Annotated in this window: 103 protein-coding genes (1 of these 103 running past the window's edge); 53 read left to right on the top strand and 50 right to left on the bottom strand. The window is 42.8% G+C overall.

The genetic code is table 11. From position 1 onward, the window contains the following. On the bottom strand, positions 1–656 hold the 5' portion of the coding sequence (locus BLS28_RS00510) for a DUF2071 domain-containing protein (protein WP_091162231.1). Its footprint begins 70 nt before the window's first position; the window shows 656 of its 726 coding nt (coding positions 1–656); it begins with the start codon at positions 654–656; its stop codon lies off the left edge, out of view. Positions 657–846: 190 nt separating this feature from the next. Here BLS28_RS00510 and BLS28_RS00505 point away from each other — a divergent pair, with 190 nt between their 5' ends. Continuing rightward, a complete protein-coding gene (locus BLS28_RS00505; RefSeq protein ID WP_091162229.1) occupies positions 847–1,677 on the top strand; it encodes a sterol desaturase family protein in 831 nt (276 codons plus the stop codon). Between the two features lie 38 nt (positions 1,678–1,715). Here the strand turns inward: BLS28_RS00505 and BLS28_RS00500 are convergent, their stop codons facing one another. The 11 genes from BLS28_RS00500 to fdhD all read right to left on the bottom strand — a co-directional run bounded on the left by BLS28_RS00500 (position 1,716) and on the right by fdhD (position 12,890). Then, complete coding sequence (locus BLS28_RS00500) at positions 1,716–2,156, bottom strand: DUF695 domain-containing protein (RefSeq protein WP_091162227.1); 441 nt, start codon at positions 2,154–2,156, stop codon at positions 1,716–1,718. A 143-nt stretch (positions 2,157–2,299) separates the two neighbouring features. Next, positions 2,300–4,717 carry a glycoside hydrolase family 3 N-terminal domain-containing protein gene (locus BLS28_RS00495; RefSeq protein WP_091162225.1) on the bottom strand — a complete coding sequence of 806 codons (2,418 nt, stop codon included), beginning with the start codon at positions 4,715–4,717 and terminating at the stop codon, positions 2,300–2,302. A gap of 383 nt (positions 4,718–5,100) precedes the next feature. Further along, positions 5,101–6,123 carry an alpha/beta hydrolase family protein gene (locus tag BLS28_RS00490; protein WP_091162223.1) on the bottom strand — a complete coding sequence of 341 codons (1,023 nt, stop codon included), beginning with the start codon at positions 6,121–6,123 and terminating at the stop codon, positions 5,101–5,103. Between the two features lie 68 nt (positions 6,124–6,191). Further along, positions 6,192–6,761 carry a Crp/Fnr family transcriptional regulator gene (locus tag BLS28_RS00485; protein WP_091162221.1) on the bottom strand — a complete coding sequence of 190 codons (570 nt, stop codon included), beginning with the start codon at positions 6,759–6,761 and terminating at the stop codon, positions 6,192–6,194. Between the two features lie 129 nt (positions 6,762–6,890). After that, positions 6,891–7,406 (bottom strand): O-acetyl-ADP-ribose deacetylase, encoded by a 516-nt coding sequence (locus tag BLS28_RS00480; protein WP_091162219.1) that lies wholly within the window; start codon positions 7,404–7,406, stop codon positions 6,891–6,893. Positions 7,407–7,453: 47 nt separating this feature from the next. After that, entirely contained in the window at positions 7,454–8,182 is a 729-nt protein-coding gene (locus BLS28_RS00475) for an esterase family protein (protein ID WP_091162216.1), read from the bottom strand. Positions 8,183–8,225: 43 nt separating this feature from the next. Then, positions 8,226–8,831, bottom strand: coding sequence for a GDSL-type esterase/lipase family protein (locus BLS28_RS00470; RefSeq protein WP_091162214.1), 606 nt, complete (start codon positions 8,829–8,831; stop codon positions 8,226–8,228). Positions 8,832–8,939: 108 nt separating this feature from the next. Further along, positions 8,940–9,254 carry a ferritin family protein gene (locus BLS28_RS00465; protein ID WP_091162212.1) on the bottom strand — a complete coding sequence of 105 codons (315 nt, stop codon included), beginning with the start codon at positions 9,252–9,254 and terminating at the stop codon, positions 8,940–8,942. 71 nt (positions 9,255–9,325) lie between these two features. Continuing rightward, a complete protein-coding gene (locus tag BLS28_RS00460) occupies positions 9,326–11,641 on the bottom strand; it encodes an FdhF/YdeP family oxidoreductase (protein ID WP_091162210.1) in 2,316 nt (771 codons plus the stop codon). Further along, positions 11,638–11,994 (bottom strand): DUF7009 family protein, encoded by a 357-nt coding sequence (locus BLS28_RS00455; protein WP_091162208.1) that lies wholly within the window; start codon positions 11,992–11,994, stop codon positions 11,638–11,640. The genes BLS28_RS00460 and BLS28_RS00455 overlap by 4 nt, the downstream gene beginning before the upstream one ends. A gap of 14 nt (positions 11,995–12,008) precedes the next feature. Continuing rightward, positions 12,009–12,890 carry a formate dehydrogenase accessory sulfurtransferase FdhD gene (gene fdhD, locus BLS28_RS00450; RefSeq protein WP_091162205.1) on the bottom strand — a complete coding sequence of 294 codons (882 nt, stop codon included), beginning with the start codon at positions 12,888–12,890 and terminating at the stop codon, positions 12,009–12,011. 368 nt (positions 12,891–13,258) lie between these two features. On the opposite strand from fdhD, the gene BLS28_RS00445 reads away from it, so the two are divergent. The 3 genes from BLS28_RS00445 to BLS28_RS00435 all read left to right on the top strand — a co-directional run bounded on the left by BLS28_RS00445 (position 13,259) and on the right by BLS28_RS00435 (position 14,485). Further along, the gene (locus BLS28_RS00445; protein WP_090526447.1) at positions 13,259–13,501 is read left to right on the top strand and encodes a MoaD/ThiS family protein; all 243 of its coding nucleotides are present in this window, start codon (positions 13,259–13,261) and stop codon (positions 13,499–13,501) included. Positions 13,502–13,618: 117 nt separating this feature from the next. Beyond that, on the top strand, positions 13,619–14,053 hold the full coding sequence (locus BLS28_RS00440) for a GNAT family N-acetyltransferase (protein WP_091162203.1): 435 nt from the start codon (positions 13,619–13,621) through the stop codon (positions 14,051–14,053). A gap of 12 nt (positions 14,054–14,065) precedes the next feature. Beyond that, a complete protein-coding gene (locus BLS28_RS00435; protein WP_091162201.1) occupies positions 14,066–14,485 on the top strand; it encodes a molybdenum cofactor biosynthesis protein MoaE in 420 nt (139 codons plus the stop codon). A gap of 217 nt (positions 14,486–14,702) precedes the next feature. Here BLS28_RS00435 and BLS28_RS00430 read toward each other — a convergent pair whose 3' ends face one another. The 5 genes from BLS28_RS00430 to moaA form a co-directional block, all read right to left on the bottom strand. Then, the gene (locus BLS28_RS00430; protein WP_091162199.1) at positions 14,703–15,761 is read right to left on the bottom strand and encodes a HesA/MoeB/ThiF family protein; all 1,059 of its coding nucleotides are present in this window, start codon (positions 15,759–15,761) and stop codon (positions 14,703–14,705) included. Further along, positions 15,736–16,947: an NTP transferase domain-containing protein gene (locus BLS28_RS00425; RefSeq protein ID WP_218134325.1), complete on the bottom strand. Its 1,212-nt coding sequence runs from the start codon at positions 16,945–16,947 to the stop codon at positions 15,736–15,738. The genes BLS28_RS00430 and BLS28_RS00425 overlap by 26 nt, the downstream gene beginning before the upstream one ends. Then, positions 16,928–17,398, bottom strand: coding sequence for a cyclic pyranopterin monophosphate synthase MoaC (gene moaC, locus BLS28_RS00420; RefSeq protein WP_091162197.1), 471 nt, complete (start codon positions 17,396–17,398; stop codon positions 16,928–16,930). Before moaC ends, BLS28_RS00425 begins: the two co-directional genes overlap by 20 nt. 99 nt (positions 17,399–17,497) lie before the next feature. After that, positions 17,498–18,703 carry a molybdopterin molybdotransferase MoeA gene (locus tag BLS28_RS00415; RefSeq protein ID WP_218134324.1) on the bottom strand — a complete coding sequence of 402 codons (1,206 nt, stop codon included), beginning with the start codon at positions 18,701–18,703 and terminating at the stop codon, positions 17,498–17,500. A gap of 17 nt (positions 18,704–18,720) precedes the next feature. Continuing rightward, positions 18,721–19,710, bottom strand: coding sequence for a GTP 3',8-cyclase MoaA (gene moaA / locus BLS28_RS00410; RefSeq protein WP_091162193.1), 990 nt, complete (start codon positions 19,708–19,710; stop codon positions 18,721–18,723). Positions 19,711–20,144: 434 nt separating this feature from the next. Here moaA and BLS28_RS00405 point away from each other — a divergent pair, with 434 nt between their 5' ends. After that, positions 20,145–20,735, top strand: coding sequence for a nucleotidyltransferase family protein (locus BLS28_RS00405; protein WP_091162191.1), 591 nt, complete (start codon positions 20,145–20,147; stop codon positions 20,733–20,735). A gap of 5 nt (positions 20,736–20,740) precedes the next feature. Here the strand turns inward: BLS28_RS00405 and BLS28_RS00400 are convergent, their stop codons facing one another. Continuing rightward, positions 20,741–21,184, bottom strand: a complete 444-nt coding sequence (locus BLS28_RS00400) for a KTSC domain-containing protein (protein ID WP_090526427.1) — start codon at positions 21,182–21,184, stop codon at positions 20,741–20,743. A gap of 276 nt (positions 21,185–21,460) precedes the next feature. Between BLS28_RS00400 and BLS28_RS00395 the strand changes: the two genes are divergently transcribed. The 3 genes from BLS28_RS00395 to BLS28_RS00385 all read left to right on the top strand — a co-directional run bounded on the left by BLS28_RS00395 (position 21,461) and on the right by BLS28_RS00385 (position 25,069). Then, complete coding sequence (locus tag BLS28_RS00395) at positions 21,461–22,186, top strand: RluA family pseudouridine synthase (RefSeq protein WP_091162188.1); 726 nt, start codon at positions 21,461–21,463, stop codon at positions 22,184–22,186. A 110-nt stretch (positions 22,187–22,296) separates the two neighbouring features. After that, positions 22,297–23,721 carry a hypothetical protein gene (locus BLS28_RS00390; protein WP_129569701.1) on the top strand — a complete coding sequence of 475 codons (1,425 nt, stop codon included), beginning with the start codon at positions 22,297–22,299 and terminating at the stop codon, positions 23,719–23,721. 337 nt (positions 23,722–24,058) lie between these two features. Further along, on the top strand, positions 24,059–25,069 hold the full coding sequence (locus BLS28_RS00385) for a glutamine synthetase beta-grasp domain-containing protein (protein ID WP_091162185.1): 1,011 nt from the start codon (positions 24,059–24,061) through the stop codon (positions 25,067–25,069). 128 nt (positions 25,070–25,197) lie between these two features. Here the strand turns inward: BLS28_RS00385 and BLS28_RS00380 are convergent, their stop codons facing one another. After that, positions 25,198–25,641 (bottom strand): gamma-glutamylcyclotransferase family protein, encoded by a 444-nt coding sequence (locus tag BLS28_RS00380; RefSeq protein WP_091162183.1) that lies wholly within the window; start codon positions 25,639–25,641, stop codon positions 25,198–25,200. A gap of 116 nt (positions 25,642–25,757) precedes the next feature. On the opposite strand from BLS28_RS00380, the gene BLS28_RS00375 reads away from it, so the two are divergent. The 12 genes from BLS28_RS00375 to arsB all read left to right on the top strand — a co-directional run bounded on the left by BLS28_RS00375 (position 25,758) and on the right by arsB (position 36,227). Next, complete coding sequence (locus tag BLS28_RS00375; protein ID WP_091162181.1) at positions 25,758–27,116, top strand: glutamine synthetase family protein; 1,359 nt, start codon at positions 25,758–25,760, stop codon at positions 27,114–27,116. 95 nt (positions 27,117–27,211) lie between these two features. Further along, positions 27,212–27,598 carry a GxxExxY protein gene (locus BLS28_RS00370; RefSeq protein WP_091162179.1) on the top strand — a complete coding sequence of 129 codons (387 nt, stop codon included), beginning with the start codon at positions 27,212–27,214 and terminating at the stop codon, positions 27,596–27,598. A gap of 182 nt (positions 27,599–27,780) precedes the next feature. After that, on the top strand, positions 27,781–28,818 hold the full coding sequence (locus BLS28_RS00365; protein ID WP_091162177.1) for a hypothetical protein: 1,038 nt from the start codon (positions 27,781–27,783) through the stop codon (positions 28,816–28,818). A 50-nt stretch (positions 28,819–28,868) separates the two neighbouring features. Beyond that, the gene (locus BLS28_RS00360) at positions 28,869–29,738 is read left to right on the top strand and encodes an HAD-IIA family hydrolase (protein ID WP_091162176.1); all 870 of its coding nucleotides are present in this window, start codon (positions 28,869–28,871) and stop codon (positions 29,736–29,738) included. 262 nt (positions 29,739–30,000) lie between these two features. After that, positions 30,001–31,053 (top strand): UDP-glucose--hexose-1-phosphate uridylyltransferase, encoded by a 1,053-nt coding sequence (locus BLS28_RS00355; RefSeq protein WP_091162174.1) that lies wholly within the window; start codon positions 30,001–30,003, stop codon positions 31,051–31,053. 43 nt (positions 31,054–31,096) lie between these two features. Next, the gene (locus BLS28_RS00350) at positions 31,097–32,263 is read left to right on the top strand and encodes an aldose epimerase family protein (protein WP_091162172.1); all 1,167 of its coding nucleotides are present in this window, start codon (positions 31,097–31,099) and stop codon (positions 32,261–32,263) included. Between the two features lie 87 nt (positions 32,264–32,350). Beyond that, the gene (locus tag BLS28_RS00345) at positions 32,351–32,743 is read left to right on the top strand and encodes a DUF7674 family protein (RefSeq protein ID WP_091162170.1); all 393 of its coding nucleotides are present in this window, start codon (positions 32,351–32,353) and stop codon (positions 32,741–32,743) included. Between the two features lie 112 nt (positions 32,744–32,855). Continuing rightward, positions 32,856–33,341, top strand: a complete 486-nt coding sequence (locus BLS28_RS00340) for a hypothetical protein (protein ID WP_091162168.1) — start codon at positions 32,856–32,858, stop codon at positions 33,339–33,341. A 153-nt stretch (positions 33,342–33,494) separates the two neighbouring features. After that, complete coding sequence (locus BLS28_RS00335) at positions 33,495–33,824, top strand: ArsR/SmtB family transcription factor (RefSeq protein ID WP_091162165.1); 330 nt, start codon at positions 33,495–33,497, stop codon at positions 33,822–33,824. A 40-nt stretch (positions 33,825–33,864) separates the two neighbouring features. Further along, positions 33,865–34,707 (top strand): arsenite methyltransferase, encoded by an 843-nt coding sequence (locus BLS28_RS00330; RefSeq protein WP_091162164.1) that lies wholly within the window; start codon positions 33,865–33,867, stop codon positions 34,705–34,707. A 7-nt stretch (positions 34,708–34,714) separates the two neighbouring features. Further along, a complete protein-coding gene (locus BLS28_RS00325; RefSeq protein ID WP_091162902.1) occupies positions 34,715–35,140 on the top strand; it encodes an arsenate reductase ArsC in 426 nt (141 codons plus the stop codon). A gap of 1 nt (position 35,141) precedes the next feature. After that, the gene (gene arsB, locus BLS28_RS00320) at positions 35,142–36,227 is read left to right on the top strand and encodes an ACR3 family arsenite efflux transporter (RefSeq protein ID WP_091162162.1); all 1,086 of its coding nucleotides are present in this window, start codon (positions 35,142–35,144) and stop codon (positions 36,225–36,227) included. Between the two features lie 80 nt (positions 36,228–36,307). Here arsB and BLS28_RS00315 read toward each other — a convergent pair whose 3' ends face one another. The 3 genes from BLS28_RS00315 to gatB all read right to left on the bottom strand — a co-directional run bounded on the left by BLS28_RS00315 (position 36,308) and on the right by gatB (position 39,719). Then, a complete protein-coding gene (locus BLS28_RS00315; protein WP_022831601.1) occupies positions 36,308–36,997 on the bottom strand; it encodes a response regulator transcription factor in 690 nt (229 codons plus the stop codon). Positions 36,998–37,103: 106 nt separating this feature from the next. Further along, a complete protein-coding gene (locus tag BLS28_RS00310) occupies positions 37,104–38,249 on the bottom strand; it encodes a TlpA disulfide reductase family protein (RefSeq protein WP_091162161.1) in 1,146 nt (381 codons plus the stop codon). After that, complete coding sequence (gene gatB / locus BLS28_RS00305) at positions 38,250–39,719, bottom strand: Asp-tRNA(Asn)/Glu-tRNA(Gln) amidotransferase subunit GatB (RefSeq protein WP_091162160.1); 1,470 nt, start codon at positions 39,717–39,719, stop codon at positions 38,250–38,252. A gap of 285 nt (positions 39,720–40,004) precedes the next feature. Here gatB and BLS28_RS00300 point away from each other — a divergent pair, with 285 nt between their 5' ends. Beyond that, complete coding sequence (locus BLS28_RS00300) at positions 40,005–40,517, top strand: hypothetical protein (RefSeq protein ID WP_091162158.1); 513 nt, start codon at positions 40,005–40,007, stop codon at positions 40,515–40,517. 232 nt (positions 40,518–40,749) lie between these two features. On the opposite strand, the gene alaS is transcribed toward BLS28_RS00300, so the two are convergent. Further along, entirely contained in the window at positions 40,750–43,473 is a 2,724-nt protein-coding gene (alaS, locus tag BLS28_RS00295) for an alanine--tRNA ligase (protein ID WP_091162156.1), read from the bottom strand. Between the two features lie 374 nt (positions 43,474–43,847). On the opposite strand from alaS, the gene BLS28_RS00290 reads away from it, so the two are divergent. Further along, positions 43,848–44,048: a hypothetical protein gene (locus BLS28_RS00290; RefSeq protein ID WP_091162154.1), complete on the top strand. Its 201-nt coding sequence runs from the start codon at positions 43,848–43,850 to the stop codon at positions 44,046–44,048. A 106-nt stretch (positions 44,049–44,154) separates the two neighbouring features. On the opposite strand, the gene BLS28_RS00285 is transcribed toward BLS28_RS00290, so the two are convergent. Together BLS28_RS00285 and BLS28_RS00280 are read right to left on the bottom strand one after the other, a co-directional pair. Then, positions 44,155–46,395 (bottom strand): DUF3858 domain-containing protein, encoded by a 2,241-nt coding sequence (locus BLS28_RS00285; RefSeq protein ID WP_091162152.1) that lies wholly within the window; start codon positions 46,393–46,395, stop codon positions 44,155–44,157. Continuing rightward, positions 46,392–48,272 (bottom strand): transglutaminase-like domain-containing protein, encoded by a 1,881-nt coding sequence (locus tag BLS28_RS00280; RefSeq protein WP_091162150.1) that lies wholly within the window; start codon positions 48,270–48,272, stop codon positions 46,392–46,394. Before BLS28_RS00280 ends, BLS28_RS00285 begins: the two co-directional genes overlap by 4 nt. A gap of 102 nt (positions 48,273–48,374) precedes the next feature. Between BLS28_RS00280 and BLS28_RS00275 the strand changes: the two genes are divergently transcribed. The 4 genes from BLS28_RS00275 to BLS28_RS00260 all read left to right on the top strand — a co-directional run bounded on the left by BLS28_RS00275 (position 48,375) and on the right by BLS28_RS00260 (position 53,569). Next, positions 48,375–48,710: a MerR family transcriptional regulator gene (locus BLS28_RS00275; RefSeq protein WP_091162148.1), complete on the top strand. Its 336-nt coding sequence runs from the start codon at positions 48,375–48,377 to the stop codon at positions 48,708–48,710. A gap of 90 nt (positions 48,711–48,800) precedes the next feature. Then, the gene (locus tag BLS28_RS00270) at positions 48,801–50,903 is read left to right on the top strand and encodes a ComEC/Rec2 family competence protein (RefSeq protein ID WP_091162146.1); all 2,103 of its coding nucleotides are present in this window, start codon (positions 48,801–48,803) and stop codon (positions 50,901–50,903) included. A gap of 79 nt (positions 50,904–50,982) precedes the next feature. Beyond that, on the top strand, positions 50,983–51,627 hold the full coding sequence (locus BLS28_RS00265) for a DUF4412 domain-containing protein (protein ID WP_091162144.1): 645 nt from the start codon (positions 50,983–50,985) through the stop codon (positions 51,625–51,627). Between the two features lie 70 nt (positions 51,628–51,697). After that, positions 51,698–53,569 (top strand): LTA synthase family protein, encoded by a 1,872-nt coding sequence (locus BLS28_RS00260; RefSeq protein ID WP_091162142.1) that lies wholly within the window; start codon positions 51,698–51,700, stop codon positions 53,567–53,569. A gap of 114 nt (positions 53,570–53,683) precedes the next feature. Here BLS28_RS00260 and BLS28_RS00255 read toward each other — a convergent pair whose 3' ends face one another. The 4 genes from BLS28_RS00255 to BLS28_RS00240 are packed head-to-tail and all read right to left on the bottom strand — an operon-like array spanning position 53,684 to position 56,969. Next, on the bottom strand, positions 53,684–54,289 hold the full coding sequence (locus BLS28_RS00255; protein ID WP_218134323.1) for a hypothetical protein: 606 nt from the start codon (positions 54,287–54,289) through the stop codon (positions 53,684–53,686). 3 nt (positions 54,290–54,292) lie between these two features. After that, entirely contained in the window at positions 54,293–55,558 is a 1,266-nt protein-coding gene (gene bioA / locus BLS28_RS00250) for an adenosylmethionine--8-amino-7-oxononanoate transaminase (protein ID WP_091162140.1), read from the bottom strand. After that, positions 55,555–55,995: an NUDIX domain-containing protein gene (locus BLS28_RS00245; RefSeq protein ID WP_091162137.1), complete on the bottom strand. Its 441-nt coding sequence runs from the start codon at positions 55,993–55,995 to the stop codon at positions 55,555–55,557. Before BLS28_RS00245 ends, bioA begins: the two co-directional genes overlap by 4 nt. After that, on the bottom strand, positions 55,995–56,969 hold the full coding sequence (locus BLS28_RS00240; RefSeq protein WP_091162900.1) for a cation diffusion facilitator family transporter: 975 nt from the start codon (positions 56,967–56,969) through the stop codon (positions 55,995–55,997). Before BLS28_RS00240 ends, BLS28_RS00245 begins: the two co-directional genes overlap by 1 nt. Positions 56,970–57,062: 93 nt before the next feature. Between BLS28_RS00240 and BLS28_RS00235 the strand changes: the two genes are divergently transcribed. Beyond that, positions 57,063–58,256, top strand: a complete 1,194-nt coding sequence (locus tag BLS28_RS00235; protein ID WP_176844328.1) for a pyridoxal phosphate-dependent aminotransferase — start codon at positions 57,063–57,065, stop codon at positions 58,254–58,256. A 165-nt stretch (positions 58,257–58,421) separates the two neighbouring features. On the opposite strand, the gene BLS28_RS00230 is transcribed toward BLS28_RS00235, so the two are convergent. The 4 genes from BLS28_RS00230 to BLS28_RS00215 form a co-directional block, all read right to left on the bottom strand. Then, positions 58,422–58,994: a hypothetical protein gene (locus BLS28_RS00230; protein WP_090526363.1), complete on the bottom strand. Its 573-nt coding sequence runs from the start codon at positions 58,992–58,994 to the stop codon at positions 58,422–58,424. A 401-nt stretch (positions 58,995–59,395) separates the two neighbouring features. Further along, positions 59,396–62,572 carry an efflux RND transporter permease subunit gene (locus BLS28_RS00225; protein ID WP_091162135.1) on the bottom strand — a complete coding sequence of 1,059 codons (3,177 nt, stop codon included), beginning with the start codon at positions 62,570–62,572 and terminating at the stop codon, positions 59,396–59,398. Positions 62,573–62,646: 74 nt separating this feature from the next. Continuing rightward, positions 62,647–63,822, bottom strand: coding sequence for an efflux RND transporter periplasmic adaptor subunit (locus BLS28_RS00220; RefSeq protein WP_091162134.1), 1,176 nt, complete (start codon positions 63,820–63,822; stop codon positions 62,647–62,649). A 54-nt stretch (positions 63,823–63,876) separates the two neighbouring features. After that, positions 63,877–65,229, bottom strand: coding sequence for a TolC family protein (locus tag BLS28_RS00215; RefSeq protein ID WP_090526356.1), 1,353 nt, complete (start codon positions 65,227–65,229; stop codon positions 63,877–63,879). A 372-nt stretch (positions 65,230–65,601) separates the two neighbouring features. On the opposite strand from BLS28_RS00215, the gene spt reads away from it, so the two are divergent. The 10 genes from spt (at position 65,602) to BLS28_RS00165 (ending at position 77,850) form a co-directional block, all read left to right on the top strand. Beyond that, positions 65,602–66,810, top strand: a complete 1,209-nt coding sequence (gene spt / locus BLS28_RS00210; protein ID WP_090526354.1) for a serine palmitoyltransferase — start codon at positions 65,602–65,604, stop codon at positions 66,808–66,810. A 104-nt stretch (positions 66,811–66,914) separates the two neighbouring features. After that, positions 66,915–68,033 carry a GNAT family N-acetyltransferase gene (locus tag BLS28_RS00205; protein ID WP_091162131.1) on the top strand — a complete coding sequence of 373 codons (1,119 nt, stop codon included), beginning with the start codon at positions 66,915–66,917 and terminating at the stop codon, positions 68,031–68,033. Continuing rightward, positions 68,030–69,016 (top strand): NAD-dependent epimerase/dehydratase family protein, encoded by a 987-nt coding sequence (locus BLS28_RS00200; RefSeq protein ID WP_091162129.1) that lies wholly within the window; start codon positions 68,030–68,032, stop codon positions 69,014–69,016. Before BLS28_RS00205 ends, BLS28_RS00200 begins: the two co-directional genes overlap by 4 nt. A 33-nt stretch (positions 69,017–69,049) precedes the next feature. Further along, positions 69,050–70,372, top strand: a complete 1,323-nt coding sequence (locus tag BLS28_RS00195) for an inositol-3-phosphate synthase (RefSeq protein WP_090526349.1) — start codon at positions 69,050–69,052, stop codon at positions 70,370–70,372. Positions 70,373–70,980: 608 nt separating this feature from the next. After that, positions 70,981–73,545 carry a DUF5686 family protein gene (locus BLS28_RS00190; protein ID WP_091162126.1) on the top strand — a complete coding sequence of 855 codons (2,565 nt, stop codon included), beginning with the start codon at positions 70,981–70,983 and terminating at the stop codon, positions 73,543–73,545. 31 nt (positions 73,546–73,576) lie between these two features. Next, entirely contained in the window at positions 73,577–74,317 is a 741-nt protein-coding gene (locus BLS28_RS00185; RefSeq protein ID WP_091162125.1) for a CDP-alcohol phosphatidyltransferase family protein, read from the top strand. Between the two features lie 260 nt (positions 74,318–74,577). Continuing rightward, positions 74,578–75,201 carry a sterol desaturase family protein gene (locus BLS28_RS00180; RefSeq protein WP_091162123.1) on the top strand — a complete coding sequence of 208 codons (624 nt, stop codon included), beginning with the start codon at positions 74,578–74,580 and terminating at the stop codon, positions 75,199–75,201. Between the two features lie 2 nt (positions 75,202–75,203). Beyond that, entirely contained in the window at positions 75,204–76,139 is a 936-nt protein-coding gene (locus BLS28_RS00175) for a phosphatase PAP2 family protein (protein WP_091162121.1), read from the top strand. Positions 76,140–76,421: 282 nt separating this feature from the next. After that, positions 76,422–77,183, top strand: coding sequence for a hypothetical protein (locus BLS28_RS00170; RefSeq protein ID WP_176844327.1), 762 nt, complete (start codon positions 76,422–76,424; stop codon positions 77,181–77,183). A 109-nt stretch (positions 77,184–77,292) separates the two neighbouring features. Then, on the top strand, positions 77,293–77,850 hold the full coding sequence (locus BLS28_RS00165; protein WP_090526334.1) for a CAP domain-containing protein: 558 nt from the start codon (positions 77,293–77,295) through the stop codon (positions 77,848–77,850). A gap of 134 nt (positions 77,851–77,984) precedes the next feature. Here BLS28_RS00165 and BLS28_RS00160 read toward each other — a convergent pair whose 3' ends face one another. The 4 genes from BLS28_RS00160 to BLS28_RS00145 all read right to left on the bottom strand — a co-directional run bounded on the left by BLS28_RS00160 (position 77,985) and on the right by BLS28_RS00145 (position 80,699). Next, the gene (locus tag BLS28_RS00160) at positions 77,985–78,224 is read right to left on the bottom strand and encodes a DUF1456 family protein (RefSeq protein WP_091162115.1); all 240 of its coding nucleotides are present in this window, start codon (positions 78,222–78,224) and stop codon (positions 77,985–77,987) included. A gap of 24 nt (positions 78,225–78,248) precedes the next feature. Then, positions 78,249–79,550, bottom strand: a complete 1,302-nt coding sequence (locus BLS28_RS00155) for a DEAD/DEAH box helicase (RefSeq protein WP_091162113.1) — start codon at positions 79,548–79,550, stop codon at positions 78,249–78,251. Positions 79,551–79,697: 147 nt separating this feature from the next. Beyond that, positions 79,698–79,967, bottom strand: coding sequence for a hypothetical protein (locus BLS28_RS00150; protein ID WP_091162112.1), 270 nt, complete (start codon positions 79,965–79,967; stop codon positions 79,698–79,700). A gap of 54 nt (positions 79,968–80,021) precedes the next feature. After that, positions 80,022–80,699, bottom strand: a complete 678-nt coding sequence (locus BLS28_RS00145; protein ID WP_091162110.1) for a pseudouridine synthase — start codon at positions 80,697–80,699, stop codon at positions 80,022–80,024. Between the two features lie 198 nt (positions 80,700–80,897). Between BLS28_RS00145 and BLS28_RS00140 the strand changes: the two genes are divergently transcribed. Continuing rightward, a complete protein-coding gene (locus BLS28_RS00140; RefSeq protein ID WP_091162108.1) occupies positions 80,898–82,046 on the top strand; it encodes an acyltransferase family protein in 1,149 nt (382 codons plus the stop codon). 107 nt (positions 82,047–82,153) lie between these two features. Here BLS28_RS00140 and rlmF read toward each other — a convergent pair whose 3' ends face one another. After that, positions 82,154–83,116, bottom strand: a complete 963-nt coding sequence (rlmF, locus tag BLS28_RS00135; protein WP_091162106.1) for a 23S rRNA (adenine(1618)-N(6))-methyltransferase RlmF — start codon at positions 83,114–83,116, stop codon at positions 82,154–82,156. 24 nt (positions 83,117–83,140) lie between these two features. Beyond that, positions 83,141–83,611 (bottom strand): pyrophosphohydrolase domain-containing protein, encoded by a 471-nt coding sequence (locus BLS28_RS00130; RefSeq protein ID WP_218134322.1) that lies wholly within the window; start codon positions 83,609–83,611, stop codon positions 83,141–83,143. 265 nt (positions 83,612–83,876) lie between these two features. Between BLS28_RS00130 and BLS28_RS00125 the strand changes: the two genes are divergently transcribed. From BLS28_RS00125 to BLS28_RS00110, 4 genes are all read left to right on the top strand, one after another. Next, the gene (locus BLS28_RS00125) at positions 83,877–84,200 is read left to right on the top strand and encodes a hypothetical protein (RefSeq protein ID WP_091162104.1); all 324 of its coding nucleotides are present in this window, start codon (positions 83,877–83,879) and stop codon (positions 84,198–84,200) included. Positions 84,201–84,482: 282 nt separating this feature from the next. Then, positions 84,483–84,725 carry a carboxypeptidase-like regulatory domain-containing protein gene (locus tag BLS28_RS00120; protein WP_091162102.1) on the top strand — a complete coding sequence of 81 codons (243 nt, stop codon included), beginning with the start codon at positions 84,483–84,485 and terminating at the stop codon, positions 84,723–84,725. Beyond that, positions 84,722–87,256 (top strand): TonB-dependent receptor plug domain-containing protein, encoded by a 2,535-nt coding sequence (locus tag BLS28_RS00115; protein ID WP_369596616.1) that lies wholly within the window; start codon positions 84,722–84,724, stop codon positions 87,254–87,256. Before BLS28_RS00120 ends, BLS28_RS00115 begins: the two co-directional genes overlap by 4 nt. 208 nt (positions 87,257–87,464) lie before the next feature. After that, the gene (locus tag BLS28_RS00110) at positions 87,465–88,052 is read left to right on the top strand and encodes an RNA polymerase sigma factor (protein ID WP_091162099.1); all 588 of its coding nucleotides are present in this window, start codon (positions 87,465–87,467) and stop codon (positions 88,050–88,052) included. Between the two features lie 8 nt (positions 88,053–88,060). On the opposite strand, the gene BLS28_RS00105 is transcribed toward BLS28_RS00110, so the two are convergent. Then, positions 88,061–88,615, bottom strand: coding sequence for a dihydrofolate reductase family protein (locus BLS28_RS00105; protein ID WP_091162897.1), 555 nt, complete (start codon positions 88,613–88,615; stop codon positions 88,061–88,063). A 178-nt stretch (positions 88,616–88,793) separates the two neighbouring features. On the opposite strand from BLS28_RS00105, the gene BLS28_RS00100 reads away from it, so the two are divergent. The 6 genes from BLS28_RS00100 (at position 88,794) to BLS28_RS00075 (ending at position 96,369) form a co-directional block, all read left to right on the top strand. Beyond that, on the top strand, positions 88,794–89,786 hold the full coding sequence (locus BLS28_RS00100) for a FecR family protein (RefSeq protein ID WP_091162097.1): 993 nt from the start codon (positions 88,794–88,796) through the stop codon (positions 89,784–89,786). 64 nt (positions 89,787–89,850) lie between these two features. Further along, positions 89,851–92,514 (top strand): TonB-dependent receptor, encoded by a 2,664-nt coding sequence (locus tag BLS28_RS00095; protein WP_256337307.1) that lies wholly within the window; start codon positions 89,851–89,853, stop codon positions 92,512–92,514. A 4-nt stretch (positions 92,515–92,518) separates the two neighbouring features. Continuing rightward, on the top strand, positions 92,519–93,340 hold the full coding sequence (locus tag BLS28_RS00090) for a DUF4249 domain-containing protein (RefSeq protein WP_091162093.1): 822 nt from the start codon (positions 92,519–92,521) through the stop codon (positions 93,338–93,340). 145 nt (positions 93,341–93,485) lie between these two features. Then, the gene (locus BLS28_RS00085; protein WP_091162090.1) at positions 93,486–94,190 is read left to right on the top strand and encodes a 3'-5' exonuclease; all 705 of its coding nucleotides are present in this window, start codon (positions 93,486–93,488) and stop codon (positions 94,188–94,190) included. Beyond that, positions 94,174–96,081, top strand: a complete 1,908-nt coding sequence (locus tag BLS28_RS00080; RefSeq protein ID WP_091162088.1) for a DUF294 nucleotidyltransferase-like domain-containing protein — start codon at positions 94,174–94,176, stop codon at positions 96,079–96,081. The genes BLS28_RS00085 and BLS28_RS00080 overlap by 17 nt, the downstream gene beginning before the upstream one ends. A 3-nt stretch (positions 96,082–96,084) precedes the next feature. After that, positions 96,085–96,369 (top strand): GIY-YIG nuclease family protein, encoded by a 285-nt coding sequence (locus BLS28_RS00075; RefSeq protein WP_256337306.1) that lies wholly within the window; start codon positions 96,085–96,087, stop codon positions 96,367–96,369. 219 nt (positions 96,370–96,588) lie between these two features. On the opposite strand, the gene BLS28_RS00070 is transcribed toward BLS28_RS00075, so the two are convergent. From BLS28_RS00070 to BLS28_RS00040, 7 genes are all read right to left on the bottom strand, one after another. Further along, positions 96,589–97,656 (bottom strand): glycoside hydrolase family 76 protein, encoded by a 1,068-nt coding sequence (locus BLS28_RS00070; protein ID WP_091162086.1) that lies wholly within the window; start codon positions 97,654–97,656, stop codon positions 96,589–96,591. A 97-nt stretch (positions 97,657–97,753) separates the two neighbouring features. Beyond that, on the bottom strand, positions 97,754–98,908 hold the full coding sequence (locus BLS28_RS00065; RefSeq protein ID WP_091162085.1) for a glycoside hydrolase family 76 protein: 1,155 nt from the start codon (positions 98,906–98,908) through the stop codon (positions 97,754–97,756). Positions 98,909–98,974: 66 nt separating this feature from the next. Continuing rightward, positions 98,975–100,111: a SusE domain-containing protein gene (locus BLS28_RS00060; protein WP_091162083.1), complete on the bottom strand. Its 1,137-nt coding sequence runs from the start codon at positions 100,109–100,111 to the stop codon at positions 98,975–98,977. Positions 100,112–100,154: 43 nt separating this feature from the next. Beyond that, positions 100,155–101,780, bottom strand: a complete 1,626-nt coding sequence (locus BLS28_RS00055) for a RagB/SusD family nutrient uptake outer membrane protein (protein ID WP_091162082.1) — start codon at positions 101,778–101,780, stop codon at positions 100,155–100,157. An 11-nt stretch (positions 101,781–101,791) separates the two neighbouring features. After that, entirely contained in the window at positions 101,792–105,133 is a 3,342-nt protein-coding gene (locus BLS28_RS00050; protein WP_176844326.1) for a TonB-dependent receptor, read from the bottom strand. Positions 105,134–105,390: 257 nt separating this feature from the next. After that, complete coding sequence (locus tag BLS28_RS00045; RefSeq protein ID WP_091162078.1) at positions 105,391–106,359, bottom strand: FecR family protein; 969 nt, start codon at positions 106,357–106,359, stop codon at positions 105,391–105,393. A 67-nt stretch (positions 106,360–106,426) separates the two neighbouring features. Continuing rightward, entirely contained in the window at positions 106,427–107,056 is a 630-nt protein-coding gene (locus BLS28_RS00040) for an RNA polymerase sigma-70 factor (RefSeq protein ID WP_143020659.1), read from the bottom strand. A 170-nt stretch (positions 107,057–107,226) separates the two neighbouring features. Here BLS28_RS00040 and BLS28_RS00035 point away from each other — a divergent pair, with 170 nt between their 5' ends. From BLS28_RS00035 to BLS28_RS00020, 4 genes are all read left to right on the top strand, one after another. Next, the gene (locus BLS28_RS00035) at positions 107,227–107,913 is read left to right on the top strand and encodes an NUDIX hydrolase (protein WP_091162075.1); all 687 of its coding nucleotides are present in this window, start codon (positions 107,227–107,229) and stop codon (positions 107,911–107,913) included. A 545-nt stretch (positions 107,914–108,458) separates the two neighbouring features. Then, entirely contained in the window at positions 108,459–109,355 is an 897-nt protein-coding gene (locus tag BLS28_RS00030) for an NUDIX domain-containing protein (RefSeq protein ID WP_091162074.1), read from the top strand. A gap of 4 nt (positions 109,356–109,359) precedes the next feature. Then, positions 109,360–110,778 (top strand): nicotinate phosphoribosyltransferase, encoded by a 1,419-nt coding sequence (locus tag BLS28_RS00025; RefSeq protein WP_091162896.1) that lies wholly within the window; start codon positions 109,360–109,362, stop codon positions 110,776–110,778. Beyond that, a complete protein-coding gene (locus BLS28_RS00020; RefSeq protein WP_091162072.1) occupies positions 110,778–111,680 on the top strand; it encodes a ribose-phosphate diphosphokinase in 903 nt (300 codons plus the stop codon). The genes BLS28_RS00025 and BLS28_RS00020 overlap by 1 nt, the downstream gene beginning before the upstream one ends. Before the next feature lie 386 nt (positions 111,681–112,066). Here BLS28_RS00020 and BLS28_RS00015 read toward each other — a convergent pair whose 3' ends face one another. After that, entirely contained in the window at positions 112,067–112,603 is a 537-nt protein-coding gene (locus BLS28_RS00015; protein ID WP_091162070.1) for a hypothetical protein, read from the bottom strand. A 428-nt stretch (positions 112,604–113,031) separates the two neighbouring features. On the opposite strand from BLS28_RS00015, the gene BLS28_RS00010 reads away from it, so the two are divergent. Further along, positions 113,032–113,409, top strand: a complete 378-nt coding sequence (locus BLS28_RS00010; RefSeq protein ID WP_091162069.1) for a hypothetical protein — start codon at positions 113,032–113,034, stop codon at positions 113,407–113,409. 230 nt (positions 113,410–113,639) lie between these two features. Here the strand turns inward: BLS28_RS00010 and BLS28_RS30445 are convergent, their stop codons facing one another. Together BLS28_RS30445 and BLS28_RS00005 are read right to left on the bottom strand one after the other, a co-directional pair. After that, positions 113,640–113,831 carry a hypothetical protein gene (locus BLS28_RS30445; RefSeq protein WP_256337303.1) on the bottom strand — a complete coding sequence of 64 codons (192 nt, stop codon included), beginning with the start codon at positions 113,829–113,831 and terminating at the stop codon, positions 113,640–113,642. A 43-nt stretch (positions 113,832–113,874) separates the two neighbouring features. After that, positions 113,875–115,269: a transposase gene (locus tag BLS28_RS00005; RefSeq protein WP_091162066.1), complete on the bottom strand. Its 1,395-nt coding sequence runs from the start codon at positions 115,267–115,269 to the stop codon at positions 113,875–113,877. Between the last annotated feature and the right edge of the window lie 74 nt (positions 115,270–115,343).

The following is a 115,343-nucleotide window of genomic DNA, read 5'->3' as shown; positions in this document are numbered from 1 at the left end:
GCATTGTCAAACGTTACTGAACCCTTCGGAAAAATGCTTTCATCTTCAAAAAAGCTTGATTTAACAGCACTCACTTCGAGCGCCTGTACTTTCCAGTTATCGGTATATAACACTAACCCTTCATACTTATTGCCATTGGGTGAATATCCCGTTGCCCCGGCCTTAAAGAAATCAGAAGCTACATCAAGCGTCCCGAATATCGAACCCGGATTGAGTTCATCAGCAACTTTTGCATCCACACTAATCACCGTTCCGTCCGAACTGGTGAAAGCCACGTGATATTGGTCGTCGTGCTCATTAACGTCAAATTTGGCCTGGTGATGTCTGCCGGGGAATACCCTGCCACCTGCAATCGTATTAAATAAGGACGAGGTATCCCGTCGAGGTATATAAACTCCTTCTTTCAATTCCCCGTTTTCCTCCCATTGTACGGCTATTCGATGTGCGCCATTTTCCGAACCTACGCCTAAAAAAGCAGGCATACCTTTAGGGCGAACCTGCTTAAGCCTGATCAAACAGATCCCTGCTATAGCTTTGCCGTTAACAAGCTTGGGAGTAAAGGGCGGCGGCACTATTTTTTTTGCTATGTCCGCATCCGCGGTAAAGTTCACTAATATGCGCCTGTCAATTATGCCGGTAATTTTCGGAATCTTCATATGATAAATTTATAATGATTTTTCAGCGTTCGGATAACCCAGGACAAATTATACTGTCAAATTTGCTCCTCTTCTATTCACAGTACATTAACAACCGCTTAACATACTTCATCAAACATTCATTCAAAAAAAAGATATTGCATTCTAATTGCCTTCTAATATCAAAGGCGATTACCCTACTAATTTAAGAATGACTATTACCCAATTTCTCGACCGGCATCAGGATGCTGTGCAAGTTGCTTTATATGCTTTAATCATATGCTCATTATGGCTGATGGAAGTTGTTTTTTCATCAGGTATTTCGGTAAAAAAACGCTGGCAACATAACAAAACCAACCTCCTGTTCATTTTTACCGCTCTCCCTATCCAGCTATTACTTACTACCATTGTTTTAATCATAGTAGGCTGGACCAATACACATCATTGGGGATTGATCAATTACATACCCGGTCATCACAATAAGTGGGTTTATTACATCAGCCTTTTCATGCTGCTTGACCTTTGCGAATACGTTTATCACGTGGTAATGCACAAAATAGATCCCCTTTGGAAATTTCACCTCGTACATCACAGTGATCTTCACGTCGACGTTTCAACCACAGTACGTGAACATCCCGGCGAAACCTGTGTGCGCACCTGTTGCTTAATGCTTTGGGTATTTATTTGCGGCCCGGCAATTGGCGTTTTGGTATTGAGGCAAACTTTTCAATCATTATTTAATATCCTGGCCCATACCGAGTTCAGGTTACCACAACGTGTTAACAAAATTGTTGGCCTGATTTTTATAACCCCTAACCTGCACCATGTACACCATCATTATCAACTACCACATACCGACCGTAATTATGGTGATGTATTAAGCATCTGGGACAGGCTTTTCGGTACTTTTGGCGAACTTGAACAGGAAGATATCCGCTTTGGCATTGATACCCATATGGATAAAGAAAGAACCGGCAAGTTTGTGAACATTCTTAAAATACCATTTCAAAAGCTGGAACGGCCAAACGGGCATCAGAATTAACGTTTAACCGGGGCAATCGTTTAACCGGGGGCAATCGTTTACTCCCCATCCTCTCCAAAATCTTCCATTACACCAAAATATTCTTCCCATTCCGGGTCGTCAATAACCGTGATATTAATCGGGAGTTCATCAAATTCGGATAAAGCATCGTTTAACCTGTCGCCTGCTTCATCAATATCTGTGGTATACCAGGCCCACCAGCGTTCGTTTTCGCCGGTAAATACGAAGGCCAGTATGCTTTGATGATCATCTTCAAGCAGATCGACTAAAGCATCCTCTACCTGTTCCATCAGCAACATTTCATCAGCCGAAGGCAATAATGACGGATCAAATGATTCATAGTTCCAGGTTACATCCATCCGCTGCAGGTAAACACCGGTTTCAAAAAAGTTTGATAAATTGGGTCTGTAGCGGACCAGCAACGGAATATCATCGTCGGATACGGCTTCAACCGATACCCAGGTATCGTCTAAGATCATAGGTTGTATTTTAGGCTGAAGTTATAAAAAAAACCGGGGAAGAGATACTTGAAATCACTGCAGACTAACGATATTCTTTAAAAACCGTTACGAAGCTTCAAACGCTTCGTAACGATTGATATATTGACATGTTTATAGTTGATTTATTGCACCTCAAACTCCTTCTTAAGTTTAATGTCAACTGATGAACTACCTATCATAACTTCAAATTTACCGGGTTCTACAGTCCAATTCATATTTTTATCCAACAGGGCCAAATCATCAGGGTGCAAGGTAAACTGTACTGTTTTCTTCTCGCCGGGATTTAGTGTAATGCGATCAAAGCCACGCAGATCGTACTCGTAAGTAGTAACGCTGCTCACCTCATCCTTAAGGTAAAGCTGCACCACATCATCGCCTTTGCGCTGCCCGGTATTGGTTACATCAACGCTAACCTGTATAAGTCCCTGAGAATTGCCTTTTTCGGGCGATACCTGCAGGTTGCTGTACTCAAATGTGGTGTAGCTTAACCCGTAACCATAAGGGTACAAAGCTCCTTTCACACTTGTTTTACCCCAGCTGTTCTGTCCGCCCTGCTCTGCCTGTGACGATGGTTTAAAAGGGAAGTTATATTCCAGTTGACCTGTTGTTTTTGGGAAAGTGATCGGCAATCTTCCACCGGGATTATTATCGCCAAATAAGGTTTCGGCAATCACCTGCCCGCTTTGTACGCTCGGAAACCAGGCTTCCAGTATGGCCGGCACGTATTTATTTTCCCAGTTGATGGTAAGCGGCTGCCCGTTGATCATCACCATTACCACAGGTTTTCCGGTAGCCTGCAAAGCCTGGATCAACTTCAATTGCCTGCCCGGCAGGTTTAAACCCGTACGCGATAAACTTTCGCCAACACGGTCAACATCCTCGCCTACCACAGCAATCACAATATCCGATTGTTTAGCCTGTGCAACCGCCGAATCAATGCCCGCCTGCTCCTGGGCGGTTAGCGGGGTTTCAATAATTTCGCTCTCCGGCCAGGTAGCATCAATCATGTCACAGCCTTTAGCATAGCTTACTTTGGCATCGCTGCCTACGTAATTTTTAACGCCGTCAAACACTGTAATAACCGGGTTATGCGATGGACCATACCTGCTCACAGCATAGTTAGTTTCCTTAGCCAGCGGACCAGTTACCAGGATATTAGGATATTTCTTTTTATCCAACGGCAGCAGATTGCCTGCATTTTTCAGCAATACCATCGACTCGCGGTTCATTTTCAGGCTCATGGCTTTATCTGCATCGATGTGCACTATTTTATCGGCAGCTTTAGGATCTTTAACATAAGGGCTATCAAACAAACCTAACCTGAATTTCACTTTCAATACCTCGCCAACACGGGTATCAATGATCTTCATGGAGATGCGATTTTCTTTGATCAGCTCGCGCAAAGGCATAATAAAGGTTTGCGGCATAGTGAAATTTGTACGCACGTTAAGGCCAGCCTCAACAGCCTGCCTTACAGCTTCCTTGTAATCGGCAGCAACATGATGTTTTGAATAGAGAAACTCAACAGCCTCACTATCGCTTACCACATAGCCATTAAAGCCAAATTGCTGACGTAAAAGCTGCGTAAGGAAGTAATAGCTGCCAGTTATTGGTACGCCGTCCCAATCATTATAACTGCTCATTACCCCCATTGGATGCGCCTCCTGGATCACCCTGCGGAAGGGATACAAATATAGTTGGTGCATTTCGCGCGGAGCGACATGCGGATCGGTACGGGCACTGCCATCACGGCCTCCTTTAGGCACGCTGTACACAGCAAAGTGCTTAAGGGTTGACGCTACGCCGCCTTCCTGGATGCCCAGCACCATCTGCTTGCCCATTTCGGCAATGTGAAAAGGGTCTTCGCCATAACATTCAACCACACGGCCCCAGCGCTGGTCGCGGGCGGGGTCAAGTATGGGGGCGTAAACATTGGTATACCCCAGCGCTTTGGCTTCGCGGCCAACGGTTTTACCCGCCTGGTATACCAGTTCCTTATCAAAAGTACTACCTATGGATATTGGCGCGGGTAATGGCGTGGCCCTATCGTGGTTAAGGCCATGGATACCCTCGTTGGTAAAATCAACCGGGATCCCTAAACGTGTTTCTTCAACAAACCATTTTTGAATGGTGTTAATAGCAGCAGCGTGCTTGCTAAACGGATATGAATATTGTGTAGGCGCATCATCAGTATGCGAAGTAAGATTATTCAGTTCTTCATCAATATTGGCTATGCCATCTTTCCACACTTCATTTTTCCAGTTAGGGACGGGCATTTCGTCCTTTAACACACGCTTATAACCATAAAGGGTAGCCATTTGGCAGGTTTTCTCTTCAACGGTCATCTGACTTACCAGGTCGGCTACACGCTTATCAATCGGTTGTGACGGGTCTTCGAATACATCCATTTTACCGTTCTTGTTAAAATCTATCCAGCCTTTATGATAGATGTTATTTTGCTGTGCCGAGGCTGCCAGGCTAAAGCTAATGGATAAAGCAGATGCCACAAATACCCGCGGCAGATAATAGTTAATTCTCATGTGGTTATATTGGGTTGGAATTTCAAATATATAAACCTGTGTGGGCGCAGCCATGCCCGGAGCCGTATATTTTAACTATATCGTTTGAGTGAAGAGGTTTACACCTGTCACTTGCATAGTCACAACCTTTATATATTACATTTAACTCTTAAATGAGCTTAAAGTAACCTGTAGCCCTAATTTCACAGGCACTCATCCAGCCTGGCATTTGCGAACCTTCTAATTTTAACGCTAATCATTTATAGCATCTGCCGGAAAGGCCGCGAAAAGCTTTCATAGTATCGGCAGGAAAAAATTCTACGATTCAGATTTAACTATCAACTCCTGCACGATAAAAATGTTTTTAGCTTAATGATAAGGTTTTGTTAAATTTTACCGGCCGGCTAATACTTTAACGACGTCTTAAAAAAGCCGACAGCCAAACTGTCCATCTGTGAATGAATGGTATGCCTGTTAACTGAAGGATCATCGGTAAAGTATATCGGGGCTTCCTTTTTTATAGCGTCAATGGCCTCGCCAAGCATTACGTAATGGCCTACCTTACCGGGCAGCTCTTTGTATTTTGATTTACCGATTAGCTGATGATAATGCCTTGCATTGGTTTTAACCGGGGCTATGCTATCACTTTGTGAGCCTACAATACACAAGGCGCCTTTAATATCAGCTACCTGCTCTTTACGGGTAAAGCCAAAGCCTAAGGCAGGCGATATGGAAAAGAATGCTTTGATCCGGTTATCTTTTAGCGGGGGCACATGTTTGGAATCGGCGATCATGGAGCTATCGTCCAGTAATTTTACTAAGCCCGGAAATTCAGGGATCTCCAGCTCTTTGCGGCCTGTGGTTTTATAATAATTGCGGGCCTGTTCAAAATCGAGCTTTGCACCGGCAAGAGCGATCATGGTGTAGCCTCCAAATGAAAAACCGGTTGCCCCTATTTTTTGCTGATCGATAAGCGGGCCAACTTCGGGGTTATTCAGTAAGGATGTAAGGGCGAAGCTGATATCCAGCGGGCGTTCCCATGGCTTAACAAATTCAAGAGGAATTTTATGATCATACGTATTGCCGTAATGATCGACAGCAGCAACTATACAACCGCTGTTTGCTATGGCCTGGGCCAGCCACTCCAAAGTTAACCGGCCGCCGCCTGTACCATGAGAGAGCAGGATAAGCGGCAGTTTATTTGCCGAAAGCTTACCATTACGAACTGTTGGCTGTCGTAAAAAGGGCGAAAAGTGCTTATCAGCAGCCTTCAATGTATCACCAGTTGGATACCAGATTTCCGTTACCACCGGGCGGTTATTACGGCTTTCATCTTTAAAATTGAGGGTGCGTTCGCCTAAGTTTTGGGCAATCGCAAGATGGCCTGACAGCAAAATTATAATCATGGTGAAGGTTTGTTTCCACATAATGTTTAGCGTTTATATCACAAAACAAGACATTTAATGAGTCAAAAAGATTGACAATAGTCAATAAATCACTTTTTTGATTTAAGGCGACTCAGGGTCTCCTGCGAGATGCCAAGGTAATCAGCAACTATTTTATTGGGCAGTCTTTTAATGATTTCGGGCTGGGTTTGCATCAGGATATTATAACGGGCTTTTGAATCCATAGTGATAAGGCTTTCTATCCGCTGGATGGATGCGATATAATCAAGCTCGAGACCCGTACGGTACATAGTTTCAAAACCGGGAATCTCCTGAAGGAGCAGGTCGCGATCCGCATAGCTCAGCACCAATAGTTCGGACGACTCCGGACTTTGAATAGATGCAACAGAGGGTTCTTTCAGTATAAAACTCGGGAATGCGGTCCCCATGCGCCCTTCAAATATCAGGAACCGGGTTGATTCATTGCCGTCATTATCAGTTAAGAATACCCTAAGGCATCCTTTTACCACAAAATACAAATGTTTTGCGATGCTCCCCTTTTCAACCAGCACCTCGTTTCGTTTGGTAAAACGGGTTTTAAAACAATTAGCAATCAGCCGCTCATGTTCAGGCGAGAGGATTAATTTACCTTCAAGATGTTGTTTTAAAGCAGGATGCATAGCTGCAATTTATGCAGTTAGCATCGGGTTGACAAATTCCGGATTATTTTAAACTGTGAAGACTTATGAAGTTTTAGAAACTTCGTAAGTCTGGGTCTGCAACATATAAGGGATAAGCACAGTGTGCTGCTAAGTAAGCAGCTTATTATACAAGCTGTAATTTTCGTTATCGAAGCAGACAAATATCACTTTCTCAACTACCTCGTTATCTGCCAAAAAATCTCTAACCGTTTTAACAGCGATTGCCGCAGCCCTATCCTTGGGAAAATGATAAATACCAGTACTGATATTAGGAAAAGCTATGATATGCACGTCGTTTTCTGCCGCAAGCTTCAAACTATTTAAATAAGCGGATTGCAACAGTTCGTCCTCACCTCTTTTACCACTATTGTAAACGGGGCCAACCGTGTGGACCACGTATTTAGCCGGCAACTTACCGCCGGTTGTAATCACAGCCTGCCCGGTCTTGCAGCCGCCCTGCCGGGCTACTATCTTACGGCAATCTTCCAGGATCTCCGGCCCGCCGGCACGATGGATAGCACCGTCAACACCGCCGCCGCCCATGAGCGAGGTGTTTGCCGCGTTTACAATGGCATCAGCTTTAATTTTTGTGATATCGCCCTGTACCAGTTCAATAGTACCCATAACATTTTAGATTTACAGCTGATAACAAACAGGAAAGTGTTTTGCTTTTAGAAATACAGTTGTACCATTTTGCGCCAGTAACGGGCGCGGTGTGCTTCCTCATGCCAGATATACAGGCTGTTTTGGATACCTTTGCTGGCCAGTACGGTGCTTAGGTATTTATTATCTTCCAAAAATGCATCCTCCTCGCCCACCGCCAGGATAATTTGAAGGCGTTTGATCTGGTCAATAATTTCGGGGCTATGCAGGTTATTTAAAAACTGGTTGGGCATGTTGAAATACACATTCTCATCGCGGTAGCCATCTAACAGGTCGCGGAAATTGCCCATAGCCTGTGTAATGTCATAACGGCCGCTCATACCCACTACCTTCACAAATACCGACGGATGTTTAAATGCAATATTAACCGCATGATAAGCCCCCATGCTGCAACCCGCCGAAATAATTGAACCGGCGGCATTAAGTGTTTTCATCAACGGCACCACCTCCTGCAAAATATACTGTTCATAATGCAGGTGCCTTTCCATGCGATGGTAAGGATGACTGAACTCATTATAAAAGCTTTCCCGGTCGATGCTATCCACACAGTAGACCTGCAGGTGACCCGCCTCAATTTTACTGCGTAAGGCTTCAATTACTTTCCAGTCTTCATAGTCATAAAACCGGGCTGTACGGGTGGGAAAAAATAAGACAGAGGCGCCCGCATGGCCAAAAACCAGCAATTCCATATTACGCTGAAGCGACGGACTGAACCACTTGTGGTACTCTCTTTTCATCTTTTAAACCGCTGAAAGATGACAAATGCGTGTAAACCCTATATTAAGCTAATTTGATACTTTGCGGCATTCGCTGTAAAACTGCGTTTTTCCACAAAGCGTAACCGGCGCTGCTCAAGTGCAAACCATCTTTATCATAATATTCACGTATTGGTTTACCAGAAGCATCTATCATCTGATTAAATATATTGATGAACTGCCAGTTTTTATGGCGGTGTATTATCTCGTTTTCAATTAAGCTATTGGTGTACCTGTACTTTTCAACAATAGGCCAGCGGGCAAGGCTTGGCTTAAGCGATATATAATAGCAGGGAATATTACCAAAAAGCCGCTCAACCTCAACAGTGAGCTGCTTAAAAAATATAAAAACTTCCTCGGGATTGCGGCCATCGCCGAGATCATTATCGCCCGCATAAACTACAATGGATTCTGGATTATAGGAATGCATTATACGTTCAAAAAACCATACGCAAGCAGCCAGTGTAGAACCGCCAAAGCCAAGGTTAACAGGTTGCATGTCATCAAAATCAGCATCAAGCGTATTCCACAAACGAATGGATGAGCTTCCATAAAAAATTACCCGCGGCACATAATCAAGCTTGGTTCGCTTAATTTCCAGCTGCTTCACATCCTCTTCGTACCAGATCATATTCTTTTATAGTAGGGCCGTATTAATTTAAGCGCTAAAGATAATACAATAGCCCCAACTTAATATAACGATGATAAAACAATGGTATTAAAAATGTAAAAATGACTATTATTCTGCCGCTTCTTCACCTTTGGTGCCCAGCTCAACAATATCACCCTCTTTAAAAAGAATAGCCTGCAGCGTAGTACGCCATACCGGTTTTTTGCGCAGCAAAAACTCCAGGTCCATACCAAAGTGCTTAAATTCCTCTTGCTGTGCGTTTTGCATAATGGCCTTGGCCTGGTTATCTTTTTCGACAGAAATCCGCTGTTCGTACCAGTTTATAGCCTCAGCCTCTTCGGTTAATGAAACTATCATTCGGGCAAAGGTGCGGGTTTCGTCGGATAGTTCATTTGCCGGCTCGTGATATTGATCAAATGACATAATACTTTTTTTAAGGAGATAAGTATTATGTAAACGCTTTTGTTTTAAGGTGTAAGTATTTAGAATGGTTATTAACCCACGTGTTTCCTGATTTTGATATTAACCAGTTTGGATGTGGGCGTATTACTTTGTTCGGCAACGCTGTTGATAGGGACCAGCACATTGGCTTCGGGGTAATAGGTAGCTGTATTCCCTTCGGGAATGTTGTAGGGTACAACTACAAACAACCTCGCTACCCGCTCAACACCATCATCATAATTAAACAGATCAACTTTTTCCTCCGCTCTAAAACCGGCATTTTTCATGTCGTTTTCGTTCATCAAAATTACCCGGCGCTCATTGTGAATGCCCCGGTAGCGGTCGTCAAGGCCATATATGGTGGTGTTAAACTGATCATGGCTGCGGATAGTGGCCATATGGTATTCGTCGGCAGCCAGTTCATGCTTCGGCAACGGGGCGATATTGAAAGGCACAACAGCTCCATTTTTTTCGGTGATAAACTTACCCTCCCGCGCAGCATTGGGCAGGTAAAAACCACCTGGCAAACGTACCTTTTGGTTATAATCCTCACAGCCCGGAATAACCTTGGCTATCGCGTCGCGCACTGCATCATAGCTTTGTGAGTACTTATCCCAGTCGACAAAGGCGCGATTACCTAATGTGGCTTTAGCGAGATTACAAATGATCTGGTTCTCGTTCATCAGATGTTCAGATACCGGCTTCAGCATCCCTTTTGACATCTGGACAACCCCCATAGAGTTTTCGCAGCTTATAAACTGCTCCTCGCCATTTACAACGTCTTTATCACTTCGTGATAGTGTTGGCAGGATCAAAGCTTCCTCACCATGAACCAGATGACTGCGGTTTAATTTGGTTGATACATGTACCGACAGCTTAAGTTTACGCATGGCCTGTGCCGTAAACAGGGTATCCGGTGTAGCCGAAAGGAAATTGCCGCCCATGGCAAAAAACACTTTAAGTTTGTCCTCGTCCATAGCTTTAATAGATTCAACAACATCATAGCCATGCCCCCGCGGCGGTTCAAAACCAAAAACTTCCCTGAGTTTATCCAACTGCTTCGGTTTTGGCTTATCCCAAATCATCATGGTACGGTTACCCTGCACATTGCTATGGCCACGCACGGGACACAAACCTGCACCAGGTTTGCCAATAGCGCCTTTAAGCATGGCCAGGTTCACAATTTCTTTTACGGTATCCACTCCGTTTTTATGCTGGGTGATGCCCATAGCCCAGCAAATGATGATGCGGCTTTTATTTTTAATCAGATCAACCGCCTGCTCAATTTCATTCACTGTTAAACCGGCGGCTTTAGCCAGGTCATCAATCTTGTATTGGTTCAGGCTGTCTAAAAAGGCAACGTAACCAGTAGTGTTCTTTTTAATAAATTCATGATCGAAGACACTGCCGGAATTTTCCCGCTCGGCTTCATATAGCAGTTTTTCCATGGCTTTTAGCAAAGCCATATCACCGTTTATTTTTACCTGCAGGTACAGATCGGCTAATTGCGTTTTGATACCTAAAATGCCTTTTACCGTTTGTGGGTTTTTAAAACCCATTAAACCAGCCTCGTGCAAGGGGTTTACCGCAATGATCTTTGAGCCTTTCTGCTTGGCCTTTTCAAGCGCGCTAAGCATCCGGGGATGATTGGTACCAGGGTTTTGCCCCATGATAATGATTACATCGGTATCGTAAAAATCATTAAGGGTGACTGTCCCCTTGCCAATGCCAATGGTATCTGCAAGGCCAACGCCAGTACTTTCATGGCACATATTGGAGCAATCGGGCATGTTATTGGTACCAAACTCGCGCACAAATAGCTGGTACGTAAATGAAGCCTCGTTACTGGTACGGCCGGATGTATAAAATGCAGCTTCATCAGGCGATGCCAAAGCGTTGAGCTCATCTGCTATCTTTTTAAAAGCAAAATCCCAGCTTACCGGTGTGTAATGTGTAGCTCCTTTGGCCAGATATACTGGTTGGGCTATGCGTCCCTTCTTCCCTATCTCATAATCGTTAAGTTTGGCAAGATCCGCTACCGAATTTTCAGCAAAAAAATCACCAGTGAGCTTTTTGGTAGTAGCTTCTTCGGCAAGCGCTTTGGCTCCATTTTCACAATATTCGGCGATGGGAGAACGGTCGTCATCCGGGTCGGGCCAGGCACAGCCAGAGCAATCAAAGCCGCTCTTTTTGTTCATATGAAACAAACCCTCCATACCTCTTGCCAAACCAGTTTCCTTTAATATATCAACCATAGCCACTGTTACAGCAGGGATACCCGCCGCCCAGTCTTTTGGATGTGTTATTTTCAGGTCGAGCAATTCCTCAGGATTCTCTGCTGCCGGTCCTTTTTCTGCTTGCTTGCTCATGGCTTTTTAGCTGCTAAAGGATTAGGATAATTATCGCTCTGATCTTCGGCGACTTCATCCAAACACGTAAAATCTTTTTCAACCAGTAAATTCAAACTGCCGTGTTTACCTTCATAACCTACCTTATCGTCGTCGGCAAAGCCGGTGGCCACAGCTTTTGGCACATATAGTGTTATGGCATTCTCCTTATAGGTTGCCGAAAGATGCTCATCATCAACCAGTCTCAAAGCATAAATAAGCTGCTGACTGCCAAAATCGACGGTTTCCTGAACATAACCTTCTTCGGCCAGTTTGGCTACATCGGTTTTAGTGAGCCTGTATCTTAGTGAATTACCTTTTATCCTTATTTTCATTGGTATCAATCAGTTTACGCCGATGGCGCCGTTAGTACGGCCTCATCGGGGACCATTAACCGGTGCGCGCCCGCGTAAATATTAAAGCGCTCATCGCGTAAAAAGCCAATTAGTGTAATATTAAATTCGTTAGCCAGTTCTATAGCCAGGCTTGACGGTGCACCTACTGCCGCAATAATACTGATGCCGGCCATCGCGGCCTTTTGAATAAGCTCAAAACTTGCCCTGCCGCTAAGTAACAATACTGTTTGCTGCAACGGCAACCAGTTATACATCATAGCAGCACCTATCAGCTTATCTAAAGCATTATGCCTGCCTACGTCTTCCCTCAATAATAACAACTCACCTAAAGGAGTAAACAAAGCCGATGCATGCAAACCACCCGTATCATCAAATACACGCTGGTGCCCGCGCAAAATCTTCGGCAACTGATTAAGTACCAAACTGTGGATCACATTGCCATCATCTGACCCGGCGGCAAAATTGCTTACCGTGCGAATAGCGTCGATAGAACCCTTGCCACACACACCGCAACTGCTGGTGGTATAAAAATTACGTTCAGTATTTTGAAGATGTGGTATCACACCTTGTTCAAGTGTTACCAGCATGGTATTCTCCTTGTTTTCGGCACAGGCGATAAAGCTGTGTTTTGCCGACTTTATCTCATCTGCATTTTTAATAATGCCTTCGGTAAAAAGGAAACCGGTTGCCAGTTCGGCATCATGCCCGGGGGTACGCATAGTTACAGAGATATTACGTAGCTCCCTGCCATCTGCAGGGCCATATTCCAGTTTAATTTCAAGTGGTTCTTCAATGGCTACGCTATCCTCCTCCCGTGCGCTTCGGTTAGCGTTAACTTTTACAACCGGGATATGAATAACTGATGGAGAAGACATATTCAAAGATACAATTTATGGAATAGTTTGTTTATGCAAGTTTATATGCAGAAGGCCAGCTTAAGTCCCTTCGTTTGAATTGTTTTTGAGGCAAGCGTCTGCAAAACAGCCGTTAACTTAGGCTGGCAAGGAGTTAACAGGGTTAACAGAAATTCGAACTATTTTACATTACTTAGTTGACAACCAATTAATTACATAAAAAACAGTATTAACACATGTAAACCCCGGCAAGGTTAATCCTCCACACTTATTTTTTTGTTTAGGTTAAAGCGCCGACGCCTGAACCCGCATAGTGAACTTACATATGTTGATTTGTTAAATTTAAACCTGTTGCTCGTTTTGTAAGCTAATTTGAATATTTTTGAGATATGAAGATCAACATACTGGCTTTTGGAGTGGCTAAGGAGATATTTGGAAGCAGCGAAGTTAGCCTGGAAATGACCAACGATGCTACTATCTCCAATTTAAAATATCTGCTTGAGCAACAATATCCGCGTTTAAAACAGCTATCATCATACATGCTGGCTGTTAACAACGAATATGCCCTGCCCGGTGATACCATTCACGAACGTGACGAAATTGCGATTATTCCGCCGGTAAGCGGGGGATAGATCAGTTTGCAGTTTTTAAGTAGCAGTGGCAGTAAACTTTTTTAGCGGCAGTTTGCAGTAGTATTTAATAACTGATCCTTAATTTCATTAATATTAAACAATCAATTTAATATAGCAATGGCCATCAGAAGCGCTACGCTTGCCGATCATACTGCAATATCAAACCTGCTAACGCAATTGGGCTATCCTGGCACTGAAGATTTTTTGCCGGAAAACCTTGAAAAGATGTTGCGACAATCTTCTTCGCAGGTTTTGGTCTATGAAAGTGAAGGTGCGGTTGCAGGTTTTATCGCCATTGATTTTTTAACACAGCTGGTAGTTAAAGGTGATTTTATTCGCATCAGTTGTTTTTCTGTTGATGAAAACACCCGGGGCAAAGGTATTGGCAAGTCGCTTGAGGATTATATTACCGAACTTGGCAAAGAATGTAATGCCGACAGAATAGAGGTACACTGCCATACACGCAGGACTGATGCCCACCGGTTTTATTACAGGCAGGGTTATACCGAATCGCCCAAATACCTCATGAAATCATTGGTAGATAAAATATAGATTTGCATTGCTATGAATACACAGATCCTCTTATCGGCCCAAACACTGGATATTCAATCGTGTATTGATTGGATCATGTCACCCGAATCCGGGGGGATAGACGTGTTTATTGGTACCGTTCGTAATGCAACCAAAGGGAAAAAAGTTTTAAGGCTCGATTTTGAAGCTTATGAGCCCATGGCTATCAGCGAGATGAACAAAATTGCCGCCCAGGCCTTTGAACGCTGGCCCATTCAAAAAATACTGATCCACCACCGTACCGGATTGCTGCAGGTTGGCGAGGTGCCGGTTGTTATTGCAGTTTCAGCAGCGCACCGTGATGCTGCCTTTGACGCATGCAGGTATATTATCGATACACTTAAACAAACCGTCCCTATTTGGAAAAAAGAAAGCTTTGAGGACGGCGATGTTTGGGTGGCAGCACATCCTTAGGATTTCGGATTTGGGATGTTCGATTTTGGATTTTTCATTTAAAAAAAACTGTGTGCCGTTGTTGGTGTTGTCACCAACAACTTTACGCCATGCAATTGCCAATATTTATGATCTTAGCCGATGATTGTTGGTGACAACACCAACAACAGCACGGTGACAACACCGCCAACATCACAATAAAAAAATCCGAAATCGAAATTCCGAAATCCGAAATCATCTATCCAACCTTGTACTCTTCCAATCCACCTTCCAACGAAAATACATCTGCATCGGGAATCATTTTGAGAATTAGTTTTACCGCCTCGTCGCTTCGTTTGCCCGATGAGCAGTAAAGGACTTTGGTATTAGGGCTGGTAAAATAGGCCAGGTACTCTTCTATTTCATCGAGCGGGATATGCGTACCGCCAATATCATAGGCTTCACGCTCCTGAATGGTACGCACGTCAATAAGTTCTATGGTATCATCCAAAAGGGTTCGTTTTTTTAGTTCATCAGCGTTGATGGTTGGAATGGTGATAGTTGTTTTTAACCTGCGGATATGCGTTTTTGTCACCGGGCCAATTTTAAAGATACGGCTTTGCATGCTTTGTGCGTCAAAGATCAGCACTTTTCCAGCCAATAATTCACCAGTTTTAGTGATGTACTTGATTACTTCGTTGGCTTGCATGCAGCCAATAATTCCGGCCAGGGTTGGTACCACCCCGCCTTCGGTACAATTAGGGATCTGGGTAGCATCTACCTCGGGAAACAGATCACGATAATTGGGCGAATTAAGCCCTTTAGCGTTGCTTACGTTCCAAACGGCAACCTGCCCTTCAAACTGGTAAATAGCACCGTAAACAAGGGGTTTACCTGCCAAAACACAGGCATCGTTGAGCAAATAACGGGTTTCAAAATTATCGGTACCATCCAGCGCAATGTCGTAATTGCTGATGACATCCATCACATTATCGGATGTTATTTTGATGGCATGAGGTACCAGCTTAATACCCGGATTTTGGGCCTGTAGGCGTGAACAGGCCACTTCAGCCTTATTTTCGCCTTCATCGGCCGGCGTGTATAATACCTGGCGATGCAGGTTGCTTACCGATACCTGGTCAAAATCGGCAATACCTAATGTGCCTATTCCAGTTGATGCCAGGTATTGTGCAGCCGGGCAGCCCAACCCTCCTGCCCCAACAACCAGTACGCGGGCTTGCTGCAATAATTGCTGGGCTCCCTCGCCAAAACCGGGCAGTGCTATCTGGCAGTTATATCGTTGTAAATCCTGATTCATTAGTAGCAACTATTGTATGGTGGATCATTGATTTTACTTTCTCCAATTCTTCAGGCGTGTTCACATTGGTAAGCGCCTCCTGTTGTGGGGCGTTTAACAATGTAATATCACTATTGATCAAAACCTTACGCGGGCATGAATACCCTTGCGCCAAAAACGATAGCAGTACAGGGTAGCTTTTAGGCTCCCATATGGCTATCAAAGGTTCCGGGAAATCGGTTACCGGACTGTGATAAGCCGTAGCCACCGACGAACTGTTCCGCCAGGCTACTAAATTGCGAAGGGTAGCTTCATCCATCAAAGGCAAATCGCAGGCTATGACCAGCCAGGCGGCATCCGGCTGTTCGCGAAAAGCGGAAAGAATAGCCCCGTAAGGCCCTAAACCAGCAAATGTATCCTCTATAACGGGATAAGCCGGGTCAATTTCCTGCTGCTGGCCGGGGCGACCGGAAATGTAAACCTCCCGGCAAAAGTTTTTGAGCAAATCGGCCATATAATACCGTTGCTGCTTGCCATGCCACGTGGCCGTACCTTTATCAAAACCCATTCGGGTACTTTTGCCCCCAGCCAATACCAGGCCGTTTAAAACAGGTTTGGCCTGTTTTAAAGCAGTCTCAAAAAAAGCAACGATCCTTTCACGGTCATCTACTTTTAAAACGGGGATCTGCTGCCAGTGAGGGATAACCTCCTGTATAAAGCCCGGAATTTCGCTTGCATTATCGGCCAGCAGAAAAAGCTGAACGTTGTTGAGATGAGCTGTCCTTTTTTGCAGCGACGCTTCTTTATTACTATCGATGATAACTATCTGGCCATTGGCCTGCTGATGGTTACCATTAACCAATATCAGGTCGGCAAATGAAAATTGCTGTTTGAGCTGATAAGGATATACCGGGTTTTGATAATTGAATTGCTGATAGTTTACCTGGTCGGTATATTCGAGCGAGGCGCCGCTCACCAATCTGCCGGGCAGCAAAGTAATATCATCATTATGTGACATATCCACATAAGCACATTTATAAACCGGTGAAAGTGAACGGATCACATCATCGGCCAATAATTTGATCACGGTACAGGGGCCGCCCAGAATAGCCCACTCGTTACGGCCAAAGTTACCGGTTGAAGGCCTTGACAGCCTCGCGTGTTTTTTATGGGTGCCCGACGGCTGGTTATGATCTTTTAAAGTCACGTTTACCTCCTGTTTTTGAGATCAGTTTGGTTTCTTTTATCACTATATCATGGCTCATGGCCTTGCACATATCATAAATAGTAAGCGCCGCTATTGAAGCTCCTACCAACGCTTCCATTTCTACGCCTGTTTTGGCGGTAATGCTTGCAGTACAATCAACAACAACCTCCTGTTGTTCGTTGATATGTACGGCTACATTGCAATTATCTAAACCCAGCGGGTGGCAAAGCGGTATCAAATCGCCGGTTTTTTTTGCCGCCATGATACCGGCAATAATAGCGGTTTGAAAAACAGGGCCTTTTTTACTCTGCAATTCATTCCCTGCTAAAAGTTCAAATACCTCTGCCGGCAAACTAACAATGCTACGCGCAGTAGCAGTACGGTATGTAACCTGTTTTTCAGTTACATCAACCATATTTGGATCGCCTTGTTTGTTTATGTGGGTTAACATCTTGAACCTTGATTTACTTGATTATAGGATTTAAGGATATTTGCATTTACAATTTACTTTTATTCAGTTTTCGATCTCTATCAGGGTAATCCCAAAATCCTACAAATCATGGTTAAACCTCCAAACTTTAAACACCTCTCCTGCTTTAAAATTATTCTTTTCAGGCGGAAGTTCTAAAAAAGCTTCGGTATCTGCTAAGTTAGCAAAATCGCCAGAACCATTTCCTTCAACAGGCGTAGCTATCAATTGGCCCAGCCCGTTACTTTGCAGTTTTACCTGCAGATAGTATTGTAAAGCCGGCTGAAATGTAAAATCTTTCCCTAATACCGCATATGTGGCGGCTTTTGCGGGCAAGCCCAGCGCTGTATTAAGCCATGTTAAAAAGTAACGGTGCAGGCACATAAATGTGGCTACCGGGTTACCCGGAAAAGCAAACACCAATGCACCGTTATTATGCCTGCCAAACCAAAAGGGTTTACCGGGCCGCTGGGCTACTTTATGAAACAACTTTTCAACCTTTAATTCTTCAAGCGCCCGGGGGATATAATCAAACTTCCCCATCGAAACACCGCCGCTTAGCAGCAGTACATCATAGTTTTGTAAACAGTATTGGATCTTTTCTTTAGTAACCGCGGGCTCATCGGGGATATGCAAAATATCAGCATCGGTACCATGTTGTTTTAAAACGGCCTTTACCATATAGCTGTTTGATTTGCGGATCTGGTACGGCAGCGGCGTTTCATGCACATCAACTAATTCATCTCCTGACGAAACTATTGCCACCCGCGGCATTTTTTTAACAAGCAGGTGGGTTTTACCTACTGATGCCGCCACACTAACGATCGCGGGGCTTACCACCTGTCCTGCCGATGATATAACATCATTTTGTTTTTTATCAAGGCCCTGCAAATGCAGGTTCTGCCCCTTTTTTATGTCGCGGGTGTGTACGCTCGCCGACCCGGCGATGATCTCCACATCCTCGTAACGGATCACTGTATCAACCGAAGCGGGCAACACAGCACCGGTCATGATCTCGATGCATTCCTCGGCGCTGTCGATTTGAACCGGCTCGTCACCGGCTGCCTGGGTAGCTTTGATCCGGAAAATATTGATCCCACTTTCAATAGCTTCATATTTTACAGCTATACCATCCATGGTTACGCGGTTAAAAGGGGGCAGGTCGCGGTCGGCCTTCAGGTCTTCGGCCAGGGCACAGCCCAAAGCCTGTTCAAACGGGAAGCTTTGAGTACCATAATCCCTGATTTGTGCAAGCACCAGTTTTTCAGCTTCTTCAACCGTTGTCATATATATGTAGTTTAAAACTATCCGCCAATAGTGGCCATTGACTCGTGGATGCCTGTTTTGGCTACCCGTGCCCGCTCGGCTTCCCAGCCATCTGCCGGACGGTGGCCAAAAGCGGTTAACAAGGCATCCTCCAATACTTCATCAGAAGCTCCCGCGCGCATCAGATCTTTTAAATTGAGCACGCCATCATCATACAAACAGGTTTTTAACCCACCCTGAGGCGTTATGCGGATACGGTTACAGCTGCCGCAAAATGTACGCGAATAAGCGGCTATAATACCAATTGTACCTTTATGCCCCGGGACCTGATAATTGTATGAAGTGGAATAAGCCGGGTCATCCAGTTTCTTTATTTGCGGATATTTGCTTTTTATTTCATCTAAAATGCGAAGGTAATCCCAGTGCAACCCGTCGTATACATGGCCATCGCCGTTAAAAGGCATTTCTTCTATAAACCTGACACTTACAGGCAGCTCTTTGGCCAATTCAACCAGCGGGATAATGTCCTGAATGTTCTTGCCATCCATCACCACAGCATTGATCTTTACTTCCATATCATGGCTCAGCATGGCATCTAAGGCTGTCATCACACTGGCAAATTCGTCGCGGCGGGTAATAGTAAAAAAGCGGTTGGCATCCAGCGTATCCAGGCTCAGGTTTATTGACCGTACACCTATCTTTTTTAATTCGGGCACATAAGGAGCTGTAAGTACGCCGTTAGTTGTAAGGCCCAGCTCTTTCAAACCATCCAGCCTGGATATAGCTGTGAGCAAATGCATAATATCTTTGCGTACAAAGGGCTCGCCCCCGGTAATACGGATTTTTTCGATACCCATTTTTACAAGCAAACTGCAACTGCGCAGCATTTCCTCATAGGTCATGAGCTCGGCACGTGAAAGCCAGTTCAACCCATCCTCAGGCATACAGTAAAAACAGCGCAGGTTGCACCTGTCTGTCACCGCGAGGCGCATATAGCTGATCTTCCGTCCATGATTATCTTTTAACAAAATGTAGCCTTTTTATCCTGTAAATTTAATTAATTAACAGCCATTACACCTTTAAGTTTATGCATGGCAATTGTAAAAATAAGCATTACCCCGCTTGGAGATGTTTACGAAATGTATTTTTATTTCCTTCCTCAGTGATATATCCGGTCTTAAATAAAATTACCAAAGCGTAACCGGGTTATACTCCTTTCGCAATACACACATAAAGCACAAAAAATCAATTTGTTATAAATGAACAGATCTAATTAAAACTTTCATTAAATTATTACCGTATTAAGGCAAGCATCCGCCCCAAAGAATTTATAAAAAGGAAGCCCCCTGAGCCTAAACAAACATAAAACGCAGGACCGGAAGCTACAAAATGGTAATGCATGATCATTAACCAGGCATTACAACAATAGTCATATCAACATCTAACGTAACAGTTATAAAAAATGACAGGGATTATTATTCTGGCAGCAGGCGCATCAAATCGTTTTGGCTCCCCCAAGCAAAACCAAATCTACCAGGGTAAAACCCTTTTACAGCGGGCGATTCAAACCGCGCTTACCTGCCTGAATTGCGAAAAAGTTATTGTGGTGTTAGGAGCCAATGAACAATTAATCCGTCCCAATATAGATGAACAAGCTGTAGGCGTTATTCACAATCCGCGTTGGGAAGAGGGAATGGGTTCGTCAATAAAAGTTGGTGTAGCCGAAATTTTGAGGCTTGAACCCGGCATAACTTCAATTATCCTGATGCTTTGCGATCAGCCATTTGTTGATTCATTCCTGATATCACAATTAATGGAAAAAAAGGAGGTTAATGACTGCGGTATTATTGCCTGCGGCTATCGTGATGTTTTGGGCGCGCCCGCTTTGTTCGATATAAAATATTTCCCTGAACTACTTGGCCTGCAGGGGGTAGAAGGTGCAAAAAAAATCATCGAAGCACATACCGATGACGTTTTTATACTCCCTTTTCCGCTGGGCGCTATTGACATTGACACCGCCGATGATTTAGAAAGGCTTAACCAGGTAGGATAAGATCATTAAGCCGAAGCAACCAGTTTATTTACGCTGCGATATACAAACTCGTTAAAAATATGCCTGCGGGCAAACCGGCCGGGCGAATCAGCATTGATCAGTTTGATATAGACCGCTTTGGGCACTCCAAAATATTCATATACATTACCATCAAGAAAAGTAACTTTCAGTACCTGTTGCTTATACTCAAAATCGGCAATGTTTGATAACGTTGTGGTAGCTGTATAATCGGGCAAAGTTTGAGCACGGGTTTCAGGGGCAATACTTACCAAAAAATGATAAGCTTCAATAATTGTTTTACTCTTCTCTTCTGCCTCTGCCCTGTTGTCGTCCTGAAACCTGTCGGGATGCCAGGTTTTCATCATGCTTTTATAAACCGAACGTAACTCACTTAACTCCGCATTTTCGGTCACGTTCAGGAGTTTCCTGTAGTCGCCAATTTTTTTCATTGTTTATTTAATTCTTTTTTATTGTCGATGAAGGGATTACAGGCAAAAAAGCGCTCAGCACCACCATGAAAATAACGGCGCGAAGGTACACTTTTTTAATGAGGAAAAACAGGAAGTTTTATTTATTAAACAATGATGATATGGAGTAAATATTAGCTAAAACTTTTATTAACATTCAACTTAATTCGCTACCCTGTTTGCAGCTTCAATTTAGCAGCACAAATGAATAAAATACGGTGGCAGCTGTTTAAATTATAAACCGTATTTTTGCGGGCTATGAAGTTTCCCAAATTTGCCGATCTGATACTGTTTGAGAACGACGACGTTATTGTTGTAAACAAACCGCCTTTTATAAGTTCACTTGATGAACGGGGCGAAGGCAGCAGTGAGATCAGCATGTTAAGACTGGCTAAGACTTATTGGGACGATGCGCAGATCTGTCATCGCCTTGATAAAGAAACATCCGGCGCGCTTATTTTTGCAAAAAATCCCGAGGCTTACCGATCGATTTCCATTCAGTTTGAAAAGCGTAAAGTTAAAAAAGTATATCATGCGGTTATTGACGGTACGCATACTTTCGATAACCTGCTTGTTGATTTGCCTATATTAAATGTTGGCAAGGGCAGTGTAACCATTAGCAGGCAGGAAGGCAAGCGTGCCGAAACCTGGTTTCAGTCGTTAAAATATTATAAACATTATACTTTGGTTGAATGTCGCCCGGTTACAGGCCGTATGCACCAGATCAGGATCCACCTGGCTACACAAAGGGCCTCCATAGCCGGCGATGAGATGTATAAGGGCGAGCCTGTTTTTCTCTCCAAAATAAAGCGCAAATATCATTTAGGTAAAGATCAGGAAGAGCTGCCTATCATGAAGCGCTTTGCCCTGCATGCTTATGAAATAACATTTCGTATCAATCCCGAAACCGAAGTTACTATCCATGCTCCATATCCTAAAGACTTTGAAACGCTTTTGAAGCTGCTTGATAAGTTTGACAGTTAAAATTAAATGGTATAAAGTATTTGAAATTATCATACGCCAACGTATTTTTATGCTCCATGGCGCGTAGCTTAAAAAAATCCCTCTTCTGTATTTTGCTGATAATATCTGGCGTGAGCTATTCAAAAGCTGATCCATATGTATATCTTCCAGAAGACAGTCTTGTTCATTTTTTAAAGATCCAGAACAGGGATCTTCAGGATAAAAAACTGGTTAATTATATTAAGCTTCGCTTTCAGCAGGGGCCCGTAAATACGATCCCGCAGGGTAAAAATGAAGTTTATAAAGAGCTTGATAAATACGATGTGGGCGACAAGGAAGCTTTAAAATACTTTATTGAAAGCATTATTCAGAAACGCTTTTTAAAACTCCCCGAAGCTGAAACGGCTATGGTTAAAGCCATTAACCAGGCATCAAAAAACAAAGCCGATTTTTTGCTTTATTCGTTTATTAGCCATCTTGCTTTTATTCAAACAGATAAAGGCAACCCCATAGGCGCCATATACAGTTACGGTCTGGCTCAAAAACAAGCTTTAAAACTTAACGATCCGCTATTGCAGGTATTCTTGAATATCAATATATCCGATCTGTATTACAAACTCAACCTGTATAGTCAGTCATTATATTACCTTAACCAGGCATTTCATATTAAGGAAGAAAATAAGATAAAGGACGACAGATTTTACACGATAATAAGCTATAACAAGGCCGAAAACTTTTTCAGGACGAAAAACCTTGATTCGCTGCAGCGATGTCATGATGATTTAATGGGGCCAAACAACAAAAGTTATAAACTATTCAGCTATCAATATCGTACTGCCTATTATATATCGCTGTTAAAACATGATTATAACAAAGCCATAACACAAATCAAAAACCTTCAAAGGGACAAAAAATATGTACCTAACGATGTTGAGAAACAAAACCTGGCCGATGCTTTTTACCTGAACGGACAACCGGATTCGGCAAGCTCTATAGCTAACCAGCTGCTCGCGCTTCCATATTCTGATAATCACCCTGAAATAAAGCATCATCTTTATCAATTGCTTGGAAAAATAGCCCGGGACAGGGGCGATTACAAACTGGCTGTCGAGAATTTTGACCTTGCATTGAAACAATCAGAAGAAAGCCTGAATAATACCACACAGGTGGGCAATGTATCGGCGCAAATAAAAATTGATAAGATTGAAACCTCGTTTACCGATACTGCCGAAAAATACAGGCGCGAACGCCTTATTTTGATCCTCATCAGCATTACCACAGTTTTCATGTTTGCTGTTATTGCCCTGTTATACCGCAGCGCCAGGCAAAAACGGCACTATGAAAAATTATTATATGATACCAAAAAAAACGAGCTGGCTTTTATCAACTCGCATGAGGTACGTAAACATCTTACCAATATATTAGGCCTCGTTGAGCTGATGAGCGAAAGCAAGGACAAAAAAGAGGAGTTTTTACAGGTTGAAAAGCATCTTTACGATTCGGCCACCAGGCTCGACGACGCTATTAAGAACATCTCAGAAAAATTAAGCGACTAAGTTCCTGTATCAATAATTTTTATCTCAGCCTTACCGGAAGAGGCAAGTATATCTGCTTGTATTAATACCTGCAAGGCTACCCCGTACACGCACATTTGCATTATTGATAAAAAACACCCCTTATTCATTCCCGAAAATATGAAATTGTTAAAAACACAGTTTTACAGACCCTTTTTTACAGGTTTACAGCTATAATTAACGTGTTATTGAAAAAAAATACAAAATTTCTTAACATTTGTAATGAATTTTGTAAAAATAATTTAAATTCGCCTTAATAATTATTGAGATTAATACAAAAACTATAATTAGAACCCCAACTTTACAAATTAATTAAAAAATGGCAACGAAACTCGAGTACATTTGGCTTGACGGCTATAAACCAACACAAAGCCTGCGTAGCAAAACAAAAATCGTTAAAGAATTTAGCGGAAAAGTAGAAGATTTAGATAACTGGAGCTTTGACGGTTCTTCAACTGAGCAGGCACCAGGTGGTTCATCTGATTGTATCTTAAAGCCAGTTTTTGTTGTTCCAGATCCGCAAAGAAAAAGCGCTTACTTAGTAATGTGCGAAGTATTAAGTGCTGATGGCAAACCACATGAATCAAACGGCCGTGCTACCATCGCTGATGATGATAATGATTTCTGGTTCGGTTTTGAGCAGGAATACTTCCTGTGGGATCCCGCAACAAACAAACCACTTGGTTTCCCTGCAGGTGGCTACCCTGGTCCGCAAGGCCCTTACTACTGTTCAGTAGGTGCAAACAATGCTTTCGGCCGCGAAATTGTTGAAGAACACTTAGACGTATGTTTAGAAGCAGGCTTAAACGTTGAAGGTATCAACGCTGAGGTTGCTGCCGGCCAATGGGAATTCCAGATCTTTGCTAAAGGTGCTAAAGAAGCTGGTGACCAGATCTGGGTTGCACGTTACTTATTGGAAAGAATTGGCGAAAAATACGGAGTTGCTGTTAACTGGCATTGCAAACCGCTTGGTCAATTAGACTGGAACGGTTCTGGTATGCACGCTAACTTCTCAAATACTACTTTACGTACTGCAAACAGCAAAGAAATTTTCACAGCTATCTGCGAGTCTTTCCGCCCTGCAGTTGCTGAGTGTATCGCTGTTTACGGTGCTGATAACGATCAGCGTTTAACCGGTAAACACGAAACAGCTTCTATCCATGACTTTAGCTATGGTGTATCTGACCGTGGTGCTTCTATCCGTATCCCTCTGTATGCTGTTGATCACAACTGGAGCGGTTACCTGGAAGATCGTCGTCCTAACTCAGCTGCCGATCCATACAAAGTTGCTGCTGTGATCATCAAAACTGTAAAATCAGCTAAGATTTAATCCCCCTAATAAATAGTTATTATTTTATCCCCCGGTTTATAAACCGGGGGATTTTTTTTTACAATCTGTTTGCCAACTACATATAGTTTTCAATCCAAGCATTAGCTTTATATATTTATGTTCAACTTTTATTTAAATGGCTGTTTAGCAGCATTATTTTGGGCAGAAGTATCTTTTAAATATTGGATATAGTCACCCGTGGTAACCTCATTATAAGCGGCTACAGGTAAATTATAAAGATACATCCAGCAATTTATGTCTCCATTATCAGTAAAAATATCAACCTTCTCCCTGATATATTCGTGATGATTGTACAATTCTCCTATTCCCTCATAATCATCAACTACTTTCAATATTGTTTCAGGGTCATCCATCATAAAAATACTACCGTAAATGTAGCGTTCTTCAGTATTACCGATCACAGCGCCGGGATACTGGCCAATATCATAAAGTCGCCCTCTTATTCTTCCGTCACCTATAAATTTACAGTGTTTATTTAGATACGCTGCAAACTCATTACCAGGCTGCAGCAATGTGCCATACACAAATAAAAATTGACTTGTTGTTTCCATAAATAACTCAAACAAAGGTAAACGCTATCGCGTATTATACACGCACAGGCTATTTTTTTATAGTTTAAGCCATAATAGCTATCTTGCTGCACCTTAACCGGCCATACTTTTATACCATGAACACAGAAGAGATCAAAGCATATATAGAACAGAATAATATCCAGAAAATAAAATTCGCCTTTGCCGATATTGATGGCATTTTACGCGGTAAGGTGATCCACCCTAAAAAATTTATTGATGGATTGCAAAGTGGCTATGGCTTTTGCGATGTGGTATTTGGCTGGGATAGCAGCGATGTTTGTTATGATAACGTACAGTTAACCGGCTGGCAAAGCGGTTACCCGGATAAACTTTGCCGTATTGACCTGTCGACCCTGCGTAATGTACCCTGGCAGGATGATATCCCCTTTTTTTTAGCCGATTTCAGCAAATCCGACGGCAACGATCTGCCGGCTTGCCCTCGTAGCCTTCTCAAACATATCAAGGCCGAGTGTGAAGCAATGGGTTATCATGCCGAGTTTGCTCAGGAGTTTGAATGGTTCAATTTTAAAGAGACGCCGCAAACCCTTGTCGATAAAAAATTCACCAATATTGAACCACTTACACCGGGCATGTTCGGCTATTCTATACTACGCACATCTGAAAACAGCGATTTTTATTACGACCTATTTAACCTGCTTACTAAATTTAATATTCCAATAGAAGGGCTGCATACCGAAACTGGCCCGGGAGTATATGAAGCTGCTATACTTCATGATGAAGTTTTAGCTGCCGCAGATAAAGCAACGCTGTTTAAAACCGCAGTTAAAGAGATAGCCTATAAACACGGTATCATGGCATCATTCATGGCCAAATGGACCGAAACGCTGCCTGGCTGCAGTGGCCACATCCATCAAAGCCTGTGGACTAAAGACCAATCAAAGAACCTGTTTTACGATGCTAACGATGTGAACAAAATGAGCGACCTGCATAAGCATTACCTTGCAGGCCAGCTATATTGCATGCCTTACCTGTTGCCGATGTACGCGCCGACCATAAACAGTTATAAACGCCTTGTTGAAGGCGCCTGGGCGCCCACCACCATAACATGGGGTGTTGAAAACCGCACTACCGCGCTACGTGTTATCAATACCACCGAAAACTATACCCGCCTGGAAACCCGCATCCCGGGCTCGGATACTAACCCATACCTGGCCATGGCTGCAGCACTGGCTTCGGGTCTGTACGGTATTAAAAACAAGCTTGAACTAAATATTAAGCCAACAACAGGCAATGGTTACCAGGACAAAACTAATGGTGTACTATGGCCAAACCTGCATGCAGCCGCAACAGCCATGCAAAACTCCGATATTGCCAAAGAGCTCTTCGGCGAAGGTTTTGTTGATCACTTTACCCAAACCCGGCTGTGGGAATACCGCCAGTTTGCCAAAAGCGTAACCGACTGGGAGTTGAAAAGGTATTTTGAGATTATCTGAACCGGGATTTGGGGGGATTTTTCGGATTTACAGGATTTTGATATGCATGAGGGCAAAGATTGTTATGCTGATGGCTCTTTTATTTTGTTTTCAAAATGGATCAACTTAAACACACCGACATAACAGGTAAAATAATTGGATGTGCTATGCAGGTACATAGCACTTTGGGCAACGGATTTCAGGAGGTTATTTACCAGAAAGCTTTAGAAATTGAGATGGCCTTAAATGGCCTTGTGTTTGAACGGGAGAAGGAGATGCCAATCCATTATAGGGATCTTCATATCGGAACCCGCAGAGTTGATTTCTTTGTATCCGGAATGATCATGGTGGAGCTTAAGGCAATTACCCAACTTGAAGATGTTCATTTGGCACAGGCCACAAACTATCTGGAAGCCTATAATGTAGAGGTTGGTTTGCTATTAAATTTTGGCAGCAAATCATTAACTGTAAAAAGACTCCTAAACAAAAAATATAAACCCTGAAGATAAAATCCAATAAATCTTAAAAATCCATTTAATCCTGGTTCAGAGAAAAGCACCAGGTAAAATCCTGCCCATCCCAAAAAACCTTCCAAATCCCGGTTCAGAAATTAATAATATATTTACACCGTTAATTATAAACCGAATGCTGCCAATGGCGTAACTTTGCCGGCAGATACATACAAATGGACTATTCTTTTATTATCCGCAAGGCCTGGGAAGGGTATGACGCGTCAAAAACCATCCGCGATATTGAAGATATCAGCGCTATGGTTTCAACCAATCACGTGTACCGTATTACGTTTGATGACGATGATATTATCATAGCCAAACTCTCATACTTTGGCAAGTTCGAACATTTTAAGGAGGACCACCGCATTATTCAAACGCTGGCAATTAACCTGCTTTACCCGTTTGAGAATTTCCTGGCCCGTTCTTTACAAAAAAACAACCGCGTTTACATCTATCATCATAAACACGGCAAAACCGATGCCTGGGTGGTTTTCTATAACCCTACACGTATTTTACAGCGCCTGCCACGCCGGTTAGAAGAAAACCATATTAAAAAACTTGGTCAGCAGGTTGGCAAATTCCATAAAGCATGCTCCAGGGTTAAAAATGTGTTGCCTAAATCGTCAAAGACTTTACGCACCGATATCTGGGCGTTGCAGCAACAAATCGAGACCAACCCAAAACAATTTGGCTCCGGTATGCAGGCCGACTTTTTAAAATACCACTGCGAAACCTTTTTGAAAAACCGCTCCAAATACAATATGAGCTCGTTCGAGATCATTCCTGTATTTATCGACTGGAATATCGGCAACTTTTCGGTAACACCTGATCTTGAGCTTTACTCGCGCTGGGATTATGATTGGTTCAGGATGAGTTACCGTTTGCTCGATTTTTATTTTTTTAGTCGCGTAGTTTCTGATATCGGCGACCGTACCGTTTTCAGCTACGTGATCAACACCATGATGGAAGACCGATTCATCATTTTTTTAAAAGAATACCATAAAGTTAACCCGCTTACTGCCGATGAGATCCGCTTTTTAAAAGAAGCTTATCGTTTTTTTATCCTGAATTACGTAATTAAAGATGGCAAGCACTTTTTTAGCGAACAATATGCCAAAAAACTACAGGCTGAAGCTTTTGACATCTATTTACCATCGGTAGACAGGGATTTTGATGCCGAAAAGATCATTGAGGCCTTAAAATTAAAATAGGTTAGCTATCTTTCGGGCTGATTTTATAAAAAGCCCTAAAACAGATAAGCATGACCAGGATAGACAACTTTAAATCCATAATTGATAAATACGAAGTTGTTTTTTTTGATGCTTTTGGGGTTCTGAAAAACTATGGCGGTTTGCTTCCGAGTATTGAGCGCACCTTTTCTTACCTGGCAGAACAAGGTAAGGAGTATTACATTGTAACCAACGATGCTTCACGAAGCCCGGTGCAATTAGCGGAATCCTATACCACTAAAGGATTGACCGCCATAACACCCGACAGGATCATATCATCGGGCATGCTTACCAAAGAATATCTTGACCTGAAGGTGAACGACGGTATCGTAGCTTATTTAGGTACGCCCGATTCTGCCCATTACATTGATAGCTCGGGGCTGCATACATTGCCTATCAGCGAAGTAAACGAAAGCAATATTGACAGGGTTAACGCGCTGGTGTTTTTAGATGACGAAGGTTTTGACTGGGGACGTGACCTGAACAAATCAGTTAACCTCATGCGTAAGCGCACCATTCCAGCCATTGTAGCCAATACCGATCATGCCTATCCCCTAACCAAACATGACGTATCGATAGCCATAGGCGGCTTAGCCAGTATGATAGAAAAAATTGTAGGTAAAGAGTTTATTCGTTTTGGTAAGCCGGATTCGCAGATGTTCATGTTTGCCTACGATCTGCTGCGCGAGCGCAGGCCGATCAGTAAAAGAGATATTGTGATGGTAGGCGATACCCTGCAAACAGATATTCTGGGCGGTAATAAATTTGGTTTGGATACAGTACTGGTGCTATCCGGTAATACCCAGGCCAAAGACGCCGAAAACCGCATCACCGCCACCGGCATTGTGCCAACTTATATTTGCGATTCGGCAGTGGTGGAGGCCGGTGGATTGGGATTCTAAACTTCCAAAGCACGTCATTGCGCGGCAACCGCCAGGAAGCATAGCCACCTGTATAGAATGTTGTTGCTTCGTCGTTCCTACTCGTATGACATTCAATCCCCCCCTTTTCTACAAATCCTATCAATCTTTCTACTGTAACTATTTATTTAGAAAAATTTATTTTAAATGTATGATTTACATTTATTTTTACCAACTTTGAAATCGCTAAGGTATAACTGTCTACCTTACATGTATAAGCCAATTAATACCTGATTTTAAACTAATGGATACAAATTTTGATCTTAAAGAGCACCCTCACAGCAGGTTAAACATTTTAACAGGCGACTGGATCCTGGTATCGCCGCATCGTACAAAACGCCCGTGGCAAGGCAAAGTTGAGGCTACACAAGCCGACGACCGCCCGCAGTATGATCCGGCCTGTTACCTGTGCCCTACAAACAAAAGGGCCGATGGCAGCGAAAACCCTGATTATAAAGGGAGCTTTGTTTTCACCAATGACTATTCATCGTTGTTACTGAATACGCCCGATGGCGGTTTAAATGAAGATGAACTACTGGTAGCTAACAGCCAGAAAGGCATTTGCCGGGTAATCAGTTTCTCGCCGAGGCATGACCTCACCCTGCCCCAGATGACCACCAAAGAGATTAGCAAAGTGGTTGACGTATGGCAGTCGGAATTTGAAGACCTGGCTTCTTATCCATGGATCAAGCACATCCAGATCTTTGAAAACAAGGGCGATATCATGGGTTGCAGCAATCCGCATCCGCATGGGCAAATCTGGGCGCAAAACAGCCTGCCGGTTGAAGTAGCTAAAGAAACCCAGCAGCAAAAGTTGCATTTTGAGCAAAAAGGAACAAGCCTTTTAGCCGATTACCTTGCATTAGAACTTAAAAAGCAGGACCGCATAGTTTTTGAAAATGAACATTTTGTTGTGCTTGTACCATTTTGGGCAGTTTGGCCGTACGAAACTATGATTGTAAGCAAAAGGCATGTAACAAGCATTTTATACTTTACCGAGCAGGAAAAACATGCCCTTGCCGACGCTATCAGGAGGCTCACCATCAGGTATGATAACATGTTTGAAACATCGTTTCCTTATTCGGCTGGTATGCACCAGTCTCCGGTTAACTCGGGCGATCATCCCTACTGGCACTGGCATATGCATTTTTATCCGCCGCTGTTACGTTCGGCCACGGTTAAAAAGTTCATGGTAGGTTATGAGATGCTTGCCAATCCGCAACGCGATATCACAGCAGAGTTTGCTGCTGAAAAATTGCGTGGTTTAAGTGAGGTCCATTATAAAACGAGGGAATAATGAAAAAACGCTATTTTTAAACCAAACTATAACCAACCTATTTATGAGAAAATTAATTAAAGGTATTTATTTAACAATTTTACCTGCTTGTAGCCTATATTTGGCTGCCTGTAATCAAAATTCAACCTCACCGAAAAACACTACTATGGCGGATAGCACCCAAACCACTGCATCAGCATTTGAAAAAACAATCGATGGTAAACAAACCCATTTATTTACCCTTAAAAACAAAAACGGCATTATTGCCACCATCACCAATTATGGCGGCCGTGTGGTAAGCTTGTTAGTACCCGATAAAAATGGCAAGTTAACCGATGTTGTTTTAGGTTTTGATGATGTGGAAGGTTTTGAAAAATCAACCGAACGTTATTATGGCGCTACCATTGGCCGTTACGGCAACCGTATTGCCAAAGGCCATTTTAAAATAGATGGTAAAGATTATCAATCGTCAATTAACAATACGCCCAATATGTTGCACGGTGGCAAACACGGTTTCCAGGAAGTGGTGTGGGATGGTAAAATGATCGATTCATCTACCGTAGAGCTTACCTATCTTTCAAAAGATATGGAAGAAGGCTTCCCCGGTAACCTCAATGTTAAAGTAATTTACAGCCTTACCGACGATAATTCATTTAAATGCCAGTACGAAGCTACTACCGATAAAAAAACGGTTGTTAACCTTACCAACCACGCGTTCTTTAACCTCAATGGCGAAGGCAGCGGTACAATCCTCAATCATTTGGTGCAGATAGATGCTGATAATTATTTACCGGTTGATGCAGGCTTGATCCCTACCGGGAAACTTGAAAAAGTTGCCGGCACTCCGTTCGATTTCACTAAGCCCGAAACCATTGGCAAACGTATTAACGAAGACAATGTGCAGTTAAAAGATGGCAAAGGTTACGACCACAACTTTGTACTGAACAAACATGACCTGAGCACTCCAATTGCGACTGTTGTAGGTGATAAAAGCGGTATCAAAATGGAAGTATTTACCGAAGAACCTGGCTTACAGTTTTACAGCGGTAACTTTATGCAGGCTAAAAACGCAATGAAACGCGGTATTAAAGATGAGTACCGGACTTCGTTCGCGATGGAAACCCAGCATTTTCCTGATTCACCAAATCAGCCGCAATTCCCTTCTACGGAATTGAAACCCGGCGATACCTATAAAACGCAATCGCTTTATAAGTTTTCGGTAGTAAAATAACTGAACACTTTTTTTATACAAAAGTCCTGCCCAACGGCAGGACTTTTTGCTTTATATTAGTTCCTGATATAACCATAGATATACAAAATGAGCGCCTGGCGAAAACGGGCAATTGAAAGCCTCCCTTCCTTAAAGAAGGACTTTGAGGATCCACAAACTTCAATTTATGGCGTTTTCATGGAGTTATTACCGGTTACTGTAGCGTCTCATAAAAGTAATAACGTCGCACAACTCAAAAAGAACTATGATTTTGCCGAATGGTGTTTCAGGCAAAAATCTGAAAACCTGTGGAATGCCGCCTGCGTATCGCTTTATGAACATCTGGGTAATAAGACCGAAACACTTCAGGCCATACATTTATGGGTTAAACAAGATATCTATATCGAGATACGATCACTCTTGAAGCAAAGAGTTGGCGAGGCTACTTTAAAAATAATAGACGGCTTATATGGGTTGAGTAATGCCAGGTTTACGGGCTGATCTTAATGGCTTCGATGTTTAATGTTTGTTAAGCAGATTTAAAACAAACCTAAACTTTTTGAGGTTAACAGGTTAATTAATAACAATCTGTTTACCTATCTATAAAAACATCATGAGTGATCAATCAACCCAACCTGAAGAAAAGGGATTTTTCGAGAAGGTTAAAGAAACAATTGAAAGCCTTTGGGAAGGCACAAAAGATACAGCCGAAGACGTAAAAGAAGCAGCCGAAGAAAAAATAGAGGATATCAAGGAAAAAGTAGCCGCTAAAAAAGCCACGGCTACCAAAAAAGCTGCGCCAACTAAAACCGCAGCAGCTAAAAAAGCAAATGTGGTAACCACCAAAGCAAAAAACGCAGTTTCTGAAGTAAAAGCGAAAGCCGAAACCAAGGCTAAAGCCATTACCGCCAAAGCAAAAGATGAAGCGGCAACCGCTAAAAAAGCTGTGGCTGATGTAAAAGCAAAGGCAGCAACTAAAGCAAAAGCTATTACCACAAAAGCCAAAACTGAAGCCACGGAAGCTAAAAAGGCCATAGCATCGAAAACTGCCAAAACAGCTACCAGCGTTAAAAAGAAAGCGGCAGCTACAGCTAAGTAAGGTTGCCAATTTTCAGACCTGCGAAGTTTTAGAAACTTCGCAGGTCTTCCTCTCCTCCTTCCGAATTTACTTCATCAGCCAACATTCAGCCTAAAATTAAATTGCAAAAGCTATTGACAGCAATTTAATTAATCGTAATATTGCAATATAATTATGGGCATCACTAAAACAGAAATATTTACCGACGAGCAGAACAAACTGGCTGTGCAGCTTAAAGCTATCGCTCATCCGGCCCGGATTGCCATCCTGCAGCTTATTATTGAAGCTAAGGCTTGCATCTGCGGCGATCTGTCATCTGAATTAGGGTTGGCACAACCTACAGTGTCCCAGCATCTTAAAGAATTAAAGAATGCAGGCCTCATACAGGGTACTATTGAAGGTGTAAGTGTTTGCTATTGCATTGAGCCCGAAGCCTGGAAAAACCTGAATGATGAGTTAAATAAACTATTCTCATCGTACAAAGACTTCAATAATTGCTGTTAAAATTTTTTGGTCACATTAATCGTAATATTGCAATACACAAGTGAAAACAAACGAGGAATTAAAAGAATTGGTAAAGCTGAAATACAGCGAAATTGCCTTACAGGATAAGGATACCAATCAATCATCATGCTGCGGGGCTGGCGGATGTTCAACCGAGGTTTACAATATCATGAGCGAAGATTATACCAAACTGCAGGGTTACAATGCCGATGCCGATCTCGGTTTAGGCTGCGGTTTGCCCACGCAATTCGCCCAAATTAAAAAGGGAGATACGGTAATTGACCTCGGCAGTGGTGCAGGCAATGATTGCTTTATCGCCCGTTCCGAAACCGGCGAGACCGGCAAAGTAATAGGGATTGATTTTACAGACGCTATGATTAGCAAGGCCCGCGAAAACGCCGACAAACTTGGCTTTAATAATGTGGAGTTTCGTTTGGGCGATATCGAGCATATGCCGGTAACTGCCAACGCGGCCGATGTGATTGTAAGCAACTGTGTATTAAACCTGGTGCCTGATAAAAACGCTGTCATTAAAGATATTTACCGCGTATTGAAACCCGGGGGCCATTTTAGCATTTCGGATATTGTATTGACAGGCAGCCTGCCCGAAAAGATCAGGACAGCCGCCGAAATGTATGCAGGCTGCGTATCAGGGGCCATTCAAAAAGAGGAATACCTTGATCTCATCAGCAAAAATGGTTTTGTCAATATCATTGTGCAAAAAGAAAAACCCATTATTATTCCTGACGATATTTTAAGCAATTACCTATCGGCAGATGAAATTAACGAATTTAAAAACGGCAACGGCGCTATTGTAAGCGTTACCGTGTATGCCGAAAAACCCGAAACAAAAGTATGCTGCGAACCAGGCTGCTGCCAATAAAACAATTATGAAAAATATATTAGTACTATGCACAGGCAATAGTTGCCGTAGTCAGATAGCCGAGGGATATTTAAAGCATTTTGCGGGCAGTAAAGCAAACATATACAGTGCGGGCATTGAAACACATGGCGTAAACCCCAAAGCCATTAAAACCATGGCCGAGGATGATATTGATATTTCCAACCATACCTCAAACCATGTGGATGAATACGCCAACATTGCTTTTGATTATTTAATAACTGTTTGCGATAATGCTAACGAAGCCTGCCCTTACTTTCCGGGGAATGTGAAACGTTTTCATTACAACTTCCCGGATCCGGCCAAAGCCCGCGGCACCGAAGATGAAGTGATGGGCGAATTCAGAAAAGTACGTGAACAGATCAAAGCGTACACCCAACAATTTGTAGAACAGCATTTAACCGAAGCGCAATAATATGTCTGCCAATAATTGCACTCCGGCTGTTGAACGAAAACGGCTCGGTTTTATTGATCGTTATCTCACCATCTGGATTTTCCTGGCTATGGCTATAGGCGTTGTAACAGGATACTTTATACCCTCATCGTCCGATTTTATCAATTCGTTTTCGAGCGGGACTACTAATATTCCGTTGGCGATCGGCCTCATATTAATGATGTACCCGCCGCTTGCCAAAGTAAAATATGAACAAATGGGCAGGGTATTTAAAGATATCAAAATATTAAGTGCCTCACTTGTTTTAAACTGGATAATAGGCCCTATCCTAATGTTCATTTTAGCTGTCGTTTTCCTGCGCGGTTACCCCGAATATATGACAGGGCTGATACTAATTGGGCTTGCCCGTTGTATTGCCATGGTTGTAGTATGGAATGAACTTGCCGATGGCAGCCGCGAATATGCCGCCGGTTTGATAGCCCTGAACAGTATTTTCCAGGTACTTTTATATAGCGTATATGCTTACATTTTTATAACCGTACTGCCGCCGGTGCTTGGCTTTAAAAGTCTCCAGGTACATATTACCATGCTCCAGATTGCCAAAAGCGTGGGTATCTATCTCGGTATTCCTTTTGCCGCTGGTATTATTAGTCGTTATACATTGATCAAACTAAAGGGCGAGGGTTGGTTTCAGCAAAAATTTGTTCCTTTTATTTCGCCCATAACGCTTATTGCGCTGTTGTTTACCATTATACTTATGTTTAGCCTCAAGGGTAGGCTTATAGTGCAAATCCCTATGGATGTGGTTCACATTGCTATACCGCTGGTATTTTACTTTGCAATTATGTTCCTGCTTAGTTTCTACATCGGCAAATACTTTGGTGCCGATTACTCAAAAAGTACCTCCATTGCGTTTACAGCTACCGGCAATAATTTTGAGCTGGCTATCGCCGTATCTATTGGTGTATTTGGTATTAATTCGGGGCAAGCATTTGCAGGGGTAATCGGCCCGCTGGTTGAGGTTCCGGCACTGATAGCGCTGGTTAACGTGGCATTTTGGCTTCGCAGAAAATACTATCGTAATGAAGTTATAGCCAAAGGGGACTAATTACAATGCCATCCCACAAAAAAAAGCGATTGGGGACAATCCAATCGCTTTTTTAATAAATCCCTTCGGGGCCGGGGGGCTTAAGCTTCAAACTTATAACCCACACCCTTCACGGTAGCAACGCAATCGTCGCCCAGTTTTTCGCGTAGTTTACGGATGTGTACGTCGATGGTACGGTTGGTAACCACTACCGAATCTTCCCAGATGTTTTTAAGGATCACCTCACGGGTATAAACTTTGCCGGGTTTTGAAGCCAGCAGGTACAATAGCTCAAATTCTTTTTTGGCCAATACTACTTTAACACCGTTTTTATAAACCAGGTAAGCTTCACGGTCGATAACCAGGTCGCCTATTTCCAGTTTATTATCAATTACGTCTTCGGCAGGGGCATTACGACGAAGTATGGCGTTTATGCGGCTAACCAGCGCACGTGGCTTGATAGGTTTTGCAATGTAATCATCGGCACCTACGTTAAAACCGGCAATTTCCGAATACTCTTCGCTGCGGGCTGTTAAAAACACCATAAAGGTATTTTTAAACTCGGGCATGGTGCGCATAATGCGGCACGCTTCTATCCCATCCATTTTAGGCATCATGATGTCAAGTACAATCAGATCAGGCAAGGCTTTCTTCGCCTCAGCAACAGCTTCCTGGCCGTTACGTGCTAAAAATACCTGGTAACCTTCCTTTTTGAGGTTATACTCAATCAGTTCTAAAATATCCGGTTCATCATCAACAATAAGTATTTTCTGTTTTGCGGTGCTGCTCATGTTGCGTTAATTTTTTTGTATAAAAGTATACGCTTTACAACAGCTAATGGTTAAGCCAATATTAACAAATTGTTAAACGTTACCTTATATTAACCCTAAGTTGAGGCTATTTAAATGTTTTATTTAAAAAAGCTTCAAGATCGGCGCCTGTAATATTTTTGGCAACAATATTTCCCTGCGGATCGATGATGAAATTTGAAGGGATAGCTTCAATACGGTAAAGCCTTTCTGTAGCGCCTTCAAAGCCGTTTAAATCCGAGCCATGGGCCCAGGCAAGCTTATCATCGCTGATAGCCTTTTGCCACGGTGCTTTGTCCTTATCAAGGGAAACACCTAAGATGTTAAAGCCTTTACCTTTAAAGGCATTGTACTGTTTAACCACATTAGGATTTTCCTGACGGCAAGGCTGGCACCATGAAGCCCAAAAATCAATCATTACATATTTGCCTTTGTAATCAGACAAATTAATTTGCTTGCCATCAATACCGTTAATGGTAAACTCAGGCGCTTTATGACCAAGAGAGATCGGCTTAGCCTTATCCATCTGCGCAATAAACTTTTGTACCGTAGGGTTATCCTTAAAATCGCCCCTGATTTCATCAGCAAATTTGATAAGCTGGGCTTCGTATTTGGTAGGATCGAGCGTGGTAGCTGCATAAAAGCCGGCAAGCGATTTTTTATTATCGTTCACAAATTTTAAAACCGCCTCGCCGCCTTCATTCATATTCTTTAAAAATATAGGCATGTATATTTTCAGTAGCGAATCGTTCCGCTCACCGCGAGATTTTTCCTGGTATTCGGCAAAAAGCTTAGTATTTTTATCGCCGTAAAGATTACTGATGCGGTTAAACTCCTTTATCTTGTCCGAATCATCGGAACCCTTGATAGTATACTCGTGGTTTTTATTGTTATTGTCTGTTTCAAACTCAATATCATCGCCATTTTTAGCAATAAAATCGTACAGGTTTTCGCCCTGCATTTCGCCACCCTGCGGACCGGTATTGCCTACCCGAAGTTTAAACAGGTTTGGGTAAAGCGCCACATGTTTAAACTCAAACTTACCGCCCTCGCCTAACGAAGTAGAATCAACAACCTTTAAGCCCGAGCTATCGGCCTCAATCAAATAAACAGCTTTAAGGTTACCCGGATTTTTGATAGTTCCCGAAACACTAAATTGCGATTCGTTTTTACAAGAGTACATGCCCGCGCTAAGCAATAACAACGCGCCGGCAGCCAGATTTTTAACTTTCATTTACTTTGCTTCTAATTCCTTTATCAATAGCTGGTTAGTTTTCTGCGGGTCGATCTTACCTTTTGAGCTTTTCATAATCTCGCCCATAAACAGGCCTAAAACACCCTTTTTCCCCTTTTGGTATTCCTTAACCTTATCAGGATATTTGGCGATGGCATCCTTTATAAAACGAGTTACATCATCACCATCGGCACTGATCAGCAGGTTAAGTTCCTTAGCCAGATCATCCGGTTTTTTGCCGGGTTCTTTGATCATGGCAGGAAACAATTTGTGCGAAGCTACAGAATTATTTATCACCCCGGTGTCAATTAGTTTGATGAGGGCGGCAAGGTTTTGCGGCGTAACAGCAAAGTTACCAATGGTTTGGTTATGATCATTCAGGTATGAGCGTACAGCACCCATCAGCCAGTTAGCAGCAGCTTTATAATGATCGGTATATTTTATCAGCGATTCAAAATAAAAGGCGGTGTCCCTATCAGCAGTGATGACCGACGCGTCATAATCGGTTAAGCCTAATTGCTCTGTATACTTATGATACAACTGACCGGGTAGAGCTGGCAAGCTTTTGCGGACGTTTTCCACATACTCATTGGTAAGCTTCAAGGGCGGAAGGTCCGGCTCGGGAAAATAGCGGTAATCGTTGGCCATTTCTTTTGAACGGAGCACTGAAGTTTCACCTGTATCGGCATTAAAGTTCAGCGTATTTTGATCGATGTGGCCGCCGGCTTCAATAATGTTTACCTGGCGAGCAAACTCATGCTCAATAGCACGCTGCACGTTACGGATGGAGTTAAGGTTTTTTACCTCGCAACGGTTACCATAAGCAGTTGCACCTTTAAGCCGCACCGAAATATTAGCGTCGCAGCGCATGCTGCCCTCTTCCATGTTACCATCGCAAATATCAAGATAGCGGAGAATTTTACGCATTTCGGTCAGGAACTGGCCGGCCTCTTCGGCGCTGCGCATATCTGGTTCAGATACGATTTCCACCAGCGGTACACCGGCGCGGTTCAGGTCGATCAGTGAATCGGCGTGGTGCTGATCATGCATACTTTTCCCGGCATCCTCTTCCATGTGAATGTGGTGCAGGGCTATGTTCTTTTCAGTGCCATCGGCCAGTTTCACGGGCACATAACCGTTAAGGCAAACAGGCGCCTGGTCCTGGCTAATCTGGTAGCCTTTAGGCAGATCGGCATAAAAATAATTTTTACGGGCGAAGCTGTTATTCAGGTTGATAGTGCAATTACAGGCCAGGCCCATTTTAACGGCATATTCAACCGCTTTTTTATTAATAAAGGGCAAAGTGCCTGGATGCCCCAGCGATACCGCGCTAACATGGCGGTTAGGTTCGGCACCAAAGGCAGCCGAATCTGCCGAGAATATCTTACTTGATGTAGATAACTGTGCGTGTACTTCGAGGCCTATCACCAACTCGTACTTTTCAGCTACCCCGTCTGCGAGAACTGTCATAAAAATAAAAATTCAGCTATGATTTTACTGATGTATAAAAGTCAAATATATAAAGATTAATACAGTAACAACACCATTTTGCTTTTAAAACAACGGTAAAAGTGCAATTATATAGTTGTAAGGTAGGGGTTATAGAGATTATACCCCATGATTGGAGATCAGTTGATGAAAATATTCAAATCAAACATGCCTGTCATCAGCATGATTAAACTTTTTGTATCCGCCGCCGTCTATTTATTTGTCAGGCACAGAAATTGAATAAGTGTTCATATTTAGACAGACACCATGAAAAAATTAATTTTAGGAATGCTTGCAGGATGCTTTTTACTTGCAGCTTCGGTTACCAGGACAAATGCACAGGTAAGTGTAAATTTAAACGTTGGCTTATGGAACCCGCCCGCCGAATATGCCGGTATTAATTATTACTACTTACCCGATGTAGAAAGCTACTATTATGTCCCTACTCATCAATATGTTTATTTGGATGGCGGAAACTGGGTTTGGAGACGATCATTGCCGCCACGCTATGCCAGCTACAACATTGCAACAGGCTACAAAGTGGCCGTAAACCGCCCAAGAGCGTATACCTATTTTACGCACGACCGTGATACCTATGCCCGCTACCGCGGTACAAAGAATGTTATAGTACGAGACAACTACCGCACCAGGGTAGTAAACCGCACACATGTGGTTAATCGTACCAGGGTAGTAAACCATTACCAAAAGCCACATAAAACCGTAGTAAAACGTACCCGCGTAGTTGAACACCGTGGACAAAAAAATGGTCACCACCATTAATTGTCTAACAGGCTTTCCCCTAAAAAATATAAAAGTAAAAAGACCGCTTCTGTTAAGGCGGTCTTTTTACTTTTATTAGATTATCTATACGCCACGTCATGGGAATTTGGACATCCGGTTTGAACGGTGAAATGCTATTTGCTATAGAGAGCCTGTCACCCTGAGCCCGTCGAAGGGTCGCGCGCAGAGGCCTTACCCACCATGCTTCGACAGGCTACCCATGACAGCCTCTTTACCCCGCAAAGCTCCTCGCCTTCATTAATACTTTATCCAATCCGCTTACATCACTGCCACCCGCGGTAGCAAAAAACGGCTGACCGCCGCCTCCGCCTTTAACTTCCTTAGCCAGCTCTTTTACGATGTTACCGGCATGCAGGCCTTTTTCCTTCACCAGGTTTTCGGCAATCATTACGGTAATGCTTGGTTTACCATCGAAATCAGCAACCAGCACCAGGAACAGGTTTGAAACTATGTCCTTAAGCTGATAAGCCAGATTTTTAACTGCATCGGCATTGGGCAGGGCTACTTTTTGGGCGATGAAATTAATATCGCCGATGGCTTCGGCCTTTTGAGCCAGCTCAGTTTTTAAGCCTGATGATTTTTCAAGGATCGATTTTTCGATCTCCTTTTTCAGTTTAGCGTTTTCGTCCAACAATCCCTCAACGCTTTTTGAAAGGTCTTTTGGATTCTTAAGCAGTTCTTTTAACTGGTTAACCAAAGCATTTTGGGTAACGATATATTTTTCGGCAGCAACACCGGTAATAGCCTCAATACGGCGAACACCGGCAGCTACCGCACTTTCGGCAATAATTTTAAAGAAACCAATTTGCCCGGTAGCTTTCACATGCGTACCGCCACAAAGCTCCTTGCTGAAGTTATCATCAAAAGTGATCACACGTACATACTCGCTATATTTTTCACCAAACAAAGCAGTTACACCACTGCTGATGGCTTCGGCATAGAGTACACTGCGCTCTTCCTTGAGCGGAATATTTTCGCGTACCTTTTGATTTACGATGGCCTCGATCTGCGCCAGCTCTTCATCGGTAACTTTGGCAAAGTGCGAAAAATCAAACCTTAAGTAATCGGCATTCACCAATGAACCTTTTTGGTTTACATGGCTACCCAAAACCTGTTTCATTGCAGCATGCAACAAGTGCGTAGCCGAGTGGTTACCGTTGGTTTGGCTGCGTAGAGCAGGATCAACAATAGCAGTTAAGGCATCGTCAATATCCTGCGGCAATTTATCGGTAAAATGAACTATCAGTCCGTTCTCCTTTTTCGTATCTGTAACCAGGATGATCTCCCCATCAGGGAAAACCAGTTCGCCCTTATCCCCTACCTGGCCACCGCTTTCGGCGTAGAAAGGCGTTTTATCCAATACCAGCTGGTATTGTTCCTTACCCTTAGCGGTTACCTTACGGTATTTTACAATATGGGCGATACTCTCGGTCTCGTCATAACCGGTAAACTCAACCGATTCATCACCTTTTAGTACGATCCAATCGCCGGTATCAATAGCGGTGGCAGCGCGGGAGCGTTCCTTTTGCTTAATTAGCTCCTCATTAAATTTTTTTATATCTACAGTCCATCCTATTTCACGAGCCATTAAGTCGGTTAAGTCTATAGGAAACCCATCTGTATCAGACAGCTCAAAAGCAAATTCACCGACAATCATTTTCGGATTTCCGTCGTGGTTATCATAAAGTTTCCCACTTACAGGAAATGAAACTGTCTTACCATAAGTTGAGGGAGTAGAAAAACGTTCATTTTGCTTTTTTACATATTCGTTAAACTTATTAATACCGCTTCCCAAAGTCCGTAAAAATGAAACCTCCTCTTCCAAAATCACTTTTTGCACAAAATCCTTTTGCTCAAAAAGATTATTGAATACTCCCTTAAACTGTTCCGCCAATAATGGTACCAGTTGGTTAAAGAAAGGCTCCTTAAAGCCTAAAGTTTGATAGCTATAACGCACTGCCCTACGTAAGATCCTGCGGATCACATAACCCGCTTTGTTACTTGCGGGCAATTGCCCATCTGCAATAGCAAAGCTTATAGCGCGGATATGATCGGCCAATACGCGCATAGCTACAGCATCATTCCAATCCGCATCACCCGGTTTAGCAGCACTGTTATATTTCTTACCCGATTTTTCGGCAATGAACTGAATCATTGGTTGAAAAACATCGGTATCATAGTTTGATGTTTTGCCCTGCAACACGCGTACCAGACGCTCAAAGCCCATCCCGGTATCCACATGTTTGTTAGGCAACGGTTGCAATACACCACCTTTAAGGCGGTTAAATTGCATAAATACATCGTTCCAGATTTCGATAACCTGGTCATGGTCGGCATTAACTAAAGTGGCGCCGTTTACTTCGGCACGCTCATTATCCGGGCGGCTATCAAAGTGAATCTCCGAACAAGGACCGCACGGACCAGTCTCGCCCATTTCCCAAAAGTTGTCTTTTTTGTTACCACGGAGAATATGATCTTCCGCTACGTACTGCTTCCACAGTTCATAGGTTTCGGAATCTGCTTCAAGGCCTTCCTTTTCGTCACCTTCAAAGTAGGTAACATACAGGCGGTCTTTAGGAAGCTTGTAAACCTCGGTAAGCAGTTCCCAGCTCCAGGCAATGGCTTCTTTTTTAAAGTAGTCGCCAAAGCTCCAGTTACCCAGCATTTCAAACATGGTGTGGTGATAGGTATCGATACCCACCTCTTCCAAATCGTTGTGCTTGCCAGATACACGTAAACAACGCTGCGTATCCGCCACGCGCGGGGCTTTCGGGGCCGCCTCGCCTAAAAATATATCTTTAAACTGGTTCATCCCCGCGTTGGTAAACATCAGGGTTGGGTCGTTTTTAATTACAATTGGAGCCGAAGGAACGATGGTGTGTCCCTTTGAAACAAAAAAATCAAGAAAAGCCTGTCGTATTTCGGTAGCAGTCATAGGAAGCAAAGGTAAATAATAGTCGGGAAGTCAGAAAGTCCGGAAGTCGGAAAGTAAAAAAGGAATTACCGCGAGAGATTTCTGTCTCCTCAGGGTCTCTCGCAGAGGACCCTGAGGTATTCGCAATGCAATTTCATAGTTTTACAGAAAGGCGAAAGTTAAACCACGTAATAAAAGCGGCCAAGGTTGAAATCGACACAATTTATGACTTCAGGGTCCTCTACGAGAGACCCTGAAGGGACGATAAGATAGGATTTTCAATTATTTCGGATATCGGATTTTCGATTTCGGATTTATTTATTGATTACAGTTGATTTACCCTCCCATTCATCGATACAATTAAACAATTTATCTTATTTGGTGTAAATTTGTTTATGGAAACTTTAAGAGTTGATATTCAAAACGAACAGGAGAAACGAGTGCTCCTGGCTTTTCTTGATAGTTTGGACTATAATTACCGCATAGATAATGAAAGCGATGCCGTGCTTGAACAACAAGCTAAAGACATGGCCAGCCGCAAAGCCGATTTTTTAGCAGGCAAAGCCTCCTCCCTACCCTGGAGCGAAACCAAATAGCCATACGATACAGATTTAGCGGACATAAAAAATAATTGCTGGTGCAATTATAGAGACTGTTGAAAAAGAGTCCGGATGTTGTATCCGGACTCTTTTTCAACAGCTATTAACTTTTTTTCTCAAATAGTATTTTCTGCGCGTTGAATCCCGCTGAAGCGTCAATCACCTCGCTAAGGAGCGGCCAGTTTTCTGCTTTTTCAAAATTATTATTGTAAACACGTGTTATCACAATAGTTACAACATTACCGTTAAGGGTTGCTTCTGACGAAAACGAACCGGTTTTATTAGTCTTTTTTGCTGCTATTTCCTCCAGCCCTTTGGCTGTATATCCCTGTGGCACAGCAATGTTTATGGTGTATTTAAAACTACGGGAACATGGCATATACACGTCATAAGTGCGTTTTCGTTCTTTTTCTTCCAGTTTGTAAAACGATCCTGCAAGTTTACCGGCGTCAATAATATAATTATTGCCCGCTTTTTTTACCAGATTATCCAATACAAATGATTCCGAATACTGAAAAACCGGACTGCTATTATCAAGAGCGGCATTAATAATTTTACAATCTGTAACCTGGGTTGGCTCCTGCTCGTACTGGGCTTTTATTTCAGACGTAAATTTCTTTACTGACTTTGACTCATCATCCGAAAACGCGTAGCTGAAATCATCACGCAGTTTTTTTGTTTCGGGGTTTTCTGCCAATCGTTTTTCCAGCTTTTCACTCTTAGATAATTCCATAAGGATGTTATCAATATCAACTACCGGCAGTAAACGTAACTGATCATCATGCCTCATCAAACCTGTTTGTTTAACCAACCTCTGTATCTTTATCTTTTGCATATTGGTCGGCAAAAGCGATACCTTAATGTCTTCATTTATATTATTAATAGCGGCCTGCATTACGGGCAAAACTGCTGTACCTTCAGTAAACGAATATTTGGTTGAACTTTCCCGCTTAGGAGTAAGCACAATCACTTTTTCACCCTGAAAGCGTTGAGGTATCTCATTAAAGTGAGTTGCGGCGTCATCAAAAAACATATATAGCGGCTTTGTATCGTTTATGCGGATGCAGGCGTCAAAATCACTATAGTTAAAGATATTATCGAGTGTATTAGCATTACGCGAACAAACCAACAATACGTCATGATCAATTTTCAGATCATTTAAAGCCATGCTCATAACAACCGTATTAAACTTTGAGGACATACGACGATAATTGATTTCATCAACTTTGCCAACATCATCCTTACTATAACTACCAAAAACCATTCCCTTCCTGATATTGTAAAGCACCTTCATAGCGCTATCAAGCGGTACAGCTTTAATGTTCTTTTTGCCGTCGAAATATTTTTTTAAACGGTCAACAACATTGCTGAAGTAAGGAATGTCCCGTTCGGTAAAAGTGCCTTCAAAAATTGCCTTATTGGCCTGCAACCTATCAGCAGCGCTTTCACCTGCTTTACCACCCGAAACAAACTTTACAAAACCCATGGTGTGTGAACTGCTGATTTCGATATAAGGGAACTGACGAAACTTGGAAGTCCAAAATTCACTGGAATACTTGGCCTGATCTCTGACCTTCAAACTGTATATCTGGTCGCCTGCTGCGTTCGTACTTATATTAAACTGCGGGGCGCCATTTGCACAAATATGCTTTACATTATCTTTTTTTGAATATTGAAAATCGTAGCTGCTGTATAAAACAGGATACTCGCCGGCCAATACAAAAACCATATCGTTATCAGCAAAATTATCGGTACTTGCATTTTCGTTTACGTCGACAGTGCTCACGTAATAATCAAGTATATCACCAACCTGCAAATCGGATATGGCAAGTTTACTCACCTGATCTTTCTTTTCATTTTTTATCAGAACTTCTTCGCTTGTGTTTACCACAACTTCTTTGCCGCTTGGCTTAATGATCTTAGCCCCAATGTAGGTGTCATGTGTCATGAAAAATTTAGCGCTCAAAATATGTACGCTTTCATCAAGACGTTTTTGGTAAGATATAGTTGAAAAATCTTCAAGTGCTGATTTGTCGTTTATCTTAACCCGTTCGTGAAAAGTGGTAAGCTTGAGTGCCCGAGTTGTTGATGACGCCGTGATGATCATAAATTTAAATTTATTGGTCAGCGATCTTTGCATGCTGTATGATTTGGCAAAAACCACGGCGCTTTCATTACTTAAATTAACAGGCACCTTTGTGGTTGCAAATTCAGGCACGGTTGTCCCCCAAACCTCCTTCTGAATTTCGGCTGCTTTTTCCGCGTAGGTTTGGTTATTGTTTTGCGCACCCGCGGTCATAGCAAACAGAGGAAAGAAAAATAATAAACGTAATGTTTTTTTCATTGTGATACAGGTTTTATAACTAAATTTTCGTTGTAAGCTTTATTCAAGAGTTCAATATCCTGGTTCCATTGCGAAAAATTTGCCTTTGTAAGCAGCGTGTTCTTTATGAGCAACGTTTTTTTATAAGTGATTTTTCCGGGCGAACTGATGTAAGTGATATAAAACTCATACCCCGGCCTGGATATGTTAACGCCGGGCGGTATGCTTGCAGCTTTATAACCTGGCGGCAGCGTGAGTTCGGTCTCGGTTGCAATCTGATCTTTTCTTGAAAACCAGTAATCATTTTTTTGCTCATCAATAGCTATGACAGCCCCCGAAAGCTCTTTACGGTTATCCAGATCAATATAATACTCTTTACCAAAAGCAGATATTCCACTTTTACGGTCAACATCATACCCGGCATTTAAATCTTTGTCGGCATTGCTTGTACTACTTAAAACAAGGTTATTGATGGCATAATCGGTATTACCCGCAGCAAGATAATGTTTCATAACATCTTCGACATTTTCATGCTTAATGCTATTTATTCCAGCTAATACTGCTTCTTTATCCTCTCCTTTCCAAACGTTGCTCACTTTACCGGCAAGGCTTGCTCCATTTATATGGAGTTTGCTTATTTCGCTGCTTACATTTTGCTGAGGTTGCGCGTATGGTATTTTACCGAGAATATACTTATCACCATCTTCCATTAAAACCTGTCTGCCTTGTATCCTTTCAGCATATTCATTAATACCTATATAGGTTTCAGTGGCATCAAGATAGTAGATTTTGCCTTTATAAGGCAACCCGCAAATCATATGATTATCAACTGCCATTGAGGGTGTTTGATAATCATAAGCAATATGTTTTGTACCCAGCCAGCAAAGCCGGGCATCAAAGCCTGCAGATACAAGCAGGGCCTTGGTCAGGTTGGCCATTCCCTTACAGTCACCATATTTTTTTCTTAGCACCTCGTCGGCTTTTTCAGGTTTAAAACCTGCTATGCCATCTTCAAATGCTATATATCTGATGTTGTCCTGAACATAATAAAATATGGCTTTTATTTTATCTAAATCATTAGTTAACCCTGCAGTGAGCTCATTACTTTTAGTACGTAACAGCGCGGGGTCGCCGGCCACATCCTTTACTAACTCGTGGTACCATGCATAAAGATCGGCAAGAGTATTGAAATAAGTAAATTGTTTACTCCCTACAATCGCCGATTTACACATGATGAGCAAATGCGGATATACGTAGGTTGGGCCCGGACCATGCAATTCCTTTTTCATTGCCGGGATATTAGTAAACTTATATGTTATAATATCGGCATCATTGCTGCTGTTATAAACGGTACTTTTTTTAATATTAAAATCATTAAAATTAAACTCCTTAATATCCACCTTCATCCAGCGCGGAATTTCGATACTAACTTCGCCTTGTTGGACCGGCAGGTTATCAGCAAAATAAATATTGGTAAAATAGCGGGGATCATTAACGGTTTCTTCAAAAGTAACATTGCCAATACTTCCTTTTTTTGCCAGATCGAGCGTAAAGTAACACAACCGTTCGTCCGAATAAAAAATATCATTATTGCTGTAATAAGTATACTCAGGTTTAAAACCGCGAGGAGTGCGGCCGTCAACTTTGCAGGTTATATCATCAATAGAGATATTGTTGTTGTAAAATTCAGATACCGTGTAATTAACCTGGTAAGCACTACTGGTGTAGATATTATTAAGTTTCTGGATGATCTCTACACGGTTATCTTTGCTGTTCCAATTAAACCGAAACTCATTTTTCAAGGAGGTTATGGTTACAGCCGAATCAACTTCGAGGGCACTTAACCGCATAGTACATAACACACACAGCGTGTATGTTATCAATAGTTTAATAGTCATAAGGTTATTAGAGCCATAAATATATAATTATATGGATCAGATTCAAAGAAAATTCCGAAATCGAAATTCCCAATTCCGAAATCAAATAGATACATTTGTATTATGCCGTATAAAGAACGTGAGATAAGCAAGATGTACTACACCATGGGCGAGGTATCGGCCATGTTTGATGTTAATCAGTCGCTTATACGTTTTTATGAAAAAGAGTTTGATGTTCTGCAACCCAAGAAAAACAAAAAAGGCAACCGGTATTTCACCCCCGAAGACATTGAAAACTTTAAGATCATCTTCCACCTCATCCGTGATAAGGGCTACACTTTAAACGGAGCAAAAGATCATCTTAAAAACAACATGGGCGATACCAGGGATAACCAGCGCGTTATTGATTCTCTCGAAAATCTCAAAAAATTCCTGCTTGAGGTACGCGACCAGTTGTAATCTTCCGCATAAAAACTATCTTTATTTCTAAAATACCGTCGGGTTAACCTATAACCATGCTGTCACCTGCTATAACAATCTGTAAGATATATGATCGCTAACCACAAGGGCGAGATCCCGGTTGTTATTTTACTGATTCCTTTTTTATTGGGTATAAGCGTTGGGATCAATTTAAGGTCTGCCGCTTATTTAATGCCGTTGGCTATTGGGTTTGCCAGTCTGCTGATATTATTTCTGCTGCTTAATTTTTATTACAGCCGTTTTAAAGTTTATAAAAGGCGGTGGCTTGGCGGAATCATCATTCACTTGTTATTGTTTCTTGCCGGCTGGATAGCTGTCATGAACAATAACGAACTTAATAATTCCGGTCATTTTTCAAAGCTGCCCGCGCAACGGCTGCTTGTACGCATTAATAATGAGCCGCAAATAAAAAACGGGCTGATCCATTTTACGGCAAACGTTGTAGCGAACATCAATCAAAAACATTCCCTCCCGGCAACCGGGACGTTGATGATCACCATAAAAGATAGTGCTGCGGTGCACATGGCTTATGGCGATGAACTGTTGGTCCCCGGTAAATACACTGCTATCGACCCGCCTTTTAACCCTGCCGAGTTTAACTATAAAAAGTACCTGGCACACCAAAACATTTATTACCAGGAGTTTTTATACCCGGGACAATACCGTTTGGTGCAATCACACGCCGGCAATATGTTCATGGCAAATGCACTGGCGCTAAGGCTACAAATGGTTGAAAAGCTAAAAAACCAAATGCACAATCCAAATGCTATAGCCGTAGCCTCCACCTTAATATTAGGTTATAAAGCTGATTTGAGCGAAGATGTGTTGCAGGCCTATTCCAAAACCGGCACCATTCATGTGTTATCGGTTTCCGGCGCTCATGTGGCTATCATTTGGGCTTTGCTGGCATTTATGCTGAATTTCCTGAACAGGTTCGGGCCTGGCAGGGTGATCAAAGCGATCATCATTATTCCTATCATCTGGTATTACGCCATGTTAACTGGTTTTTCACCCGCGGTTTGCCGGGCAGCTGTCATGATCAGCACGGTTATCATCGGTAAAACTTACAACCGGTACATCAACAATTTAAATATCCTGGCTATATCGGCTTTTATATTATTACTTTATAACCCTTTGCTGATAACGGATGTAGGTTTCCAATTGTCATACCTCGCGGTTGCCGGGCTGGTAGTTTTACAACCTGTGGTTTATAAATGGTTTACTTTTTCTAATAAATGGATCGACAAACTATGGGCTTTGTGTTCGGTATCAATAGCTGCACAGGTTATTACGTTCCCGCTGAGCGCTTTTTATTTTCACCAGTTCCCGGTTTATTTTTTGTTTAGCAACCTGTTCATTATCATTCCCACAGCTGTTATTATGTATAGCGGGATCTTTTACCTGCTATTGCCGCAAATCCCCTTTATATCTGCCGGCCTTGCCTGGCTCCTCGAAAAAACCATCCTGCTCATGAACGCTGTACTGGCCTGGTTTGAGCACCTGCCCTTTGCAAGCATCAACAAAATATGGCTTACCGCAACCGAGTACTTGCTGCTTTATGCTATTATCATATGTTTTTTTTACTTTTTGTACGATAGAAAAATATGGCTGCTGAGAGCAGGTATTGCATTGATTTTTTTGTTAGCTGTAAGTATCAGCATAAAAACATACCGCTCATATACAACCAACAGCATCGCCTTTTTAAACCTGCGTAAAAACATGGGGATCATCTTTAAAAACGGTAACCGTGCTATTGTACTAACTAACCTCACTGATACCGACAAAAACTACCATTATTCTATCCAACCCTATCTTGATAGTTGTAAAATAAACGACATCTCTTTGTATCAACCTAATCAGGATATCCGATCTGGCTTTTTACGAAAACAGGATAATTTTATTCAATTTCGAAATCGGTCGATAGCTGTTGTGAACAAAGATTATGCGGATACCATATCCGCGATAAAACAAAAAACCGACTACCTATACATAACCGGGAACCCTAAAATTCCGCTTGCTATTATTAATAAAAATCACGAATATCATAATATAATTATTGATGCCACCAATGCCCCTAAAACCGTACAATTTATTGCTGATCAGGCACGTGCCCTGCATGGCAATTATGTAATATTAAAACGTAACAAATCGTTCATAACGGCATCTAATTGAAAAACATATTAAACTACTTATCTAAAAATTTGTCTTTTAATTATTAAAAATTAATTTGGCATTAAATCAAACTCAAAACATGAACATTAAAATTTTCAATGTTGCCTTAGGCCTTGCCCTTACCGCAACAGCTATCAGCGCAAACGCCCAAAAAGCTTACAAAGAGGGCGTGGTAACTATTTCAACGGCTATGCAGGGGCAACAGGTTGAAGCTAAAAGTTATTTCCGCGCCGATTCGGCCGCTATGCAATTTACTACAGGGCCCGCTACCATAAAAATATTAACCGATGCCGACGGTAAATCATTAGTTGTAATGGTTGATGTACCTGTTGCGTCTATCAAGAAAGCTGCGGTTGCTACTCCTGATGAGGTTGACCAGGCTATGGCTTCATTACCAACTCTTACCTTTGCTCCCGGTACCGAAACTAAAGTTATTTCGGGTTTTAACTGCAAAAAAGTGGTAGCTACAGATGCAAAAGCCAACAAAACTTATGATATCTGGGTAACTAATGATGTTACTGTACCTGTAACTGCTATTGCTAAATACTACCGCGCTGTTGGTGGTTTCCCGGTACAATACACCTCATTTTCACAAGGTCAAAGCACCGAGGTTACTGTTAAAAGTATTACCGAACAAAAAAACCCTGCCGGTACATTCGGGATCCCTGCTGATTTTGAAAAGATCACCCTGGATGACCTGAAAGCTATGAGCGGCGGCAGATAATCGAATATTTCATTAACAATTCATTAAAGGTTCCTTAACATTGTGGCAAAATACTATTTTTGTTACCCCAATGTTAAAGAACCTTTTTAGCTTTTTCAGATTCTTCATCTTTTGGATCGCTTTTTTCGCAATTACGAGAGCGACATTTGAGATCTATTTTCTGCACAAGCTGGATCACGCCCGCATCGGGGAAATCCTTCAAACGTTTTTCTGGGGCTTAAGGCTTGACGTATCGGCAACAGCATATATCTGTATCATTCCCATCCTTGTATTTGCCATCAACTGGTTTATCCCAAAGGTTAGAATAAAACCCATCTGGCTAAAAGTATATGTTTGGTTTTGCTTGTTCTGCATTTCGTTGAATACGGTACTTAACTTTAATATTTTCCGTGAATGGGGCACCAAAGTTAGTTTCAGGGTGTTTACTTCGTTTTATCACGCACCTTCAGAAGCAATCGCATCAAGTGGATCATCGCCGGTGGGTAAATGTATTTTTATCGGGATTGCCTTACTGGCCACCGGTATAATGCTATCTCATTTCATCATCAATTATCAGTTTAAAAAGCCTGATGTCCGGCCAAGCCTTAAAGTTTCGCTTACCACATTGCTGCTTTTTGTAAACTTTGTGATGATGCGCGGCGGTTTGCAAGCTAAGCCGGTAAGCCAGAACTCTGCTTATTTCTCCGAAAAGCAAATCCTCAACCAGAGTGCCCTCAACACCGAGTGGAACCTCTTTAACAATGTATTTGAAAATTTGCGCCCGCTTTACAATCCCTATCTATACGACCGCCCGGATGAGGCCGCAAAAACCGTTGAAGAATTATATAATGTTAAAGGCAATTCAACAGAACAAATCCTGACTATCAGCCGCCCAAACATTGTAATCATCCAAATGGAAAGCTATACAGCCGACGTGATAGAATCATTAGGAGGAGATAAAGGCGTAGCGCCAAACTTTGAAAAGTTCATTAAAAACGGACTGTTCTTTAACAACATTTATGCCTCAGGCGATCGTACCGACAAGGGTATTGTAGCTCTCCTGAGTGGCTTCCCGTCACAGGCAATCCGTACCATAATCAGCGATACGCTTAAACATAAAAAACTTCCGGCTTTATCTGCATCGTTTAAAGATGCAGGCTATGAAACCGCTTATTTTTATGGTGGCAAAAGTAATTATATGAATTTTGATAAGTTCATGACTTCACATAATATCGATCATATTATCGACGAGGCCAGCTTTGATAACAGCCATATAAAAACACAATGGGGTGTTTATGACGATGACCTGCTTACCCGAAACCTGCAATATTTGGCCCGTCAAAAACAGCCGTTCTTTAACTATGTACAAACATCATCCAATCATGAGCCTTTTGTACTACCTGTTAAGCACCATTTTAATGATGACGCTGATGTAAGTAATAAATTCAGAAGCACAGCCTATTTTACCGATTCATGCCTGAACGCTTATTTTGAGCAGGCCAGAAAACAAGCCTGGTATAAAAACACACTGTTTATCCTGGTGGCCGATCACGGTCACCGCCTGCCGCGTAATACAGCCGAGGCTTACGACCCGGCTAAATACCATATACCTCTTTTGTTTTTCGGCGATGTGATCAAGCCCGAATATCGTGGTAAAAAAAACAGTAAACTGGGCGGACAAACAGACCTCGCAGCTACCCTGCTGGCTCAGTTAGGTATGCCACATAATCAGTTTAAGTGGTCGAAAGATCTCTTGAATTCCAATAGTAAAGAGTTTGCTTTTTTTGATTGGGATAATGGGTTCGGTTTTATGCAGCCGGGGCAGGCTGTTTCATATGATAACGCCGGCCGCACCATGATCTATAACAGCAAACCAAATGCTGATAAAAATGCTACTGAAGCGGCGATTGCTTGTGGTAAAGCTTATTTGCAGCAGGTGTTTACGGAGTATATGGGGTATTAAAGTTTATTCATGTCATTGCGAGGAGGAACGACGAAGCAATGTCGTAGCTATACAGAGCCGTTCAGCTTCAGTGCGATTGCCGCGCTACGCTCGCAATGACAGATTTTTTATTCCTTACAAAGCCAATTCTTTACCCAACTGCTCAACCCATTGATTAAACAGTTTGGTTTCAAATTCAACAGCTTTTTGAGCGTGCAGTTCCCAATCGGGCGAGAAATGCTGCAGCTGGTTGATCATCTCTTCCAAGTGGCCTTCTTCCTCTAAAATGATCGATTTTACGTTTACTTTGCTACCTGCTTCGTCAAGGGCATCCTGGTAAATTGGATAAAGTTCATCGGCACGTACCTCAATAGCGTAGGTAACCAACAGGTAAGCTGCAAAACGGAGCTCAGCGCCTTTCAGGTTCAGCTCACTTTTTAAATAACGGCAAACATCCACATCCAACTGATTTAAATAATACTTGCTTGAGCCCGGGGCCAGCAGGTATTCGGCAGCGTAGGTTGGTAACGTTACACCCGTTTTTTCCAGTTGCTTTTTAAGGTAAAAGGCATGACGGTGCTCTTCGGCAGCGTGCTTTAATATAATGTAAGTAACCGTAAGCGGGTCTTCACTGGCCGAAATCTTGCGTGCGCCGGTATTTTCCATTAACGATAATGTGTTTAACCAGCGTGAATGAAGTTCGTTATCGGCTATTATAGTAGGTAGTATTTTGTTCAGCATAATTTATAATTCTTCAAGAGCCTGCTCAATTTTGCTGTAAACATAACTGAGTTGCTCATTAGTAATGCAATATGGCGGTAAAATATAAATAACGTTTCCCAGGGGGCGCAATATGATCCCCGCGGATAAAAAATAATGGTACAGCTTATCCCTGAGCGAACTGAAGTATGAGGTATTATCGCCGGTTTCCCACTCCATGGCCAGTATAGTGCCTGTTTGCCTCACGGTTTTTATTTTAGGGTGATTGCGGATCTTATCGGCAAAGGCAGTATGAGCGGCTTTGATCCTGGCAATGTTCTCTGCCGTTTCGGGTTGTTGAAACAGATCCAGGCTGGCCAATGCCGAAGCACATGCTATCGGGTTGGCCGTAAACGAATGCCCGTGGAAAAGGGTTTTCAACTTATCATCCGATAAAAAGGCATCATAAATTTGCTGCGTACAGGTAGTTAAGCCCAGCGCCATCGTGCCGCCTGTAAGTCCTTTGGAGAAACACATGATATCCGGCTCAACATTTACATGATTCGTGGCGAAAGGTTTGCCTGTACGCCCGAAGCCGGTGAAAACTTCATCGGCAATCAGCATCACTTCTTCCTCACGACAGTGGGCCATCAATTCATTCAAATACTCAGCCTCATACATGATCATCCCTGCCGAGCCCTGCACCAATGGTTCAAAAACAAAGCAGGCCGTCTGAGATTTGAGATCTGAGATCTGAGATTTGAGGCTTTCTATATTTTCTACGTTGGGTATATCTATAAAATCTACCTCGAATAGTAAGCTGTCAAAAGCTTTAGTGAATGCACTGCGGCCACTTACGGCCATCGCGCCGAATGTATCGCCGTGGTAAGCATTATTAAAAGCGATGATCTTGGTGCGCTGATCGCCTTTATTAAGCCAGTATTGCAGGCACATTTTTATAGCAACCTCAACAGCGGTTGAACCGTTATCTGAATAAAAAGCTTTTTTTTGGTTGGCCGGCAAAATTGCTAACAGCCGTTCCGCCAATTCAACGGCGCCTTCATGGGTAAAACCTGCAAATATCACATGTTCCAGTTTGTGAAGCTGCTCTGATACCTTTTGGGCAATATAAGGATGCGCATGCCCGTGAATGTTTACCCACCATGACGATACTGAATCAATGTATTGTTTTCCTTCTTCATCAAATAACAGTGCCCCTTCGCCACGTACAATACCTACAGGCGGCTGCGCGGTTTTCATTTGGGTATAGGGGTGCCATATTACTTTTAAATCCCTTTCGGTAAGGTTCATAGTTCGTTCTGTAAAAGTTCAACCACACGTTTATCTGTCGGAAATTCAAAGTCGGCCACACTAAGCGCGGTAAGTGGCACCCATCTAAAAGCCTGCAACACCTCTCCTTCCCCATCAAAATCAAAGGCAACAGCCTTTATGTTCAAATTAACCGGAGTAATGCTTCGCACTAAATAATATACACTGATAACCTGCGAATTATTGAAGGCCGATTTTACGGCAAAATCAGTGGTGTAAAAATGGCCTACAACTTCAATCTCAATATTACACTCTTCCATAAACTCGCGTTTAAGCCCGTCAATCAGGCCCTCACCAAGTTCCAGGCCTCCGCCCGGGAACTTTGAAAAACGCACACCGTATTCCTGTTCATCGCTTATGAGCAATTCATCATCATCGTTCAGCAGCAGACCGTAAACCCTTACATTAAAGTATTCCATTATTCAAAGTGTTTTTTATTACGTACAACCTTTTCCATTGTCCAGGCTATTGTTTCGTTTTTTGCTTCCGACCGGATAGGGCAATTGGGCATACTGCAGTAGTGGCAGCAATTGGGTACACAAGGGTCAGCATGAATAAAAAGCTCCGTTTTTATGCCCATATCGTTATTTATCATCTTATCAACCAATGATATTTCAGTATGTACTGTATTCAGATCAAAATAGTTGGGCAGCGTCATGTGACAGTCGATATGCAGCTCATGTCCATATTTCTGCGCGCGCAAATTGTGTACATCTATCCAGGCCTCACGGCGTTTTTCACTTAAAACGTTCACGATCCCGGTCACTACCTGAAAATCTGCCTCATCCATTAATCCCCCTACCGATTTACGAACCAATTTGTAACTACTGTACACTATATATAAGCCAACCAATATAGATAATGCACTATCGAGCCATAAAATCCTGGTAAATTCAATTAACAATAAACCTACCACCAGGCCTACGCTGGTAACGGTATCGGCCAGCAAATGACGACCGTCGGCATCAAGGGTGATGGAACGAAGCTCTTTGCCCTTACGGATCATATAATAACCCAACACGCCGTTAATGGCTCCGGTTGCCGCTATAATAATAGCACCGGTAAACAGGTCATGGATAATGTTGGGAAAGAAAAAGCTGTAAACCGATTTTACAATGATGATGCACCCGGCAATGCCGATAAGTGATCCTTCTATAAAAACCGAAAAAAACTCCACCTTGCCGTGGCCGTAAGGATGGTTTTCATCTCGTGGCAGGGCCGAGAGGTAGATACTGTAAAAGGCAAATGAGCTTGCAATTACATTTACAATACTTTCGGCGGCATCGGTAAGTACAAAATTGGAGGCTGTTAAAAAGTAGGCGCCAAATTTCGCCAGCATCAGCACAATCCCCGTTATAAGCGAAATTAAAATGATCCTTTTTTGTTGATTCAAAGCAAGGGTGGTATTAGGCCGCAAATTTAAAAAATAACAAGCGTAAGTAGCAGTAAAGTTATTTTCTATATTTGCCGCGATAACATAATTTATATGAGCGCATTAAGTACCCGGATACAAAACCTGTCCGAATCTGCAACGATTAAAATGGCCAAACTGGGCCGTGAACTTGCCGCTAAAGGTGTCGACGTGATCAGCCTTAGCTTTGGTGAACCTGATTTTCATACCCCTGAACACATCAAGGAAGCCGCCAAGCAGGCCATGGACAAGAACTTTACCTACTACACACCAGTAGCAGGCTACCCTGAACTTCGTAAAGCCGTAGTTGCCAAGCTGAAGAACGAGAACAATCTTGATTATGATGCTGCCGACATAGTTGTTTCAACAGGTGCCAAGCAGGCTATCGCTAACGCGGTATTGTGTTTGGTTAACCCAGGCGAAGAAGTAATTATCCCTACTCCTTACTGGGTTTCATACAGTGAAGTAGTTAAATTGGCCGAAGGTAAAAGCGTTTTCATTAACACTACCGTTGATACTAACTTCAAAATCACCCCCGAGCAATTAGAGGCAGCCATCACTCCTAATACCAAGTTGTTCATGTTTTCATCGCCATGTAACCCTACCGGCAGTGTTTACACTAAAGATGAACTTGAAGGTTTAGCTAAGGTATTCGAAAAACATCCACATGTTTATATCCTGAGCGATGAGATCTACGAACACATCAACTTTGTTGACAAACACGAGTCTATCGCGCAATTTGACTATATCAAAGATCGTGTGGTTATCATCAACGGCTGGTCGAAAGCCTTTGCCATGACCGGCTGGCGTATTGGCTACACAGCCAGCACTAAAGAATTGGCCGCCGCATTTGATAAAATGCAAGGCCAGGTAACTTCCGGTACCTGTTCAATTACTCAGCGTGCCGGCATAGCCGCTTACGAAGGGGGTTTGGAAAGTGTGCTTGAAATGCGCGCCGCATTCAAAAAACGCCGTGATATTGTTTATAAATTACTGAGTGAAATAGAAGGTATTAAAGTAAACCTGCCAGATGGAGCGTTCTACTTTTTCCCTAACGTTACCTCTTTCTTTGGTAAAAGCTACAACGGACGCGTGATCAATGACTCTGACCATTTAAGCTTGTACCTGCTTGAAGAAGGCCACGTAGCCACCGTGGGCGGCGATTCATTCGGTGATCCTTCTTCAATCCGTTTATCATATGCCACGGCCGAAGACAAACTGATTGAGGCTATGAGAAGGTTAAAAGAAGCGTTGGGTAAATTGGCATAATAAACTGAACCTTGATTTTTAGGATTTGAGGATTATCAGGATATTAATTGTCTGCACAGCAAAATCAATCCTATAAATCCGGTAAATCCCCGCAAATCCCGGTTCAGAAATAAAAAATCCGCTTGCTGTTGGCAAGCGGATTTTTTTGTTTAAGTATATTAAAAATTACAATCCAAATCCATAAGCTAAACGTAAGCCAACCAGGCCATAGTTATTGCTTTGTCCCGAGAAGTTTTCATAACGCACACCAATATCCCATGATTTGGTGGCATAACCTAAGCCAGGAGAAAGGATAAGTTTAGTATTCTTTTCACCCCCCGCAATTGGTGGGTGAACTTCAAAACCGGCACCCACTTCGCCTGCGAAATAAAAGCCATCGCCAACAAAAGCTTTAATACCGGCTTTTACCGGAATTATGCCTAAAGACCTGCCTTTAACTGTAACTGTAGTTGTTGACGTAGAGTTGGAAAATGATGAAGTATAGGTTTTACCAAAAAAATTGTAATAACCCGAGGTAAGTGTAAGGGCTAAATCATTACTTACACCATATTGCAAACGAGCAGTACCGCCTAACTCAAATTTTGAAATGTCGTGAGCGTTACCTGTTGGGATACCTGCTTCCAGGCCTACCCCAAAGCGTAGTGCGTTCGCTGGTGTAGTTTGAGCTTTAACATTTGTTCCGATGAAGATAGCCACCGCAGTAAACGCCGAAGCTATCATTTTAGTCATTGTTTTCATAGTTGTGTTTTTTAGTCAAATTCTACAATGTTGATTTTTTTAATTTTCCATTGTATTAACTCCTCCTTAACAAATACTTTGCCATTATTGGCATCATTCACTATCCAGGATATTATTTAAACCAATAAAACAACCGCGTTTAATCCAATCACACACGGCTTAATAATTGAAAATCAATATTATTTAAAGCGATGAGGTCAATACAAAATAATGACCGTTTAATATACTTTATGATGAATAGTTTTATAAAAAACTGCCCTGCATAAGCATCAAAAGTGTCTACTAACACCTAATTTCGAGCGCATAAATGGTTAAATAGCCAGGTGTAGCAGTATACCAAACCTGTCGGAAAGTAAAAAAGAGAGACTTGCGCCTCTCTTTTTACAAAACTTTAACAATTATTATACCTCCGGTCCGTGCTTTTTAGGATCATAATTTTTTTCAAGCTCGGCAAGTTTTTCCTTACCGTAAGCCATTTTAGTGATCAGGTAAAATAAAACCGGTACTATAAATATAGCCAATGATGTAGCAGTAAGCATTCCCCCAAACACCGTCCAGCCTATGGTTTTACGGGCTTCAGCACCGGCGCCCGATGCAACCATCAACGGACCTACACCTAATATAAATGCCATCGACGTCATGATGATTGGCCTTAAACGTAGCCGGACAGCCTCGAGCGTAGCTTTTTCCAATTCCATGCCTGCGTCTACACGTTCCTTGGCAAACTCTACGATCAGGATGGCGTTTTTGGCCGCCAAACCAATCAGCGTTATCAAACCAATTTGTGCATAAACGTTGTTAGTAAGATCAGGCCAGAAAGTAAGGAACAATATGGCACCAAATGCACCCAGGGGCACTGACAATAACACAGAGAACGGTACCGACCAGCTTTCATACAAAGCAGCCAGGAACAGGAACACGAATCCTATTGACAGTGCAAATATATATACCGTTTTTGACCCGGATAATAACTCCTCACGGCTCAGGCCCGAAAACTCGTAACCGTAACCTTGCGGCAATACCTGCGCGGCTGTCTCTTTCAAAGCGGTAATAGCATCACCACTACTATACCCCGGCTTGGTACTACCGTTAATCTCGGCCGAACGGAACAGGTTATAGTGCGATATCAACGGTGAGTTTTCAATTACCTTATATGATGTAAGTGTGCTCAATGGCACCATGGCTCCTGATGAATTACGCACAAAATACTGTCCTATGTTTTGCACATTGGTACGATAACTGGTATCGGCCTGGGCTACTACCCTGAAGTTACGACCATAAATGGTAAAGTCGTTGATATAGGTACTACCCAAATAGGTTTGCAGCGCATTGTTCACGTCAGATATTGCTACACCAAGCTTTTTAGATTTCTCTCTGTCTATCGTTAACTGGTAAGCAGGCGTACTGGCAGTAAAGAACGAGAAGGCCCTTGCTATCTCTTTACGCTGATTAATTGCGCCAAGGAACGTTCGGAGCGTTTTCTCAAATACCTTAATGTCGCCACCTGCCTGTTTCTCTTCTAATATAAACGAGAAACCTCCTGTACTACCCAACCCCGGAATTGCCGGTGGCTGGATCACCACAACATTGGCTTCCTTATACTTACCGAGCTTTTGGTTTAACCGTGCAACAAGCGCTGTTATCTGCTGCGACTTTTCTTTACGCTCATCCCAAGGTTTCAACTGCACGAATATGGTTGCACTATTTGATTTACTTGCAAAGCTGATGGCATTCAAACCACCCAACGCCGCGTAATGGGCTATTTCCGGCACGCTATCAAGCGTTCTCATCATGTTGTGCAACACATCAACAGTACGGCCGGTTGCTGAAGCCTCGGGTAAATCAAAAGTGATATAAACACGGCCATCATCTTCCAGCGGGATAAAACCAGATGGTTTACTTCTGAATAAAAGTATCGCGCCTATAATGATACACACCAGCAGAATGATAATGTATCTTGAGTTTTTAATGCTTTTATCAACTGTGTTTCGATATTTACCGGTTACGCGGGTAAACCAGGTATTGAATTTAAAGAAAAACTTATTTAAGCCACGAGAGCTTTCATCTATCTTATGCGGCCTTAATATCAACGTACACAATGCAGGTGTTAATGATAGTGCAACAAAAGCTGATATCAATACAGATATGGCAATGGTGATCGCAAACTGTTGATACAATCGCCCTACTATACCCGGCACAAAGCCTACCGGCACAAACACTGCAGCCAGGATCAGCGCGATGGCTATTACGGGGGCCGAGATATCGGCCATAGCGTGCTGGGTGGCTTCTTTAGGTGTCATACCCTCCTCATCCATATAATGCTGTACAGCCTCAACCACCACAATAGCATCATCCACCACAATACCAATAGCCAGTACGAAACCAAATAACGTTAACGTATTGATAGTAAAGTTAAGCGGAATAAAGAAAATGAACGTACCAATAATTGATACCGGAATAGCCAGTACCGGAATGAGGGTTGTGCGCCAGCTTTGTAAAAACAGGAATACTACAATAATAACCAGTACAAGTGCAATAACCAGCGTTTCGATAACCTCGCTTACCGAAACCTTTACCACGGTTATGGCCTCAAAAGGAACTACGTAATCTATATCTTTAGGAAAGCTCTTTTTAAGCTCATTCATAGTAGCGTATACATTATCGGCAGTTTCAAGCGAGTTACTGTTCGGGGCCTGGTACACCAGCAGATAAGATGCCCTTTTACCATCAACAAATGAGTTACCTGAGTAGTTGAATTTACCCAGCTCAATCCTGGCAACATCTTTTAAGTGTACTATGCCCCCATTGTTAGGCTGGGTTTTAACAACCACATTACCAAATTCTTCCGGCTTCTCTAAACGGCCTTTTACAATAACCGAATACTCAAATGTCTGTCCTTTTAACTGAGGTGTAGCACCTACTGTACCGGCGGCAACCTGCGCGTTTTGCTCCTGCAGGGCACTGGTTACATCCGCAGCGCTCATACCTAACGCAGCAAGTTTATCCGGGTTAAGCCAGATGCGCATACTAAAATCATCGGCACGTGTAACAACGTCACCTACTCCTTTGGTACGCAAAATAGCATCCTTTATAAATACGTTGGTGTAGTTATCAGTAAAAGTGACATCATGGGTGCCTTTAGGACTAAACATGGCCACAAGCATCAGAATACTTGGGTTACGTTTACGTACTACCATACCCAAACGCTGTACCTCCTGCGGTAAAGTTGGTAAAGCAATACCTACACGGTTTTGCACGTCGAGGGCTGCAATGTTAATATCAGTACCAACATCAAAGTTAACCGTCATGCTCATTTGCCCGTTGCTGCTGCTGTTACTTTGCAGGTAGGTCATGCCGGGTACGCCGTTTACCTGCACCTCAACCGGGGTAGCTACCGTTTGCTCAACTGTTAACGCATCAGCACCGACATAGTTACCGCTAACTGACACGGTTGGAGGTGTAATATCAGGGTACTGGCCTATAGGCAGGCTGGATATTGACAGGATGCCCACTATTAATATCACCAGGGATATTACAATGGCGGTAACCGGTCGTTTTATAAAAGTATCTGCGATCATTCTTTCTCTATATTAAGTTTTCCAGGGTAGATGCGCCCCTTCTTCGGCTTAAAATTTTTCCTGTTGATATAAATTTATTTTTTGGGTGCTGCTCCGGCCGGCGTGGCTGTTCCGGTAGTGACCCTACCACCATCGCGCAAACGCTGGAAGCCGTCGGTAATCACTTTATCGCCTTGTTTTATTCCATCCATTATCACTACGTCGCTGTTAATGCGCGGCCCTAATTTCACCTTTACCTGTTTTGCTATCGTATCGCGCCTGTCTTTAACTGTTTTATCAGCTGCGGTATCTTTAACAACTGTATCTCTTGTTGCGAAAACAAAAAACTCGCCCATTTGCTCAGTTACTGCCTTGTAAGGGATTTGTACCCGCTGGCCCGATTGGCTGTTCAGCACCTGCAGAACACAGCTCATGCCATCCTTAAGCACGTCATCCTCGTTCGGAAACTGGATCCTTACCCTAATGCTGCCGGTTTGATTGCTAACCCCTCTGTCAATCGCCAATACTTTACCTGTCTTGTTGTATTTGCTTCCGTCGGGTAGCACCAGTTTAAAGGTACTGTCGGTACTTGATTTTTGAAGACCATAAAAGCGGTTGATATCCTGCTCGTTGATCACAACATCAACACCGATAGGATGCTCGGCAGATATTGTGTTCATCAATGTGGTACCTGCTGCTACCTGTGTTCCAAGCCTCACTTGCGAGATCCCTATTCGCCCCGTAAAAGGCGCGGTAATGGTGGCATATGATAAATCGGTACGGGCCGACTCAAGCGCGGCTTTGGCTACCGCAACCTGGCTTTTATTAGTTTCGTAGGTAGCCTGTGCCTGATCAACTGTCTGACGGGCAATCGCATCGCTCTTAAGCAGCATGTTATACCTGTCAATGTCTTTTTGCGCTTTAACCAAATTGGCTTCGGCGCTTAGCACATTAGCTTTGGCCTGGTCAAAAGCAGCCTGGTATTTGCGTTTATCTATTTCATACAATACTTTGCCCTTCTGCACAACATCGCCTTCTTTAAAAAATATACCCGTTACAAAACCCGGTACCTGGCTGCGCAGTTCGACAGTGTTCACCGAAACCACAATACCCTGGTATTTATCATAGTATACTGCTTCGGCTGTTTTAGCGTCGGCAAGGTATACTGGGGTTGGGGGCATGGCCGCCGGCCCGCCCTTTTGAGGTTTACCGCATGATGCCCATGTTAAAAGTGCTGCAGGGGCTAACCAATATATATATGTATGTTTCATGTAGAATAGGTTGTTCGTGTGTTGCTGTAGTTTTTATTTTTTTATGACGATATCTTATGGTTGCTGAACAGGCAGGATTCCAAGAGCCCTTTGCAGGTCAATTTTACTGCTGAGTAAATTGAACAAGGCATTATAATAGCTCAGTTCGGCAGTACGCAGATCTGCCTGCGATACAATTACGTCGAGGTAAGTTTTTACTCCCTCGCGGTACTGCAGGCTTACCACCTTATACACATCTTTTGCAAGTGTTACATTTTCGCGAATGAGCTGGTAGCTGGTGTAATTGCTTTTATATGCCGCCAGTGCCTGGGTATATTCCGTATAAATACTATTTTTTGTATTGATCAGGTCCAGGTCGGTACGTTCAACCTGCAGCCTGGCTTTAGCGAGGTTTTGCAGGCGCTTCGTCCCCTGGAAAATAGGTACAGCCAGCGTTAAGCCAACATAACCTGTAGGGAAAGACTTATTATACAAATCACCTAAATCATGACTGAAGTATGCATGCTGGTAACTCCCTACCGCTGATAATGAAGGCAAAAACCCAAAGCGGTAGTAATTTACGTTGAGATTATTGAGTGCCTTTGTTGTTTCAAGCAAACGGTATTCGATCCGGTTATTTACATTGAGCGATTGTAAAGTATCAATACTGGCCTCCTGCTCATACCGGCTCGAATCATAAGAAAGGCTTAACGGTGTAGCCGCGCCTACGCCCATGATCTGCTTTAATAAAGCAGTTTTACTTTTGATGGCTTCTTCGGTTTGTTTACGGGTAGCCAATGAATTATTTAAAGCGATGGTTGCCTGCTTATAATCCGTAGGATCGGATACACCGGCAGTATACCTGCTTTTGGCATCCTTCAGGCTTCTTTGCAACCTGATGATGTCCTCATTAGTAATGTCAAGTTGTTTGCCGGATAGTAAAACATCAAAAAAAGCTTTGCTTACATCGCTTACCACATCAATCTGGCTGCTTAAGGTGTTCTGCTTATAGTACTCACGCGAATATCTTTTCGCCCTTGAAGCAAGAAATACATCGTTGTTATATAGTACCTGCGAGGCCGTAACGCCCAGGGTTGAAAGGTTACGGATACTACCCGCGTTGCTAGGGATGTTAGCACCGGAGGCACCAGCCTGCGGGCTGCCCTTATAGTAATAATTATAAAGGCCCGAGCCGTTCACCTGCGGCAGCCAGGCCGACAGGCCAATTCTAATATCACGCTCATTGATCTGTTCATCAATGGAAGCCTGCCTTACTGTTGGTTGGTTACGCAAGGCAAAGTCAATAGCCTGTTTGAGGGAAACCGGTCCGCTTATACTATCAGCGGCAGTTTGGGCATAACTATTGCTATGTAAATTCAATGTTAAATTAAGTACAAGAAGCGCCAAAAAGTACTTGTGTTTTTTCATAGGGTAGCTATAAATAACAATGTATATCAGGCAAAAATTATAAGAAAAAATTTTATAATTAGTGCAGGATTGTTACGGGGAATGCGAATATGTAATTAATATTACTAATTTAAAATCACGAACAAGAATTTTACGTAAAAAATTACAAAAACACGGGATAGTATCAGCTTTTTGGGCTTTTGACAAAAAAATGAAAATAATAGGCTCGATATAAACAAAAAAATTAATTAATTTGCCGTGTAAGAATTTGTGTGCTTCTTAAGTAGTATTGATACGTTAATAGGCATTATTTTAAAAAAATTTACACACACCGTATAAGTTATATGCTTATTCATGGTATTTTTACACAAAATTTAAGCAGAGTTAATATACATGGTTAAAAAACTACATGGGAAAATCGCTCAGTTTCAAGTAGCAAATATGCTGCGTGAACGGGGGTTATATCCTTATTTCAGGCCTATTGAGTCTGCACAAGACACTGAGGTAATTATTGACAACAAGCGGGTATTAATGTTTGGTTCTAACTCATACTTAGGCCTTACCAATCATCCAAAAATCAAAGAAGCTTCAAAAAAAGCAATTGACAAATATGGCACAGGCTGTGCCGGTTCACGTTTTTTGAATGGTACACTTGATATCCACATTGAGCTTGAAAACAGGCTTGCTAACTATGTAGGCAAAGAAGCTACTGTTTTATTCAGCACAGGTTACCAGGTTAACCTTGGTGTACTTTCGTGCGTTACCGGCAGGAATGATTATATCATACTTGATGAGTATGACCATGCCTGTATCATTGACGGCAGCCGCCTGTCGTTTTCAAAAGTGATCAAGTACGCTCATAACGATATGGCCGATTTGGAGCGCAAATTAAGCATACTTCCTGAAGATGCCGTGAAGATTATCGCTGTTGACGGTATTTTCAGCATGGAAGGCGATATTGTTAAATTGCCTAAGATTGTTGAGCTTGCCGATACTTACGGTGCCAATATCATGGTTGATGATGCCCACAGCCTTGGTGTAATTGGTGATAAGGGTGCAGGTACCGCCTCACACTTTAACCTTACCAATGAAGTTGACCTGATCATGGGTACCTTCAGTAAATCATTAGCCTCGTTAGGTGGTTTCATCGCCAGCGATCAGGACACTATTGATTATATCAAACACCGCGCACGTTCATTGATGTTTAGCGCAAGTATGCCTCCGGGCTCTGTAGCCAGCGTAATTGCAGCATTAGATATCATTGAATCAGAACCGGAGCGTATCGAGAAATTATGGGATAACACCAATTATGCTATGAAACTTTTGCTGGAAGAAGGCTTTGACCTTGGCCCTACCGAAAGCCCTATTTTGCCGATCTACGTTCGTGATAACGAAAAAACTTTCGCGGTTACCAAACACCTGCAAGCTTCAGGTGTATTTGTTAACCCGGTTGTATCCCCTGCCGTTCCTTCCGATTCGTCACTGCTTCGTTTCTCATTGATGGCTACCCATACCTTTGAGCAAATTGACGAAGCCGTTGAAAAACTGTCAAAAGCCTTTAAAGAAGTTGGTGTAACCGCTTCTGTTAAAGAAAAAATATAATGAAGAAACCTGAGGTGCATTTAGCTGCTTTTTTATTAAAGTAAGCTAAATGCACTTTTTATTTTAAAGCATACCAATTTGCTTTATTCAATCATTTACCACACATGATTACAATAGTAACGGTTAAATCAAAAAAAGAACTGGCTTCATTTATTGATTTCCCGCATGACCTGTACAAGGACGATCCTTACTATGTTCCGGAGTTGTTTATTGCCCAAAGGGACCTCTTAACCAAACATCCCTTCCATAAACACAATACCGTACAACCCTTTTTAGCTTATAATGGCGATAAAATTGTTGGCCGGATAGCCGCGATCCTTAATAACGGGCATAACGAATACAGCCATGTTAACGATGGCTTTTTTGGCTTTTTTGATTGTATTAACGACACGGCAATATCTAACCTGCTTTTTGAAACCGTTACCAAATGGCTTAAAGAAAAAGGCGTTACCGGTAAACTGTTAGGCCCTACCAACTTTTCAACAAATGAGCCCTGTGGCTTATTAATAAAGGGATTTGATAGTTCACCATTCCTGATGAACACCTACAATTTTGCGTATTATGCCGACCTGGTTGAGCATTTTGGCTTTAAAAAAGATGTTGACCTGATTGGATGGCATTGGGAAGGACAAGCCTATGATGACAAATCGGTAAGGTTATTAAACGCGCTTGAAGATCGGTTAAAACGCAATGATATCATTATCCGCAAGATCAACCTTAAAAATTTTAAGGAAGAGGCTGCAAAACTTCGCGACGTTTATAACTCGGCCTGGGACAAAAACACCGGTTTTGTGCCACTTACCAACGAAGAATATGATTACCTGGCCAAAGATCTTAAACTGATCCTTGATCCTGATTTTGCTATTGTTGCCGAGCAACGTGGCAAGATAGTTGCATTTGGCCTGGCCCTGCCCGATTATAACGATATCTTCAAAAAAATAAAACGCGGCCGCTTGTTGCCCACCGGCATTTTCAAATTATTGTTCGGCAAAAAAAGCATCACCGGCATCCGCATTTATGCCCTCGGCGTTATTGAAGATTACCGCAAAATGGGCATTGAAGCCTGCTTATACGGCACCATTATAAGGGAATATAAGGCCAAGGGTTATAAACATGCCGAAGCCGGCTGGACACTGGAGAACAACGATATGATGAACCGTGCCATTGAAGCTATAAAAGGCGACCCGTATAAAAAATACAGGTTATATCAAAAAGCGATATGAGGGAACGGGTTTTAATAACCGGTGCAAGCGGATTTGTTGGATATCATTTAATTGAAGAAGCCCTGCAAAACAACCTGGAGGTTTTTATAGCTGTACGTAAAAGCAGCAAAATTGATCACCTAAAGGAATTAGACATTCAATATATCTACCCCGAGTTTAACAATAAAGAAACATTAAAGAAGCAACTGGCAGAAATAAAACCCGATTATATCATCCACGCGGCAGGTGTAACCAGCGCCCGCTCCGAGGCCGAATATAACCGGATCAATGCTACATATACCCATAACCTGGCTTCGGCGGCTTATGAAGCTTGCCCTGATTTAAAAAAGTTTGTACTTATTGGCAGCCTGGCTTCAGTTGGGCCGCTTAACACGCTAACCGGCACCATAACCGAATCAACCCCTCCGCGTCCTGTTACAGCATACGGCAGGAGCAAATTGCTTGCCGAAGAAAAATTAAAAACGGTAAACGGCTTGAATTATACTATCCTAAGGCCAACCGCGGTTTACGGACCGAGGGACACCGGCATATTTATATTTTTCAAACAGATAGTGAAGGGCATTGAGCCCTATATAGGCAAGGCGCAGCAAAAGCTCAGCTTTATATATGTTAAAGACCTGGCCAAAGCAAGTATCAAGGCCTTATACGGTGGCAATAACAAGACATATAATCTGAGCGATGGTAATTTTTATAACCGTTACGAGTTAGGCACCATCACCAAAGATGTGTTAATGCTAAAAACGCTAAAGTTTCATCTGCCTGTAAATTTTGTTAAAATGATTGCAGCAGTATCTGAAAAAATAAGTTCTTTGAGCAACAAAGCTGCGGTGCTGAATATTGAAAAGCTTAATGAACTGACCGCCATTAACTGGAATTGCGATATTGAAGCAGCTAAATCCGACCTGGGTTTTTATCCTTTATACAATCTGCAAAACGGCATGGCCGAAACGCTAAAATGGTATAAAGCCAACAAATGGATTTAGCCGATTAATTTGAAATAAATAATAGTAACATAAATGAAAATCAACATTACACCTGCTAAAGGTAAGCTTGGCATCCTGATCCCCGGGTTAGGCGCTGTAGCAACTACCTTAATTGCCGGCGTAGAGGCCGTTAAAAAAGGCATCTCGCAGCCAATTGGCTCCCTTACTCAAATGGGCCACATACGTTTAGGAAAAAGGACCGAAAACCGTAACCCGAAAATTAAAGAATTTGTTCCTTTAGCCGATTTAAACGACATCGTATTTGGCGGTTGGGATGTTTATGAAGATAACGTATTTGAAGCTGCCTCAAACGCACAGGTACTGGAAGCAGGACTTTTACATTCGGTTAAAGCCGAATTGGAAGCTATAAAGCCAATGAAAGCCGCGTTTGATAAAAACTACGCTAAAAACCTTGATGGCACCCACGTTAAAACCGGAACCAGGCTTGAGCTTGCCGAGCAGGTAATGGAAGATATCAAAAACTTTAAAGAGGCTAATGGTCTTGACAGGGTTGTGTTGGTATGGTGCGGTTCAACCGAGATCTACTACGAAGCATCGGCTGTACACCAGTCATTAGCAGCTTTTGAAGAAGGTTTGAAAAATGACGACAAGCTGATCGCTCCAAGTATGATCTATGCTTACGCGGCTTTAAAATTAGGTGTTCCTTTTGCTAATGGTGCCCCTAACTTAACAGTTGATATCCCTGCATTGATCGAACTGGCTAAATTAACCAAAACTCCAATTGCTGGTAAAGATTTCAAAACAGGTCAAACTTTAATGAAAACAGTATTAGCCCCAGGTTTGGCAGCACGTTCGTTAGGTGTACACGGTTGGTTCTCGACCAACATTTTGGGTAACCGCGATGGCTGGGTTCTTGACGATCCGGATAACTTCAAAACTAAAGAAGTATCAAAACTGGGTGTATTGGAAGATATCTTCAAACCGGAAGATAACCAGGAACTTTATGGTAACATCTACCACAAAATCCGTATCAACTATTACCCTCCGCATGGTGATAACAAAGAGAGCTGGGATAACATCGATATTTTTGGCTGGTTAGGCTACAAAATGCAGATTAAGATCAACTTCCTTTGCCGCGACTCGATCCTTGCTGCCCCTATCGCGCTTGATTTGGCTATCTTCTGCGATCTGGCTAAACGTGCCGGCATGAGCGGTATCCAGGAGTGGTTGTCATTCTACCTGAAATCGCCTCAAACAGCACCAGGCCTACATGCAGAAAACGACATCTTTAAACAACTGATCAAATTGGAGAATACCCTTCGTTACCTGATGGGCGAAGACCTGATCACCCACCTTGGTTTGGATTACTATGACGACATGTTCGCGACCGAATAATCGTTAAATTACCAAATACCGTCAAAACAGCCGTAAGCAGTTGAACCCCTGCTTCACGGCTGTTTTGTTTTTGTGAGGTAAAAAAATCCAGGGGCGGGTAACATTCCTTTATCAGCATTAGTCTTATTAGCGCCAAGTATAAATTGTTAAATAATGTTATTTGGATAGCCCGGCACACTTTCAGCCGGCAACAAAAACGCTTAATTATATTTGATTACCAGATGATTATAAAATAAACAATATAGTAAACCGAAAAGTAACGAGCATACTAATGGCTGCTCAAAGCCGTTGTTTGGGTTATTATGGCTAAGGTAATATAATACAGTAAATAGCTGTAAACAATATTTGACTTTTTGACCACATTAGTCTGTAGTGATTTTTTTTACCTTTGGCCTGTTAATTGTAAACTCCGTAATAACCATCTGCCGGGAGTGTACAAAGCAAGGGAAGTGAGGAAAGATTGGGTGGCAGAACAACGAAAAACATACAGGGGCGGACATAATTAAGCTGCCAGGAATATTTGAATAATTAATACATACCTCTTTATCCAATAATAACAGTATTGAGCCGAAAAAAGAAGTTTGTATTTGCACAATTGCACAAAGTACATGGATTGTAAAAAATTTTATAAAAGCTTATTTTTCTTAATACTGTTCTTTTCTGCTTCGGCATTATATGCGCAGCAAACGGTAATAACGGGTACTGTTACCGATGCAGGTAACAAACAAACCCTGCCTTCTGTTAGTATTTCTTTCACGGGCACCACCACCGGTACCACTACAGATGTTAATGGCAAATATCGCCTGGCTACAAACAATCAGCAATACAAACAAATCAAAATTTCATTTTTAGGTTATAAAGACGCTTTTTTAGCTGTTGTTCCCGGTAAAGAGCAGGTTATAAATGTAAAAATGTTCCCGGCTTCGCAACAACTTAACGAAGTTGTGGTAAAATCGGGCAAAAAACCTAAATACCGTAATAAAGATAACCCCGCTGTTGAGCTGATCCGTAAGGTTATCGAAAATAAAGAAAAGAACCGTCCCGAAGCGTACAACTATGTTGAATACAAGGAGTATGATAAAATGATGTTTGCGTTGAGCAATGTATCAGCCCAGTTTTCGGACAGAAAATTTTTCCGTAAGTATAAGTTCATTTTAGATAATAGGGATAGTACATTGGTACCCGGCAAATCGTTATTGCCTATTTACCTTGATGAAAAATTGCAGCAAGTTTATTATCGTAAAAACCCCGAAAAAACAAGGGAAAACATAACTGGCCAAAAAAGTGTAAACTTTGGCCCTGGTATTGATAATGAAGGCCTTACCCAATACTTTAAACACCTGTACAACAAAGTTGATATTTACACCAACAACGTATTTTTGATAACCAGCCAGTTCCTGAGCCCAATCTCTGATAACTCGCCAAACTATTACAAATATTTTATTGCGGATACTGTTCTTGATGAGCACAATAACAAGCTTGTTAAACTTGATTTTACACCGCGCAACAGTACCGACGTACTTTTTGAGGGTAGCATATACATAACGCTCGATGGGAACTACGCTGTTCAAAAGTGTGATTTAACTATCAACAAGCATATCAATATCAACTTCATCAGGTCAATGAACGTTAACCTGGAGTTTCAACAAAACCCGGATGGCCGCTATCACCTGAGCAAAAGCACTACCATTGCAGATTTTGGCGCATCCAAAAAAGATGCAAAGAGTGGTTTATTTGGTATCCGGGCTATAACCTACAGCAATTACGTGGTTAACAAACCCCGGCCGGATACAACCTACCAGGGATCAGAATATGCGGAATTAAGCGATGAAGTGAAGCATCGACCCGAATCATTCTGGCAGGAAAACAGGCCAGATACTTTAAGAACTGCCGAATCTAAAGTATACAAGAATATTGACAGCCTGCGCAATATGCCATCATTTAAGCGCACAGTTGATATAGCAACCCTTTTGCTTGCAGGTTACAAAGGCTTCGGCAAGTTTGAGTTAGGTCCGGCTAATACATTTTACAGCTTTAACCCTGTTGAGGGATTCCGTTTACGTGTAGGCGGCCGAACCACGCCAGACCTAAGCAAGCGTTACTATTTTGAAACTTATGCAGCTTATGGCTTTAAAGATGAGCGCTGGAAGTACTTTCTTAGCGCAACATACTCGCTTAACGATAAGTCCATCTACCGTTTCCCGCAAAATTACATTAGAGCAAGCTTTCAGCGTGATACCAAGATCCCCGGTGCGAACTTGCAGTTTGTACAGGAAGACAACTTTTTGTTATCGTTTAAACGTGGTGTAAACGACAAGTTCCTGTATAATGACTTTTACAGGTTTGATTATGTACACGAGCTGGAAAGCCACTTCTCTTACGCAGGTGGCTTTAAAAAATGGACACAAGAACCTGCAGGATCACTGTATTTTGACAACATCATTAACGATTTGCCAAACTCTATCCACCATTTAACTACTACCGAACTTACAGCAAGCGTACGCTGGGCACCGCATGAGCAGTTTTACCAGGGTAAAATCTACAGGATCCCTATTCCTAACAAATATCCCGCTTTTGAGCTTGATTATGCCGCTGGTATTAAAGGCTTTTTTAATGGCGAATACAACTACCAAAAGCTTGATTTCCGTGCTGATAAGCGCTTTTACTTTTCACAGTTAGGCTATGCGGATATCAATGTTTCGGCAGGTAAAATTTTTGGTTCGGTACCTTACCCGTTGTTAACTATACACAGGGCAAACCAAACCTATGCATACGATATCGACTCATACAACTTAATGAACTTTTTGGAGTTTGTGAGTGATAAATATGCAAGCTTCAGGATTGACCAGCATTTCAGCGGCTTCTTCTTCAACAAAATACCGTTGTTAAAGAAACTTAAATGGCGCGAAACCGCATCAGTAAAAGTATTATACGGTGGTTTGTCTGACCAAAATAATCCTTCAATACATCCGTCATTGTATCAATTGCCGGTTGGCGTTGATGGTGTACCAATTACTTACACATTAGGTAAAACACCTTACGTTGAAGGTAGTGTTGGTATCGAAAATATATTTAAATTTATACGCATAGATTTTGTAAGGCGCTTTAACTACCTTGACCAGCCAAACGTTGCCCAATGGGGGTTACGGACAAGGCTTAAATTTGACTTCTAATCATCGTACCTAAATAAGCAGAGAGAATAACATGGAACAGCAAACAACAACACTTAGGAGATCATTCAGAACCAACTTGCAATTAGGCATTTATAAGGTTATTGATCCGTTTGTGAAGATCCTTATAAAAATAGGTTTAACCCCCAATGCCGTAACTACTATAGGTTTTGTACTTAACGTAGGCGTTGCAGGGATATTTATTTTAGGTGCCGAAGAAGGTAACCGCGGCGATTTAACCTACGTAGGCTGGGCCGGCGGCCTCATCCTTTTTGCAGGCTTATTTGATATGCTTGACGGCCAGGTAGCCCGCTTAGGGAATATGAAATCAACCTTTGGTGCTTTGTACGATTCCGTACTTGACCGCTACAGCGAATTGATCATGTTTTTGGGTATTTGCTATTACCTGGTGGCGCATCACTACTTCCTGAGCTCGATAGCTGCCTTTATAGCGCTGATCGGCTCAATGATGGTTAGTTATGTACGTGCACGTGCCGAAGGTTTAGGGGTTGAAATTAAAGGCGGTTTAATGCAAAGACCTGAACGTGTAGTAACTATCGGCTTATGCGCAGCTTTATCGGGCATAGTAGCTCAGTACATAGGCGGTAACTATAAATTATTTGTTCCCGGCATCAGATTCCATGTATTTGAAACCATATCGATATTTACTATTCCGCTGGTAATACTTGCTGTTTTAACCAATATCACCGCTTTTAACAGATTAAGAGAGGCTAAAAAAGCATTAATTAAACTGGAAGAGGAAGAAGGTAAGTAAGTTTATAGTTCTAAGTCAAAAGTCTTAAGCAAGGACGTTGAATTACTTCTCTTAAGGCTGCGAACTTTAGACTTAAAACTTTTGGCTTAAGACTTACCAACAAATATCATATCTTCGCAACAATAAAATAAAGGCATTTACACTTAGCAATATCTTTGCTAAAATTGCCTTTTGTTGATTAAAGGCCAGCCATTCTGAAAAATTTTAACATCCATAAACAGGCAGAGAAATAATAAAACATTTTAAACCTGATTATAACAATGAAAAAGAAATATATATCCAACTCGCAGGAATCGGTGCGAATGTTTAAGAGCGACTTTTTAGAAGGCTTATCAAAGGTACATTATACCGTGCCCCTGTACATTTTTGTGCCTGTTATTGGATATTGCAGTTATAAATTCTTTGATTTAGGGTTAGACATATTAACCTACATAGGCCTGTTCATTTTCGGCCTGTTCATTTGGACCATCACCGAATACATTATGCACCGTTTTGTTTTTCACTATCAACCAAGTGAAAAACTGGAATGGGCGCAACGCCTCCATTTTATTATGCATGGTGTGCATCATGATTACCCGAGCGATGCCAAACGTTTGGTATTGCCCCCGTCATTAAGTATTCCGCTGGCTACAGGCTTTTTCTTTTTGTTTAAATGGTTATTGCCTGTAAACTACATCTGGGGCTTTTTTCCGGGCTTTATTTTAGGCTACCTGTTTTATGACATATCTCACTATGCCATGCACCATTTTAACTTTAAAAGCGGCCTGTTCAAAAAAATAAAACAACACCATATGCTGCACCACTATCAGGATCCTGAAAAAGGTTATGGTGTGAGTTCACCTTTCTGGGATAAAATTTTCCGTTCAGATTTCTTAAAAAAATAGCAATGACCAATGCCAATACAGGCGTAACAGTAAATATCCGGTCGATAATTATTGTTTCGCTGCTTTCCATTGCTTACCTGGCGTTTTCAACTTTCCTTATTGGTTATAAACCAGACGAGCTTACGCTGGTAGTTATTTTCAATGTGCTGTTCTATGCGTCGGCAATAACCCGCAAGTTTATATTGGGCTTCACTATTTTCATAGTGTACTGGATTGTTTTTGATTACATGAAAGCCTTCCCCAATTATAACTACAACCCGGTACATATTGCCGAGCTCTATAATGCGGAGAAACACCTGTTCGGCATTCATTTTAATGGCAAGCTGCTTACACCCAACGAATACTGGCTGGCCAACAGCAACACTTTTATTGATGTGTTATCGGGCTTGTTTTATTTGTGCTGGATCCCTGTGCCGCTGGGCTTTGCCGCTTACCTGTTCTTCAAAAACAAAAAACAGTTCCTTAATTTTTCGTTAACGTTTGTTTTGGTGAATATCCTGGGCTTTATAGTTTACTACGCCTACCCTGCCGCACCACCCTGGTTTGTTCAATATCACGGATTTCATTTTATTCCGTTAACTATGGGCAATACCGCCGGACTGGCCAGGTTTGACGCCTATTTTCATGCCGGGGTTTTTAAAGGGATTTATACAAAAGGATCAAACGTGTTTGCTGCCATGCCGTCGCTGCATTCGTCATACCCGGTTATAGTGCTTTACTACGGCTTAAAAAACAAGCTGGGACTTGCTAATATCTTTTTTGCGGTGGTAACCGTTGGCATCTGGTTTACGGCTGTATATGCAAGCCACCATTACGTGCTTGACGTGTTGGCCGGCATTACTTGCGCGGCATTAGGTATTACCTTATACAACGTACTGTTAAAGCAATTTGCAGGTTTACGATCAGCGTTAAATAAATACGAACGGGTAATCTCTTAAGCAATCGCATAGCAAAATCTTTTTTTGTATACAATACTATGCATTAAAGCTGATGCTGTGGGATATGCGCGGGCAATTGTTAATTAATATTTCCAGGGTTATCCTCCTGAAAAACAGCTCATACTGTTCAAAAATGAATAAAAAGTCAAGCGATCTTCACAAACACCTATGTCGGCGACCTTAAACAGGCACGCTATTTGCCTAATTATAAGTAGATTATTGCATTTTCGAGTAATCTGTTATATGAAGAGACTTATTACCTTACTTTTTTTTCTGACAGCCATGCTTAAATTATCAGCACACGCCAGTGAGCTTGATAGTCTTAAGCAAAAATTACAGGTTACCAGTGATTCGTTAAAAGGCCCTATCTATACCCAAATAGCTGCCCATTATTTAGGATACGATACCGTATCAACCCGGCGAATGAAATACTACTTCCAAACCGAGGCGCTTAATTACACTATGCTCGCCCTGCATAGCTATTCCACTTATAACGATACTTTAGGCTTGCGTACAAGCTTTAACGCGCTTGCAAAGGTTTATCGTTCGCAGCGTAAATTCAGCGAGGCCAAATGGTTCATTTTGCAATCGAACACCATATCGAGGCAAAGGAAGGATACGCTTAATATTATCAGCTCGCTTATAGAGCTTGCAGCTATTAAAAGCGACATCAAAGACTATAAACTCAGTATGAAGGACCTGAACGATGCTTTAACCTTATCGCTCAAAACCCACGATCCTAAAAAAGAGTCGATAGTGCAGGTAGGCTTTGCCGAACTTTACCGGAAAATGAACGATTATGATAAAGCTGCAGTAGCTATTAAACGCCATGAATTTTTGGACGATAGTCTTAACCAGGTCACAGTCGACAGCATTGCCAAGGTAGCTGCTGCCGATTCGATCAAGATCAAAAAACAGGATTCGGTGATAGCCAAAAAAAAAGTATTTACCAAAAACTCCAGGCGCAGGCCAATGCTAAGGTACGCCAGGCACATAACATCGTTATCATTCTCACAGTCACCACTATTATTCTCGTCGTTATAGCTATAATTATTATTTACAGGCGAAAGAAAACCGGCCGCTGGCGTTCAGCTATCAGAAGGCCTAAACAATAATTTAAACCACAGGCGTTTAAAAGTGTCAAAGCACTAAGATGAAAAAATTGATAGTATTATTTGCTGCATTATTCTGGTTTGCAAATGCCTACAGCCAAAGCAGCAAACACTTCAGGACCGAGTTTTTAAACAGCATTAATGCTACACGCCAGAAAGGCTGCAATTGCGGCAGCAAATATTTCCCGCCGGCCCCTCCCCTTACCTGGAATAATGATTTGGAAGATGCAGCTATAGGGCACGCTAAAGACATGGCCCGCAAAAGCTATTTTAGTCACGACAGCAAAGACGGCCGCAGCATGGAAGACCGCATAGTATACGCCGGTTATAAATTTAAAGGGTTCAAAAGTTTTGCCATAGGCGAAAACATAGCCCAGGGCCAACAAAGCATTGCGGAAGTGATGGCTGGCTGGTTTAAAAGTGAAGGCCATTGCCGCAACCTCATGAACCCGGACTTTAAAGAAGTTGGCGTGGCAGAATATAAAACCTATTGGGTACAGGATTTTGGCGGCCGGACCTCATTTTCGGCTCAGCAACAAAAGCTGATTAAATCAGGGAGATACAGATTAATACAGGAAAAGCCTGTGGAAGGGCATTAATTATTGCCTGAACCGGGATTTCATAGGATTTTTCGGAAGTCAGGATCTTGTCTGTGAAATCCAACCAATCTACTCATTCCGCTCGCAAATCAAATCCTATAAATCCGGTGAATCATCCCAAATCCCGGTTCAGATTACTCCGGTTTCGGTTTCGGCTCCCTTGGGCCGCGTTTGTAGATAATGAGGCCATTCAGGAAATTACGCAGGATCTGATCGCCGCAGGGTTTAAAGTTGGGGTGATCATCAGCACGGAATATGGCACCAATCTCGGCTTTGGTGATCCTGAAATTAACCAATGCCAAAACCTTGATGATATCATCATCAGTAAATTTCATAGCCACCCGCAGCTTTTTCATGATATCGTTATTGCTCATTATATATCTTTCTTTTAAACAAAATTACCTCGAAATTTCCATCTTCACCTTTTTGCCCTTAATTTTTTCGGCCTTTACCTGCTTTACTACACTTTCTATTCTATCGCGCTTGATTGCAGCGTACGATGAGTAGTCAAGCACTTCTATCAAACCGAGGTCCTCCTTTGCCAGCCCGCCTTTTTTAAGCAGCAGGCCTACAATATCCACCTTGTTAACTTTATCCTTTTTGCCAGCGGCTATGTACAAGGTAAGCCAAGGCGATGCAGGCGGCAATATCAGTTTTTCGGGCAGTTCTTCAATTTGGGGCAGTTGTTTTAGGTATGGCAACTTTTCATCGGGTATTAGCATCAGGTATGATGTACCTTTAGCGTTCATACGTGCTGTGCGGCCGTTACGGTGTAAAAAAGCTTCCTCATTATGCGGCAGCTGGTAATGTATCACATATTCTATTTCAGGGATATCCAGCCCACGTGAGGCCAGATCGGTGGTGATCAATAAACGGTGACTTCCGTTCCTGAATTTTAACAGGGCGCGTTCCCGGTCGTCCTGTTCCATACCGCCGTGAAAAACATCGTGCTCCAACCCCTTGTACCAAAGCAACTCGCCGATCCTGTCAACCGCTTCACGGTGATTACAAAACACAAGGGTTGCTTTATTACCAATTTTACAGATCAGGGCAAAAAGTGCATCTAGTTTATCGGCAGCTTCGGATATCACCGCTTTTTGTTTAATATCTGGCGCCGAAGTAACATTACTTAAAAAGTTCACTTCAACAGGTTTAGCAATCCCTGTAAAATCCGGGATCTCACTCATTTTTGTAGCCGAAGTCAATATCCGCTTTTTAACAACGGGCAACTGCCTGATGATATAAGCCATATCCTCCTGAAAACCGAACTCAAGCGCTTTATCAAACTCATCGAGAATGAGCGTACGTACAGTATCAGTACTAAAATTTTCTTCACGCAAATGAAAGGCAATCCTCCCCGGCGTACCAACCAAAACTGCAGGCGGATGCGAAAGATTATTCCGTTCAATTTTTACAGCATGGCCGCCATAACAGCAATTGATCTTGAAACCCGTACCCATAGATTTCCAAACCTGCTCAATTTGTAAAGCAAGCTCACGCGAGGGCACCAGGATCATCACCTGTACTGTAGAAACACCGGCATCAAGCAGGTTAAGCAAAGGCAATAAAAAACCAAGCGTTTTCCCCGAGCCCGTAGGTGATAAAAGGATTACATCACCTTTTTTAGCGGCACTAAGCGCGGCAAGCTGCATGGGGTTAAGGGCAGTTATGCCGAGGTTACTCAATGCCTGATCAATCATGGTTTGTTTTTGTTGAGGCGCAAAGATACGGTAAAATTTCCCCGGGGGACCGATTATCTGTATCGGCTTAGCTATTAACTTAACGGACTAAAAAAGCGGGAGATTGTGCGATTTCCTTCCCGAGAAGGGATTTTTCCCATTAGCTTCTTACTCCGCCACCTCCGTTTTAAAATTATGCTTAATAAACCTTGCAACCTTTTTAGCTTCCCGATGGGTTAAATTCCCCATACAGGTATATTCCCATTCGTGCATATGATCGTCAAAAACAATATCTCCAAGATCTGTTTCCCCTTCACTTAACCTAAATACGCCAGTTGCATACACATTTGTACCGGGTATCAGCTGCTGCACCGCTTCAATGCCGATCTGGCGTATACCATCTTCGGTATCCAGATCATAGATCACCGACTTTTCCATCTATCAACTACAATATTAAGCCCGTTTTGTTTAAATAATTACCTTAAGACTGGCTTACCAGCTCATGATCTCCATAACCCGGGTAAATTCGGGTTGAAGTGCAGCTTTGATCGTTATTTCTTCGCTGGTTATGGGGTGCTTAAAATTTAACTGCGATGCATGCAGTAGCATGGTTTTCATTGCCCATTGCTCTAAAAACAACTTATTCTGTTTGTTACAGCCGTGGGTGCGGTCGCCTATAATTGGGTGAAAAATGTGGCTCAGGTGCTTGCGTAATTGGTGCATACGCCCGGTTGTAGGCACAGCCTCAACCAATGAATACCTTGAAGTTGGATGTTTGCCTAGAGCTATATCAAGTTCTGCCCTTTTTAGGGTAGTGTAACTGGTAAATGCATCCTGCAAAGTGCCATTCTCTTTGCGCAGCGGGTAATCTATATCTTCCGCATCAGGTGTATGGCCCCTTACTATGGCCAGGTATTTCTTGCTCACACGGTTTTCCATAAATGCTTTTTGCATGGCAATCTCTACCTCTTTATTAAAAGCAAAAAGCAGGATGCCACCGGTTTTACGATCGATGCGGTGAACAGGGTTAACTTTCATGCCAATTTGATCCCGAAGCAATTGCAGGGCAAACTCTGAAGCATCGGCTGCTATGGGCGACCGGTGAACCAGCAATCCATGGGGCTTGTTGATGGCAATCAGGTGTTCATCGCGGTATATGATCTCTAACATGGGCATAATTACAAGGCTGCGAATTTACGGCAGCATTTTGGATTTATTTCCGAAATCTTTCCATCGCAGAAACGCATCACATTAAAATACCTCACAAAATCTTTTTAAACAGCTTTTAAAAGTTATTGATGTAAAAAAATAATTTTAAATAGTATTGCTTTTCCTATCTTTAGTTCATACCTAAATACAATTAAACTAATGACTACCACAGCAGACCAGGCAAGTGCTAAACAAGCCGACGATATTAACGCGGCGCGCACCCGTTTATTTTCATTGGACGCCCTCCGGGGATTTGATATGTTTTGGATTATGGGCGGCGAAGAGATCTTCCACGGCATGGCCAAAGCCACCGGTTCACCTTTCTGGGGCGCTATTGCCAACCAATTTACCCATCCCGACTGGAATGGTTTTCACCTGTATGATCTTATCTTCCCGTTGTTCCTGTTTATGGCAGGCGTATCAACTCCATTTTCTGTGGGGCGCGAACTGGAAAAAGGCAAAACACGCCAGCAATTATTGCTGCGCGTTATAAAAAGGGCATTTATTTTAGTGTTGCTCGGCCTTGTGGTAAACAACGGGTTAAAAATTATGCCTGTTTCAGAGATCCGGTTCCCCAGCGTATTGGGCCGTATCGGTATTGCCTATATGTTTGCCAACATCATTTACCTGTACAGTACCGAGCGCTGGCAAATGTTTTGGTTTGGCTTTTTCATCATCGGCTATTGGCTGCTGCTTAAGTTTACCTCTGCACCGGGCTTCCCTATGGGCGACCTGACCATGAAAGGCAACTTTGCCTCATACGTTGACCGCAGCATACTACCGGGCCGGTTGTATTTAGGCATCCACGATCCTGAGGGGCTTTTTTCAACCATCCCGGCCATCAGCACCGGTATTTTAGGCATCCTTACCGGCCTGTTGCTTAAAAAGGGCGGTGTTACGCAAATGCGCAAGGTAACTACCATGGCTGCAGTAGGTATCATCTTCCTGATCCTTGCACAAATCTGGAACCTCGATTTCCCGATCAACAAAAACCTGTGGACAAGCTCGTTTGTACTGCACGTAGGCGGCTTAAGCCTTTTGCTGATGGCATTATTTTACTATATTATTGATGTAAAAGGCTATCACAAATGGGCATTTTATTTCAGGGTGATAGGCATGAACTCCATTTTGATTTATATTTCGGGCCACTTTATTAAATGGAGTTATACAACCGAAGGCCTTTTTGGATGGATAGGCCAGTTAGTAGGCGATCCATACAATATTGTAGTAATGGCTATTTGCTTCGTAATGGTAAAATGGGCGTTTTTGTATTACTTGTATACCAAGAAGACATTTTTGAGAGTGTAAGCTGAACCTTGATTGAAAGGATTTTAGGATAACCATGAATTAAAAAGCATCAAGGCTATCCTAAAGTCCGGCAAATCAAGGTTTAAATATCACGGCATCCTTTAATCCTATAAATCAGGGTTCAACCATATTTTCTGCTCCTCCGGCGTTAAATAAGTCCAGGCCATGATGCGGCTTACCTTTTGGCCTTGCGACATATTGATGGTTTGCACATCTTTTACGCCTTCTTTTTGAAGGGCATTATACAAGATCCTGAGATTTTCTTTTTTTGAAACCAGCGTGGTAAACCATAAAACCTGTTTTTCAAAGGCCTTGCTTTGCGCGGCCATCAGTTTCAGGAATGCAGCTTCGCCCCCGGGATACCATAATTCGGTATTTTGGCCGCCGAAATTAAGTATAGGCTGTTTATCTTTTCGTAAACCCAGGTTATCCCATTTACGGGCCGAACCGGCAGCAGCTTCCTTAGCCGAAGCGTGGAAGGGCGGGTTACAGATAGTAAGATCAAATAACTCGCCGGGTTTAATGATCCCTTTAAATATATCAGCCTTCTTGCTTTGCTGCCTCAATTCAACAGCAACCTTTAACTGGCTGTTTTGCTCAACAATACTTTGTGCGGATGCCATAGCCTCCAAGTCGAGTTCTGAGCCAACAAAGTTCCAGCCATATTCTTTGAAACCTACTATGGGATAAACCAGGTTAGCGCCCGTTCCGATGTCAAGTACACGTACTTTCCGGCCTTTGCGCACAACACCGTTATTAACAGAAGCAAGCAGATCGGCCGCATAATGGATATAATCGGCACGACCAGGTATAGGCGGACATAAAAAACCTTCGGGAATGTCCCAGTAGTTTATATCGTAATGATATTGCAGCAATGCCTTATTAAGTGTTTTTACTGCTTCCGGATCGGCAAAATTAATGGTAAAATTATCATATTCATTGGTACGCACAAATGGCCTCAGGGCAGGCGTGGCTTTGATCAATGCTTTAAAATCATACCCCGCGCGGTGTTTATTACGCGGGTGCATATTGGTTTTAGCCTGAGGCTGATTGGATTCTTGTGCTGACAATGGAATAGTGTTTTTAGTTTATGATTAACCCACAATGCCATTCAGATAGGCAGGCGAATAATTGATAGATTTTAATGTTTTATGATCAGAGGTACGGTACACCAGGTACAAACCGTCTATCTCTTTATAGTATGCATCCGTACTGGCCGTATTTTTATAGTGTTCGATGGTTTTCTCAGCCTCTTCAACCGTTTTGCAGGCTTTGCTCATGTTGGAGCGGTGCACTTCATCAAACAGTTCTTTAAATTTTGAGCCCAGGCCAAATTCAAGTACTGCTCCTGATAATACGTATTGCAGATCGCAGAGGGCATCAGCTACTTCAACCATGTTATTATCATTAACAGCCTGCTGCAGTTCTTTTAATTCTTCGGCAATAAGTTCGATACGCAGATCACAGCGTGCTTTTGAGGGTATTGCAGGTTTTTCAATTATAGGGTGCTTAAAAGTGGCATGAAATTCGGCTACCTGGGTTAATGCACTTAAATCTTTGATCATGTTGTTTTAGGGCAATAAATAAACGGCTAAGTTAAGAATTAACCCTAAGGCTTTCAAAAAATTAGTAAAGCCGTATTAGGCCAAGGGTTATAAAACAAAAAATAAATAAAGCAACAACAATTAATAGCACTGATTATCAATTAATAAAAATTTAACATAAATAGTAGTTGTTAACATAAACATAATATTAAAACCACATTATATTAACATAACTTTGCACCGCACAGAAAAAAACTGTGCTTCACCCGATCTCTAATCCATTCACATGAAAAACATAAAAGATAAAGCCGCTATTAAACAAGCCCGTAAAGCTCTTAAGAAACAAATAAAAGAGAAATTAGTTATCCAGATTGAAACCCTGGTAAGTGAATTTGGCCCCGATGTTAGCAAAGCTAAAAAAGCTATAGACAAAGCTGCAAAAAACCTGGCAAAAATATTGGCGGCTAAATTACGTCCTGAAGCACACGCCGCTCCCGCTGAACCCAAAGCAAAAAAAGGGAAAAAAGCAACCGACGCTGCACCAATTACTCCTGCAAAAGCGCCTGCGAGCAAAACAACGAAAGATACCGAACCTGAAAAAGCCATTTAACTAAGAAAACAAACGACAAAAAGACGTTCAATTCATTTTTTTTAAATCCCAAAAAGCCAATTGTTAAGAATTAAGACCTTTCAGCAGTTGGCTTTTTTTGTTAATTCAACACTCTGGCATAAAAAAATACAAAAATGCCAGTATTTTTCATCACAAATCACCTAAAACAGTAAATCACAAGTACAAATCTTCTAATAAAATTGATTTTACATTGACAATTATTCAATAATTATTAACTTACGTTAAAATTAACATTATTTCAATCGCCATAACCTCCGTTTTATGAAGAAAATTTTACTATTCACCCTCGTTTTGCTAACCATAACTCCCCTATTGACATTAGCACAAAAGAAAGCTATAACCGGAATCGTTACCGATGCGGCAAGCAATGCACCAATGCCCGGGGTATCGGTACATATAAAAGGCAGCAATTTAGGTACAAGCACCAACGCAAAGGGGATATACACTATTTCAGCAGCGGCAACTGATGAACTGATTATAAGCTATACGGGCTACAAACCATAACAGTTGCTATTAACGGACGTACTAAAATTGATATTACACTGGTTGGTGATATAGCCCAATTAAATGAAGTAGTATTAATAGGTACACGATCTGCCGGGCGGGTAAAACTTGAAACGGCGGTTCCTGTTGATATTGTTAATGTGGGTAAAGCGGCCTCAGTAACCGGTCGTATGGATATTACCGACATCCTTAACTATTCGGCCCCATCATTCAACTACAATAAACAATCCGGTTCGGATGGTGCCGACCACGTTGAATTGGGTACATTACGCGGCTTAGGCCCCGATCAAACCCTGGTTTTAGTAAATGGTAAACGCCGGCATTCCACTGCTTTTGTTTCGGTATTCGGTACGCGCGGTCGCGGTAACTCTGGTGTCGACCTGAGTTCTATCCCAACCGCATCTATCGACAGGATCGAGATCCTTCGCGACGGCGCTTCGGCCCAATATGGCTCTGACGCTATTGCGGGTGTTATCAACCTTGTTTTAAAGAAAACCACCGGCGTGTTTAATGCCAATGTTGGTTATTCTGGTTATTATGATCCCGCTTTTAACAGTGGTAAAAGTGTTGTTGCGTCTCAATACCCTCACGGGGGTGCTATTGATGGCAATGGTATCACTATTGATGCCAACTATGGTTTAGCGCTCGGCAAAAACGGCGGTTTCATCAACTTTACGGGCGACTATGCCAAAAACGGCAAAACCTTTCGCCAAACGCATGATACCACAACCTCAAACCCTAAAGCGCTGCCTATAAACCCGTACAGGCGTGCCAATGGCGATGGATCGGCCGAGAGCGGCACATTCTTTTTCAACCATGAATCACCTCTTGCCGGTACCCGTACAACCTTGTACAGCTTTGGTGGTTACAGCTATAAGGCATCTGACGATTATGCCTTTACCCGTAATTTCTCTGGCCGTCCTGAACGTTTCCCTACCGACAACAGCGGCAAAATGATCCCGGTGAGCGGTATCATTTTTAACACCCCAGACGGCGAATCATATTACAATCCCATTATCCGTACACATAATACAGATCTTGCCATTGCCGTAGGCGCAAAAGGCACCCTGGGCAATGCCTGGGACTGGGATTTGAGCAATAATATTGGTAACAATAAGTTCCACTTTTTTGGCTATAAAACATTTAATGCTTCTTTAGGGGCTGATAAAACCAATTTTGACGACGGCGGATCGGAGTTTTTACAAAACACCAGTAACCTGAACATCAACAAACATTTTGGCAATGTAATGCAGGGCCTTAACCTTGGTTTTGGCGGCGAATACCGTTACGAGCGCTATAAGATCTTTTCGGGCGAAGAGGCATCCTACAAAAATTACGACCCAACCGGTGTAAAAGCGGCAGGCTCACAGGGATTTCCAGGCTATCAGCCCGGTGATGTGGTAAATGCCCACCGTTCGGTAGAAGGTGTATATGTTGATCTTGAAGGCGATATCACTAAAAAATGGCTGGTCGATTTCGCTAACCGCTATGAACATTACAGCGACTTTGGTTCAAACTTTAATACTAAACTGGCCACACGTTACAAAATCACCGATAACTTTAACATCCGCGGTTCATTGGGTACAGGCTTCCGTGCACCTTCATTACAACAGATCAATTACAGTTCAACTTTTACCAACGTACAGGGCACTGTGATATCTGAAGTTAAAATAGCCCCTAACTACAGCCCCATCACCAAAGCAGCAGGCATCCCTAACCTTAAACAGGAAAAATCAAAAAATGCTGGTTTAGGCTTTACCTTTAAACCGATGCCTGAGTTAAGTTTTACTGTTGATGGATACTATATTAAAGTTACCGACCGCGTTGTGCTTTCTGGCCAGTTCAGTGCCGATGACGAAACCCTCGACCCTACATTTACCAATGCCCTGAAAAACCTGCATGTAAGCTCTGCCCAGTTTTTTGCCAATGCTGTAAACACTACCAATAAAGGTTTGGACGTAGTTATTGACTACAACAAAACCATTGGCGCCAACAGGTTCAGGGTACTTTTTACAGGCAATTTCCAAACTATGAAGATTGACAAGGTAAATTACCCGCCTATACTTGGTACTACCCCTGCCCTGCGCGAAACATTTTTGAGCGAACGTGAAAAGAAATTTATCCTGGCATCGGCCCCCCCTCAAAAACTTAGCTTAAACCCCGAGTTTAGCCACAAAAGCTTTACCGTAGGTACCCGCTTTACTTACTTTGGCAAAGTTGTTATTGATGGCTATGGCGACGGTACAACTCTTACACCTACCGTACCAACCGATAATGGTTCGGCACAACTGCCCGACCAATATATTTACAGCGGCAAAGTAGTGAGCGACCTGTATTTCGCTTACAAAGTGGCGAAATCGGTTCGTGTATCAATAGGCGCCGACAATATTTTTAACGTACATCCCGATCTGGCTTATGTAAAGGGAGCTAAGGGATGGGCTTATAACAACGAACCATCGGGTCCGTTTGATGCCGTACAAATGGGCGAAAACGGCCGCCGCTTTTTTGCCAGGGTAGGCTTTACATTTTAAATAATTAACTGAAAAACTATTAACTGACTGATTCGATACAGGTCGCCCCGATTGTGGGGCGACCTTTTTTTATTTTAGAGGAGATTCATAAATATTGATAGCTCTGTAACTTTATATGTTGATTAAACTCTAAACTGTTAAAACATGTTAAATAGGTTCAAAAAATAAGATTTTGCAATCTATTTAACATAGCATTGCAGATGAAATAATGCCTGTACCAAACCAGCACATAGCCCACACGGACGAACAGTTATTACAGCTAATGGCCTGCGACAACCGGGATGCCTTTACCGAGCTGTATAACCGGTATTGGGATAAAACCTTTGCTGTAGCCTATCACCGTTTAGATGACGAGCATGAAGCCGAAGAAGTAGTGCAGGAAGTATTTTTAAGTATCTGGCAGCGCCGTGCAAGCCTTAAGTTAACACATACCATGGCTACGTATCTTTCGGTAGCCATTAAATACAAGGTGATCACTCATCTTGATCGTCAGTACAGGAAACAACAGCACCTGGATGAACTCGCTTTTACCTCGCACGAAACAGACGACAGCACTATTCAATGGCTGGAGGAAAAAGAACTGCGCCAACGGCTTAACCACAGCATCAGCCTTCTGCCCGAAAAATGCCGCATCGTATTCCTGCTTAGCCGCGATGAAAATAAAACCTATGCCGAGATAGCTGCTGAACTGGGCATATCACAAAAAACCGTTGAAGCGCATATGTCAAAGGCACTAAGTTCGTTAAGGCAATCGCTGGGTATTTCTCTGCCGGTGCTAATTTTACTCCTCAGCTAATATACACTTCAGTTTTTAACATAATGAAGCGCGATACAGCCCGATTCAAGGATCTTTGATTCAATTAGTTTTAAGCCTACATTTTCCTTTAAACCTGCAGCTTCCAGCAGACTTCTCCCCTCGCCTACAATTACGGGATGTATAACATAATGGAACTCATCAACCAAACCAAGTTCAATGAGTTGTAAGGGCAGGTTCACACCTCCTATTGAAATATTACCTCCGGCCTGTTGCTTCAGTTTGCGGATCTCGTCGCCAGGGTTTGCTTGACTAATAACAGAGTTTTTATCGTTGGTGCCGGTCAGCGTCCGTGAGAAAACAAGTTTTTCAATACCGTCAAATGCCTGTGCAAATTCTTTTTCCTCTTTGGTTGATAAAGGATCTTTTGCGGCATCCGGCCAATACGGAACCATAAGCTCGAAGGTTTTACGCCCGTATACAATCAGGTCAACATCATCCATAAGTCGGGTAAAATGTTCTAATATATCCTTGCCACCGCTAAATTTGGCATGGTCGCAACAACCATCTAAGCTTAGGTTAATGCCGTAGATTACTTTTCTCATTTGATTGGTTTTAATTGGCTTTTTTAAAATTAGTAAATTTTCAACCGGCATAACTTATACAGATCTTTATCTCACCAAAAAAGAAAAAAAAGATAGCGGTAAATATTTTTCATTTTCCACTAAGGGTATCTGCTTCCATCACTGACTATATGTGCAAAAGGTTGAAAGATCAGGCACAATGGAAAACAACACCTACAACGTAAGGGAGCTCGCTCATAAATTAAAACAAGGCACCATCAGTGCTAACGAAAAAGCCTGGCTTGATACCTGGTATGCTGGTTTTAATGATGAAGAAGTATTGTTATCTGCCTCGAAATACCAAAATCCTGAGCAGCTGCGGGAAAGTATTTTGAGTAAGATAACCGCGCAAATGGAAACACCTGAACAACCTGTACGTAAGGTATTTACCTTATGGCGAAACATTGCTGCTGCAGCGGCTTTGGTATTGCTGGTTACCTTTGCCGCGCTTTACAAAAACCAGGTATTGGAAGTTATTGATCCTGCCAAACAGGTCGATCTGGTTACAGCTCCGGGCAAACACCGGCAAATCAGTTTGCCCGATGGTACCCGGATCTGGCTTAGTCCCGGCAGCCGCATCAGTTATCCAGATAAATTCAGGACTAAAGAACGTTTGGTAATACTGGAGGGCGAGGCGTTTTTCGACGTAGTACATGATGAGGACCATCCATTCGTTATCCAATCGGGACAGCTTAAAACCGTGGTATTAGGTACCAGCTTTAATGTTAAAGCCTATCCCGACCAGATTATCTCTGAAGTTACGGTTATCAGCGGAAAAGTGGCGGTGCAGGAGCATAACCTACCCAAAAGCCAGCAAGCCATTATGGTACTTAACCAACGGGCCTTGTATAACAAGGCTGACAGATCGTTAATTAAGGAAAATTATCCCAATGCTTCCAAATTCCTTTCACAGCGCACCGGTTTGTTCAGTTATGACGGGGCGTCACTGCAAACCGTGGTTGACGACCTGTCGCATCAGTATGGTATCCGCATACACCTTACGCCGGATATCACCCAAAACGGTTTTTACGGTCATATCAACACGAATGAGCCTATCGACAAAACGTTTAATAAACTTTCCGCCGTAATGGACCTTCGCTGGAAACGGGTCGAAAACCAATATTTCCTGCAACCTTTATCATCCAACAATTAACCTTTTCATTCTAAAACATCATCCCTAAAAAGGAAACAAACCACACCAACAATTTAAAGCAACTATGAAAACCAACAGACCGGCATGGCCCTCCATGCTGATTTGCGAAATAACGCGAACACCCTTCCGAACGGCACTCTGCTTGTTGTTATTTTTAATGATGGCACTAAGCAAAGCACAAGCCCAGGGACCTTTAGATAAACCCGTTACTATAACCATAAACAACGAACCGATTAAGCAGGCTTTGGAGAAAATCACAGCTGCCTGTGGCGTAAGGTTCACCTATAATGAAACAGTTGCCAAAAGCACGGTTAAGATCAGTGTCAATGCCCAAAATCAACCTTTGGGCGAGGTATTACGCAAGTCCCTTGCTCCGCACCCGTTTATTTTTACGGTGCTTGATAATGAAGTATTGATCAAATACGATGCCGGCAAGGTAAAAAAGCAGGCAGCCGCCGGCACTGATGGCAAATACACGGTAAGCGGCACCGTTAAATCAAAACAAACCGGCGAAACTATTATTGGCGCAAGCATTAGGGTTACCGATGCAAACTTTGGCACATCAAGTAACGAATACGGCTTTTATTCGCTTACACTGCCTGCCGGTGACCATCAACTTTCGGTAAGCGCTATGGGGCAAAAAGCCGCGGTTGTTCCGGTATCATTAGCCGGCAACCTTCGTTTAAATATCGAACTGGAAGACAATGCCCAGCAATTGCAGGAAGTAACTGTTAAAGCAGCGCCTGCCGGCGCACGCGACTTGGCCAGCCCGCAAATGGGCGTTGAGCACCTCAGCATCCAGGAAACCAAAAACATTCCCGTCCTGCTTGGCGAGCGTGATGTGATCAAAACCATCCAATTGCTGCCTGGAATCAAATCGGCCGGGGAAGGCAGCGGCGGTTTCTTTGTACGCGGAGGTGCAACCGATCAAAATTTGATCCTGCTGGATGAGGCACCCGTATACAATGCATCGCATTTGCTGGGTTTCTTCTCCACCTTTAACTCCGATGCCATCAAGAATATCAATATTTATAAAGGCGATATGCCCGCACAATACGGCGGCAGGCTTTCATCTGTACTGGATATTAAAATGAACGATGGTAACAACCAGAAGTTTGGCGTAAGCGGCGGCATTGGCCTGATAGCCGCGCGCATTAATGCCGAAGGGCCTATTCAAAAGGGCAAATCATCTTTCCTGATATCCGCACGGCGTACTTATGCCGATGCTTTCCTGGCCTTGTCAAAAGACAGTATTGCCAAAAAAAGCCAGCTTTATTTTTATGACCTTAATGCCAAAGCCAACTATGTTTTAGGCGATAAAGACAGGTTGTTTGTTTCGGGATATTTTGGAAAGGATGTGCTTAAGGCTGCCGATATAGCCGGCATTAACTGGGGTAACACCACGGCTACCCTGCGCTGGAACCATATTTTTAACAGTCAGCTGTTTTCAAACACCTCGCTCATCTACAGCAATTATGACTATAAGCTTAACATTAAGCAGGATGTAAACGAATACAATATTTATTCGCAGATCCGCGATTTTAACTTTAAGGAAGACATGCAATGGTATGCCGGCGGCAAAAACACCATCAGCTTTGGTGTAAACAGCATTTACCATACCATTAAGCCGGGCGAAATTTCGGCTACCGGTAACTCCGGCGTTATATCTCAAAGCCTGCAAAACAGGTATGCCCTTGAAAACGCCGCTTATGTTACCAACACCTGGAAAGCAACAGATCGTTTTACTTTAACCTACGGGGTACGCCTGTCGGCCTTTACCATACTTGGCTCAGGCGATTATTACGATATTGATGCTGACGGGAACATCGTAGGCTCTAAACATTACACTTCCGGCCAGGAGGTAAAAACCTATATAAACCCTGAGCCCCGCATTGCAGCGGCTTTCCAGCTAAATGATGTAAGTTCTATCAAGGCATCGTACGCCCGCAATGCGCAAAACCTGCATTTGATCTCCAACTCAAACTCGGGTTCACCAACGGATAAATGGGTGGCCAGCACTAATATCATTAAGCCGGAAATTGCTGACCAGTTCTCTGTGGGATACTACAAGGATTTCAACGAACACAACTATGAATTTACCGTTGAAAGCTATTACAAAAAGCTGCAAAACCAGATAGATTACCGCAATGGCGCCAATGTGTTCACCAATCAACCCATAGAAACACAGTTACTTTTTGGAAAAGGCCGCTCCTACGGTGCCGAGTTTTTGCTGAAGAAGAAAACCGGCAGGCTTAGCGGCTGGATCAGCTATACGCTGTCAAAATCTGAACGGATGATTGACGGCATCAATAACAATAAGTGGTACAATGCCCGGCAGGACCGCACCCACGACATTGCCATTGTAGCCATGTATAAAGCCAGCGAAAAATGGACATTCTCCGCCAACTTTGTTTACTATACCGGCGATGCCGTGACCTTTCCGAGTGGTAAATACCAGGTTGACGGCGTAACTTATTACTACTATACCAACCGAAATGCCGACAGGATGCCGGCTTATCACCGTTTAGATTTAGGGGCAACCAGGCAACTTAAAAAAACGGCGAAATTTCAGTCTGATCTGACATTCAGTTTGTACAATGCATACGGTAATCCAAACGCTTACCGCATATTTTTCCGCGACAACAAGACCGACGCAAGCCGTACCGAGGCGGTGCGCACTACCCTGTTCACCTTTGTGCCTTCGGTTACCTATAACTTTAAATTTTAAGCCGATGAAAAACACTATAAAATATATAACTATCCTGCTTTTTGCAGCAAGCCTAAGCAGCTGCGAAAAGGCCATCGACCTTAAACTAAAAGATACTACCCCGCAATATGTAGTTGAAGGTGTATTAACCAACCAGGCCGGCGGCTGCAAAGTATTATTAAGTAAGACCAAAAACTTCACCGATAACAATGACTTCAATGGCATAGGCGGCGCTACCGTTACCATTGCCGATGATAATAACAATGTTTACCCGCTTACAGCTACAATTACCGGCATTTACCAAAACAGTACTTTAACAGGCAACCCCGGCCATACTTATCAGCTTAATGTTAGTGTTGACGGCAAAACATTCACCTCAAGCTGCTTAATGCACCCCGGCGTTCCATTAGATAGTATTTACCTGGTTAAAGACGAGCTTCAAAATAATAAAGACGGCACCCCGCGCAAATATGTTACCGTGCGATATGACGACCCTATTGCTACCAAAAACTATTATCGCTTTGTACAGTATGTAAACGGCCGCAAAGAAGAAACGATCATGCTGGAAGACGATGAATTTACCAACGGGCAGGAGGTGAACAACAACCTCAGGTTTGATAACAGCAACGATAACCCGGCACGCGATATCCGCCCAGGCAACCAGGTAACCATTGAAATGATGAGCATTGACCCGACTGTTTACAAATACTTTTACAGTCTCAGCAACAGCGCCAACGGCGATGGCAATAACGCCGCCCCGGCAAATCCGCTAACCAATATTAAAGGCGGCGCGTTGGGTTACTTTAGTGCGCACACAGTGGAGAGGAAGGTATTGACAGCGCCGTAACCGCCAGCCCTTAAAGGGGTAACTATTGGAGAAAATCATATAAAAACGCCCGCCCAAGGCGAGTTTTTTTTATTTAAACCAATATTTCCCCGCAGGGATTTTGTTGCCTGTTACCATCATTCAAATAAATTCATAAATTTAGCATGTGCAAGATTACCTTTTATTCATAGATACCGAAACCTCCGGCCTGCCCAAAAAGTGGGACCTGCCCTATTGTGATAACGACAACTGGCCTTATGCCCTGCAGGTGTCGTGGATCGTGTACACCAAAGATATGCGGGAGGTAAAGCGTGAAGATCATTATATTAAAGATAATGACTTCACCATAAGCCCAAAAGCATACGCAGTACACGGCCTTACCCAGGAGTATTTGGTTGAGCACGGCGAATGGCGCAAAGATGTAGTGACCATGCTGGCCAATGATCTTTTAGAGTATCAACCACTGGTAATAGGTCATTTTATTGAGCTCGACCTGAATGTTGCCGGCGTTGAGTTTTACCGCACAGGGATCACCAATCCGCTTCAAAATTTAAAAACCTTTTGTACCATGCTGGCAACCACCAAGTGGGTACAAAACCCGCAAACCAAGTATTTAAGGTTAAACCAACTGTACGAAGTATTGTTTAACAAAACCTTTGACAGACAGCACAACGCCCTTGAAGATGCCGAGGCTACCGCCGAGTGCTTTTTTGAGATGCTGAAACGCGGCGATATTACCGAAGAGAGCGTGGAGCACCAGGAGGTTTACCTGCAAAAAATCCGCTCCGAAAAAAAATACCTTTTACCCGCAGCCATCATTTTAATTTTGATCATCATCATAGCTTTTTGGTTATATGGTTCAACGTCTTGAATTTTTAAGTAAAGTATCCCCTTTTAATCTGCTTCCAACAGAAGTATTGGAACAGGTTGCCGACCAGTTGCAGGAGATCCGTTATAGTAAAGACACGGTTATTTACCAGCAGGAAGTAACCAAAATGCGCGGCGTAGACATCATTGCCGAAGGCGAATACGAATCCTTTTTTTATGACACCCAGCAAAATAAGCGGTTGTTGGAGTATCATCATTCGGGTTACTGCTATGGAGGTATTTCGGTATTGCTTAACCGTAAACAGTCTATCCGTACGGTAATAGCCAAAAAGGGCACAACCGTTTTCTTTTTACATCGCAAAGATTTCCGGTCGCTGTGCAAAGCTTACGAAGACTTTGTACAATATTTTACTGCCGATTTTGGTAAACGGATGCTTAATGATGAGTTTGCCCATTTTTACAAACGCCCGGCAACTTTTGAGGAAAGCTATATAGCTTCCGAACAAATGTACTCGCGCAAAATTGAAAGTATCGAATACCGCGAGATAGTATCCTGCCCTCAAGGGACCCCGGTTTATGAAACGGCACGGTTGATGGCCAAACACAAGGTAAGCTGCATTTTTATCCGCGATGAGCAAGCCAAAATTGTAGGCTATGTGACCGATATAACCCTGCGCGATAATGTAGTTGCAAAACAGGCAGATACCGCCCAACCGGTCGGCAACATTATGGATAACCCTATCGTTTGCATTAGCACCAACGCTTATGTATACGAAGCTATCTTGATGATGTTCCGTACCAAAACCCGATATTTACTCATCAAAAACGGGGATGAATTTGTAGGCAGCATCAGCAGGAATAAATTATTGTCCGAACAGGCGCAATCGCCCCTGGTGTTCATTCAATCGGTAAAACAAGCCATTTCAGTACAGGAGCTTAAGCGCAAATGGGAATCCGTACCGCAAATGGTCACACAATTGCTTGGTCGGGGTGTAAACGCCGAAATTGTAAACCAGGTGATCACCACTATTGCCGATACCATTGCCATAAAAGTAATTGAAAGCGTTATTGCAACAATGGGCCAACCGCCGGCCAAATTTGTTTTCATGGTGCTTGGCAGCGAAGGCCGTAAGGAACAAACTTTTAAAACCGACCAGGATAACGCCATTATTTATGAAGATAAAGCCAACGAGCAGCGTGAGTTAGTGCGCGAATATTTCCTGAGTTTTGCGCAACAGGTATCTGAAAAACTTGACCATATCGGCTTCAGCTTTTGCACCGGCGGCTACATGGCCCAAAACCCCAAATGGACGCACTCTCTCTCCCATTGGAAACGCAATTACGAAAGTTGGATGACCGAAGCTGTTCCCGAAACTGTAATTCAGTTCTCTACATTTTTTGACTGCCGATACCTCTATGGCGAAGCCGGCATTATGGATGAGTTAAAAGAGTTTCTGGACGAGGAATTGCAAAAACCTTTGGGTAAGATCTTTTTCCATATGGCTAAAAATGCTTTGCAATATGAGCCGCCCCTCACCTTTTTCAAAAACATCAAAACGTTCACCAAAGGCAGCCAGGAAGTTTTCGACATTAAAAAATCAATGACCCCGATCGTCGACCTGGTGCGGATGTACGCCCTGCGCCACCGTATTTTTGAGGTGAATACTGGCGAGCGGTTGAAGGCGCTAAAAGAGAAAGGTGTGTTCAACGAAAAAGAGGTTCATGAGCTGATCCAGTCGTACTATTTTTTAATGGGCCTGCGCCTCCGCAACCAGGCCTCCCAAATTATCCGGGACCGCACCGAACCCGACAACTACATCGATCCGGATAAACTCACCAAAATTGAAAAAGTAGCCTTAAAGGAGATTTTTAAGACGATAGATAACTTTCAAACAAGGATAAAAATGGAGTTTACCAATAATTTGTTTGGGTAAGGGATGATAAACGTTGGCCTGAATCAATATCGCGTTTATATATTGAAATGTGCTGATGGTTCGTACTACACTGGAATAACTAATAATATTGAGCGAAGATTGATTGAGCATCAATCCGGCGAGAATCCTACTTGTTATACTTTTAAACGGCGACCTTTGGAACTGGTGTTTAATGAGGTATTTAATGACGTTAACCAAGCTATAGCATTTGAAAAACAGGTTAAAGGATGGCGAAGAGAAAAGAAAGAAGCTATCAAAACGACACTTGGGACCTTTTACCGGAATTAGCTAAAGCAAAAAATAAAGGCCTGTTACCCTGAGCTTGTCGAAGCATGACAATCCCTTTTTGTTGTGTGTCGGCCTGTCGCCCTGAGCTTGTCGAAGGGTCGCGCGCAGAGGCCTGCCCTCCATACTTCGACAGGCTCAGTATGACACCCCTTTTTTTAAGTTGTCATAGGGTAGCTCGTCGAAGCATGACATCCATTTTTTTGCTGTACACCGACGTTTTTACCCCCCCATCTCCTCCAGCCTCGCATAAATCTCCACCATCGCTGCCTGGTCTATCAGGCTTTTGATGCGATGCGGACCGAGCAGGTTTTTATCGTTCCGTTCCTGTTGCCATATGCGGTTAGCGTCGTCAACAAAAAAACGAAATTGTGTTTTGTCTTTATCAACACGATATAATTCCTGGTAGCCACGAAGTAAAACCGCATTGAACCAGTAATTGCCGGGCAGCCGGTTGTTGCGGTAAAAGTATTGTTCAGAGGCTTTGGCAATCCGGCGGGCCTCGGTCAGGTATTTTTTTTCATGGGTGATGTTATAGAGCAGCACATTGGCCTGCAGCATGGTGCCCGCGTTGTATGTATAAATAGCCGAATCGATCTTTAACGACGGCACCTTTATGTTATCATAAAACAAGCCGGATGGTGCCTGCAGGTTTTTGTTTGTCCAGTTATAAGCCAGTAAAGCTGTGTCCAAATATTGTTTACGACCTGTTGCTTTGTACAGTTGCAAGGCCACCAAAATCCCCGGACCATTTGAGCAGGTATTTTTACTTTTCCGGTTGCCTTCTTCCCAATAAAAACCACCGCCTGCCTCATTGGTATAACCGGTTAGTAAAAACCGGTAGATCATTTTGGAGGTTTCCAAATATTGTTTGTTATGGGTACGGTTATAGGCATCCATCAAGGCAATGGCCACCCACTCGTTATCATCATAAAAACGCGAATCCTGTTTTTCCTTTGCTACCATGGCCTGGTAAGCCGGTGTAGGTAAGCGGGGCGAATAATATTGCTGGATAGCAACCATAACAGGCTTAAGATATTGTTTGGAAGGTTCCAGCACTTCCATTTCATTAGCAGCCTGCACCAGGGCACAAAGTGGCCACAAAAACGAATGGTTGCCCTTATTCTCAACCGAGTCGGTGGTTTCAAGGTATAACCCGGTCTTTGTATCGGCAAAATAGCTGTTAATGTTTTGATTGATGATTTTTATCCGCTCTTTGTAATTAGGTGTTTGGGCACACGTACTAAAAGCTACGGTAAGACAAAGCAGGGCGATAAGTTTAATTTTCATAGATAATTGTATTTGAGACAGGTATAAATCAAGTACTAAAATAAGCCATAAAAGTGGTTGAATACTTTTATGGCTTTTATTGTTACAAAGTTGTTGTTTAAAATTTACCGGCCGCTTTCAGCGTTGCGGCAGCTTCAACCATCATTACACCGCTTAACTGGGTGGTAAGATCCGTAGTATCTGATGGCTGTTTTTTCCAATCGGGACTGATCATGAGTGACGGCCGCTCGATACCTGCTGTATAAAGTGTTTCGGCATTAAATTTCAGGAAGCTGATAAACTTAGTCCTGTCGGTTTCAGCAATATCGGGGTCGAGGGCCAGCAGTGTAAGATACCTGATCAGGATACCCTTAAATAAACCACCGTCGCCCTGCCCTTCCGATTTCAGGATGCCGCCGGGTGAAATATCTGTATCATTAATGGTGGCATTGGCTGTGTTCACCGCATCGGTGAGGTAGGCAGCATCTTTGGTAACATGATAAAGTTCCAATGCAGCCCCGATAAACACGCCCTGGTTATAGGTAAACTTCCACTTGCTGATCTGCCCGTCGCCATTGGCGTTGATACCATCCCAGATAATGCCCGAAGGATCAAGCAGGGTTTTCTTGAGCCAGGTATATAATCTTTTTGCTGTCGCGAGGTCGGCTTCATTTTTTTCCAAAGCATATAAACGGGCCGCAAAGATGATGGCCGGAGCATTTGCAGGTGTATTTTTATAATCCAACTGATTTTTACGCCAGGCTATACCGCCGCCCTGGTTATTGTTTTCGCCGGTTTGAATATCTGTCCAAAGCGTGTGGGCTGCCGTTAGATAAGCGGCATCCTTTGTAGCATTGTAAGCCCTTAATGTAGCCAGATCCAGCCATTCCATATCATCGTAAAAATTATTGGAAAGACCGCCGTTAGTAGTTTTTATTCCGGCTAAAAGCGAGCTCATTCTTTGCTTGTAGATATCATTATTGGTGCGCAGGTAGGCATCGGTAAAAATATCAAGGGTATGGGCATTAGGCCAGTAATTAAAAGTGGTACTGCCGGCATTGTTCGCCACAAAATAATTTCCGTTTGCAGATATGAAGGTTGTGTATGTTTTTTCCTGTAATGAATCGGCTGTTTCGGCGTACTTATATTGCACCTTTGCCGAAGCTTTATTGCCGTACAAGGGGAAAGGCTTATCCTTTAAACACGATGAAAAAGTCATGGCTATGCCGCCCATAAGGACAGCAGTAGCTATGTTGAGCAATTTATTTTTCATAAAATATCTTTTATCGTCAACCTGCCGCCATATTTTGACAACACGGCGGCAGGTAGGCGGTTAATATTATTTAACAGTAACAGAGTGGGTATAAGCAGCAGCATCAGCGCTAAAGTCAACTACGATATCGGCGTTGTGATTATCGGCTGCACCGGTAAACTTAAAGCAGAAATCATATTGCGAGTTGTTAACCGGCACCATGTACCAGAATGATTTGGCTGTATTGGCATCCGGACGACTGTTATCCGAATTTTTGCTGCCATAAAACTGGGTTGAAGTATTACCCGCAGCATCTTTAAAGGTAAAGCGGAACTTGTAACGCTCATCCCTACCCCATGATTCCTGGTGAAACACAATAGAAGCATTATCTATTTCCCATTTACCACCGGCTTTATAAGGCAGCGGGAACCATACTTTATTATCTGCCGCAAACCATAAACCAACCTCAGTTACTTCGGTTATAGTAGCCGATGCAGATGTAAAGTCAACTACGATACGCTCAACTTTAGTTGCGCCGGTTACGGTAGTGCTACCATCTTTCAGCAGCTTGATACCGTCAATAGAATAGGTAGCGGGCGTGCCTGTGTTACGCTCGGCGAAGTGATAAGTACCTGCTTTTAATGAAGTCCAGGCCTCAAATACACCAGCAGCAGTTTGTTTAAAATGCACAGCTTTGCCTAAGTCGTCGCCGCCTTCGGTAGCCGAACCTGTCAGGTACAGATCGGCAGGAATATCAGTAAAACCCGCGGCACGCTGCACTTCAATAATGCTTGATGCAGTCGCTTTAACCACATTAATACCTTTCGACGACATTACGGTCCATTTCAATTTACCTGTAGCCTGCGGTTGGATCCCCGCTAAATCGGCCACCTTATTCAGGTCTTTATAGGAGATGGTAAGTTTATTGTACAAACCATTAGCATCTGAAGGAACGGTGTAAATCGGCTTTGAAAAATCGCCGCCTTCTTTATCAAAGGCAACCTCGTACAAAACCAGGCCATTGTCTTCGGCATGAGCTTCGGCCCATTCAAAAGTGGCTGAACCGGTTACCGGCTCTAACTGGATGAATTTGTTATTTGCAGGAGCAAACAGGTTGGTTACTGCCGATACCTGTGTATGTTGTAAGGTTTTATCCTTTTTACAGCCTGTTACCATTAAAATGGCTATGATGCCTGCCATGAGGCAGTATGTAATATTTTTCATGATCGTAATTGATTATAATGTCTTTTTATAAATAATTAATGATTTACCAGCCCGGGTTTTGAGTTAGGTTAGGGTCAACAGCGCGCTCATCGCGAGGGATTGGCCACAGGTAGTTTTTACCTTTGTCAAAGGTGCGCAGGTTGGCCCTGATGTAGCCATTATCAACCGATGCCGGACCAAATTTGGCTCCGTGCGCCCAACCATTCAATACGGTTTCGGCGGTGTGCCAGCGGCGGATATCAAATACCCGCAGGCCTTCCATAGCCAGTTCTACACGGCGCTCGTTACGAACTATCTCTCTTAAATCAGCCTGGCTTCCAGCTGCAAAATTTAATGCAGGGGCATCGGTAAAGCCTGCACGACTGCGCAGCGCTTTGATAGTTTTATCCCAAACACCGGCATCCAGCTGACCAAGCTCATTTTTAGCTTCGGCATACATCAGCAACACATCGGCATAACGGATGAGAATCAGGTTTAAAGCGGATTGAAAATTTACGGCAGATGAAGGGTCGTAATATTTACGGGTATAATAAGCTGTTGGTGAACTTACCTTGCCCGGCGCATATTCATCAGGCTTGGTAGCACCCGGATCGTCGCCCGGTTTGGTATAAATAATTTGTACGCTGTTATCCGGCTTTTTCCATTTATAACCGTTGTACACAACCGTATTGGTAAGCCTTGGATCGCGGTTTACATAGGGATTATTTTCGTCATACCCTGAGCCTGGATCGGTGATCTTTTTACCATTTTCCATCAGGTAACTGTCAACCAGCTCCTGTGTTGGGGCAAGGGCATTTAAACGGGCTCCAACAGCAAGCGGAGCCATATCAAAAAAGTTACTGTATGTTTTTACATCCGGTACAAATTCTAGGTCGAGGATCACCTCGCTGTTGTACTCATTCTGCGGTAAAAACAAACCTTCGTACGATGGAAACAGGCTGTAAGTACCATTGCTGTTATCGTTCATCAGCTTTTCGCAGGTGGCTGCTACATCCTGCCAGCGGCTTTCATATAGCAGCACCCTTGCTTTTAAGGCTATGGCTGCACCTTTGGTGATCCGGCCCCTGTCGGCATCTTTATAGGCGGTATTTACCGGCAAATCAGTTGCTGCAGCGTCAAGCTCTTTCAATACAAAATCAACAACCTGCGCTTTTGGCGTGCGGGCGATGCTTTTTGATTCGTCAATGCTGATGTCGTGATCAAACAAAGGCACATCGCCCCACCAGGTTTCCAGCATAAAATAATGAAAAGCGCGGATAAACCTTGCTTCTGCTTTCATACGGGCTTTCAGCGTTGCATCCATAGCAGTTACCCTGTCTACATTCTCTAAAAAAATGTTGCAGGTTTTTATACCGCTGTAGTGGAACCCCCACTCCTGTTTGATTCGCCCTAACGACGGATCATATGTACCCGCGGCAAGCGAGGCAGCACCCTGGTTGTCACCGCGGCCATTGTATGCATTGTCCGACGCTCCTTCGTTATAAAAGAAATAGTCGTTGCTGAACATTTGCGAATAAGCGGTATTAAGCACCGCGCCGGCTTTTTCGGTAGTAGTCCAGAAATTGCTGTCGGTGAACTTATTGGTAGGCGCCAGATCGAGTTTTTTACAAGCCGATAAACTGGCCAGTAATACTAAAAAGGCGGTTTTATATGTCGAATATTTTTTCATGATGGATAGTGTTATAGGGTTACATCTAAACCAAAACCGTAGTAAATTGGCGTTGGGTATGACCGCGCACTGTTAGCGCCGCCAGCCCCCAGGTTACTGTTAAATTCGGTCGATTCTGGATCGATAAATTTCACGCCCGAAAACGTAAGCAGGTTTTGGCCCGATACATAAGCCCTCAGTTTTTGTAAACCCAGCAACTTGGCCCATGCATTTGGAAGTGTATAGCCCACCTGTACATTTTTTACGCGCAGGTACTTGCCATCAAACAAATACATATCTGATCCACGCCTGAAGTTGTTTTCGTTTGATTGGCTGCCGCTGGCCGCAAGGCGCGGAAAACGGGCATCAGGATTTTGAGGTGTCCAGAAATCAAGCTCGTGCTGATAGATAACCTGTGAGTAGTTTACGTGAAATGGCTCAACCTGCTCGCCCCTGATAAACATGCTGCGTTTACCTACGCCCTGTAAAAACAGGTTAAAGTCAAAGCCTTTATAGCTTACATTATATGTAAAACCGAAAGTTAAGCGAGGGAACGGGTTACCGAAAACAAACTTATCGTTATCGTCAATTACGCCGTCGCCGTTAACATCAACATAGCGGTTATCGCCGGGCGATACGGTTAAACCGGTTGGCTTAGGACCTGTTTGAATATCATGAAGGTTTTGGAAATAGCCGTCGCGTTTTAAGGCAACATATGAGCCTATCGGCAAGCCTACGCGGTTGATCACCTGCATCTCATCATAGCTTTTTAGCTGATCGCCGCCCTCAAGGTAAAGCACCTTGTTTTTGCTATCAGCCACGTTGAAGCTAAAGGAGTGTTTAAAGTTTTGCGTAGTGAGATAATAGTTAACCGTTAGCTCCCAGCCATGGTTTTGTACTTTGCCCGCGTTATAACTTGGCAAACCAGCACCAAAGGTTCCCGGCACAATGGGTGGCAGCAGGATATCGCGGGTGGTTTTATTAAAGTAGTCGATAGCAACTGTCAAACTGTTTTTCAGGAAGCCTGCATCAACCCCAATATTCAGTGTTGCAGCACGTTCCCAACGCAGATCGGGGTTGGCAAAGGATATGGCTGTGCCACCCACGCCCGAGTTGTTAAAACCATAAGCATTTTGAAAAGGGCCATAAGTGCGCAGGTATTGATAATCGCTAACACTTTGATTACCCAAAATACCGTATGATGCACGCAGTTTCAAATCGCCGATGTTGTTACGATAGTTTTGCATGAAGCGCTCCTCGGTAAGGCGGTAGCCGCCCGATACCGAAGGGAAGAAAGCGCCGCGATTTTGCGGCGCAAATTTTGACGAAGCATCTACACGAAAATCAAACTCGCCATAATACTTATTTTGGTACGAATAACTTGCCCTGCCAAATAATGAGTTAAGACTTGTTTCGGTAGTTCCGTTATTGGATGCTGATGAAGTAGCGGGGTCAATGATAGTACCGGTGGTAGGTGTACCCAGTTCCGGGTCGGTATATTTAAGATGGATACTGTTTTGCTTTGCCGTGGTAGATTCGTTAGCCACGCCTACCAATACATCAACATTGTGTGATTTATTAAAAGTTTTGGCAAACTCGGCCAGTAACTGCGTATTGGTGAACAGGGTTTTGTTATTATCATCATTGGTGTTACGATCTGCCCCGTAAGTTCCGGATGGATAAAAATTCACCTGCTTAACACGCGTAAACTGGTGATCGGACAATAACCTGCCGCCAAAAACAGCTTTCAGTTTAAAATCTTTGGTAACAGAAAGTTCTGCATTTAAGTTACCTAACAGATTGTCATCGTCATGGGTACGGTAACCGCCCTGTTCCAGGATACCAAGCGGGTTAAACTCTGTGAGTACATCATTGGTAAGGTACCGGCCCTGATCGTCTTTAATTTTATAATAGGTGGGTGTACGGCCTGCATCCACTATCAGCGTGCCTGTGCTGTAGGAGTGTTCTCTGATTTCGGAGCGTGAATAAGCCAGGATACTTGTAAGCTTTAACTTACCGTAGTTACTGGTTAAGTTCATGCGGTAGTTATAACGCCTTAAACCATAATCAGGACCAACAAGGTTGCTGCGCTGGTCGGTTACGCCCGCCGACACCAGGAACGATGTTGTAGCATTGCCACCTGTTAAACTTAGGTTATGGCTTTGCTGCCATGAGTCTTTCAAAATGGCATCCAGGAACCATTGTTGATCGCCCTGTTGCTGAAAATCACGAATTTGCTGCGGACTATAAATAGGCTGCAAACCGGCATTAACCATAGCCTCATTGCGTAAAATGGCATTTTCATAACTGTGTACCGGTTTATAACCCACGTGCGGGGATTGGATACCTGCCTGTCCATTGTAATTTACGGTAGTGCGTGAATTATTCTTACCTTTTTTGGTAGTTACTAAAATAACCCCATTTGCCGAGCGTGAACCATAAATAGCCGCCGAACCGGCATCTTTTAGTACCGAAACACTTTCGATATCCTGTGGATTAAGGAGGTTGATATCACCACCGGTAATACCATCAATTACCACCAATGGGGTGTTATCATTAAGTGTGCTCACCCCCCTGATATTCACATTGGCATAAGCTCCCGGCTCGGAGCTGGTTTGCTGGATGATAAGGTTGGGCGAAGTGCCCTGCAAAGCCTGTGTTAAGTTTATTGAAGGTTTTGATTCAATGGCTTTCGCGCTGATCTGATCTACCGCGCCTATAACATTAGTGCGCCGCTGGGTACCGTAACCTACCACCACTACCTCATTAAGCGAAGTACGCTCGGGGACCAGTTGCACATTCAACGTAGCCTGGTTGCCGATGGGCTGCTCTTTTGTTGCATAGCCTATAAAGTTAAACACCAGTACAGCGTCAGCATCGGGCGCATCAATGGTGTAATTACCGTTAATATCGGTTACGGTGCCAATGGTTGTACCTTTAACCCGTACGCTTGCGCCGGGTATAAATAAGTTATTTTCGTCGGTAACTTTACCTTTAACTTTGATGGGTTGCCTGGGGCCCTGCTCAATACCGCCGGTGCTGCTTTCTATCTCCGGCTTTTCATCAATAACTATAACATCGTCAATGATCTTATAGCTGAGGTTGAAGGGCGTTAAAACTTGATCAAGTACTTCCTTAATACTTTTGTCCTTGACCTTAAGGCTTATGACATAAGTTGGTTTAAGTACATTATCGGCGTAGGCAAATTTGATATGCTTTTGGTTCGAGATCTTATCCAGCGCATCGGTTAGCTTGGCATTTTTGAGCTTGAGCGTAACCGATACCTCCAGAAATTTTTGCCCGAAAGAGTTGTTTGCCACGGCCGTAAAGCACATGAGGCAAACCACAAAGCAGGCAAGCGAGGTAATTTTCATTAATATTAATACATGACGAATTACTCCATTTGAAAATAGAGATATATTCATAGATTTGAGAAAATTAAAGTGTTTGAAATTCAAGTGCTTCGTTCTGAATTGGACCTCTAAACGCTGCACTTATTAATAATCCGGCATTTTAGTTTAACCCTGTCAAAATCCCTTTTGAGCAGGGTTTTTTAATGTATTTATGTTGTCATAGCTTGTATTTAGGTTAACTGATAATTGGTATATCTCTTTTATTAGTTGGTTTTATGTTAGCAGCCCTTGCCTTTTAGCTGATAAGCCGGGCCCTTTTGCACAGCTTTTCCCTTCACCAGTTTCGATATGATCTTCATGATATTTTCCAGTGAAACATTGGTAAAGTTGGCGGTGATAGAGCAACGCGCCAGGTTAACATCGGCCTTTACGGTTACATTGAAGTGACGGTTAATGGTGTTGAGCACTTCGGGCAGCGCCATATTTTTAAATACCAATTCACCGTCTTTCCAACTGCTTAGGGCGTTTACATCAACCTGAGCATTTTTTATCACGGATAGCTTATCCTTATCAAAAACAACCTCCTCGGCGGGGGTTAAAAATGTGGCTGTACTTTTTGTTGCACCGGCCGGAGTAACTACCCCAACTTTGCCGCTTAAAACGTCAACCTTAATAAAGCTTTCGTTAGCGTAGGCTTTGATATTAAAACTGGTGCCCAGCACCTGGGTGCGCACTTTTCCGGTATGTATAATAAAAGCTTTGGCAGGGTCATGTGCCACATCCAAAAAAGCTTCGCCTTCCAGCCTGATCTCTCGTTTTTCGCCCCGGAAGGTTTCGGGATAAGTAAGTTTACTGCCAGCATTTAACCATATTCTGGTACCATCGGCAAGGGTGAAATTTACAGTTTGCCCGTTAGCGGCAACCAATTGTTTGCTGGCAATAGGATCCAAACGATCAAGCAGGGCATAGCGGTATTGATAAGCTATTGTTACCGAAATACATAAGCCTGCAAGAAGCGAAGCCGCAACCATCCATTTTTTTAATTTTCCCGGATTTTTCTTTTCTGTATTCTCTAAAGCAGCATTGATTCTGCTGTACACGCCATCAGCATTAAATTCCACCTCATCACCTGCCTCGTTTTGTACGCTGCGGAGATCGAGCTCGTCGAAATATTTATTTACAAGCTCTTCCTGCAAATGCCTGTCATTTGCACCGGATTGTTTTTTTCTGAAAGGGAATTTTGCCATGGTTTATAACTGCAGGATGCAATAAACCGGGGTACCCCCCAAAGCAATTGAAAATATTTTTTGGGGTCTATTTGCCAAACATGTGCAGCAATACCAGCGCCACTACCGACGGCAGGTAGTCAGTTAAGCCAGTGCGCAGATACCTCAAAGCAATAGTGATCTGGTTTTCGACGGTTTTAATGGAGATGTTTAGCCGGGTGGCTATCTCTTTATTGCTGAGATATTCTTTACGGCTCAGGGTAAAGATCTGCCGGCATTTTTCGGGGAGTTGAGCTACGCCATCTTCCAGTAAATGAGCAATATCATCCTGGAACAATTTACTATCGGCCGAATACTTTTCAACCAGTGTCTCAATCACGGCGAGATCTACCGATGCTTTTTTTGTGCGGAGATAAAATAACACGCGGTGCCTGATGGCTACTTTGAGATAAGCTTCAAGCGAAGTGATATTTAGCTGATTGCGCTTTGTCCACAGATCAATAAATAGTTCCTGCACCAGGTCTTCACAAACATCCTTATCCCTGAAAAGATTATAAGCCGCGTAAAACAACTTCGACGAATATTTATGGTATAGAATTTCAAATGCCTTACGGTCATCAAGCCTTAACTGCTCCAATAACCGGGCATCGGGCCACATTTGATATTCCTTATCGTGAAGCATAGCGGCGGTAAAACGGTTTACTGATTGGTAGGGCATATTTACAAGAAAATTTTTAAATAAAAAAACTTTTAAATATTCCACCCATTAAACAGGTTACCTCATCAGCTAATAAAACATAATGAAATAGTGGCTGACACCCTGGTTTTAATTAATTGAATAGTTGCCTTTCTCTTGCCCCACCGCTTCCCAATATCTAACTTTGTATTATGCCAGTCACCCAAAACATAAAGGTTGCCGTTGATGCCGTAGTATTCGGATATACCTCCAAAGAGGGATTGTCCGTATTGCTCATTAAACGCAATATCGAGCCTTTTAAAAACAGCTGGGCATTACCGGGCGGCCTGGTAGCTGACCACGAATCGTTAGAGGAAGCTATTCAGCGTGAGCTAAGAGAGGAAACCGGTGTAAACATCACTTACCTGGAGCAACTGTACAGCTTTGGCCAGCCGGGGCGCGACCCGCGTAACAGGGTGATCTCCATAACTTATTATGGCCTTGTACGGCCCGACGCCTTTGTTGTTAAAGCCGCTACCGACGCCAGCGATGTAAACTGGTTCAATATCAAAAAGCTTCCCGCCCTGGCGTTCGATCATACCACCATCATCAGCGTAGCGCGCGAACGCCTTAAAAGCAAAATGCTTTATCAGCCCGTAGGTTTCGAGCTGCTTGAAGAAAAGTTCCCCTTTTCTGAACTCGAAAAGCTCTACCTCGCCGTGCTCGACCGCCCTATCGACCGCCGTAACTTTAAAAAGAAGATCACCAAATACGGCTTCCTCGAAGAAACTACCGAAAAACAGGCCCTCGAAGGCGCCGGCAGACCGGGTAACCTTTTCCGCTTTAACGAGGAAAAGTATTTTCAGTTGAAGAAAGAGGGAATTAGTTTCGAGATATAAGCCGAGCCCCTCTAAATCTCCCCCCGGTTGGGGAGACTTTTAACTTTTCCATCGTCCCGAATTTATTTCGGGATCCAACATGCTAAGTCACCACTATGCTTGCGCCTCGGCTTATGGCGTGTTGAAATAAGTTCAACATGCCCACATCCGTCGTCCCGAATTTATTTCGGGATCTCACAGGCTTAGTCTCCGCTATGCTTACGCCTCGGCTTGTGGGGTGCTGAAACAAGTTCAACATGCCCACATCCGTCGTCCCGAATTTATTTCGGGATCTCACATGCTAAGTCTCCGCTATGTTTGCGCCTCGGCTTATGGCGTGTTGAAATAAGTTCAACATGCCCACACCCGTCGTCCCGAATTTATTTCGGGATCTCACATGCTATGTCTCCGCTATGTTTGCGCCTCGGCTTATGGCGTGCTGAAATAACTTCAGCGTGACCAGTTTATTTTAACACCATTACAAGTTTATCCCCAAAAAAATTAAAAAATAATTTGCGTATTAAAAACACATATTTATATTTGTGTATAATTAACGCAAATTAGAAATGAAAACAGGAGTAATAATAGCACGCTTTCAAACGCCGTACCTGCATGAGGGTCACCGGGAATTGATAGGACAAGTTAAGCAAAACCATGCCAAACTGATTATATTACTGGGCGTTAGCCCCATAAAAGGCAGTCGCAAAAATCCTTACGACTATTACACGCGTGAAAAGATGATCAAAAAAGATTATCCTGAAATTGTGGTGCTCCCCATCAGCGATAACCCGAGCGATAAAGTTTGGTCGGATAAACTGGACAACCTGCTGAAAAGTGTTTTCAATGCCGAGCAGTTTTGTCTGTACGGCAGCCGCGACAGCTTCATTCCCTACTACAGCGGTAAGTTTGAAACCATCGAACTGCCCGAACACGGTGATTATAACGCAACCGAGCTACGCAAGCAATACGCCGATAAGGTTTTCGACTCAAACGATTTCCGTGCGGGGATTCTATACGCTTACTATAACCAATATCCAAAGGTGTACCCTACGGTGGATGTAGCCCTCTTCAGAAATAACCGCAGTGAGATCCTCTTAGGCAAAAAAGTCATCAATAATAAATGGCGCTTTGTGGGTGGTTTCTCCGACCCAGAAGATGCCTGTTACGAAGATGCTGCCAAACGCGAGCTTGCCGAGGAATGCGGCGAAATGCAAACCACCGCCATGCAGTACGAAACATCGGCCAAAATAAACGACTGGCGCTACCGCAGCGAGGTTGATAAGATCATTACCCTGCTGTTTAGCTGTGATTTTATTGGTGGCGAACCAAAGGCCCAGGATGATATTGCCGACCTGGCCTGGTTTAAACTAACAGACCTGCCTTTAATGATAAAAGATGGCTCTGTAAGCGAAGAACACATTGAATTGTTTAATTTCATCACCGGCAAATACCTTAAAAATTAAAGCCATGAAAAAGGAAAATCTGATCCTCTTAGCCGACGCATATAAATACGCCCACCATAAATTTTACTACCTTGGCACCACCAATATTTACAGTTACCTGGAAAGCCGCGGGGGCATGTTCAACGAAACCGTTTTTTTCGGTCTGCAATATTTTTTGAAAGAATACCTGCAGGGACCAGCCTTTAACCAGGTTGACCTGGATGAGGCCGACGAGTTTTTGAAACAGGTATTTGGCCGCGATGATGTGTTTGATTGCAGCAAGTTTCAGTACATATTAGATAAATACAACGGTTATTTGCCGGTACGCATCAAAGCAGTGGCCGAAGGTACCAGCGTGCCCACCGGCAACGTACTCATGACCATCGAAAACACCGACCCCGAATGTTACTGGCTCACCAACTTCCTCGAAACCCTGCTGATGCAGGTTTGGTACCCTTGCACCGTGGCTACGCTTAGCCACGAGGTTAAAAAAGTAGTTACCCAATACTACGAGGAAACCGCCACACCAGAAGCTTTCGGCGGGATTGGTTTTGTGCTGAATGACTTCGGTTTCCGCGGGGTGAGTAGTGTAGAAAGTGCCAAAATTGGTGGTGCGGCTCACCTGCTCAGCTTTGCAGGCAGCGATAACCTTGCCGGCTCTGGTATGGCTATAAAATACTACCATGCCGAAAAGGTATACGGACTAAGCATTCCGGCTACGGAGCACAGCATTTGCACCCTGCTTGGGCAGGAAGGCGAACTGGAAGTATTTAAACATGTGCTTCGCAGCTTCCCTACCGGCGTTATTGCCTGTGTGAGCGATAGTTTCAATATTTTCCGCGCCTGCAGCGAATACTGGGGCGAGGATTTGAAAGAAGAAATCCTTAAACGCGATGGCACCCTGGTAATCCGCCCGGATAGCGGCGATCCGGTGATGACCTTACTGGAAATTTTCAAGATCCTGTTTGATAAATTCGGTTTTACTACCAATGCCAAAGGGTATAAAGTACTGCCTCCGCAGGTTAGGGTGATCCAGGGCGATGGGGTTAATTATACCGAGATCGGCGTGATTTACAAAGCCCTGAAAGAAAACGGCATCAGCGCCGAAAACCTGGTGCTGGGCATGGGCGGGGCGCTACTACAAAAGGTAGACCGTGATACCCAAAAGTTTGCCCTGAAATGTAGCAGCGCAGTGATCAACGGTAAGGAAGTAGCTGTTGAGAAAAGTCCTGCGGAAATGGATGCCAACGGTAACATCACCACAAGTTTCAAAAAGAGCAAAGGCGGTAGACTTAAACTGGTAAAAACTACCGAAGGCTATAAAACCTTTCACCACGATGAACAACCCGAACTGGCCGACCAGCTGCAAACCGTTTTTGAGAACGGCCATATCATTAAAGATTTTACTTTTGAGCAGGTGATTAACACCTTACAGAACCAATAATGAAAAAATTACTTTTTGCCATAACCGGATATGAATACCTTGCCGAAAAAGTACTGGCCCTTGGCCATTGCGAACGCGGCGAAATTGAAGTAAGCCACTTTACCGATGGCGAGCGCTATCAGCGTATCCTATCCAACGTGGAAGGCAGAGAGGTGCTGCTGATCGGCGGTACCGTGAGCGATAGCGCCACGCTTGAACTGTACGACCTTGCTTCGTCGCTGGTAAGTTATGGTGCCGATTCGCTTACGCTGGTGATCCCCTACTTTGGTTACAGCACCATGGAACGCGCCGTTAAACCCGGCGAAATTGTAACTGCCAAAACCCGCGCGCGCCTGCTTTCGGCCATACCAAAATCAAACCGGGGCAACAAAGTGATGCTGTTCGATCTGCATAGCGAGGGCATCCAGTACTACTTTGAGCAGGACCTGTACCCCGTACACGTATACTGCAAAGATATTGTGATTGAAGCGGCCACCCGATACGGCGGCGATAACTTTGTAATGGCCAGCACGGATGCAGGTCGTGCCAAATGGGTTGAGTCATTAGCTAACGACATTGGCGTAAATGCCGCTTTCATCCTGAAACGCCGCCTCAAAGGCGACCATACCGAAGTAAGCGCCATCAACGCCGACGTAGCCGGCAAAACGGTTATTATCTATGACGACATGATCCGCTCGGGCGGCAGCATCGTAAACGCCGCGATGACTTACAAAAATGCCGGTGCCGGGGATATTTATGTGATCACCACACATGGTTTATTTGTGAACGATGGCATTGGAAAGTTAAAAGCCTGTGGGGCTATTAAGAAACTCATTTGTACCGATACGCATGTGAACTGTAAGGATTTGGAAGGAGATGATTTTGTTGAAGTGAGGACTGTGGCGGGGTTGATTTGTGGGTGAAGCGCTAAGAGATTTTTTAAAAGAATTTGTTATTCAAAGAAACTAAGCAATATCAAAGCAAAAAGAGAATTCCAAAAAGAGATCAAATTATGCAAGATATAAAGGACCGTTTTCTTTGGCAAAGCAAGATTAACTATATAAAGGAATCACTCCTAAAATGAGTTAAGCTTTCAGCTTAACTTTATGACAGTTATATCGTTTATTACTATTTAGGCCATGCAAGCAAAATGCTTGAACAGTTTTAGGTTCAAGTCACGCTACCGCTTCGACCAGAATATATATTCCAGTTTCAGAGAACTGCCCTTGTTGTTCAAACATACAATAAGTAACAGCATTCGTAATTCAAGATTTCGTCTAAGATCTCTTGTAGTACGCTTATATTAACTTTATTCCCAAAAGCCAAACATACCACTCAATCCAAATAAAAAACGATCTTTATTATAATAAAAAATAAAAACTGTTGGCTCAATACTTACAGGCGGTTCGTTATCAAAACCTCCTTGATATGCGTTTAAGAATTTGAAGGCTTTCGTAGCTTTTAATCTCGAAAAGAAGTATCCCGGGTCTTCACTTCGGCCATAAACTAAAACAGGGTGCTTTTTATATTCAAAGAAGCCGTAGTATTTGTCTTTCTTTAAAAGTAAACTATAAAGATCATCTTCTGCCAATGTTGTAAGTCTTACCTGATAGACACCTACTCCGACACTGGATGTAGAATCCTTATTCTTTTGAATTCTTAGCAGAATTGTATTTTTTTTCCTTGAATTAAAATAGCCAAATACAGAATCTATAATTTTTTTTTCAAAATTTTTACGTGGGCACAATAAATGGATTTTCTTCGTCTGCCCCATTAAAATGATGCTCCAAAAAACAAAAAATAATAACAATGGAGCAGCAATAATTTTGCTTTTATTGATAATCATAATAAACAAGTTTAGGTCCCAATATTAATAGTTATATATTAATACTTTTTTTGTGTTGTAGTTAAAATATTGACGTTGTAACATCGCATACCGTCCGCGTATTGTTATTCATTGGAAAGTATTGATTTGATATAATGAACTAATGCTCTATCTCTTCGCTGGAGCACGCGTGCCGCGTGTTTCTTTCAACTGATCATGAATGTCTAATTAGGTGAAGTTACAAATTTGTCAAATATCTTTTCAAAACAAAACGGACAAGGTACACGCGACACGCGTGCACCAGTACTAAAACACTCAACACCGCAATCATATATACCGTATCTTTCAAGAATTAACCATAGCTTTAAAAACAGAAATCATCAACAAAACCATGCCCACAAGAGAGCATAACCGATGACGCTTATCTATCTCATAAAAAATACCGCTAAATGAACCGGGAGTTAATAGAAAAATACGAGATTAATTTTACCAATAAGGTTATGGACATGGGCAAATGGGGTAAAAAGATTAGTAAGATACCACATACCAATAGTATAGCCAGCAGCTTTTTATATGGTTGGGGGGCGGATGACCTGACTGAAGAAGTAATCCCACAGATAGAAAAAGTACTCAGCGGTGAACTTGCCGAATATGAATCTGGTTCCGATCTTGTAGAAATTACGGTTTACAAAACCATTACGATATTTTATATAGATGATGTTGGGAGGAATTATCCGGAAATTCCTACTACAGAATTAAAAGAACTTGTAGAAGCATGGCGGGACTTTCTGTTACAGCCACCATTTGACGGAGATGTCGTATTATAATGCGCTTTGCAGTGCTGAAGCTACCCCCTCTGGTCGAAGTTTAGCGATAGCGTAACTTCGTCCTAAAGTGAGTTAAGCTTTCAGCTCAACTTTTGACGGTGGTAATTACTTTACTGCCAGTCAGACTACGCAAGCAAAATGCTTGCATAGTTTTAAGTCTAAGTTAAGTTGAATTTTACCATGCTTAAGACCTTAGCTTTCGATATAAGCTATCGCAAGGCTTAAATAACCTACATCAACAACGCTTTCCAGGCATCCATTACCCGGCCGTTATCTAACAATTGTTTGGCTTTTAAATGCAGGTGCAGGGTGTGGGTGTCACTGGTGTCAGCATCAACCAGTTCTTTCATTTCATCGGTTTTGCTGAAAGCCTTCGCTGGTGCACGCGTGCCGTGGCCGTTGCACAACGAATACTTAGACAACAAATAAGTATTCGTTATCTAATCACTTTCCTGAAAAACCTGATTAGGTGTAGTAAAAACGGGAGCTTTTAAATGCTTCTAAAAGGCTCATTATTACCTGCAAGAACGACTTTCCTTCATATTTAATTAACTTTTTAAGATTGTAAGCGATTCCTGCCATCAACATGCATTTATTGGCTAATTCTATTCCAATTGTATTTACTTTTCTCATTCCCAGGTACTCAACCAGCGTTCCAATGACAGGCTCCACTGTGCTTTTTCTTATGACCATCATTTGTTTGCCATAGGCCTCGTTTAATCGTTTGTGCATGTCGTCAAACAGCGGCTTAGAAAGCGAATTTGTAATTGTTTTATAGGTTGATTTTTTGAGGCACTGTTTGCGAACAGAACATACCGCACAATCGGATCGTTTACTCATATATTCTTTAGAAACGCCGTGATGATCCTTATAACCAATAAATTTTAAGCTATTACCCTGACTACATTGGTATGTATCATTTTCAGCATTATATGTAAAACCCTGCCGTTCTGACTTGTAAGTGCCTGTGTTGGGGATATATCCGGTAATTCCTCTTGAAACAAGGCTTTGCAATACAGTTGAACTGCTATAATTAGCATCCGCAATTACTTCCTTTACCTCCAAACCATGATCTCCGAGATTGGCACAAACTTTATCAAGCACTGTATCAAGACATTGGTTGTCCTTTTTGTCTGCATGGCAGGCTCCAATGCTTGTAATCACATAGCTGGATGTATCTACGCTAAGCTGACTGAGATAATTTAACTTAGTTACCTTGCCCGGTTTTACAGACATTCTCGCATCCGGATCAGTAGCACTTGCCCGGTTAGCATTACTGCGCTTTTGTGTTTTTTGCCTTTCTGATTTATCGGATAAGTGATCATCTCCTTCAGTTGCCTGACCTTCTTTTAACTGGTCTGTGAACACCTGTCCATCCTCTAAAATATCCTCAACACTACTCATTGATGCATTCGCTTTTACAAACACACTATCAACTGCCTGTCTTTTGCCGGTTAACATTCCTTTGTCTATGCACTGCTTTAATACTTGTTTAAATAATTGGTTAAATATGTCTTCATCATAAAGCTGACGGGTACGACTTAAAGTAGAATGCCAAGGCAATTCTTCGTCGATATCGTAACCAATAAAATAAAGAATATCAAGGCGCATGGATGATATGTTAATGATGCGCCTATCACTTGGCTGATTCTCCAAATAGCCTACGAGTAATAACTTAAAGAAAACAACCGGGTCAATACTTTTTTGTCCGTCTTTTCCGTAATACTTAGCAGTAGAAGCATATAAAAACTGAAGATCTAGTGTTTCTTTCAGCTTTCGGTATATGTTGTCTGCCGGAACACGGTCGGATAATTGGAAATTGGTAAAGAGTTTCTCTTGATAGTGCTTCTTTCCTTGCATGTCATTAAGATACTAAAAACCAGTATCTTAACATAAATTATTATAAAATAACTGGCGCGTTGTGCAACGGCCAC

Source organism: Mucilaginibacter gossypii, from assembly GCF_900100945.1.
Classification (GTDB): domain Bacteria; phylum Bacteroidota; class Bacteroidia; order Sphingobacteriales; family Sphingobacteriaceae; genus Mucilaginibacter; species Mucilaginibacter gossypii.
This window is presented reverse-complemented; position numbering and strand designations above follow the sequence as displayed.

Bases quoted from the DNA above. Each gene is read 5' to 3' on its own strand.
- BLS28_RS00065 (WP_091162085.1), bottom strand. From the start codon at position 98,908: ATGAAAAATAAATTGCTCAACATAGCTACTGCTGTCCTTATGGGCGGC.
- BLS28_RS00355 (WP_091162174.1), top strand. From the start codon at position 30,001: ATGGATACAAATTTTGATCTTAAAGAGCACCCTCACAGCAGGTTAAAC.
- BLS28_RS00345 (WP_091162170.1), top strand. From the start codon at position 32,351: ATGAGCGCCTGGCGAAAACGGGCAATTGAAAGCCTCCCTTCCTTAAAG.
- BLS28_RS00470 (WP_091162214.1), bottom strand. From the start codon at position 8,831: ATGATCTGGTACGAAGAGGATGTGAAGCAGCTGGAAATTAAGCGAACC.
- BLS28_RS00165 (WP_090526334.1), top strand. From the start codon at position 77,293: ATGAAAAAATTGATAGTATTATTTGCTGCATTATTCTGGTTTGCAAAT.
- BLS28_RS00045 (WP_091162078.1), bottom strand. From the start codon at position 106,359: ATGGCAAAATTCCCTTTCAGAAAAAAACAATCCGGTGCAAATGACAGG.
- BLS28_RS00055 (WP_091162082.1), bottom strand. From the start codon at position 101,780: ATGAAAAAATATTCGACATATAAAACCGCCTTTTTAGTATTACTGGCC.
- BLS28_RS00080 (WP_091162088.1), top strand. From the start codon at position 94,174: ATGGTTCAACGTCTTGAATTTTTAAGTAAAGTATCCCCTTTTAATCTG.
- BLS28_RS00235 (WP_176844328.1), top strand. From the start codon at position 57,063: ATGAGCGCATTAAGTACCCGGATACAAAACCTGTCCGAATCTGCAACG.
- BLS28_RS00185 (WP_091162125.1), top strand. From the start codon at position 73,577: ATGGAACAGCAAACAACAACACTTAGGAGATCATTCAGAACCAACTTG.
- BLS28_RS00180 (WP_091162123.1), top strand. From the start codon at position 74,578: ATGAAAAAGAAATATATATCCAACTCGCAGGAATCGGTGCGAATGTTT.
- arsB (WP_091162162.1), top strand. From the start codon at position 35,142: ATGTCTGCCAATAATTGCACTCCGGCTGTTGAACGAAAACGGCTCGGT.
- BLS28_RS00460 (WP_091162210.1), bottom strand. From the start codon at position 11,641: ATGAGCAAGCAAGCAGAAAAAGGACCGGCAGCAGAGAATCCTGAGGAA.
- BLS28_RS00505 (WP_091162229.1), top strand. From the start codon at position 847: ATGACTATTACCCAATTTCTCGACCGGCATCAGGATGCTGTGCAAGTT.
- BLS28_RS00400 (WP_090526427.1), bottom strand. From the start codon at position 21,184: ATGAAAAAAATTGGCGACTACAGGAAACTCCTGAACGTGACCGAAAAT.
- BLS28_RS00310 (WP_091162161.1), bottom strand. From the start codon at position 38,249: ATGAAAGTTAAAAATCTGGCTGCCGGCGCGTTGTTATTGCTTAGCGCG.
- BLS28_RS00205 (WP_091162131.1), top strand. From the start codon at position 66,915: ATGATTACAATAGTAACGGTTAAATCAAAAAAAGAACTGGCTTCATTT.
- BLS28_RS00480 (WP_091162219.1), bottom strand. From the start codon at position 7,406: ATGGGTACTATTGAACTGGTACAGGGCGATATCACAAAAATTAAAGCT.
- BLS28_RS00275 (WP_091162148.1), top strand. From the start codon at position 48,375: ATGCCGTATAAAGAACGTGAGATAAGCAAGATGTACTACACCATGGGC.
- BLS28_RS00170 (WP_176844327.1), top strand. From the start codon at position 76,422: ATGCTTAAATTATCAGCACACGCCAGTGAGCTTGATAGTCTTAAGCAA.
- BLS28_RS00060 (WP_091162083.1), bottom strand. From the start codon at position 100,111: ATGAAAAATATTACATACTGCCTCATGGCAGGCATCATAGCCATTTTA.
- BLS28_RS00285 (WP_091162152.1), bottom strand. From the start codon at position 46,395: ATGAAAAAAACATTACGTTTATTATTTTTCTTTCCTCTGTTTGCTATG.
- BLS28_RS00255 (WP_218134323.1), bottom strand. From the start codon at position 54,289: ATGCTGAACAAAATACTACCTACTATAATAGCCGATAACGAACTTCAT.
- moaC (WP_091162197.1), bottom strand. From the start codon at position 17,398: ATGTTAACCCACATAAACAAACAAGGCGATCCAAATATGGTTGATGTA.
- BLS28_RS00465 (WP_091162212.1), bottom strand. From the start codon at position 9,254: ATGTCATTTGATCAATATCACGAGCCGGCAAATGAACTATCCGACGAA.
- BLS28_RS00485 (WP_091162221.1), bottom strand. From the start codon at position 6,761: ATGCATCCTGCTTTAAAACAACATCTTGAAGGTAAATTAATCCTCTCG.
- BLS28_RS00095 (WP_256337307.1), top strand. From the start codon at position 89,851: ATGAAAACCAACAGACCGGCATGGCCCTCCATGCTGATTTGCGAAATA.
- BLS28_RS00145 (WP_091162110.1), bottom strand. From the start codon at position 80,699: ATGTTAGAGATCATATACCGCGATGAACACCTGATTGCCATCAACAAG.
- BLS28_RS00270 (WP_091162146.1), top strand. From the start codon at position 48,801: ATGATCGCTAACCACAAGGGCGAGATCCCGGTTGTTATTTTACTGATT.
- BLS28_RS00350 (WP_091162172.1), top strand. From the start codon at position 31,097: ATGAGAAAATTAATTAAAGGTATTTATTTAACAATTTTACCTGCTTGT.
- BLS28_RS00455 (WP_091162208.1), bottom strand. From the start codon at position 11,994: ATGAAAATAAGGATAAAAGGTAATTCACTAAGATACAGGCTCACTAAA.
- BLS28_RS00245 (WP_091162137.1), bottom strand. From the start codon at position 55,995: ATGGAATACTTTAATGTAAGGGTTTACGGTCTGCTGCTGAACGATGAT.
- BLS28_RS00130 (WP_218134322.1), bottom strand. From the start codon at position 83,611: ATGATCAAAGATTTAAGTGCATTAACCCAGGTAGCCGAATTTCATGCC.
- BLS28_RS00325 (WP_091162902.1), top strand. From the start codon at position 34,715: ATGAAAAATATATTAGTACTATGCACAGGCAATAGTTGCCGTAGTCAG.
- BLS28_RS00290 (WP_091162154.1), top strand. From the start codon at position 43,848: ATGGAAACTTTAAGAGTTGATATTCAAAACGAACAGGAGAAACGAGTG.
- BLS28_RS00385 (WP_091162185.1), top strand. From the start codon at position 24,059: ATGGCAACGAAACTCGAGTACATTTGGCTTGACGGCTATAAACCAACA.
- BLS28_RS00380 (WP_091162183.1), bottom strand. From the start codon at position 25,641: ATGGAAACAACAAGTCAATTTTTATTTGTGTATGGCACATTGCTGCAG.
- BLS28_RS00265 (WP_091162144.1), top strand. From the start codon at position 50,983: ATGAACATTAAAATTTTCAATGTTGCCTTAGGCCTTGCCCTTACCGCA.
- BLS28_RS00100 (WP_091162097.1), top strand. From the start codon at position 88,794: ATGGAAAACAACACCTACAACGTAAGGGAGCTCGCTCATAAATTAAAA.
- BLS28_RS00015 (WP_091162070.1), bottom strand. From the start codon at position 112,603: ATGATTATCAATAAAAGCAAAATTATTGCTGCTCCATTGTTATTATTT.
- BLS28_RS00105 (WP_091162897.1), bottom strand. From the start codon at position 88,615: ATGAGAAAAGTAATCTACGGCATTAACCTAAGCTTAGATGGTTGTTGC.
- BLS28_RS00040 (WP_143020659.1), bottom strand. From the start codon at position 107,056: ATGCCCTACCAATCAGTAAACCGTTTTACCGCCGCTATGCTTCACGAT.
- BLS28_RS00050 (WP_176844326.1), bottom strand. From the start codon at position 105,133: ATGAAAATTACCTCGCTTGCCTGCTTTGTGGTTTGCCTCATGTGCTTT.
- spt (WP_090526354.1), top strand. From the start codon at position 65,602: ATGGTTAAAAAACTACATGGGAAAATCGCTCAGTTTCAAGTAGCAAAT.
- BLS28_RS00315 (WP_022831601.1), bottom strand. From the start codon at position 36,997: ATGAGCAGCACCGCAAAACAGAAAATACTTATTGTTGATGATGAACCG.
- BLS28_RS00155 (WP_091162113.1), bottom strand. From the start codon at position 79,550: ATGATTGATCAGGCATTGAGTAACCTCGGCATAACTGCCCTTAACCCC.
- BLS28_RS00070 (WP_091162086.1), bottom strand. From the start codon at position 97,656: ATGAAAATTAAACTTATCGCCCTGCTTTGTCTTACCGTAGCTTTTAGT.
- BLS28_RS00430 (WP_091162199.1), bottom strand. From the start codon at position 15,761: ATGAATCAGGATTTACAACGATATAACTGCCAGATAGCACTGCCCGGT.
- BLS28_RS00360 (WP_091162176.1), top strand. From the start codon at position 28,869: ATGACCAGGATAGACAACTTTAAATCCATAATTGATAAATACGAAGTT.
- BLS28_RS00020 (WP_091162072.1), top strand. From the start codon at position 110,778: ATGAAAAAATTACTTTTTGCCATAACCGGATATGAATACCTTGCCGAA.
- BLS28_RS00190 (WP_091162126.1), top strand. From the start codon at position 70,981: ATGGATTGTAAAAAATTTTATAAAAGCTTATTTTTCTTAATACTGTTC.
- BLS28_RS00395 (WP_091162188.1), top strand. From the start codon at position 21,461: ATGAAGTTTCCCAAATTTGCCGATCTGATACTGTTTGAGAACGACGAC.
- BLS28_RS00120 (WP_091162102.1), top strand. From the start codon at position 84,483: ATGAAGAAAATTTTACTATTCACCCTCGTTTTGCTAACCATAACTCCC.
- BLS28_RS00035 (WP_091162075.1), top strand. From the start codon at position 107,227: ATGCCAGTCACCCAAAACATAAAGGTTGCCGTTGATGCCGTAGTATTC.
- BLS28_RS00495 (WP_091162225.1), bottom strand. From the start codon at position 4,717: ATGAGAATTAACTATTATCTGCCGCGGGTATTTGTGGCATCTGCTTTA.
- BLS28_RS00375 (WP_091162181.1), top strand. From the start codon at position 25,758: ATGAACACAGAAGAGATCAAAGCATATATAGAACAGAATAATATCCAG.
- BLS28_RS00195 (WP_090526349.1), top strand. From the start codon at position 69,050: ATGAAAATCAACATTACACCTGCTAAAGGTAAGCTTGGCATCCTGATC.
- BLS28_RS00030 (WP_091162074.1), top strand. From the start codon at position 108,459: ATGAAAACAGGAGTAATAATAGCACGCTTTCAAACGCCGTACCTGCAT.
- BLS28_RS00445 (WP_090526447.1), top strand. From the start codon at position 13,259: ATGAAGATCAACATACTGGCTTTTGGAGTGGCTAAGGAGATATTTGGA.
- BLS28_RS00025 (WP_091162896.1), top strand. From the start codon at position 109,360: ATGAAAAAGGAAAATCTGATCCTCTTAGCCGACGCATATAAATACGCC.
- BLS28_RS00440 (WP_091162203.1), top strand. From the start codon at position 13,619: ATGGCCATCAGAAGCGCTACGCTTGCCGATCATACTGCAATATCAAAC.
- BLS28_RS00260 (WP_091162142.1), top strand. From the start codon at position 51,698: ATGTTAAAGAACCTTTTTAGCTTTTTCAGATTCTTCATCTTTTGGATC.
- alaS (WP_091162156.1), bottom strand. From the start codon at position 43,473: ATGACTGCTACCGAAATACGACAGGCTTTTCTTGATTTTTTTGTTTCA.
- BLS28_RS00280 (WP_091162150.1), bottom strand. From the start codon at position 48,272: ATGACTATTAAACTATTGATAACATACACGCTGTGTGTGTTATGTACT.
- gatB (WP_091162160.1), bottom strand. From the start codon at position 39,719: ATGACAGTTCTCGCAGACGGGGTAGCTGAAAAGTACGAGTTGGTGATA.
- BLS28_RS00075 (WP_256337306.1), top strand. From the start codon at position 96,085: ATGATAAACGTTGGCCTGAATCAATATCGCGTTTATATATTGAAATGT.
- BLS28_RS00405 (WP_091162191.1), top strand. From the start codon at position 20,145: ATGACAGGGATTATTATTCTGGCAGCAGGCGCATCAAATCGTTTTGGC.
- BLS28_RS00415 (WP_218134324.1), bottom strand. From the start codon at position 18,703: ATGACAACGGTTGAAGAAGCTGAAAAACTGGTGCTTGCACAAATCAGG.
- BLS28_RS00300 (WP_091162158.1), top strand. From the start codon at position 40,005: ATGAAAAAATTAATTTTAGGAATGCTTGCAGGATGCTTTTTACTTGCA.
- BLS28_RS00010 (WP_091162069.1), top strand. From the start codon at position 113,032: ATGAACCGGGAGTTAATAGAAAAATACGAGATTAATTTTACCAATAAG.
- BLS28_RS00215 (WP_090526356.1), bottom strand. From the start codon at position 65,229: ATGAAAAAACACAAGTACTTTTTGGCGCTTCTTGTACTTAATTTAACA.
- BLS28_RS00500 (WP_091162227.1), bottom strand. From the start codon at position 2,156: ATGATCTTAGACGATACCTGGGTATCGGTTGAAGCCGTATCCGACGAT.
- BLS28_RS00230 (WP_090526363.1), bottom strand. From the start codon at position 58,994: ATGAAAACAATGACTAAAATGATAGCTTCGGCGTTTACTGCGGTGGCT.
- BLS28_RS00110 (WP_091162099.1), top strand. From the start codon at position 87,465: ATGCCTGTACCAAACCAGCACATAGCCCACACGGACGAACAGTTATTA.
- BLS28_RS00340 (WP_091162168.1), top strand. From the start codon at position 32,856: ATGAGTGATCAATCAACCCAACCTGAAGAAAAGGGATTTTTCGAGAAG.
- BLS28_RS00200 (WP_091162129.1), top strand. From the start codon at position 68,030: ATGAGGGAACGGGTTTTAATAACCGGTGCAAGCGGATTTGTTGGATAT.
- BLS28_RS00370 (WP_091162179.1), top strand. From the start codon at position 27,212: ATGGATCAACTTAAACACACCGACATAACAGGTAAAATAATTGGATGT.
- BLS28_RS00005 (WP_091162066.1), bottom strand. From the start codon at position 115,269: ATGCAAGGAAAGAAGCACTATCAAGAGAAACTCTTTACCAATTTCCAA.
- BLS28_RS00160 (WP_091162115.1), bottom strand. From the start codon at position 78,224: ATGAGCAATAACGATATCATGAAAAAGCTGCGGGTGGCTATGAAATTT.
- fdhD (WP_091162205.1), bottom strand. From the start codon at position 12,890: ATGTCTTCTCCATCAGTTATTCATATCCCGGTTGTAAAAGTTAACGCT.
- BLS28_RS00175 (WP_091162121.1), top strand. From the start codon at position 75,204: ATGACCAATGCCAATACAGGCGTAACAGTAAATATCCGGTCGATAATT.
- BLS28_RS00150 (WP_091162112.1), bottom strand. From the start codon at position 79,967: ATGGAAAAGTCGGTGATCTATGATCTGGATACCGAAGATGGTATACGC.
- BLS28_RS00475 (WP_091162216.1), bottom strand. From the start codon at position 8,182: ATGAAAAGAGAGTACCACAAGTGGTTCAGTCCGTCGCTTCAGCGTAAT.
- BLS28_RS00435 (WP_091162201.1), top strand. From the start codon at position 14,066: ATGAATACACAGATCCTCTTATCGGCCCAAACACTGGATATTCAATCG.
- BLS28_RS00335 (WP_091162165.1), top strand. From the start codon at position 33,495: ATGGGCATCACTAAAACAGAAATATTTACCGACGAGCAGAACAAACTG.
- BLS28_RS00140 (WP_091162108.1), top strand. From the start codon at position 80,898: ATGACTACCACAGCAGACCAGGCAAGTGCTAAACAAGCCGACGATATT.
- BLS28_RS00090 (WP_091162093.1), top strand. From the start codon at position 92,519: ATGAAAAACACTATAAAATATATAACTATCCTGCTTTTTGCAGCAAGC.
- BLS28_RS00220 (WP_091162134.1), bottom strand. From the start codon at position 63,822: ATGAAACATACATATATATATTGGTTAGCCCCTGCAGCACTTTTAACA.
- BLS28_RS00225 (WP_091162135.1), bottom strand. From the start codon at position 62,572: ATGATCGCAGATACTTTTATAAAACGACCGGTTACCGCCATTGTAATA.
- BLS28_RS00490 (WP_091162223.1), bottom strand. From the start codon at position 6,123: ATGTGGAAACAAACCTTCACCATGATTATAATTTTGCTGTCAGGCCAT.
- bioA (WP_091162140.1), bottom strand. From the start codon at position 55,558: ATGAACCTTACCGAAAGGGATTTAAAAGTAATATGGCACCCCTATACC.
- BLS28_RS00365 (WP_091162177.1), top strand. From the start codon at position 27,781: ATGGACTATTCTTTTATTATCCGCAAGGCCTGGGAAGGGTATGACGCG.
- BLS28_RS00125 (WP_091162104.1), top strand. From the start codon at position 83,877: ATGAAAAACATAAAAGATAAAGCCGCTATTAAACAAGCCCGTAAAGCT.